The sequence below is a fragment of the Nonomuraea dietziae genome (genome assembly GCF_014195505.1).
GTDB classification, from domain to species: domain Bacteria; phylum Actinomycetota; class Actinomycetes; order Streptosporangiales; family Streptosporangiaceae; genus Nonomuraea; species Nonomuraea roseola.
Genome location: NZ_JACIBV010000001.1, coordinates 3,303,373 through 3,415,521 on the forward strand (window position 1 = coordinate 3,303,373; position 112,149 = coordinate 3,415,521).

The window sequence follows — 112,149 nt, forward strand, 5'->3', positions numbered from 1 at the left end:
GATCATTCGTTGGATCGATCATGGAAGCGTTCCTAGATCAGCTGGTTCCTGACGAGTTATGGGAGCTGTTTCAGCGCGTGATGCCGCCACCCCCGCGCCGCCAGGCGCGACACCTCGCCGATCACTCCGGTCTCGACCAGGGCGCCGACCATGACGAACAGTCCCATGAAGAACACCAGGGTGGGCCAACTCGACCTCGGCGATGGCCTGCTCGATGGTCACCTTGGTCGCCGCCACCAAGATCCCGGCGCCGAGGATCGCCACCACCGACGGCTCGTAGCACAGCACCGAGCCGGTCGGGAACGCCACCAGCGGGAACAGCACGCCCGCCGGGCCCCCAACGCTCGACCGACCAGCCGGTCAACGAACCCCGCTCGACGCTCGACTTGCCCGGGTTCGTACCCTGCGGCCATGACTGACTCGCCCCTGACTCCATCCGAAGCAGTTGACATGCTGATGGCCGGCAACGAACGTTTCATCGCAGGAGTGCCGCAACATCCGAATCAGGACGCCACGCGTCGAGCCGAAACCGCCCCAGCCCAGCATCCCTTCGCCGTGCTGTTCGGCTGCTCCGACTCGCGGCTAGCAGCTGAGATCATCTTCGACCGGGGGCTGGGCGACCTGTTCGTGGTCCGCACCGCGGGGCACGTGGCTGGGCCGGAGGTGCTGGGCAGCATCGAGTACGGCGTGAGCGTGCTGGCGTGCCCGCTGGTGGTGGTGCTCGGCCACGACTCCTGCGGTGCAGTCGCGGCCACCCGGGCTGCCCTGGCCGACGGCCTCGGCAACACCTCGGGATACGTCCGCGACGTCATCGAGCGGGTTACGCCCAGTGTCCTGGCCGCACGCGCCGCCGGCCTCACCCAAGACGACGAGATCATCGCCGAGCACATCCGGCATACAGTGACGCTCCTCCTGGACCGGTCCCGGCTGCTCGCCGACCACGTCGACGCCGGGAAGACCGCAGTGATCGGCCTGTCTTACCAACTCGCCGACGGCAGCGCTCGCCTGGTCACCAGCCGCGGCCTGCCTGCCGAGGCGACAACCTGAGCCAGGAGTACCCGAACAGCTGAGCCGCACGTCACACCATCGACCCGACGCGAGCACCCAGGCTGGCGGTGATCCGCCTGGCGGCGAAGCCGGTTCCGGCGACGAAACGCAGCATCGGCCCGAAGGTGGGCGCCGCCATCGATCCGGCGAAATACAGGCCCGGCACCGATGATTCCAGGCCGGCCGACAGCCGCGGAGCGCCGGAGCCGGGAATGCGGGCGATCGCTCTGCGCAGGTCTGGTGCCAGCAGAGACAGTGCGTTCACGTCGATGCGGTAGCCGGTGGCCGCCAGCACGTGATCGGCGCTCAGCTCGCCAGCCTCCCCTGCCAGTGTCAGGCGGGCGGTGCAGCCGTCGGACCGGGCACGGGTGATGCGGCGTTGCAGGTGCACGGGGACGACGTTTTCCACGCGGTCGCGTAGCCACCAGCCTCCCGAGGGTCCCAGCGCGCGCTGGTGGAGCCACAGCCGGCCAGGGGCGGGGAGCAGGCGCGCCAGATCCGGTGCCCAGCACAGGCCGCTCAGCACCCAACCCGGACCCAGAGGTGAGGAGGGATGGATCATCCGCTGCCACCATGGCCGCCTTGCCACCGGCGGCGCTCCCCAGCGCACTCGATCGCTGCGGACCAGGACATCCACCTCGGCACCTAGCTCGTGCAGGAGCGCGGCGCTCTCCAGCGCGGACTGGCCGCCGCCGACCACCACGACATGTCGCCCGCGGTATCTGGAGAGATCTGTCTGCTGGCTGGTGTGCGATAGCACCGCGTCGGGCCCCGTCTCTCCGCTTGGCGCGAGAGGCAGTAGCTCGTCGGGCACGTACGCGAGGGGGCCGAGGCCTGGGGCGAGCACCACCGCCGCCGCCTCGACCCTTTCGCCACCCCGCAGCAACAGCTCGAAACCGTGCCGCCCGCGCGCCACGAGCGAGACCTGGTCTGGTTCGATCTCGCCGGCGAAGCGGTCTGCGAACCACATCCCGTAACGGGCGAAGACCGCGCAGGGGATCGGGGTGAACTCCGTCAGCTGCGGCTGACCCACCTCGTGGCAGTAGTCGGCCAGCCTCCCACCGGGGATCGGGGAGGACAGGTCGGTGGCCTTAGGCGTCGATTTCAGGAACATGCCGGTCGCGGCTAGGTGCCGCCAGCTGGCCATGACCTCGCCGAACACCCGTACGGCGACGCCTGCCGCGCGCAGGTGTGCTGCCACCGAGAGCCCGTACGGCCCGGCTCCCACGACCACCACGACACCGCGCGAGCCCGGGTTCTTCGCCCGGGCGGCATCCATTCCGGCTATCGACGGCATCATCACTGTCCCTGGCTCGCAACGCTACGCATGACCAGCCGCCCCCGATGGACAGGCTGTACGGCTACCGCCCCGGCCAGTGTGGCCGACCACGCGGAGCCGCGCACGGCCATGCGACGGCGTGTCGAATGCTCAATGCCCCCCTCGCCTCGGGACGCATCGTCGTCGCGGGGGAAGCAAAGCGTCATGGACCCACGGCATGAAGGTGACACCGGGGCACAACCGGGGCGCACGCATCCGTGCGAATGGCAGTCGCCGCGCTACGTGCTGCGCTGGCGGGAGGGCGATCTCCAGATGGATACCGCCTACTACTACGCGACGCGGGGATAGAAGCGCCAGCTGCCCTTCTGCAGGTCGAACGCACATCCGCGGGCGCTCCGGCAGGAACATCGAACGGCGTCGGTGCTGGTCACTCCGAGGGGCGAGGCCCAGCGGCGCGACGGAGCCGGTTGGCGATGGCGAGTCCCAGTCCCCTCTCCACCGGCAAGGACGCGATGATGAGGCCACACCCTCGCTGGTCGAGCTCGCGCAGGAACCCGTACAGCCCGCGCGCGTAGGCGGCCATCGAACCGGGCACCGCCACCACTGCGTGCGCCTTGACCGGAGCGCCGGCGAAAGAAGGGGGAAGAAGGACGCCCACCTGGTGCCCTAGCTGCTGCGCGAACTCCGCTTCGGCGACGACCTTCTCGGGCTCCACGAGGACGACCCGGGCACGCGGCGCGTAGTGTGACGGATGCTGGCCCGGTACCCGGACGCGGCTCGTGGAGTGGACGGCCACCGGGCGCCCGAGCACCGCTTCGAGGTCCTCGCGCGTCACTCCGCCGGGCCGAAGAACGCCCGGGGTGTCCCCCGTGGCGTCGATGATGGTCGACTCGACGCCGACCTGGCAGGGGCCGCCGTCCAGCACGAAGTCGACGGCATCCCCGAGCTCCGCGCAGACGTGATCCGCCGTCGTGGGGCTGACCGAGCCGAAGCGGTTGGCGGACGGAGCCGCGACACCGCCGCCGAAGGCCGAGAGCAGCGCGAGTGCGACGGGGTGGTCGGGCACGCGCACGGCCACCGTCTCCAGGCCACCCGTCGCCTCGAGGGGCACTCGGGAACCGCGCCGCAGGACCAGCGTGAGCGGCCCCGGCCAGAAGCGCTCGGCCAACAGGCGCGCCGTCGCGGGTACGTCCTCGACCCAGTCGCCCAGGTGCTCCCCGCCGCCGATGTGAATGATCAGCGGGTGGGAGGGCGGGCGCCCCTTGACCTGGAAGACACGCGCGACGGCGGCGGAGTCCTCGGCATTGGCGCCCAGACCGTAGACGGTTTCGGTAGGGAAGGCCACCAGGCCTCCGGCGCGCAGCACACCGGCCGCCTTCTCGATGTCACTGGTTCTTTCCGTCACCCTGGCAATCCTCTCACCGTTCCGCTCCCCACATTCCGTGACCTCGCCGACGCATAAGAACGCCCGTCCGCCGACGCGGTCGAACGTCTCGATGAGATCCCTGGGATCGGCCCGACCGCCACACAGGTGATCATCTCTGACATCGGCCTGGTCATGCCCGTATCAGTCGCCGGCGTCGGGCCGGCCGATCGCCACCGTCATTCCGCTGAGTGCGCAGCGCACAGCCGGCATGGCCTCGGCCAGCTGGGCCAAGTCCTCTCCACCCAAGTCGGTCTCGCGGAGCTGATGCATGAGAAGCCCGATGTCCGCGGCCAACCTTCCCGTCACGCCCCTCGGGGATCTCTGCGGCGGTGCACTGGCGGCTTGCTGAGGGCCTCGTGCAGCTCCCGCGCCTCAGTGCAGTCGATAGACCTGTGCTTCGAGCCAGGCCACGCATCGTTCGATCTGTTCGCGGCTCAGCCCGGTAACTTCCTCCCAGCTGCTCAGCCGTGAGCGCTTCAGATCTGTCCAAGGCTCTGACCATCTTCCCCGCCCACAGTTCCTCGTCGACGAAGGGACGGTGGCGGTAGTGCTCTTGCAGCGCGGCGAGATGCTCACTGCTGCAGCTGGTCAGGAAGCGCTGGCCGTCGCGTGCGCGGGGAGCTCGCTAAGCTCCGTGGCGAGGGCGGCCGCCCGGGAAGTTCGCGCCCGGGCAGCAGGGGTTCTTCTCCCGGCTCCGCGACGCCTTCAACGGGCGGTAGGTAGGAGCGGCTGACCTTCAGAGGCCGGTGTCCGGGACGGAACCGGCCACCCTCAGGTGTCAGTTGATGGTCGGAGCCTTCGATCCAGGCAGGTCGAAGGCGAAGAGTTCTCTCTTGGTCTTGGCGAACAGCCGGCCCGGAGTGCGGAGCAGGTCCCACTCGTAGGCGTCGCCGGTTGGGTGGGGGAAGGTCCAGGTCAGCTTCCCGAACTTGAGGTCGTACAGGCGTTCCAAGGAGGTCGTGTCGATGTGGAAGAAGTCGCAGGCGAGCAGCCCTTTCGCTTGCAGCCGTAGAAACGTCCGCCAAGAGGTGTCGTGGCTCCGTGGTGCCGGACGGTGTCGGCGCGAACGCAGGATCCGTCGCACGGTCGCTTCACTGACCTGCACGCCGAGGCTGACCAGTTCGCCGTGTACCCGCCGATATCCCCCACCTCGGGTTCTCGCGGGCCAGACGGAGGACCAGGTCTCGGGCCTCTTTTTTTGTTCCGGGACGGCCAGGGCGGCGGGGGTAGGTCCACGAGCGTTTGATCAGACGGCGATGCCAAGCCAATAGGGTGCCTGGGGTGACCAGCCGATGAGCTCGCAGCACCGCAGGTAGCAAGCGGCCCAAGGCCGCCAGGAGGGCCCGGTCGGCCCAGTCCGGCTTCGGCCGGGTGACCTGACGCTTCAGCACTGCCATCTCATGGCGGAGGACCATGATCTCGACGTCCTTGGACGCCTGATCACGCCCCAGCAACACCAGCCAGCCAAACACTCGAATCAAGGTCAGATACAGCGCTACGCCCGCTGCTCGAGCGACGAGTAAGACGTGATCATCCAGAACGAGCAGCTCCCTGGCCCTCGGCGTGCCCGAAGACCTGGTCTACATCGACCGCGACTTCGGCACCACCCGCCGCAACCGCGCCGGCCTCGACCAGGCCCTCGCCGCCGTGTGGGACGGCAGCGTCTTCACCGTGACCACGTTCGACCGCTTCGCCCGCAACATGGCTGAGGCTAACGAGACCCTCACCGGACTGTCCGGCCGCGGTGTCCTGTTCGGCCTGGGCGCGTCCGTCTACGACTGGAACGACCCGTTCGGGCGGCTGTTCCTGCAGACCCTGGCCATGGTCGCCGAGTTCGAGGCCAACCTCGGGCACCTGCGCACCCGCGAGGGCATGGCCCTGGCGAAGAAGAACGGCAAGCTCAAGGGCAAGCAACCCGAAGTGCCCGAACCCGCCCGGCGCCCCATCCGCCGCCGCTACGCCGAAGTGAGGTCTCCCTCGCCGACCTAGCCACCGACTACAGCGTCGGACGCTCCACCATCCATCGCATCATCCACGGCCCAGAACTCCCCAGGTAGAGCGATCACACGCCGAAGCCGGACGTCACACTTCGCGCGAGATCATTCCCAGCGCCGACGGCTGTCCGCTCGTTCCTCAACCTCGTGATCCCCCGTGAGAGCTACCGCGATGTCCGTTCCAGGGGGATGGCACGCCCGGCTCCGATCCCTAGCCTTTTAAGCCGCGGAAGACACCGCGGAAACGTGATGGAACTTGATCGAAAGGATCGCGATCGTGGCGTCCGCGGAGCACCCGGAAAGCACCCTCCCGCAAGCCGGCCCTGCCACGGGCCGCGGCCGGTTGCGCAGGTTCCGGTTCCCCGTCCTGCTGGTCGCGTTGTTCGGTGTGATGTTGCTGACGGGCGGGATCAACCAACTCGTCTCGCCCGTCCCTGTCCTCGCCCTGCCGGTGGGGGTCGGCCTGGCTATCACCGCTGTGGCCTGTTACCACTGGTTGTGCCGGACCGTCGAGCTCCGCCCGGACATCCCCGAACTCGGGAAGACGGGCCGATGGTCCCAGCTGCGGCGCGGGACGGTGCTCGGGTTCGGCCTGTTCGCCGGGTTGATGGTGCTGATCGCGGTGTTCGGCGGCTGGCAGGAGGTGTCCTGGGGTTCCCTCGGCGGCTTCCTCGGCACCGCGGGCCTGATGGCGAGCGTCGCCGTCGCCGAAGAACTGCTGTTCCGCGGGGTGGTGTTCCGCATCATGGAGGAACGTATCGGCACGGTGATCGCCCTGGTCGTATCCATGCTGCTGTTCGGTGCGATACACCTGGTCAACGCCAACGCCACCCTGTGGGGCGCGTTCGCGATCGCCTTGACGGGCGGAGTCATGCTGGCCGCCGCCTACGTCGCCACCCGCTCGCTGTGGCTGCCCATCGGCCTGCACTTCGCCTGGAACTTCACCCAAGCCGGGATCTTCGGTGTCACGGTCTCCGGATCGGCCGTACCGCCCGAGGGCCTGCTGAACGTCACGCTGTCCGGTCCGTCCGCGCTGACCGGCGGCGCCTTCGGCCCCGAGGCCAGTCTTTTCGCGCTGCTGGTCTGCATGGTGCCCACGATCCTCCTGCTGCGGCGGGCCGCCCGCACCGGCCAGATCCGGCCCCGCCCGCGCCGCGCCAAGCTCTCCGCCTGACCGGAACGACGCCGGCCGCGGGAGCCGGCGCCGCGTCAACCCTGATCGGCGGAGACCAATCCCACCCGATAGGCGAGAACGACCGCCTGTACACGGTCCCGCAGGTCGAGTTTGGCCAGGATCCGCGACACATACGTCTTGACGGTCTCGGCGCTGATGGACAATCGTCCGGCGATCTCCGCGTTGGACAGGCCCTCAGCGAGCTGTTCGAGTACTTCCAGCTCCCGCTGAGTCAGTGCCCGCATGACCTCCTGCAAGGCCGTCCGGGAGGAGTCGGTGGGGCGCAAACGCTCGGCGAAACGGCCGATGAGGGCACGGGTGACGGCGGGTGCGAGCAGGGAATCACCGCGCGCGATGGTACGTACGCCGTCCACCAGTTCTTTCGGCCGCGCGTCCTTGAGCAGGAACCCGCTGGCGCCTGCCCTGAGCGCTTCGTAGGCGTACTTGTCGACGTTGAACGTGGTCACCACCAGCACCTTCACCGGATCGGCGACGCCGGGCCCGGCAAGTCGCCTGGTGGCCGCGATGCCGTCCAAGATGGGCATCCGGATGTCCATCACGACGACGTCCGGCAGCAGCCGCCGGGCTGCCTCGAGCGCCGCGCGGCCGTCCGCGGCCTCGCCGACGACCTCCATGTCGGGCTGGGCGGAGAAGACCGTGGTGTAGCCGGTGCGTACCAGCTCGTGGTCCTCGCAGATGAGCACCCGGATCGGCGTACTGGTCATGCGGTGCTCCTGAACGGGATGAGGGCCCGGACGCTGAACCCGCCCTCGGGCCGCGCGGCGGCGGTCAGCTCACCGTTCAGCATGTGTACGCGCTGGCGCAGCCCGTCCAGTCCTCGTCCCCCGGACGGCACGGCGGGGCCTTCTGCGAGAGCGGACCCGTCGGTGGTCACCTCGATGTCGATGTGGCCGGCGCGGTGGTGGACCGTGACCCTGGTGGGCCGGCCCGTCGCGTGCTTGACGGCGTTCGTGAGGGCCTCCTGAACCACCCGGTACGCGGCAAGCTCGACGTCGATGGGCCGGGGCAGGCGCTCGCCGTGCTCGGTCAGTTCGACGGGCTGGCCGGACATGCGGGCCTGTTCGACCAGGTCGGCAACACTGCCGAGGGCCGGAGTACGGTTCGTGAGCGCGGCGTCGCCAGTTGCCTCCAGCACACCGAGCAGATACCGGAGTTCCGTCAGCGCTTGCCGGCCGGTGTCGCTGATGGCGGCCAGCCCTTGCCCTGCGCGTTCCGGTGCGGTGCCGACCAGGAACTGTGCCGCGTCGGCCTGCACCACTATGGCGGTCACGTGATGGGTGACCACGTCGTGCAGCTCACGGGCGATGCGGGCGCGTTCGGCGGCGCCGGCCGCCAGCGCGCCGAGCCGCCGCCGTTCGGCCTCCTCGGCCCGCCGTCGGCGCACCCCGGCACCGGCCATCCAGATCACCACCAGAACCAGGTAGAAGGCGAGGAAGTCGGAGATCCGGTTGGGAGATCCCAGCTGGCTCAGGACGACCGCCAGCGCGGCGCAGCCGGCGCTCACCGCCGCCGCGAGCGTGCGACGGTGCCGGGACTGTTGGGCTCCGGCCGTAAACAGGGCCAGGTAGAAGCCGATGCTGGCGAACGTCTGCGGATAGCAGAGCGCCTGATGAACGGCGAAGGCGGCGCCGATGACGGCGAGGCAGGCCGCCGGGTGACGGCTGCGGAGCGCCAGCGGCGCCGACTGCGCCACGGTCAGCACCACCGCCAAGGCGTCGACCGGGCGCCTCGGCAGGTCGCCGAGCTGCGCTCCGATGACGGACAGCGTCGGTACGAATGCCAGCGCAGTGAGCGTCGCCGCGAGCGCGCCGTCCTTGACCGAGGCCTGCTGGGCTCTCCACCAGACCGGCCATGAGCGGACGGCCAGGGGAGCGCTCGCGATCATCGGCGTAGTCTAACGGCCCTCTGCCCGTGCCTGGGGCACTCACGGCCTTGCGCCATCGCGCGGGAAGCGGCTCCTCGCCACCGCGCGCGGGCAGCAGGCCGCCGCGCCGGTGGGCGGCCCTGAGCGTCCGAGCGGGTCTGATCGCGCTTGCCGTTCAGCCGCAGCTCCGCCGGCGCCACGCCCAACTGCTCCGCGCCCCGGGCCACGGCTGCCGGCGGCGCCGAGGCCGAGATCCGCAACTGCTACACCACCGTGGGGGCCGCGCGCCGTACCGGCGACATCGTGCTCATCAAGACGCTGCTCTACACCGGCGTCCACGTCGCCGAACTGGTAAAGATCCGCATCGACAACGTCGACCTGGACGCCTGCCGCATTCGCATCGCCCAGGGCAAAGGCGGAAAGACCGCACTGCCCCGCCGTCACTCCTACCAACTTGCTCTTCAATGTCGTGGCCGGTCCCGGAGCGCTCGCCCGCTACCACCGCAGTGGCCAGCTGACTGGGCAGCATGCTGGGCCTGGGCGGGTACCGTAAGGCGGCGGTCCTTTCCGTCGTGGCACCGCGCCCGGGAACTTTCCCATCAGCGGGACAACACTACGCAGGAGGGGCCGTAACGCTGGTGATGTGCCCGACTAGGAAATCCTTCGCAGATCGCACGAACTCTGTGACGAGTGGGTTCGTGTCTGCGGTCCGGGTGACTACGACGATCTGGCAAGGCTCGATCCCGTCGAGCGCAACGGTGACCAGGTCGGGGCGCAGGGTGTAGCGCCGGTCGCCAGCCGGGACGATGGCGATGGCGGTGCCGTCGGCGATGGCCTCGAGTTTGTCCTCGTAGGTCTCGGCCAAGGTAGGACCCACCGGGGCGGGTTCGCTGTCCGATCGGGGTTCGAGCCGCCAGAAGGTGGTCCATTCGAGGCCCATGCCGGTGCAGCCCACGAGTGGTTCTGCGGCAATGTCGCCGGCCGTGACCGCCTCTTTTCCGGCGAGGCGGTGCGACGCGGGCACGAGCAGGACCCGGGCCTCGGAGTACAGGACCGTCACCTCCAGATCCTCGGCTGGGATCGGCAGCGGCATGCGGGTGACCAGGACATCGACCTGCCGCTCCAGCAGCGTGGAGGCGTCCTGCGAGCCGAGGTGACGAGTACGGACGTGGGCGTCGGGACATCGATGGCGCAGGTTGCGCACGGCGGGTGTGATGACGAGATCGTCGACGTACCCGATGGTGATCGTGCGCGACGGCGCCGCGGCCAAGGCGGTCAGGATCGCCTGCTGGGCGCCGTGCAGCAGTTGCTGTGCCTTGGGCAGGAAAGCCGCGCCTGCAGCGGTAAGGCGGCTGCCCTGGGTGGTGCGCTCCAGCAGACGCACGCCGAGAGTGTTCTCCAGGCGCTGGATCTGACGACTCAGGGAAGGCTGGGCAACACGCAGTTCCTCGGCCGCCCGGGCGAAGTTCAGCTGCTCGGCGACGACCGTGAAGTACCGGACCAGCCGAAGGTCCAGATCGGGAAGCATGCCCCCAGACTAGTCCCCCGTTATGCACTTCTTGCATCACGGGGTGCCATGCAGGTCTTGGACGCCTCCGCCGGTCTGGTGGTGTCATACCTGGTATGACCATTGTCTTTGTCCACGGCGTCCCGGTGACCTCTGCGGTCTGGACCCCTCTGATCAGCGAACTGCCCAAGTCCCAGCAGCAGGACGTGGTCCGGCTCTCACCTCCGGGCTTCGGCGCCGCACTTCCTGCAGACTTCGGTGCCACCTTCCTGGACTACCGGGATTGGCTCATTGACGAACTGTCGCAGCTCAGGACCCCGGTGGACCTGGTCGGTCACGACTTCGGCGGCGGTTACGTGCTGGAAGTCGCGATGGCCCGCCCCGACCTGGTGCGCAGCTGGATCAGCGACACCATTGGCGGGTACGAACCGGACTTCACGTGGCATGAGATCGCAAAGACCTGGCAGACGCCGGGGGGTGGGGAACGCCACATCGAGGAAACCTTCTCGGGAGACGCCGCGGAACGGACGGCGCGCATGATCGCGTGGGGCATCCCGGAGCCAGCGGCCGGCCAGGTGGCGCTCGGACAGGGCCCCGAGATGGGCAGAGCCATTCTGTCGCTGTACCGCTCCGTACCCGAGAACATGCTGGCCGAACGCGGGCGCAACCTGCCGGCGGCCGCAGCCCGGCCCGGTCTGGTTCCCGTGGCCACCGACGACCTCACGGCCGGCAGCGTTGCCCTCCGCCACCGCGCCGCCCAGCGCGCCGGCGCCCGTGCCGTCGACCTCGACGCGCTCGGTCACTGGTGGATGCTTCAGGACCCGGCCCGGACCGCACGCATGCTGTCGGACTTCTGGAACAGCCTGTAAAGCGGCACATCCGGAAGCCATCGATCTTGAACACCGCGCAACACGATCACCGAAAGACCGCCATCACCTCATGACCATGCACATCCCCGATCAGACCGGCCGGACCGTCATCATCACCGGCGGCAGCAGCGGCATCGGCAAGGCCACCGCCGCCGCACTGGCCGCGAAGGGCGCACGGGTCATCCTCGCCGTGCGCGACCAGACCCGCGGCCGCGCGGCCGCCGCAGAGATAGGCGGCCTCACCGAGTCACGCCCACTCGACCTCGGGTCGCTGGCCTCCGTGCGTGAGTTCGCCCGCACGGCGGACGGCCCCATCGACTATCTGATCAACAACGCCGGTTCCATGACCGACACCCTGCAGCACACCACCGACGGCTTCGAGAGCCAGCTCGGCATCAACCATCTCGGGCACTTCGCATTGACGAATCTGCTCCTGAGCCAGATCACCAGGCGGGTGATCACCGTGTCCTCCACCAATTACCGCAGCGCGCACATCGACTTCGAGGACCTGCAGTGGCAGCGACGGCCCTACCGGCCGTTCGGCGCCTACGGACAGACCAAGCTGGCCAACCTGCTGTTCACCCGAGAACTGCAGCGCCGCCTGAACAGGGCCGGCTCACCAATCCTGGCCACGGCGGCGCATCCCGGCTGGGCAGCCACCGGATTCACCATGACCACCGGCCAGCGGATCCTTGACCACACCCTCGCACTGGGAACGCGGCTCCTGGCCCAAAGCCCCGAAGGCGGGGCCCGACCGACCCTGCTGGCCACCGTCGGCGACGTCCCCGGCGCCAGCTTCTCCGGCCCCAGCCGGTTCGGGGTACGCGGCCCCGCCGCCCTCGAAGAATTGTCCGGCGAAGCACTCAACGATGACACCGCGCAAAAGCTCTGGGAGGTTTCCGAATGCCTCACTCATATCAAGTTTCCCCTGCCCACTGCCTGAGCGGTCGATCTGACCCGGCTGAGCAGTAGATCGCCAACGGCTATCCCCAGTTCCCGAGACACCTGCGTATTAGCAGCTCCCAGCACCGCACACGCAGCACGATCTTCGCCCGGATCGCCAACCTCGACGATTTCACCGACATTGCGCCTGCCGAAAATTACATCCGTGCAGTTCAAGCGGCGTGTGAGTATTCGTGGAGGATTCCGCCGAGCCGGTCGCGTCAGCGGATGTTCAGGTCGATGATGCGCGCCGGTTCGGCGATCGGAATGGGGACAGCGCGTCGTGGAGCCGCCTGGTCGAGGGCTTGATGAGCGCGATGCTCGTTGTAGAAATGCTCGTATTCGCCCAGTGCGTGGCCTAGCCAGTCGGCCGATCGCCGCACGATGGACCTCGACCATGGTCGAGCTGGTCTCGCCCGAGCTCATCAGCACCAGCGCCCCGGGCATCGCGGCCCTCCTCGTGAGCTGCTTGTCCGGCGACGCACGGGTAAGCCTCGGCCGCAAGTCCCCATCTGCTCAATACTCGCTCCTGCATACTGATTGCAGTAATCGAACTGAACGGGAAGTGACGTGAACGATGCCGCACCGGTCTCGGTGGAGGTGCTGATGCTGCTGGCCGACCACGAGGGTTCATGGTCGTACCGGCGGGCCGCTGTCGCGCCCTTCACGGGAGAGGCTCCTGATGACGGGGTCCGGCGGATCAGCGGGATCCGGGCCGACGACCCTTCCCGTGTCGTCCACTCGACGAGCTGGCGCTATCTGCCGAACCTGGGCCAGGTGGTCCTCACCTATGCGGTGTGCCCCGACCCCGAGCCTGAGGCTACTCGGATCACTCTCGACGACTTGATCATCGCGCGGGGATCAGCCCCGGCCGCGCCAAGCCCGGATCAGATCGAAGAGGCGAACGTGGTCGCCCACGCCATCCAGCACCTCGCCTTTCTGCAGACCACGGATCCCGTGGTCGGGCGCACGCTGGAGCAGTGGCCAGCGATCGCGATGGCCTTGGGGGCTCGTTCGCCCTTCCCCGCCGGAGAGCTCACGGACGTCCGGGCATAGCGGCAGCTTCATCCAGCCGGGCACGGACCCAGGGCACGCTCCGGCCGAGATGCCCGGCCAGGCGCCTCAGGCGCCTCAGGCTCCAGCCTTCTGCGCAGCCACTTGCGGCCAGGCCTTCCCAACCTCTGGACAGCTCAGCCCGCGCAGGAATCCGGGGGCTTCTCGCGGGCAGCACGGGCGCGGATAGACGTTCCCAGTCCTGACTTCCAGTGTTCTGGCCTGCCTCTGTTGTGCCCGATGCACGCCGAACGGTTACCTCGGCGCCTTCGGGCCCGTCATTGCCATGACGGAGTTCGCGCAAGGAAGGTAACAACATGACCGGATCAGGTACGCACGAAGCACTGGCGCGAGCCTTCGAACAGCAACGCGAGCGCCTGGTGGCGGTCGCCTACCGGATGCTCGGGTCGCGGGCGGACGCCGAGGACGCGGTGCAGGAGGCGTGGATCCGGCTGGCGCGACAGGACGAGGCCGCGATCGACAACCTGGCCGGCTGGCTGACCACTGTGGTCGGTCGGGTCTGCATCGACGTGCTTCGCTCGCGTAAGACACGGGCTGAGCTGTCGTACGAAGACCGGCTGCCCGAGCTGGTGGTGGCCGTGGACGGCGGAGCGGCGCCCGAGGACGACGCGATGCTCGCCGAGTCGGTCGGGCTGGCACTGCTGGTGATGCTCGACACCCTCACGCCCACCGAGCGGTTGGCGTTCGTACTGCATGACATGTTCGCGGTGCCCTTCGCCGAGATCGGCGAGATCATCGGCCGGTCCGCCGACGCGAGCAAGATGCTCGCCAGCCGGGCCCGCCGGAAGGTGCAGGGCACGTCGCTGCCGCAGGAGGAGCCGCGGCGGCAGCGCGCCGTGGTCGACGCATTTCTTGCCGCGGCGCGCAACGGGGACTTCGAAGGGCTCGTACGGCTGCTCGATCCGAAGGTGACCTGGCGCACGTACCACCCGCAGGGCGTGCTGACCACGGTCGGGGCGGCCGAGGTGGCCGGTCCGATCCTGCGCGGCATCAAGTCGATGACCTCGGCGCTGGCGGTCCTGGTCAACGGCGAGCCCGGATTCGTGGCCTGGGGTGCGAACGGCAAGGTGCTCGGCGTGGTGGCGTGCACTGTGGTCGACGGCCGGATCGTCGAGCTCCTGACCGTGAGCGACCGCAAGCGCCTCGACACCATGGGTCTGCCCGCGCGACCCGAGTAGCGCACGTCCGTCGCATGGGGTTGTTACGTCTTGGCGAGGTGCTTCGTCGTAGTGGTGCAAGCATCCGAAGACGAAGGAGATCGAGATGGAAACCCGGATCAACCCCATGGTCAACGAGGTCGGGTCGAAGTGGGCCAAGTACATCATCTCGTCGAACAAGGTCATCACCGACTCGGCACTGCCGAAGGCGGTGCAGGAGCTGGTGAAGATCCGCGCCAGCCAGATCAACGGCTGCGGCGGCTGCCTCGACATGCACACCAAGGACGCCGCGGCCGCCGGCGAGAGCATGGTGCGGATCAACTTGGTCGGGGCATGGCGGGAGACGACCGTCTATACCGAGGCGGAGCGGGCGGCGCTGGAACTCACCGAGCAGGGCACCCGCCTCGCCGACTCCAGCGGCGTCACCGATGAGGCGTGGGCGAACGCGGCGAAGCACTTCGACGAGGATCAGCTGATGGCCCTGGTGGCCCTGATCTGCGGGATCAACGCCTTCAACCGGCTGAACGTGATCACGCGGACGCCCGGCGGCGAGTACCAGCCCGGTCAGTTCGGCTGACGCGGACATTCCCCCTCAGAATCGCGGGCGGACCCGGGACGACCCGGGTTTGTTCGTCACCCCCGACATTGGGCCAAGGACACAACTCATGAACATCGCACTATGGATCGTCGCCGGATTACTGGCCGCCGCCTTGCTGGTCAGCAGCGCCAAGCTGTTCGTGCCCAAGGAGAAGATAGCCGGCTTCGGCGCCGCAACCCGATGGGTCGAAGACTTCAGCCCCGGTGCTCTCAAGACCATCGGAGGCCTCGAGTTCCTGGCCGCGGTGGGACTGATCCTGCCCGCCGTACTCGGCATCGCGCCGGTTCTCGTTCCGTTGGCCGCTACAGGTGTGGTGCTGCTGTTTGTTGGCGCGATCATCACGCGCCTCCGTCGTGGCGAGAGAGCAACGGTCGTGGGCGACGTGGTCTATCTCGCCCTGGCCGCTTTCGTGGCGTGGGGCCGCTTCTTCGGCCCCGAGTCCTTCATCGGCTGATGCCCTCGCAGGCCGTCCCCGGGTGTGAGGTTCGTCGTCGGTGACGTGGTTGGTGCACACAGAAAACGAAACTAAGGGAGATCTCCCCCATGATCCTGGTAACCGGTGCCACCGGAAACGTCGGTTCCCACGTCGTCCGCCAGCTCCTGGATGCGGGTGAGAAGGTCCGCGTCATGACCCGCAACCCCAGCGGCCGTGCGTTCCCGGAGCAGGTTGAGGTCGCGACCGGTGACCTGACCCAGCCCCAGAGCCTGACGGCGGCCCTGTCCGGCGTCGAGCGTGCCTTCCTGTTCCCCGTCTTTCAGGGTGTCGACGGATTCCTCGGCGTGGCCAAGCGAGCCGGACTGCGCCACGTCGTGATGCTGTCATCGATATCGGTCACGTGGTCTGTGCCCAGCTGGGTCGGCGAGGTGCACCTGCGGCTCGAACGATCCGTCCAAGCGTCCGGGTTGCCGTGGACCTTCGTGCGGCCTGACGGGCTCACGACCAACGATCTGGTCTGGGCATCCCAGATCATCGACGGCGATGTCGTCCGCGGGCGGTACGGCGACGCCGCGACGGCCCCGGTCGACCCGCGCGACATCGCCGCGGTCGCCGTCCGCAGTCTCCTCGACGGGCGCGCCGGCCAGGGGTACTCGGTGACCGGACCGCAGTCGCTGACCCCGATCGACCGCCTGCGTATCATCGCGGAGACCATCGGACGGCCGTTGCGGTGGGAGGAGCAGTCCGAGGCCTGGTTCCGGGACGAGATGGCCCGCCTCGGCATGCCCGCCCAGGGGATCGACGATTACGTCGACGCGCTCACCGCAAGAGTCGGCAAGACCGCGGAGGTCCTGCCGACGGTCGAACAAGTGACCGGCCGACCGCCCTTCACCTACGCACAATGGGTCGCCGACCACACCGCCGCCTTCGGCACGGCGTCGACCTGACGGATAGGCGGCACCTGCCGGCCGCCAGGTACGTCCCGAGGGACGTGCCCGGCAGCGGTGTCCGCGGTCACTCAAGCTGTTGATGTAGGTGACATGCTCATGACTGGATGCGGAACGACCCCGATCACCTCGACCCCGTCAGCGCGCCGCAGCAGCCCGATGACCGGCAACAACACATGCGAGTGCCCACACCCGGCGCATCGCGCGCGGCGAGGCCGTATCCGCCGCCGTTGCCCTCACTGCTGGCGCAGCACCCGCTCGCGGGACGTCCTCTCGCCGAGGGAACCGGGCCTCCAGCTCGAAGTACTTCAGCATCAAGCCGAAGCCCAACCTGGTCGCTCCCGACTTGTTGGCCAGCAACGCCAACTCCTGCTCATCCAGCGTCCAGCAGTCGAGGAGATCTTCCTAGACGTCGTCTCATTTGGTGAGTCGGCGGTAGCAGATGGGGGCTGCGGCGATGGCGACGAAGGATGCGAAGCGGCCGGCCCGGCGCTCGTAGCGGCGATGCAGGCGGCCAGCCAGGAGACGGTCCGCTCGACGACCCAGCGGTGTCGACCCAAGCGGCTGCTGGATTCGATCCCTCGACGGGCGATACGTGGAACGATGCCGCGGCCGGGCAGGAAGGCTCGCAGATGGGGGTAGTCGTAGCCCTGTCCCCGTGGTGAGCTGGTCTATGAACTGGTCCAGCACCCAACCCTTGAACTTCAGTGAGCTTCTCTGCACCAACTCCCGCGAACAGATGCCCGCAGCAACGGGATGTTGACGACGCCCGGTGATCGCGCTCAGTCTGAGGGGCGGAGATGTGACTTAACGCTTCGGTTGGCGGTTGTGCGCCTGAGTTGGCGAGCTCCGCGCGCAACCAGGCCGTACGCCTGCGTCGCCCGTGCCTGATGGGCCACAATGACCCGCATGTCTGCTATGCCTGAGGAGCACATTGAGGCCGCATCTTCGTCCCGATTCAACGACTACGACCGGATCGCCGAGGGGTACACGGCAGAGAACGAGACCAGCCTCATCCACGCGTACTACGCGCGGCCCGCGATGCTGGAGCTCGCCGGGGATGTGACCGGAAGGCTCATCCTCGACGCCGGCTGCGGCTCGGGTCCGCTGTTCTCCGCGTTGCGCGATCGAGGCGCTCTCGTGACCGGCGTCGACGCGAGCGCCGGGATGCTGGAGATGGCCCGACTGCGGCTGGGTGCCGACGCAGATCTGCGGGTCGTCGACCTGGCCAGCCCACTACCCTTCCCCGACGACGCGTTTGACGACGTCATCGCGTCCCTGGTGCTGCACTACCTGGAAGACTGGGGACCGACACTGGCCGAGCTGCGACGCGTGCTCAGGCCTGGCGGCCGACTCCTCATCTCGGTCCACCATCCATTCGTGGGCGCCCTCCTGCAACACATGGCCGGGGAAAAGCCCACGTACTTCGAGACCCGTAACCGGACCCAAGAATGGACCATGGGCGGGCAGACCGCCCAGATGAGCTTCTGGGACCGCCCGCTGCACGCGATGACCGAGGCCTTCACCACGGCCGGCTTTCGCATCAGCGTCATCAGCGAACCGCCGTTTGTGCCGGAAGCCCGCGAACTCTTCCCCGAGGAGCTCCGCGAGATCACCGGCACGAGGTTCCTGAGCTTCCTGTTCTTCGTTCTCGAAGCCGGCTAACGGCGCCTCGTAACGATCGATTGTCACAGGAGATCGCTCACTCGTTGGAGAGGGCGTCGCGCGAGGCCTGGGCGTGAGCCGCCGAGAGAGGGAATTCGACGTATTCGCACTCCTCGGGAGCTCCGCCGTGAGGGCCGACGGAGAGATTGAGCTGGAACTCGCCGTTGGCAGCCCTGCTGACCACGAGCAACCCGGAGACGAGCCCTGGTTCGCCGTCGATGGTCGTGGCCGGCCATGACTCGTTGATGACCAACAGCTCGTCGTCCATGTCCGGAATTCTAGGGATCTTCCCAGCCTCGACAAGCTCATGATCGCCTGATCTGCGGCATGCCGAGGTCCACTTCGCGGGTGATCTTCAGGAGTCGTTGGGCCTGCTGGCGCTTGTCGTGTAGGTAGCGCAAGGTGAGGTCGATGCCTTCGAGCTCACCCAGCCAGCCCTCGACGACAGCGCGGTCCCGGCGCAGCCGGAGATCGGCTTCGAGCTCCTCAACGCGGGGCAGCATCTTGGGGTTGACGTGCAGCATCGGGCAGCGGATGCAGGCGTGCTCGTGCTGGCAGTCGGTGCCGTAGGGGCGGCCGCAGGAGCCGAGCTCGACCTTGCGCTTGTCGAAGTGCTCCTCGAACTCGATCATCTCGTCCGAGGTGGCCGGTCGGTATTCCTCGCTGGGGCGCAGAGTGCGCCGACGGGCGAGAAAGTCCTGGTAGTGACGGACGACGTCCTCGTCGAAGACCGCGACGTAGCCTCGTGTGGTCTCTAGGTTGAGGTGTCCAAGTAGAGCGGCGCCGATATGGATCGGGAGCCCGTTGTTGACCAGGTCGGTGCGAACAGCCGTCGGAAGTCGTGCGGTGTGAAGGACAGGCCGCGGAAGGCGGGGACGGTCTGGGCGATCTGTTCGCATCGTCGGCGCAGGGTATGCAGGACGGTATTTGTGCTGGTGACACGGCGAACCGATCCGATCTGCCGCTGGAACAGGTAGGGCAGGGGCGCAGTCCAGACTCTCTCGGCGGCGTCATAGCGCGGTAGCAGCGGGATCGGGCCGTGCGCGGTGTGGCGTCGGATGACCATGGCGAGGACGTGGAAGAGCTCGGCCGACATCGGGATGACGCGTTCGCGGTCGCTCTTTGATGGGGTTCCTCTAGTAACTCCTGTCGCACATTCCCCATGCACCCAAGCTGCCCGAATGGCCACTCTCCGCGCCCGAGTCTTCGAGGTTGGTGCAGTCAACTGTGCACTTCCGCTTGCCGCCCAACTGCGGGACGGTCGCCACCGACAGCAGCTCGTCCGACAGCCGGTAGGCGCCCGGGGCCGACGTCAGGCACAGGATCGGGCTGGTGGTGTCGTCGAGGACGACGATGCCGTCCTTCTGCCGCGGGCCAGCCCTGGCTACCTGCACGGTGCGGATGCCGTGCTTGGCGAGCAGCGGGTAGATGTGCTGTTCGACGAGGTAGGCGGTTTCCACCCACTCGTTCCGGCCTGCGCCGTCACGACCACGAGGTCCCGCAGGTCGAACCAGCGCGGGCCGGGCTCGGTGAGCCACCGCAGCAGGATCGCCGTCGAGTCCAGGCCGAGCCCGTACGAAAAGATGATTTTCACGGGGTCTCCAGAGAGGCCCCGCCCCTTGCCGCGGAATGGGGCGTATTGACTTCATTACTTTCAAAGAGAAGAGTGAGGTCGCCCGGAAACAAGGAGGTCGTCGTGCGCCCGAGTACGAAAGTCATCCTGACGCTCATGGGAGCTTTCGTCCTCTTCTTGACGGTCAGCCGTGACGCGGACGGACTCTGGGCCCTCTCGCTCGGCACCTTCCTGACCTGCCTACTCATCGCGTTCGTGTTTCGTGACTCTTCGGACGGCGGTGCCCGCCAAGGCGGGAGTGCCGACCGCGACGGAGGCGCTGGATATGACGGCGGCGGGAGGAACGGAGACGGGGGATTTGGTGGCGGCGGAGACGGGGGCGAGTAAGATCGTGTCTTGACTGGTGATCGCTCGTTGGATCGATCATGGAAGCGTTCCTAGATCAGCTGGTTCCTGACGAGTCATGGGAGCTGTTTCAGCGCGTGATGCCGCTGCCTGCGAAGCGGCCGCAGGGTGGTGGCCGGCGGCGGGCTGATGATCGCCCGATCCTGGCGGCCATCGTGTTCGTGGCCACCACGGGCTGCACGTGGCGGCAGCTGCCACCGGGCTTCGGCGCTTCCTGGCAGACGGTGCATCGCCGCTTCGCTGACCGGAGCAGAGCCCGGGTGTGGGCCAAACTGTATCGGGTCATCCTGGATGAGCTCGGTTCCCGCGGCGAGCCGGACTGGTCGCGGTGTGTGATCGACTCGGTCAGCGTTCGGGCGGCCAAAGGGGGGAGCCTGACGGGCCCGAATCCTGTCGATCGTGGCAAGAAAGGCTCGAAGATCCACTTGATCACCGAACGGACCGGCCTGCCGACCTCTGTCGCGATCAGCGCAGCGAACGCCTATGACAGCCTGGCGTTGGAGCCGCTGGTGCGCAGCATTCCGCCAATCCGCTCCAGAGAGGCGTCGCCGGCCGGGCAAGCTCCACGGTGACAAGGGCTACGACTACCCCCATCTACCGGCCTTCCTGCGCGCGGCATCATCCCGCGTATCGCCCGCCGAGGGATCGAGACCAGTCAGCGACTGGGCCGGCACCGCTGGGTCGTCGAGCGGACCGTCTCCTGGCTGGCCGGCTGTCGCCGCCTGCACCGCCGCTACGAGCGCCGGGCCGACCACTTCGCATCCTTCGTCGCCATCGCCGCAGCCCTCACCTGCTACCGCCGACTCACCAAATGAGACGACGTCTTAGGGGATTGAAGCGCTTCGCGCCATCATGGCCGGGTCAAGGCGAGGGCGGATCGAGGAAGCCGGTGTGAATCCGGCGCGGTCCCGCCACTGTGATCGGCGAGCGGATCCGCGCTCGCCTTCACCCCGATCCTCCCATAAGGGGCGGAATGCCTCGGTTTGAGTGGAGGGCCTCGGCCGCCCGATGAGCCCGGTCGATCACGGTGGCTCGACCGGGCTCGTCGGGTGGAGACGGATCAGGCGAGGTCGAACCGGTCGAGTTCCATGACCTTGGTCCAGGCTGCAACGAAGTCGGTCACGAACTTGTCGCGGGCGTCCTGGCTGGCGTAGACCTCCGCGAGGGCTCGTAGCTGGGAGTTGGAGCCGAAGATGAGGTCGACCGCGGTGGCGGTCCACTTCACCTCATCGGTGGCCACGTCGCGGATCTCGTACACATCCTCCTCGGAGTCCGATGCCTTCCACCGGGAGCCCGGGGAGAGCAGGTTGGTGAAGAAGTCGTTGGTGAGCACGCCGGGCCGGTCGGTGAGGACGCCGTGCTGGGTACCGCCGAAGTTGGCTCCGAGGGAACGCAGGCCGCCGACAAGGACGGTCATCTCGGGCGGGGTCAGGTTGAGCATGTAGGCACGATCGACGAGCAGCACCTCCGGTTGGATCTTCTCGCCGGAACGCAGGTAGTTGCGGAACCCGTCCGCCTGCGGCTCGAGGACCCGGAAGGTCTCGACGTCGGTCTGCTCCTGAGTGGCGTCGGTGCGGCCCGGGCGGAACGGCACCGTCACTGCCACGCCGGCCTCGGATGCCGCCTTCTCGACGGCGGCCGAGCCGGCCAGCACGATCAGGTCGGCGAGCGAGATCTTCGCGCCGCCGGCCTCGTTGAACTCGCGCTGGATGCTCTCGAGAACGTCCAGGACCGTCGCGAGTTGCTCGGGCTGGTTGACCTCCCAGCTGCGCTGCGGCTCCAGACGGAGCCGGGCGCCGTTGGCGCCGCCGCGCTTGTCGGTGGATCGGAAGCTCGCGGCGGAGGCCCAGGCGGTGGAGACCAGTTGAGCGGTCGCGAGGCCGGACTCCAGGACCTTCGCCTTGAGGGAAGCGACGTCGGCGTCACCCACGAGTTCGTGGTCGACGGCCGGCACCGGGTCCTGCCACAGCTGCGGCTCGGCGATCCACGGTCCGAGGAAGCGGCTGACCGGACCCATGTCGCGGTGCAGCAGCTTGTACCAGGCCTTGGCGAAGGCCAACGCGAACTCGTCGGGGTTCTCCAGGAAGCGGAGGGAGATCTTCTGGTAAGTCGGGTCGACGCGCAGAGCCAGGTCGGTCGTGAGCATCGTCGGCTTGTGCCTCTTCGACGGGTCGTGGGCGTCCGGTATGATCGCCTCGGCGTCCTTCGCGACCCACTGCTTCGCGCCGCCGGGGCTCGTGGTGAGCTCCCACTCGTGGCCGAAGAGGATCTCGAAGAAGCGGTTGCTCCACTGCGTCGGCCGGTCGCTCCACGTCACCTCGAGACCGCTGGTGATCGTGTCACCGCCCTTGCCGGTGCCGTAGGTGCTCAGCCAGCCCAGGCCCTGCGCCTCCAGCGGCGCGCCCTCGGGCTCCGGCCCCACGTGGCCGTCGGCGATGCCGGCGCCGTGGGTCTTGCCGAACGTGTGGCCGCCGGCGATGAGAGCGACAGTCTCCTCGTCGTTCATCGCCATCCGCCGGAAGGTCTCGCGGATGAAATGCGCCGCCGCAGCCGGGTCCGGGTTGCCGCGGGGACCCTCCGGGTTGACATAGATGAGACCCATCTCGGTCGCGCCGAAGTTCGGCACCATCTCGGTGTCGGTGGCGTAGCGCTCGTCACCGAGCCAGGCGTCCTCCGGACCCCAGAAGATCTCCTCTGGCTCCCAGACGTCCTCGCGGCCGAAGCCGAAGCCGAAGGTCTTGAAACCCATCGACTCCAGGGCGACGTTGCCGGCGAGCACGAGCAGGTCGGCCCACGAGATCTTCTGGCCGTACTTCTGCTTGACCGGCCACAGCAGCCGGCGGGCCTTGTCGAGGTTGGCATTGTCGGGCCAGCTGTTGAGCGGAGCGAAACGCTGAGCGCCATCGCCGGCCCCGCCGCGACCGTCGTGGATGCGGTAGGTGCCCGCGGCGTGCCAGCTCATCCGGATCATGAGCCCGCCGTAGTGGCCGAAGTCGGCCGGCCACCAGTCCTGCGAGGTGGTGAGCACCTCGATGATGTCCTGCTTGAGGGCCTCGACGTCGAGCTTCTCGAACTCCTTGGCGTAGCTGAAGCCCTCTGCCAGTGGGGTGCCCTTGGACGAGTGCGCGCGCAACACCGAGAGGTCGAGCTGGTTCGGCCACCAGTCCCGGTTCGTGCGCGGACGACCGCCGGTCTTCGGAGTCGGCGAGTCGATTGCCGGGTTCTCGCTCTCGCTGCCATGCGCGGTCACGGAGTCATGCGCGACCGGGAAGCCGGCCGCCGCCTTCTGGTCCACGCCCTGCGCGCTGGAGGGGGCGTTGTTCTGGGTGTCGCTCATCTGCTTCCTCCGAACTGCCGGATCACTGGGCAATGCGTCTAGTCGCACAGTCGGGTAGGTGCCCCCATAGCCGACCTCCGCCTCGTCGACCACGAAGCCCTGGTCATACGAGGCGGTGAGACAGGGGCGTGGCCGACGGCGCAGTCGACGTCCGCGATCGCACCGCAGGAGAGGCACACGAGATGGTGGTGGTTGTCCCCCACCCGTGACTCGTAGCGGGCGGTCGTACCGGCGGGCTCGATGCGCCTCACCAAACCGGCGTTGGTCAGCGCACGCAGCACGTCGTACACCGCCGGGTGGGAGACCCTGGAGAGCTCGGCACGTACCAAGGCGATCACCGTGTCGGTGTCGACGCGCGCGTGGTCGCGCAGCGCGGCGAGCACCGGCAACCGCGGCCGGGTCACGCGCAACGAAACCGCTCGCAACTGCGCCTCGAAGTCAGACGCCATATGGCCAACATAGCCGCCCCCTTCGAAGAGCAGATACGCGGCCGTGCCCTGCCGTCTGGCTGGCAGCTTCGACCAGGGGTCGTGCAGGCGAGCACGTGCTCGCGCTTGTGGCTGCAGGCCAGGCGGTCATAGACAGCGCAGGCGACCGGGTCGGCGTCAAGGGCAGGGGCGAAGTCCGCGGGCTCGACCACAACAGGAGGCTCGGCATCGAGTTCCACCTCGGCCGATTCGGTCGGACAAGGACAACCCCGTCCACTGATCCATTCGCGAGGGCGCCCGGCCTTTCCCCCCAGGGCATGAAGGCAGCCGCTTTGTCGGTGGCCGCCTCTATGCTGTCGCCGGCGGCCGTTCACGCTGGTCTGCGTCCAAGCCCCGGGCGGCCACGTCGCCTGGTGGCGACGAGGACAAGGTGCGGAGCTCCGCGTGCGACGCACTCCGCCCTGTCCGGGATCCTGCGGTGGGGTGACGTGGGCACCTCGCCGAGGAAACACGATCATGCCGTCTGACAACCGCAAGCGCACGATCCGCGCCTTCACACCCATCACGTGCCCTACGCCGTGGCCGCCCGGCTGTACTGCTTCAAAACTCGCATGTACGGTCTGAGCTGGGTTTCTACGCCCGGCTTATGCGGCTCGGCGGTACCCGTTGATCGCGCCGCCGAGCATTTCGCGGCGTTCGATCCGGCCTTCCTTCGGCACCATCCTGTTCGTCTTGATCGCGTGGTCGTTGCCCTCGCGCCTGGTGAGGTCGGTGGCCGTTGTAGTGACCGACACCCTCGTCCAGGGTGTCGTTGAACCACCGGACTCGCCGTGGTTCAACGACACCCACTCGATAGCCGCACGAATCTCACCCGGATGAGCCGCCCGGGCGCAGGTCCGCCTCTGGAGTCAGGAGAGGGGCCAGCCCGCGACCGGGCCCGCCGACCAGTGGTTCGGGCCGGTCGGCCACGTCTGGGACGGTGTCTGCTGCCTGAGCACGCTCTCCTCAGCCGTGCCCACGGCGCAGCGCGTGCCGTGCGGCGGCACCTTCAGCGAGATCAAGTACTCGTCGAAGATGTCCGTCTGGCACTTGTCCTTGCCGTAGATACGGTGCCCCCAGCCCTCGTACGTGAGCAGCACCGCCTTGGACCCGAGCTGGCGGGCCGCGTTGGCGGACCATATCCACGGGGTGGCCGGGTCGTGCAGGGAATTGCCGAGCAGCAGCGGGGCGTCGCCTGTGTAGCGCAGCGCGTGCGGCGTGTTGGTGGTCGGGTAGTTCATGCAGATCGGCAGATCGTCGATCGGATACGGGTGGTACCGCGTGTCGGGCGCGAGCTGGTTGGAGACGCGCATGAGTGCGGCGTACTCCGAGTAGCTCCGCACCTGGAGGTTGTAGTCCTGGCAGAGCACCGCGGTCGGCAGATACGCGACGTCACCCTCCACGGGCTGCCGGCCGGACAGCGGGGGCACCCACTCCGGCGGCGGCCCACCGTTCAACCAGTTGATCACCTCGCTCAGCAGCCGCCAGGCCGGCCCCTCGGTGCCCAGTGCGGCGTTGTAGATGACCTGCAACTCGGTCATCGTCTGGCCCGTGCTCGGGTACTTCAGCTCACCGCGCCGCGCCTTCTCCCGCAGGTCCTTCCAGATCGCACGGATGTCACGTCCATGCAGGACGCAACTGGTGTCCTGCTCGCACCAGCCGACGAACTGGTCGAAGGCGTCCTCGATGGCGATCGCCTCGGTGGCCAGGAAGCCCGCGACACCGAGGCTGTGGTCCATGTTGCTGTCGAGCCCGAGGGCCCGGACGCGGTCGGGGAACAGCTCGGCGTACATCTGGCCGATCAGCGTGCCGTACGAGATGCCGTAGTAGGTGAGCTTCTCCTCACCCAGGGCGGCGCGCAGCGCGTCCAGGTCACGGGCGACGTCGACGGAGTCGACGTGGTCGTACAGCGGGCCGGTACGAGCGCGGCAGTCGGCGTGCAGCTCCTTGGTGAACGTGTTCCAGGCGTCGAAGTCGGCCTGGCTTCTCATGACGGTGTGCGGCATCCGGTTGTACACCGACGCCGAGCAGATCACCGGGTTGCTGCGCCCCACGCCCCGAGGGTCGAACCCGACGATGTCGAACCGCCGCTGCAGTTCCTCGGTGTAAGACCCTGGGGCGCCGTACACAGCCTCCACCCCGGACCCGCCCGGACCGCCGGGGTTGATCACCAACGAGCCGATTCGCGCGGCCGGATCCGTGGCCTTTCGCCGCGCGACGGCGATGTCGACCTTCGCCCCGTTCGGCTTCGACCAGTCGATGGGCACGCTCAGCTTGCCGCACTCGGCGGAGGGCTCCTCCTCACAAGGCGTCCAGGTGATGGTTTGCGTCGTGATGACCTCGGTGTCCGCACTGGCCGTCGAGACAGGTAAAACCGTCGCCATTGCCAGGAGGGCGGCCAACCAGGAGGCTCTTTTTCGCACGATGCTCCACTCTCCAGTCGATCTTCTATTGGAGCGTGCGACCGTAGCAGATCACCACATATCGGAAGGCAGAAACAGGAAAGAATGGCGGCATTTCCCCTGAGTGGGCGTTTGATTCCGCGCGTTCTGTCTGGTCGTGAGGCGCCTCGCCGGGCTGGGGTGGATTCGCCGGTGAGACGGCGGGTTATCAGGTCGATCATGGCAACGTGGATCATTGCTTCGGAGCGTGTCGGCAAGGCTTCATAGTCGTGACCAGGCGGCGGTGAAGCATCAGCCAGCCGAGGGTCCGCTCGGCCACCCAACGCCGCGCCGGGGTGGCGAATCGCCTGGTGGCGGGGTCGCGGCGGACGACTTCGACGTCGACGCCGAGGGCGGCACCTGTACCGCGTCAAAACTCATCACACAGAGCCGACCCGCTGGTTCACCACCTGCCTCAGTGGCGGTTCTCGGCTGCCTTTGGCGAGGCCTTCGCCGGGTCTACTCTCCCCTCCGCGACGGTGATGGTGGTGGCGAGCAGTGCCAGGACTGCGGCGGGAACGCCGAGTAAGGTGACCGACAGCCACTCCTGGGCCAGACCTCCGAGTCCACCACCGACCGCTACACCGAAGTAGATCGCGGAGGAGTTGAGACCAAGAAGCATGGGTGCCGAGGCGGGTGCGAGGGTCACCAGCCGGTGTTGCTGCACCACCGAGGCCATTCCGTCGGTGATGCCCCAGATGGCGGCCCAGACGCTCGCAATGGCCAGGTTGCTGACCATGAGTGGGCTGATCGCGAGCAGTACGGTACCGCCGGCGAGTGCTCCGACTGCGACCCCGAGTACCGCACGCTTGTCCACGAGATGGCCGGCGAAGAGGTTGCCAACCAGGACTCCGACACCCCAGACGAACAGAATCATGGTGAGGGCCTGGGAAAACGATCCGGTCGTGGCGCTGGCCGTCACTGCTCCGATGTAGGTGTAGACGGCGTAATGTCCGGCCATCACCAGCAGCGTCACGACCAAAATGGACAGCACCTTGGGCTGGCGCAGCGGAGCCAGGCGGGCCACAAGGCTTGTCGCCGGCAGCACGACCTTGGGCAACGCTACCGAGATGCCTACCACGGCAACGACGCCAAGGGCGGCGACCGCCCAGAGCGTGAGGCGCCAGTCGATGCCGCCGATCAAGTTGCCCAGCGGCATGCCGAGCGCGGTGGACAGCGTCAACCCACCGATGACCAACGCCATGGCACGCCCCCGGCGTTCGGGGGGCGTGATAGTGACAGCTGCACTCGACGCGGTGGCGGTGATGGTGGCCGCCCCGGCTGCCGTGAGAATCCGGGCTAACAGCGCGATCGGGTAGCTCGGGCTGAGCGCGGTGGCGACGTTGCCGACGACGAACACGATCAGCGCCAGCTGCAAAACCTTGCGACGATCCAGTGGGCTCAGCAGCCAACTCAGAATCGGCGCAGCCACAGCGAGCGTCAGTGCGAACACGGTCACCAGCTGGCCGGCTGCCGGGACGCTGACCTCAAGGTCGGCGGCGATGGCCGGCAGGAGACCGGCCATCACGAACGCGTCGGTGCCGACCGCGAAGGTCGCCAGCGCCAGCGGCAGCAACGGTCTCACGAGGGGAGCGGATCCCTTTGGCTTCGGCTCGCCGATCCCGGTGTGATTCAATCCTGGTCCCCGGCCTGTTGGGACAGGCTGAACTGCACGCCCTGATCATCTGTGCAGTGGGCGTAGGCACCAGAGGGGATGCTGACCGGATCTTCTGCCGTGCCACCGAGTTCGCGTACCCGAGCGACGGCGGCGGTGATGTCGTCGACGGCGAAGAAGATACGCGGGTGTCGTGACGAATCGTCGTGCGGCGATCCGCCCATGGGCTCGGGCCCCTGGATCATCGAGTAGCCCGGGAAGTTGCCCTCGTAGAACGTCCAACCGAACAGCGAGCCCCAGAACCGCTGGGTTGCCTCGATGTCGGTGCTCGGCAGCTCGAAGTACGTGACCTGTCCACTCATGAGCTTCCTCCTATGTCAGCCTGCTGACATAGGAGGATATGTCAGAATGCTGACGTGGAGCAAGAAGAGATCGTGGGCGACCTTGACCAGTCGGTGGGCTACGTCCTCAAGCAGGTGCAAGCCTCACTGCACACCGCGATGGACGAGGTGCTGCGTCCACTGGGTCTCACCGTCGCCCAATACGCATGCCTCGAACTGCTCGGACAGCATCCGGGCCTGTCCAACTCCGAACTCGCCCGCCGCGCCTTCGTCACCCGCCAGTCGATGAACCTCGTACTTCGTCGGCTACAAGAGCGGGGCCTGCTCACCAGGCCTGCTCACGCCGCTCATGGACGGGCGCTGCCAACCGAACTCACCCGAGCCGGACAGTCGACGCTGCGCGAGGCCAGTGTCGCCGTGCGCGCCGTCGAACAGCAGCTGTTCTCACCGCTGTCCCAGGCGCAGCAGCGTCGGCTACGAGAGGAGCTCGCCGCCTGCGCGGCCGCTGCGATCGCCAACTAATTGACTCGCCACCCGCCCCAGAACGGCATCGCGCATGCCCTGGCCCACCTCATCACCAAACGCGGCTGGACCACCCGAGACGAACCCCGCTGACCAGCGGCTCGCGGCGGCCGGCATGTGGTGGCTGCACCGCCGCAACAGCGCCCGCGCCGCAAGCACCGACACCTCGGCCCGCCTCGCGGCGACCTGCGCGTCCCGGCCGCCGCCCGGGACGAGCACGCCGTACGGTCGATCAAGGTCCGGGCGTGCGTCCTGCGGTGGCCGGGTCTCTCCACGCCGGCCCTCGCCGACTGGCTGAGTGAAGGCGGCCTCCGCAGCTGACCGTTCCCGCAGCACGGATACGACGGACTTCGCAGCGCGTAGTAGGTCGCTACGGATCGGCATCGGACGCCACGCACGCCCGGCGTTGGGGGTGTCACGAAAACTCCCGGACCCGCGCATGGCCGGGTTCGCGGCAGTGATCATTGTGGTTCTCATCGCGTTGTGCCGTGTTCGCGGCGACCGCGCGAGCCGCGTGGTCGCCGGGGCTCATCAGTCGTGGGCGGGGCCGGCGCCGCCCCGAGCCTGGCGGCGCTCGACGCGGCGCTGATCGGCGAGGTGAGCTTCGTGGAGAGCCGCCAACGCGCGAGTCGTGGTGCGCGAGCCCGGGTTCACTACCGCGACCCAGCCGTATGCGCCGTAGAGCGGGTGTGGGAGGAACGTGTCCGTCTCGCTGAAGTCGACAGTCGATTCCTCGATCGACTCGGGCGGGTATCCGAGGAGGTCGGTGAACAGCTGTGATCCGACGTGGATGTTCAGGCGCCACCGGTCGGGCGCATCGAGGCGCGATTCGACGTCATCCGGGTAGTCCTTCGTGACGATCGTCGCGTAGGGCTGCCTGTTCCGCGGAACCTCGCCATCTGGGGCGTAGTAGAAGAAGAAGTCCCCCCAGGAGATCTCGGGGTGCTCGCTTCCTGATTGGGGTGCGAGCTCCAGCACACCGACGTAGCTCCTGATCTCTGTGAGAATCTGTTCCAAAGTCATGGTTCAAGTGTGAACTTGAAGTGCTTATGGAGGGTTGGGATCGTGGAAGCGACCATCGTGTCCGCGGCCCAGGCGTATACGACGAGCAGTCTGGCCGCAGCCACCGGCTATTCCGTCCAACAGATTCGCGACCTCGAACGCCTCGCCGTCATACCTCCCGCCATCCGGCAACCCAATGGGTACCGTCGCTTCGGTTCCGAGCACGTCACAGCCTTGCGCGCCTACCGCAATCTCGCGATCGCCGTCGGCCCGGTCGTGGCTCGCAGCACGATGCGAGAAGCACAGACCCTGCCGTATGACCAGGCGATCGCCAGTATCGTCGCACTTCACGTCGCACTGGCTCGGTCCCGTGACGACAGCATCGCAGCCCTCCAGGCGCTCGACGGCATCGTCGAGGAGGACACCCGCGACGCGGCGCCCACGCCCGCCGATTCGATGAGCATCTCGGAACTGGCGAACGCGATCGGCGTGCGCGCCTCCACGCTCCGCTTCTGGGAACAACAGGGCCTCGTCACCCCCGAACGCACCGCCGGGCTCAACGTGCGGCACTACCCGCTCGCAGCGATCCGGGAAGCGCGAATCGTTGCTGCGCTACGCGCCGGCGGCTACCGCATCCCCGCAGTACAAGCGGTGATGAGGTCCCTCCGGAGGATCAGCGACACCGACGACGTCCGCGCCGCGCTCCAGAACCGACTCCGGACAGTCGCGAGCCAATCAGAAGCGCTACTCCGAGCCGGCACCGACATCGCCGACCTGATATCGCGTTGAGCGGACCGGCCCTACCAGGCGTCCACAACCTTGCGGGTCAATACAGCTAGAAAGCGGCGCGGATCCGCTCCCTGCCGACGACCTCGACGCCGATGCGCGGCATCCGCAACACGCCGTCCTTGATGAACAGCACCGCGAAGCACTTGTGTCACACACGTGCCCGCGTCGGTGAACGACCGTGACAAGGGGATCAGCGGATGGCGGGTCGACCCGGCGAACCGGGTCGACCTCGACGAGCCGGTCATCACGGAAGCGTCAGCAACATCCTGATCAGCAAGCCCGTGCCTGCTCCTCACGCCAGGCCGGCTCAGCCCTCAACCTACGCAGCCTCTAAGTGTTAGGCCGCCTTTCAGTTATCTGCTACGTTGGGCCCCGACGATCTGATCATGGAAGGGGATACGGGATGACGGAGGCGCCGAAGTTGTCGCTGGAGATGCGGCGGGACGGACTCGACCCGGTCGAGGAACTGACCCGGGCTCGGGACGGTGAGGGTGTGGTGCAGGTGGTGACGCCGTTCGGCCAGCCCGCGTACCTGGTCCTCCGGCACGGGGATGTGCGCGAGGTGCTTTCGGATCCGACCCGGTTCAGCAACGCCGTGACACCGTTCGCCGCGGCCGGTGAGATGAGCCAGGAAGAGCAGGACAAGCTGCGGGCCGGGTTTCTGCTCGCGTTCGACCCGCCGGAGCACACCCGGTTGCGGCGGATGCTCACCCCGGAGTTCACCATCCGTCGGATGCGCCGGCTCGAGCCGCGCATCGTGGAGATCGTCGAGGCGGCGCTGGACGATCTGGAGCGGGCCGGCAAGCCGGCCGACCTGGTGTCGCACTTCGCGTTGCCGGTGCCGTCGCTGGTGATCTGCGAGTTGCTGGGAGTGCCGTACGCCGACCGCGCCGAATTCCAGGAACGTTCCGTTCGCCTGTTGGACATCTCGTTGCCGGTCGAGGAACAGACCGCGGCGCTGCGGGAGAACCGCGCCTACATGGCCGGCCTGGTCGCCCGCGCACAGGCCGACCCGGGCGAGGACATGCTGGGCATGCTGGTGCGCGAGCACGGCGACGATCTGAGCACCGACGAGCTCAACGGCATCGCGGCCCTGCTGCTGCTCGCCGGGCACGAGACGACCTCGAACATGCTCGGCCTGGGCACCCTGGCCCTGCTGCGACACCCGGACCAACTCGCCGTGATCCGCGAGGATCCGACGCGGGTCGAGCCCGCCATCGAGGAACTGCTGCGCTGGCTGTCCATCGTGCACTCGCCGTCACCGCGTACGACCACGACGGATGTGGAGATCGCCGGCCACGTCATCCCCGCGGGATCGCTGGTGCTCCTTTCGCTTCCCGCCGCCAACCGCGACGGTGGCCACATCGAGAACCCCGACACCCTCGACATCACCCGGGGCGCCCCCGGACACATCGCCTTCGGCCACGGCGTGCACCACTGTCTCGGCGCGCCGCTGGCACGAATGGAGATGCGCATCGCCTTCCCGGCCCTCCTGCGACGCTTCCCCAACCTCACACTCGCGGACGAGCAGGCCGACTTCCGGGTCTTCAGCACCGTCTACGGGTTGAACTCGCTACGGGTGACCTGGTGAGAGCCGACGCAGCCCGCAACCATGAGCGCATCGTCGGCGCCGCGGTCCTGGCGTTCGAGGAGATCGGGCCGCAGGCGACGCTCGAGGAGATCGCCGCACGCGCGAACGTGAGCGTGATGACGGTCTACCGCCGCTTCCGCTCGCGTGACCAACTCGTCCGGGCCGTCTTCGACCATGTCCTCACCACCGAGCTCCAGCCCATGACAGCGGTACACACCGACGACCCGTGGCAGGACCTCACCGGGATGCTCGAGGCCGTCACCGAGGTACTCGCCCGGCGGCGGGTCATCATCTCACTCGCCCACGAGTTCGTGACGTTCGCGAACGAGAGCACGCAGCTCTTCATGCAGGCCCTCGAACCCATGCTGTGCCGGGCCATCGACGCCGGCGTGGTGCGACCGGAACTGCTTCCTCGCGATCTGACCGTGATCACCGTCATGAACCTGGCCACGGTGCACCCGGGAGATCCCCAGGGCGAGGACCGCAGGCGCTACCTCGCGCTGCTCATCGACGGACTGCGCCCATCACCGGTCACCCTGCCCCCACCCTCACCGCATGACTTCTTCGAGCCACCCGGCGCCGACGAACCGGCGCCCTAACCACTCGAAGCTCAGAGCACCGATATCCCTCTCTCCAGAGCCGGCTCCATCTCGCCCGTGCCGGACTACACGCACTGGATGCCGCCGCGGCCCGCGACCGTGTCTTCGCCGGCGTTCACCTCGCCGGGCGTCGCGGCTCACCCCACCCGCTGGAGCACGTACGGCTTGCGTTCGTGCACGGAATGACCAACCTGCTGTGGATCGCCGCCGCCGTCGCGCGCTGCGGAATCGTCGTCGCCCTCGTTGGGCTGCCGCGCGGCTCCAACAGCGTTCCACCACCGAACCGACACCGAGGAGGCCGACATGGAAATAATCGTCGACCAGGACAAGTGCACCGCGGGCGGCCTATGCGTCATGGCCGCGCCGGAGGTCTTCGACCAGCGCGACGAGGACGGCATCGTGGTGCTGCTCGACGCCAACCCGCCCGCTGGCCACCACGAGGCCGTCCGCGAGGCCGTCATGATCTGCCCCGCCGCGGCCATCCGGCTGAAGGAGGATCGGTGAACGGTGTCCTGGTCATCGGCGCTTCTGTCGGCGGTCTCACCGTGGTGGAGGCGCTGCGCCGGAAGGGCTATGGCGGGCACATCCGGTTGGTCGGCGACGAACCGCATCTGCCCTACGACCGGCCACCGCTGTCCAAGGAGATCCTCACCGGCAGGTGGCCGATCGAACGGGCTCTGCTTCGCGACCGTGAGCAGTTGGACGACCTCGACGTCGAGTTGGACCTCGGCCGCCGAGCCGAACAGCTCGACCTCGAGGCCCGTACGGTGTGCCTCGATGACGGGCGCCACCTGCGGTACGACAGCCTCGTCATCGCCACCGGCCTGGCCCCACGCCCGCTGCCGTTCCAGCCGGCTGTAGCTGGCATACACACGCTGCGAACCGTGGACGACGCCCTCGCGCTGCGCCGGGAACTGCCCACGGCGCGGCGGGTCGTGGGCATCGGCGCGGGCGTGCTCGGCTGCGAGATCGCCGCCGCAGCCCGCTCCCTCGGCCGTCAGGTGACGCTGATCGACCCTCTGTCCGTGCCGATGGCCCGCCAGATCGGCGGGGAACTCGGCGCCCGCATCGCGGCGATGCACCAACGACGTGGCGTTCACCTGCGCATGGGAGCCGGTGTGTGCGGCTTCAACAGCGTGAACGGGCGCATCGGCGCGGTCGAGTTGGCCGACGGCGAGGTCGTCCCCACAGACCTGGCGGTCATAGCCGTCGGCTCCGTCCCGGCCACCGACTGGCTGACCAGCAGCGGACTGACGCTGAGCGACGGCATCGCATGCGACGCATACTGCCGCGCCGCGCCCGACGTCTACGCGGTCGGCGACGTGGCCCGCTGGCGCCACCCCGTCACCGGGGTGAGCACCCGCCTGGAGAACCGCACCAACGCCACAGAACAGGCGATCACCGTTGCCGCCAACATCCTGCGGGCCGATCGCCCCTACACCCCGACGCCGTACTTCTGGACCGATCAGTACGACACGAAGATCCAGGTCCACGGCGTCATCGCTCCCGACAGCCGCATCCGGTTGATCGAGGGCGACGCAGCCGCCGGGCGCTTCGTCGCCCTCGCGGAGAGCGGGGACACCGTCACCGCCGCGATCGGCTGGAACCATCCCCGCGGCGTCCGTACCGCACGCCGACGTCTGGTCATGGACCCCTGATCCCGGCGCGGCGGTCAGACCCGGCCCAACAAGAGCTGCTCGTCCTGGCTCACCGCGTAACGGCGACACCTACGCGCGCCCCTTCTTCGCCCAGGCGCGGAGGACCGTGGCGGCGGCCAGTGTGTCGCGACGGGTTTGGCTCCGCGCGGCCCGTCGGCGCGGTGGGGTGGACCGCCGAGGCCGTGCCGTACCGCTCCAGCAGGCTCTTCTGAGCCCGATCACCGTCGCCGGCCCGCTGACGCCCGCAGGCCACAGCCGCCTCCCGCCACGACGTCCGCCCTTCAAGAACACCATACCTGTGGTACCACACTTGAGGTAGTTTGCCTCCATGGCGAATAGAGATCGGCGAGACCGGCTACGGGACGCGGCCATCGAGGTGCTGGCCGAGCAGGGTGGACGCGGGCTGACGCACCGTGCGGTGGACGCTGCCGCGGGTGTGCCCCCCGGCACCACCAAGAACTACTTCCCGACCAGGCAGTCCCTGCTGCAGGCGATCGCCGGGCGGTGCGTCGAGCTCTACCGCGATCTCCCCAGACCGGCGATCACCGACCGGGCGACGCTCGTGGCCATGATGGGCGCGCTGCTGGCCGACGCCGCAGGCTCTGGCCGGCAGCGGCTGCTCGCCTACCTCGAACTCCATGCGGAGGCGGCCCGCGCGCCCTGGCTGGCCACCATCCTGGACGACATCGCGGCGGCCGACCTCACCGTCTTCGAGGAGGCGCAGGGGGCCGCCGGGCTAGCGGTCACACAGGAGCGTGCCGCCGCCGTCACCCTGGCCATGCAAGCCGCGATCCCGCACCTGCTCGCCGGCGGCCCCCACACCCTGGCGACCGCGGGCCTGGACGATCCGGACCGCTTCGCCCGCGACCTGCTGGACGCGGTCTACGGTCGAGAGGCACGGAGTGAGAAGTACGCTCATGGCCACTGACCCGTTCCGCGCCGTGGTCGCCGGCCGCCTCTGCCTCAACCTGCTTTCCTCGGCACGGGCCCGGGAATCAGCCAGGAGCGGCCGACCCGCCGCCACTCGACCTGCGGCACAGGCCAGGCCAGGCCAGGCCGGGTCGGGTCGGGTCGGGTCGGGTCGGGTCGGGTCGGATGTGGCCAGCTGCATGCGCTGCCGCGTCATCCACCTCGCATGGCCGAGCGCGACGGCACGGGGGGCGATCTCGGTCACCGTCACCAGCTCACCCGGCTTCGCGAGCGCCGCCTATGATCATGCAGATGAGTGACATCACCGGCCCGCCGATCGCCCGAGTGGACGTGGTGCGCGACGTCCACCACGGCATCACGCTCGAGGATGCCTACCGGTGGATGGAGGAGGACGGCGAGGAGTTCCACCGCTGGCTCGACGGCCAGGCCGGCCATGCCCGCGAGCAGCTGGACAGCCTGCCGCGCCGGGAGGAGTTGCTGACCCGGATCCGCGAGTTGGGCGGAGCGCTCTCGCAGTACTCGAACTTCACGCCGGCGGGCGACAGCATCTTCTACCTGGCGCGCGAACCGAACGCCCGCGTACCCGTGCTGATGGTGCGTGGGCCCGAGGGAGCGAGCAGGGTCCTGTTCGACCCGGACACCGTGCCCGGCGAGGCGCACCACGCCATCGACTGGTACGTGCCCTCCCCCGACGGCCGCCACATCGCCTGCGCCGTCTTCCCGTCCGGGTCGGAGGAGAGCACGATCCAGGTCATCGACGCCGGCTCCGGCGCCATCCTGGAGACGATCCCGCCCACGGCGCGCTTCGCCTTCCTGAGCTGGCTGGAGGACGGCCGGTCGTTCGTCTTCCACCGCTACGTGGCTCCCCCGGCGGGCGCCCCGCCGGAGGAGCGCCGCCTGGACAGCCGTTCCTTCCTGCACCGGCTGGGCACCGACCCGGCGCAGGACCAGGTGGTGCTGGCGCGCGGGCTCAACCCCCACGTCGAGCTGACCCCGCAGGATCGGCCCTTCCTGGTGGTGCCGCCGCACGGCGAGTGGATGCTGGCGATCGTCTCCCACGGCGCACTCGGCCCCTGGACCAGCGAGCAGTTGAGCGACTGCTCGCTGTACGTGGCGCCACGAGCCGGGCTCGCCGATCCGGCCACCTGCCCGTGGCGGAAGGTAGCGGGCGTGGCGGACGGCGTGACCGCCTTCGCCACCAGCCACGACACCCTCTACCTGGTCTCCCATCGGGACGCGCCCCGCTCCCACGTGCTGGCCGTTCCGCTTGCCGTACCGGATCTGTCCCGAGCCCGGGTGGTCGTGCCCGCGGGTGAGCGCGTGGTGGAGGCGGTGCGGGTCGTCGGCGACCGGCTGCTGGTGCGCGATCTCGACGGTGGCGTCCATCGGGTACGGCATGCGCCCCTGTCCGGCGGCGAGCCCGCCGACCTCCCGATGCCGGTGGAGGGCGCCATCTGGGAGTGGACCACCCACCCGGAACGGCCCGAAGCCCTGCTGCTGGCGGCCGGTTGGACAGACGCGCCGCGGCTCTACCGCTACGACGGCGAAACCCTCGAGGACACCGGGCTGGCGCCCCGCTCACCGGTCGACTTCGGCGGCGTGCACGCCCGCATCCTGCACGTGCCCGCGAGGGACGGAACACAGATCCCGCTCACCGTCATCCACCGCAAGGACCTGGAGCTGGATGGCGACAACCCGGCCCTGCTCACCGGCTACGGCTCCCATGGGGTCACCGACCTGCCGTGGTTCCGTCCCGAGATGCTCGCCTGGTACGAGCGCGGCGGCGTCTACGCCATGGCACACCTGCGCGGTGGCGGCGCCTACGGCCGGGAGTGGCACGAGGCCGGGCGCGGCCCGCGCAAGGAGGCCACCATCACGGACTTCATCGACTGCGCCGAGCACCTCATCGCCCTGGGCTACACCCGGCCGGGACGGCTGGCGGGCGAGGGCGTCAGCGCCGGCGGCATCCCCACCGGCGGTGCGCTGGTGCGCCGGCCGGAGCTGTGGGCTGCCATGGCGATGCAGGTGCCGACGGTCAACGCCACACGGATCGAGTTCAGCGAGAACGGGCCGATCAACGTGCCGGAGTTCGGCAGCGTCGCCACCTCGGACGGCCTGCGTGGCCTGCTGATCGCCGATGCCTACCTGCGGGTCGAGGACGGCGTGCCGTACCCGGCGGTGCTGCTGACCACCGGACGGCGCGACGCGCGGGTGCCGCCGTGGCAGCCGGGGAAGCTGGCCGCCCGCCTGCAGGCGGCCACGGCCTCCGGCCGGCCGGTGCTGCTGCGTGTCGAGGAGCATGGCGGTCACGGCGCCGGCTCGACCCGAGAGCAGGAACATGCCCTGCTCGCTGATGTGCTGGCCTTCCTGTTGCATGCTTTCGAGGGGTCACGATGAGTACGGCTGAGCAGCGGGCCCTTCGTCATGTCGCGTCGCTGTCGTCCGGCGGCCCGCTCGAACCCGGCCTGCGGGTGGCGCCCCCGAAGTGACCGCCTGGTGCCACCGTGCTGTCGCTGAGTACCTCGTGCCCGCCCCGCCCCAGGAGAGAACGACGACTACCTGCCATGATCGTTCTCGGCGATAGCGGGCGTCGGCCGGTTCCTCACCCTAGGAGTACGACCTGTGGCTGGACCGCAGGTCGGCAACTTCCCCCCGGTGTTCAGCCACGTCCCCGGTCCACACCTCCGAGGAGGGTGCGTCGGAGGCTCGTGAAGAGGAATCCGGGGTACGGCGGAACAATGGTGTGAACGAACATACCCCCGTAGCCGGCCGACGGGCGGGCGCATGACGGCCTGGCCGAGGGTCTCCCGCTCCCCGCAAGAAGTTGACGACGCCACGCTCGTCGAGCAGTCTCGCCGTTTCCCCGACCGGTTCGCGGTTCTCTACGACTGCTATTTCCCTGAGATCTACCGGTATGTGGCCGGGCGGCTGGGGACGCAGGTCGCAGACGATCTCGCCGCAGAGACGTTCCTTGTGGCGTTCCGCAAGCGGGAGAGCTTCGACGGGGCGCGCGGCCAGGTACGGGCCTGGCTCTACGGGATCGCGACCAACCTGGTCGCCCAGCACCGCAGAAGCGAGACCCGCCGCCTGCAGGCCCTGCAACGGACGCCGGTCGAGCGCGTGACGGACCCCGGCCACGAGGATCTCGTGGCCCAGCGCCTGGCTGCCGCCGGCGTGCAGGGCCAGCTCGCGTCCGCGCTGGCGGCGCTTTCCGAGGCTGACCGCGACGTACTGATCCTCACGGCCCTGGCCGGGCTCGGCTACGAGGAGATCGCCCAGGCCCTCGACATCCCCCCGGGCACCGTCGGATCCCGGCTCAACCGCGCCCGCAGGAAGCTTCGCGGTGCCCTCGGCGGCGTCAACCCGATGCACGAAGACCTTGGAGACGCAGATGGATGACCTGAACGCGGTGCGGGACCTGCTCTCCGCGCCCCCGCCCTCCCCGCAGGTGACCGCCGAGGGCCGTGCCCGGCTCGTCGCCTCCTTCACCGCCCAGACGACCACCCCGAACCCTCAGGTGAACTTTCACATGGCCACGCAGACCTCCCCTCGCTCGCGCCGGGCCGCAGCCGAGGCGGGGCGCCGCCGCGGGGCCCCGCGCACGGCTAGGTGGACGGCGCTCGGTGTGGGGCTGCTCGGCGCGGCGTCCGCCGTCATCGTGGTGATCACGTCGGGCACGGCCCCCGGCGGCCCGGACTCCACCACCCTCGCCCAGCGGCCCTCGGCGGACGCGTCCACCGGCTCGTCGGCACGGCCCGACGCGAAGCCGTCGGCCCGGCAGATCCTGCTTGCCGCCGCGACGTCGGTTGCGAAGACTTCTGCGAACGGCGACTACTGGGTGAACCGTGTCGTCAGCGGCAGCACGTTGCCCGCCCCGAACGGGAACTACCTGCTGGAGCAGACCTACTCCGAGGAGTTGTGGGCGTCCCCGGAGGCGGGCAAGCCCACCTGGCTGATCACCCAGTTCCTCGGGGCCAAGCCCGCCACCCCGGCGGACGAGGAGGCATGGCGCGCCGACGGCTCACCGAAGACCTGGACATACCCGGGGAAGCGCGTCACCAAGGGCGGTAGGTCCTTCGTGACGGAGAGTCAGACGGTCACCGCCGCCGCGGGCCCGCGCGAGGTCCGGAGGGAGGACGCCGGCGGGTCACTGGGCATGTTGACCAACGGCGAGCCGATGACCCCGGACCGGCTGGGCAAGCTGCCGACGACCCCTGAAGAGCTCCGGGACCACCTGGAGTCGGTCATCAAGAAGCAGGCCGCGGCCGGCAGCGTACCGCCCCTGGGCCACGGCCAGCACGCCGACCTGCGGCTCTACGACATGGGCGTGCACATCATCATGCGCTTCCCGGTGTCACCGAAGGTGCGGGCCGCCGCGTACCGGATGATCGCTTCCCTGCCCGGTGTGACGGCCGTCGGCGAGGTCACCGACCTGCTCGGCCGCCGCGGCCGGGCCGTCAGCATCCCGCGTACAACCGACACGGGCCAGTCGGAAGGCGTGGACCGGCTGGTGGTGGACGCCGAAACCGGGCTGCCATTGGCGCTGGAACACACCCACGCACCGGACCCGTCGAGGCAGGGTGCGGCCGGCTTCTCCTACGAGGCAGTCACAAAGACCGGCTGGACCGACGAGAAGCCCGACCTGCCCGCGAACAGCTGATCCAGGACACTCCTCGAGCGGTCAGCCAAGCACCGGCGCGTCGGAAGCTGTCCGGCCCGGCGGCGTCCGTACACCGCGACCTGCCGGATGACACTCCGGCGAGGTCCTCCCGGCGTTGGCAGGGAGGCGCGCCAGGCGGGGAAGCACCCTTGGTGGCGGGCACTGGTGACGGCTACCTGGCGGGGCGGTTCCCCGCCTGGAGGCGGCGTCGAGCACCGCACCGACTGCCGTGCGCAGCGCGTCGTCGTCCTCAACAGAACGCCAGTGCCGTCGGGCCTCGGGGCGCCAGTTCCGGTAGGTGACGGGGCGTTCGTCGGTGTCGACGAGAGCTCGGAGGCTGTGCAGGGCCGAAGCGACGCCGTCGGGATCCGCAGCCGCGATCTCCGCGAGCAGCACGAGCGGCTCCAGCCGCGTGGGGGGAGCCAACCGCTGGGTTCGGTCAGTCGATCGACCAAGGCCAGCAGGGCCGGGACGATCTCCTCCGCGCGTCCGCTGAGCTTCCACAGGACCGGTGCCAGGGCCAACGTGCGCTCGTGCCCCAGCTGCCGCGTCCGGTGCATCGCGCTCCGCAGACGGTCCGACACCAGGTCGGCGACCGCCGGATCAGCGATGGCAATCTCGGCAAGCGCGATCAGCGCCTGGGGGTTGTCGGCGTCCGCAGCCGTGCCCTGTGCGGGAGAGGCTGACAGTTTCAGCAGTTCGGGCACGACCTCATCGGTCTCTCCTGTGATCCGCCACAGCGCGTGCAGGTGACGCACCGACATCGCGGGACGCACGAGCAGCAGGTCCCGCACTTCCCGCCGCAACCGTTCCGCCTCCCGGCTGCCGCAGGTCCCAGCTCTGCGCAGCGCGATGAGGACGGGTTCGGCGTCTCCGGTCAGGCGCCAGTAGGCGACCGGGTCGATGTGCTCACGATCATGCTGTGCGAGGGGGCCGAGCATACGCCGCCGCCGCTGCTCTCGGCCGACGGCCACCGGCCCTGGAGCGATCACGGCGAGAGCACGGGCAGCCCATGGTCCGATCTCGCTGTCGAGAAGTTCGACCAGCTCAGGGACTACAGGAGCGCCCTCCGGATGCCATCGAGCAAGGACCAGAGGGTAGTGGAGCCGGTCGTGCCGACTCGCCATCTTGACCATCAGCGGAGCCAGCAGCACGTGCTGATGAGCGGCGAACGAAGTGGGAGCGTCACTCCAGGTCACGGCAGGTGACCGGGATCAGCTCGGAGCGCAGCTTCGGTCGGGACGATCGGGGCTGAGTCCGGCGGTCGCGGTCGTGGTAACGCCCTGCATGATGCGGGCGGGATCTGGTGCGGCGCCACGAATGGCTGGTGGCCCGGCGGAACGGCCGGGCCACCAGCCGGGCTGGGTCAGGTGCCTGGGTCGAAGTCGCCGTCCTCGTTCCACTGCCTGACCACCGTGTAGTACACGCCCGCTAGCGCGCGGCACTCGGGGTTGGCGTGCCGGATCTGCACATCACAGGCCCGGTACATGTCCGCCAGCATGAGCCGGTCAAGCCGCAGCTTCCTGTTGTAGTTCCATTTGCCGATCGCCTTGTAGTTGCGATATCCGAAGTCGTGCCGTGCGCACGAGCTGCGCCAGTCGACGCGCTGGTAGGGAATCAGCCGCAGCACCGGCCGGTCGACGGCCCACGAGCACAGGTCGTTGCTCCAGTCGAAGTCGTAGCCGTCGTACAGGGTGCCGGCGGGGCTGGGATACACCGACAGCCAGGTGTTCCAGCTGGCCGTGGTGTTCTCGGTGAGGGAGGCCAGGGCCCACTCAGTCGTGGGCAGGATCCGTACGGTCTCCACTCCCGAGTGCGGGCCCTCCCCTGCCATGTTCACGGCCGACACCTTGGCCTGGTACCGGCCGGGCGGCAGATACTTCAGGTCGATGGAAAGATTGGCGATCGGGTACTTAGCCTTGGTCCAGCTGGTGCTGCCGTATGGACGGTAGTACAGCCAGTAGAAGACGTGATGGTTGATGGGACCTGGCAGGACCCAGCTCAGGTGGGCGTACCCGATCCGGGAAGACCCGGTGGGAGTGCTGGGCTGTGGGGGCAGCGAGACCCGAGGGCCCCCGGTGACGGCGGCACTGGGCTGGCTTTCCCCCGCGGCGTTGAGGGCGACGATCCGGAAGTCGTAGTTGTAGCCGTTCCACAGGGGATAGGTGATGGTCGCTTCGTTGGACACCGCCGGGTAGTTCAGCCGGTACCAGGTGCCGGTTCCAGCCGATTTGAACTCCACCCAGTAGAAGTCCTCGGTGGAGTTGCGCGTCCACTGCAGTTCGACGCCGTGGTCCCTGCTCGCGATCGTGAGCCCTGTCGGGCGCGAAGGCGGTGAGGATCCGGGGGCCGCCCTGACCACGTTCGTCGGGGAGCTGGCGCCGGTCTGGTTCTCCGCTACGACGCGGAACTCGTACTCGAAGCCGTTCCACAGCGGCTTGGTCACCCGGTAGGTGGTGTCGAGGGTCGGGTACGGCAGGTTGTACCAGGTGCTCTTGCCGACGGAACGGAACTGCACCCAGTAGTAGACGGCAGGGTGGTCCAGGCTGTTCACCCAGGCCAGGTCCACGTAGCCGTTGCCCCTCCCGGTGACCGTCAGGCCCGACGGTGGCCGGGGCAGTTCAGCCGCAGCCGCCGCCGCGAGCTTCTTTGTGGGGATGGCCGTCGGGTTGAGCATCGCGGCAGGGCTCGCCACCGCTGCGGCACCTTGGATGGTGACGCGTACGGGGTCGGAAGGAAGCCCGTCTCCGGCGCTGTTGGTTCCTGTGATCCTGAAGTCGTACTGGTGTCCTGCGGTGAAGGGACCCACGTGCGCCGCGGGACCCGTCGCCGGGTACTCCAGCCGCGTGTCGGTGCTCTGGCCGGCGGTGATGTCACGGTAGCTGACCCAGTAGAACGCGCCGTCGATCGGCGTCCAGGCGAGCTTGACGGTGCCGTCCGCCTGAGCCTGCGCCGTCACGCCGGTGACCTTCGCGGGCTTGGGCGGTTGGGGCTTGGCCTGTACCGTGTCGCTCGCCGTACCCTCGCCCGCCTGGTTGATGCCCGAGACCTTGTATTCATAGGTGTGGCCGTTGGCCAGGCCTTCCAACGAGGCCGACAGCACCGAGGTCGGATAGGGCAGGCGGGTGAACCCGCTCTCCCCTGCCGTGATGTCACGCTGGTAGACCCAGTACATCTGCGCGCCGACCGGTGGTGTCCACGTGAGCTTGACCGTGCCTGAGCCTGCTTCGGCCTTCAGCCCGGTCGGCGCGCCGGGCGGGGTGACCTTCGCGGTGGCGGTGACGACCGCGCCGGCGGGGCCTTCGCCGCCGTCACCGACCGCCGCGACCTTGAACTCGTAGACGTTGCCATCGTGCAGGTCATTCAGCGTGGCGGTGGTCGCGCCGAAGGGCTGGTGGTAGCGGGAGAACTGCTCGTGCCCGAAGGTGACGTCCCTGCGGTAGACCCAGTAGCTCTTGGCCCGCTCAGCAGCGCTCCATGACAGCTTGATCGAGCCGTCGCTCTGCGGGGTGGCCGTCAGGCCGATCACGGCTGCCGGTGGCGCGAGCCGTACCGTGGCAGTCGCGACCGCGCTCGGCGGGCCTTCGCCACCGTCGTTGGCCGCGGTCACCTTGAACTCGTAGGTGTGGCCGTTGAACAGTTCGGTGAGAGTGGTGGTCTGGCCGCTCACCGGGAAGGGGTGGCGGGTGAAGCCCGTCGCGCCCGAGGTCACGTCCCGTAGGTGGATCCAGTGGTTCACGGCGCCGCCCGGCGGGGCCGTCCAGGCCAGCTTCACAGAACCGTCGGCCAGCGCGGTCGCGCTGAGGTTCCGCGGTGCGGCGGGCGCCTGGAAGGCCACCTTGGCCTGCACGAGGTTCGACGGCGGGCTTTCGCCCACCTGATTGTAGGCGGTCACCTTGAACTCGTAGGTATGCCCGATCTGGAGGCCGACGATGGTCCCGGTGACGGCGTAGGGGTCGTCGAGCGGGTGTTCGGTGAAAACGGTCTCGCCCTCGGTGACGTCCCTGCGGTACAGGCGGTAGTTCGTTCCGGGCTCGGACATGGTCCAGGCCACCTTGACTTCGCCCGCCTGGCCCGCCGTCGCTGTGAGCCCGGTGGGCGCCGGCGGTACGGCCAGCCGGCCCGTCGCGCTGGCGGGTGTGGAGGCCGGCCCCTCCGTACCGTTCTGGTTGATGGCGCGGATTTGATAGGCGTAGGTGTGGCCGTCCCTGACGAAGGGGTCACCGTACTGCGTGGACGTGGCGGGGTTGCCGGTTCTGGTGAAGTGCGTCTGTCCGAGAGTGAGGTTCTTCTTGTACACCCAGTAGTTGAGGTTGGTACCGCTGGGCGCGCTCCAGGTCAAATGGTTGATACCGTCGCTGCCCGCGCGCACCTTAAGGTTGGTGGGAGCGCCCGGCGCCGGGGTGGGGTCCGACACCTTGGGCGGCCAGGCGATCTCCTTGAACCTGGGCCGGTAGATCCGCACGTCCCGGTAGTGATCCTCGCCGTTCCAGGCGTTGACGTCGTAGGAAAGGAACAGCTCGCCCGGATCGGCCAGCTCGGGGTGGTGACGGCCGACGTAGATGAACTGCGATCTGTTGCTGACCTCGGGCTCGGGGGCCTCGTAGAGGTAGGTGGGCCCGGAGAAGGGACCGGTCGGCGAGTTGGCCGCGTAGGCCACGATCCAGCCGCTGAAGACGTCGTTGTTCTCCTGCGTGACCATGACGTACTGGCTGCCGATCTTGCTGACCGACATGCCCTCGCCCACCCCGCTGTGCAACCTGGCCGAGTCGGACTCCCTGTCCGACCAGCCGGATCCCGTCCAGTACTGCCAGGGTCCGCCCAGTTCGCCTGCCGGAGCGCGGGCCACGTGCGCGAACTTGGCGCCTTCCGCGTACTCGCTGCCGTAGATGTAGCTGAAGCCGCCCTCTTCCAGAAGAGCCGACCCCCAGCCCATGTCGGCGTTGACCGGGAGCATCCGTACCGAAGAAAGTGTCAGGTCGGGCAGCGTGAACGTGGCCAGGGCGGTGCCCTGCCTGGCGAATCCCAGGGGCGGGTTGTCCTCGGTCTTGATGTACCTGCCGTAGATGACCTTGAGCTGGTTTCCCTCGACCGTGCCGTCGCCGACCCAGAAGAAGTCGTCGGCGTGTTCTGGGGTGTCCACCAGCGCGGTGGGCGCCTGGGCGGTTCCGCCGTGCAGGGTGGGGCCGAGCGTCGTGCCGCTCTGCACGACCATTGAGTTGTTGATGAACGGGGCGTCGCGCGGGCGGGAGAAGTCGGCGTTCACCTCGCCCAGGAAGGTGTCCGCGTAGATCCAGGCGATTCGCCCGTCAGGCAGCGGGATGGTGACGGTGGCGTCGCCGCCGGTCCAGTGCCCGCCCTGGTTGCCGTAGGCACCCCACATCACGGCCATGTCGGTTGCCGGGATCGTGGCGGCGGCCACCTGGGTGTTCGCGGAGGCCGGCGCGGGCGCCACCACCGGCGCCAGGAGAAGGGCCGTGGACAGGAAGGTCGCTAGTAATCGTCGAATTCTGGGCATGGGGCAGCTCCGGATGGCGTGAATCGGGGGGTACCAGAGGAGGTGAGCGGATCTGAACCAGAGGCTAAGGGATCTTTCCCGTCGACGAGAAGACCTTTGTTCTGATTTCTCAGGATGTCCGGACAAAACGCCCGTCGTTGACCTTTCCCTCGGGTGAAGCGGCAGGCTCATCGGCACCGGCTGGGGTGGGGAGAAGTGGTGCGACTGCTGACGATCGGGACGTTCGCGCAGGTCGCGAGGCTCTCGCCGAAGGCGTTGCGGCCCTACGACGAACTCGGGCTGCTGGCGGCCGGCCGCGGTGGACGGCGAGTCCGGATGCCGGTTCTACGATCCGGCGCAGCTGGAGCGGGCCCGGTTGATCGCCTGGCTTCGGGCGGCTGGGCATGTCGTTGGCGCGGATCGGGTGGATCGTGGTCTTGGCCACGACGCGGGTCTCGTCGGCGATCTCCTTGCGCCGTTCGGCGTCGTCCGGAACCGACCGTGCGGCCCAGTGCTTCTTGGCCTGGCACGGCCAGATCGTGCATCCGGGCGCAGGGCGTGGCCGGGCCATCCCAAGAGCGCATTTGGTGCTGCGCTATATGGATAGCCGACGCCATGGAACTTTCATATGCTCCACTCCCAAGTAACAGCAGCGAACAACACGAAAGCTCCCGGTCTCCAAACATTCAGCCGCTCACCGCTTCGGGTCGTCAGGCGCCGCTCGCCCGGGAAGGAGCCTGTGACGAGACTGATCGTGGAAGTGCGCGCAGTAGTGCGGCACCCGTTGTAGTCATATTGCTCTCATCGCCCGGGCCGGCCGATTGAATTCTGAGCACATCAGAATGGCTCACGCCGCAATCAGTGCGGGGGTCCATGTGCCAACCTGAACGCAACGGCCGATTCACCGCAGCCGAAAAGGTCCTCCGAGACAAACGGCCGCCACCTTCTTGGTGCAAGTATTCCGGTTTTGGAAGGAATAGTTTGATGATCAACCCGTTCCGCATCGACATCCCGCAGGACGAGCTGGATGACCTACGAGACCGGCTCGCCCGTACCCGCTGGAGCGCCGAGATCGGTGGCCAGGGTTGGAGCCGCGGCGTCCCGACCGGCTACCTGCGGCAGCTCGCCGCCTACTGGGCCGACGGCTACGACTGGCGCAAGCACGAGGCCAGGCTGAACGACCTGCCCCAGTTCACCACCGATATCGATGGACAGACCATCCACTTCGCGCATATTCGCTCTCTCGAGGCCGAGGCCACCCCGCTGATGCTCATCCACGGCTGGCCCGGCTCGATCGCCGAGTTCCTGGACGTCATCGGCCCTCTGACCGACCCGCGCTCCTACGGCGGCGCCCCTGACGACGCTTTCCACCTGGTGATCCCCTCTTTGCCCGGGTTCGGCTTCTCCGGTCCGATGTGCGATGCGGGCTGGACGCACGGCCGCATCGCCGGCGCTTTCACCGAGCTGATGCACCGGCTCGGCTACTCTCGCTACGGCGTGCAGGGCGGCGATGTCGGCGCCTTCGTCGCCCCGGCCATGGGCCGCCAAGATTCCGAGCATGTACTCGGCGTGCACGTCAACGCCCTGGTCACCTTCCCGATCGGGGCCGACGGTGAGATGGACGGCCTGACCGAGTCCGAACAGGAGCGGCTGGCGCGCCTGGAGCACTGGCAGCAGGAACAGAGCGGCTACGACAAGCTCCAAGGCACCCGCCCGCAGACCCTGGGACACGGCCTGAACGACTCCCCAGCCGGCCAGCTCGCCTGGATCGTCGAGAAGTTCAAGGAATGGACCGACAGCGCCGCCGACCTACCCGAAGACGCCGTCAACCGCGACGCCATCCTCACCGACGTCAGCATCTACTGGTTCACACAGACCGGCGCCTCCTCGGCCCACCACTACTACGAGGCCCACCACGACCCCTCGGCCTGGGCGCCACGCGAACCCGGGACCGTGCCCACCGGCGTAGCGGTCTCCCTCACCCAGGACGTCGCCATCCGTCGCTTCGCAGAACGCGATCACAACGTCGTGCACTGGACCGAATTCGAGCGCGGTGGACATTTCCTGGCCATGGAACAGCCCGGCCCGTTCGTCGCCGACGTGCGCGAGTTCTTCCGCTCCCTGCGCTGATCGTCCGTACCGCCGCCTCACACCGGTGGCGGCGGTACGCGAGAACTCCGGGCCATCCGATCTCCGATGATGTCTTCATCGTTGATCTACGGGTTGCGCACAGAGACAAGCATTCCGCCAGGCAGGCAGCTCTTGCCCGTGGGCCTGTGGGTGTAGGGATGCTCCGCCATCGCCGGCGGGACCTTGGCGCCGTCGATGGTGATGCCGAGCGCGACCACGCAGGTGGCCTCGCCAAAGTGCACCCGTCCGCCGTGAACGCGACCAAGTCCAGGGCTTCGATGCTCGTGCGCGGTGACCGCGGATCAGGGCGGCGAGCTGGGCGTGGTGACGATCTGCCGGGCGTGGGCGTGCTGGTTGTGCAGGGCGTTCATCGTGATCTTGAGGTCCGGCTCGGGCACCGGGGGCGTGAACACGGGATGGCAGGCGGCAGTGTCGAAGGCGTCGCCGTCCAGGCGGGACGAGTAGCCGTCCCAGTGTGCTGGCGGCCGGCCGTATGGTGCCGGGTAGGCCGGCTCGGGCGCGCAGGTCTGGCTCGTATCCGGCGATGAACCGGGTGATCTTCGTCAGGGAGGTTGCTCCGCCGAGCAAGGCGAGCAGGGATAACGCCAGCGGGCCGAGCCGGTGGCGGCGTCCCCGGCGGCTGCGTGGGTCCGGGATCGTGTCCAGGACTTCGGCCAGGGTGGGGAGACCGGGTCGGTCGGCGACGGTGACGTGCTCCAGGTGGCGGGCGAGCACACCGATCGGGGATGATGGCGTGCGAACGCGGCCCCTGTTCTTGATCGACTGGCTCGGACAAGCGACGATCATTGGGGTCGTCGATTGTCATCTGCAGCCCTGATTGCGCGGCGAGGTCAGGCGTGAGGCCTCACCGTGACCCGTGAAGGGTGCTGGAGGGCGATCGGCCATATGTCTCCCTGTAGAGGCAGGAGAAGCGGCCCAGATGCGTGAAACCCCAACGCAGGGCCACTTCGGTGACAGTGGTCCGAGTACCTGTCTGGGCGATGCGCACCAGGTCGGCATGGGCGTGCGCCAGTCGCACCTGGCGCAGGTAGGCGAGAGGCGTGGTTTGCAGGTGATTGCGAAAATCGCGTTGCAGGGTGCGGACGCTCACCCTGGCCGCGGTGGCGATGTCTCCTAGAGTGATCGGTTCAGCGGCGTGTTCTTCGCAGAAGCGGCGCGCGCGTCGAAGTGCTGCGGGGGTCGCTGGGGCACTGGGGTCACCGATGTCGGCAGAGTAGGTATGGGGCTGTGAGCCGACCAGAGTATGCAGCAAAAACTGCTCGAAATGGTGTTCGGCGAGAGATGAAGCCGCAAAGGGAAACGATTGGCCTGCCGTAGCCGGGCGGGAAAGTGCGGTGAGTACTCGACCCAGGGGGCTCTCATCGATGACTTGCGGCTCGAAGTACATATCCTTTTTCGAGGCATCACCGAGCTGATCCTCAAGGACCCGATCGATGAGCACCTCAGGAATCTGGATGATCACGACATCGTGATCGACGCTCCAGTTCATGTCGATGCGCTGCCGCGGGCCGATGATGGTAAGCGGTGCAGCGACATCCTGGCCCCCGACCATTAGTCGTCCACCACCGATCAGCGGCACATGAATGTTGTAGAACTCGGGCAGCTCTGGTACTTCGACCCGGATTTCCGCCCCGTACGCCAGTGTGTGCAAGACGATGTTCCCGCGGTGTAAAAGCCTGTACCGGCCACCGTCTGGATGAGTTTTGATGACCTTGAGGCCGTGCGGCGAGAAGTTCTGCGAGACCTGCACCCGCATTTCCTCTACGTCGCCTCTGAACATCGAGTCATGCGCGGATGAACCCGGAAGGCTTACCAAGCTCCGTGATCTCACTTCATTCATGGTCTGGATCCCCCGCTCCCGTCGGCTGGACCTAGCCAATTGGCCGGACAGAGGCCTGTCAAGCGATCTGGCCTGTGTATTCTCCGCTTCGATCTGATCTATGTTAACCGATTAGATCTCCGCAAATGGAGTCGCAAGTTGTCCACGACGTGCCGCCGCCCGCAGCGCTCGACGATTGATGTTCACCCTGGGAGGACGTTGGCAGCGGGGCGCGGTGAGAACTGTCGGCCGACTGCGATGACCGCAGCGACGGCAAAAGATCGAAGGCGTGGAAGCGCATTTCGCCTCTTCAGACATGGGCAGCCGACGGGCTTGCCGGCTGCCATCCCGGGCGCGCTTTCTCCTTGTTCTCGGGTCATTGACCGGGAACGTCTAAGGCCGTGCCGCAGATCTGCGCAGGGGGCCGTTCCGTTCCGCCCCCTCTCGAATTCGACGACCAGCGCGTAGGACTGCAGTAGTAGTGCTGGGCCAAGCCCTGTCGGCCGGGCGTCGTCAACCTTCCACCCAGCCAGTGCACCGCGCGGGCGGCGGTCGACAGCAACTGCTGAGGGCTTGCTCGGTGCGGAAGCGGCCCCGGCACAGCGCGGCCACGTCGTCGCGCAGGTACTGGATCAGCCTGTGCGGCCGTGCTGGCCCCGTCGGTGATCACGGCGAGGCGGCCGGACACCTTGGCGAACACGCACACGCCGACCCTAAGCGAGCTACAGCCGCTCGCCCGTTGACATAGGAGTGTCAGGCCGGGGGAACCGTCCGGAGCGAACAGCACGAAAGCCGAACCTAGAAGTCCAGGTCAGAGCCTCGTTAAGTTCTGGCACCGGACAGGCACCGAACCGCTCCTGGAAGTCGCCGGGGTGTGGATCAGCGCCCACGACTGCCCGCCCCTTTCACCCGGGCACCCGGACGACGGTTTCGGCCCTTGACTAGACCCCTCTCGCGAGCAGTTCCTTGAGCGCGTTGTCGATGAACTTCGTGTCCACCGGGTTGAGTCCGCCTCCGGCGAAGTGCCCCCACGAGCCGGGAATGGTCCGCAGTTCCGCGTTGGCCATGTGGGCGACCTCCCACTCGTTGTCCTCAGGCGGGAAGTAGAGATCCTGCTGGGCCGGCATGACGATCGCCGGCGCGCGGATCGCCGCGAGTGCCTCCTCGACGCCGCCGAACCCCGGGGTCTTGCCGATATCGGCGTTCTGCCAGGTCCAGAGCATGGCAAGGAGGTTGTTCGCGTCGCGCTTGACGAACAACCCCTCCCAGAAGCCGACGAGGAAGTCCTCCAGGGAGCCGTAGCCGAGCGGCTCACGCTCGTAGATCTTCTCCCGGTAGAACTGCTGGCAGAAGCCCCAGCCGGCGTAGACGCGGGCCATCGCCCGCAGCCCGACCCCCGGCTGCTCGCGGTACCAGCCGTTGTTCCACCCCGCGTCGGCGGTGAGCGCGGCTTTGACGCCCTCGAGGAAGACGATGTTGTGAATGCTGGTCTTCGCCGAGCCGCAGAAGGGGAGTATCCGCCGGACCGTCTCGGGGTAACTGAGCGCCCACTGGTAGGTCTGCCCGGCACCCATCGACCAGCCGGTGACGAGTTCCAGCCGCTCGATGCCGAACCGCTCGGTGATGAGACGGTGCTGGACCCGGACGTTGTCGTACATCGTCACGTTCGGGAACCGTGGCCCGTCGTGCGGCGGCGGGGTGTTGCTCGGCGACGACGAGAGGCCGTTGCCGAACATGTTGGGGATGACGATGAAGTACCTCGACGGATCGAGCGCCATGCCCTCGCCGATGAGCCATTCGTTGTCATAGTGCTGGCCCGAGTACCACGTCGGATAGACGATCGCGTTGCTCTTGTCAGCGTTGAGCTCGCCGTAGGTCTTGTAGGCCAGCTTGGCGTCGCGCAGCGTGGCGCCGTTCTGCAGTTGGATGTCACCCGGTTCGAAGAGGTCGTAGTCCATTGGAGGCCTCCTTGCCGATCGCCGATCTCGGCACCCCATTCCTCTGGCCGCAGTTTCACAGTAATCCCCACGACAGGGCGTCAGGGTGAGCAGGGTGACGGGGAGCGTGGACACGCGCTGTTGCCACGCCTCACAGTCGCGTGGCGACCGCGACAGCCGGTCGAGCAGCGGCCTTCAATGTGTCGCCCGCGCGCAGCAGCCGCAGCGCCCGGTCGAGCTCGGGCCGAGACGCTTCCGCGCCACTCGCCTTGTCCAGATGGATGTGGTCGCAGTCGACACTGGCCCGCAGCAGGGCATCGATCTGGTAATCGAAGTCTGGCCGGCGGTGGACACCCGGGCCTATCCGCAGAGCATGTGTCGGAATCTACCGACCCGATCGGTCATCGACATTGAAAGTCGACATGGCTTCTCGACACATGCCAGCTGCGGCTCCGCGATCGGCTCGGCCAGTGTCGACGGACGGTCGTTTCCCGACACTCACGAGCGTCTACGGGCCTGCCGTTGTGCCGGCCGAAATCGCGCGGATAGCTCGTCCACGGGTCGGCCTCCTCGACCCGCTCGTGGGACCCGATGGTTCCGCTGCTGACCAAGTCCCATCGCGTCATCCGGATCGACCTGCTCGGGCACGGCCGGTCCGCCAAACCGGCCGGCCCCAGTTATGCGATCCCGGACCAGGCACGTCGAGCCGCCGTGGCACTGGACCGGCTCGGCGTCAAGCGCGCCATCGTGGCTGGTCATTCCAGCGGCGGCTGCAGCGCCACAGCCCTCGCCGAACAGCGACCCGACCTGGTGACCGCGCTCGCGCTCATCAACACCGGACCCAGCCTGGACGCCTTCATCGCACCGCAGTCCGCCGCAATCGCACCCTCGCAGTGGCCGCCGACCGACGAGCAGATCCGCCGGTTTGCGAGCACCGGTTTCAGCCGCGCCGGCTACCAGATCCCACGCGAGCTCCTGAACGAGGTGCACGCTATGACCTACCACACGCTCACCATGACGATGGGGGCCACCCGCGACTACATGGAGCAGCAGGCGCTTCCGGATCGGCTGATGGTCCTCGGTAAGCCGCTGCTGGCGATCTTCGGCGAGGACGACCGCAGATGGCGATCCTCCTCCGCCGCCGACTACCGCGCTGTTCCGGGCGCGACAGTCGAGTTGCTGCCCGGTCTCGGACACTCACCCATACTCGAGGATCCGCCGCGGACCGCCGCACCCCTCCTGGCCTTCACCGCGATCCACGCCGCGCAGGCGGACTGAACGAGACGATGAGCCGTATCCATTCTGATCAGGCGGTTGGTGGTGGCATTCGGTCCACCTCGATCGTCTCGGGCGGGCCGCGGCGTACTCCATCCGGGCGTCGATTGGCAGGAATGCAGCGCTTTTTGGCTCCTTGGGATCTAGTGCCCAATATCTTACTACGCTACTTTGCCAGAAAGCACATTAACTGCATCGCAGACCAGTCAATCTATCGGCGAATACGCGATGCCGCCGATCCGGCGGTTCACCAGAATGCACGGGGAGGGCCGTCAGCACAATCACATTGACATTCGAAGGAACGTGCAGCTTCGACGTGGAACCACCAACATCACTCAATTTTTGGTGACTCGTAGATGGGAAAAGGATGAGATTCCGGCGAATTATCATGATTCTCACAGTCGCGCTAGGGCTCCTCATGCCATGGTCCTCGGCGGCGTCGGCAGCACCGGAAGCATCTACCGCCTCGGCTGCGGCTGACTGCAACGGGTACCAGCCGTACGCCTATCCTCCGAGCCGGAACGGAGATGTGATCTCCGGAATCGGCGGATGCGGCAACCAAGCCGTCACGGTGGAGATCTGGATCGACGTGCCTGGACCCGACGTAAGGGCAGGCTGCTGCCCCCGAGGCACCAGCCCGGTCACCGCATACGCCTACTGCAGCAGGACCGGCCCCGGAAACTACTACACGCTGGCCAGGACAACGGCCGGTGACAGAGAATCCGCGCGAAGGTGGCTTTGCTAGCTGGTACCGCACCAGCCGACACCGCTACTAGGTGAACATGGCTACATGCCGACTGGCGCCGAAACGCCGCAACGCACGGCGTCGCATTTACTGTGCTGTCCACAACCGGCGTCCCGACCCCAACCCCGATGCTCATCGTGATCGGGTGGTCGTGCCTACGAGCCTGATGCGGCCGTTGGCCGTTGTAGTGATCGACATATTCGCTCAGGGCCGAGCACAGGTGACGTTCGCCGCGCATCAGTATGCGGTCGGTGCACTCGGTGCGCACCGTGCGGACCCAGCGCTCGGCATAGCAGTTCGCTTTCGGGGTCCCCGGCGGCGTCCGCAGCACCGTGATGCCCATGGCGGCGAACACCTCATCGAAGATGGTGGTGAACTTGGCGTCTCGATCGCGGATGAGGAAGCGGAACGCCTCTGCCCGCTCGCCGAGGTCCATCAGGAGATTGCGAGCCTGCTGAGCGGTCCACGCTGCGGCCGGGTGACAGGTCAACGCTCAGGACGTGCACGTGTCGCGTGCGGACCTCCATCAAGAACAAAACGTATAAGCGCTTCAGCAAGATCGCGTCCACATGGAAGAAATCGCAAGTCGGAACGCCCTTGGCCTGTGATCGTAAGAAGGTCCGCCAGGGGGTGTTGAGATGTCGGGGCACCGGGCCGAAACCGTGTGAACGCAGGAATCCGCCGTACGGTCGCCGCGCTGACCTGGAGGCCAAGCTGCACCGACCGAGCAGGCGGACAGGCACAGGACACGATCTTTCCTGCGGGAACGGACCCGTCAAACCACAGGTCAGAGCCGACGCGGTACAGCTGCGGTCGAAGTCGTTGACTCTTGATCAGCGGGTCCGGGGTTCGAGTCCCTGACGGCGCACCGCACCGTAACAGCGCATCCGCGATCTTCGCGGATGCGCTGTTCGCGTTTCCGGGCCCCGGCTCTCGCCCGCCTCGAGATTGTCGGTGCCCGTTGATAACTATGGCCCGTCACGTTGACCGACCGACAATGATGGAGCCCCCCATGTCTACGGCCACCTTCAGAGACGAGAGCGCCACCGGCAGGTGCTCGGCCGAGAGCCCTCCTCCCGCTCGGCCCGACGCGAGCCCGGCGCGCGAGGTCATCCACCTCGTGCCGCGGGCCGGAGGCTGACATGGGCGTCCTCGACGACTTTCCCCAGTCTTATGGCTACCTGCTCAACTACCGCGTCGAGGGGTTGCCGCGTGAGCTGTTCGCCCTGTACGACGCGGGCGGACGGCCCGGCGCCGACGCGGCCGGGCGCAGGGCGTTCGGCATATGGGCGCAACTGCGGCTCAGCCTGGGCGACAAGGGCGGCCACGAGCACCCCGAGGAGGTGCTCCGGCTGGCGCGTGAGGCGGCCGATGGCGACATCCCCTGGACGTTCGAGGACACGCGCTTCCTGTGGGAGGTCGCCGACGCGCTGTCGAGTTGCGGTCACACCGGCCACGCCGAGCTGTACCGGATTCCGCTGGCCGCCATCGCGACGCTCGGATACTCCGAGCGCCGCCAGATCCTTGGTGACGCGCCGCCGTGGCATCCGGCCCACCGAAGCCCTGGCCGGGCCGCGTTACGCAAGGACCTGGAGCGCGTCCTGACCGAGCCCCCGGAGCACGGGCCGGCCGGGGTCGTGCGCAGCCTGGTCTGGGACGGCGACCCCATCGCCCGTGCCATGGCAGGGAAGTACGCCGCCCGGCTGGCCCACCCCGCCGTGCTGCCTCTGCTGAAACACTGGCGCAAGGCCAAGGCCAACAGGCCCAGCCAACCCTGGCTCGCCAAGGTCCGCACGCTGCTCACCGACGACGGCGTGGCGGTGCTGCGCGAGATCCTCTCCCGCGTGGCCACCCACCGCGAGAGTCGCGAGCCCGGCGGCAGGGTCTTCCTCGCCCGCCACACCGCCCTCCCGCTGCGCGGCATGCTGTGGACCTGCGAGGTGATCGACGCGCCCTGGGTGTCCACGCTGCTCGGCGACGTCGCCACGAACTGCGGCATCGGGCGCAACGGCACCGGCGGCGCCGCCGTCTGCCGCAACGAGAGACTGGCCAACGCCGCGCTGAACGTGCTGGCCAAGCGGGGCGGCCTCGACACGGTGGGCGTGCTCGCGCGTGTGCGAGCCAGGCTGCGCCGACCGGCCCTGCTGGCGAAGGCGTCCGAGGCCCTCGACGCGGTGGCCGTACAAGAGGGGCTGAGCCACGAACAGCTCGTCGACCGGACGGTCCCGGCCTTCGGACTCGGCCCCGACGGGGTCCGGGAGGAGCGGGCCGGCGACTGCGTCGTCCGGCTCGACGTCGACGGGCCGGTCCTGCGGTTCGTCAACGCGTCCGGGCGCGTCGTCAAGTCGGCGCCCCAGTCCATCCGCAAGGATCCGGTGCTCGCCGATCTCAAGGCCACGCTGAAAGACCTCAAACGCACGCAGGCCGCCGAGCGGCTGCGCCTGGAGCAGACGCTCATCGTCGAACGCGAGCTGTCATGGCAGGAGGCCGAGCAGTACTTCTTCGACCATCCGGTCACCGGCCCCTACACCCGCGCCCTCATCTGGCGGCTCCCCGACAAGTTCGCCGGGCTGCCGGTCAGGAGCGGTGGCGGCTGGGCCCTGGCCGACACGAGCGGCAGATCCGTGCGTCCGGGCGCCAACACGCCCGTCCGGTTGTGGCACCCGATCCAGGAGAGCGCCGAGGGGGTGCGCGGCTGGCGTGACCACCTGCTGGAGCGGGGGATCAGGCAGCCGTTCAAGCAGGCGTTCCCGAGGTCTACCTGCTCACCCCGGCCGAGGAGCGCACCCGCACCCACTCCGACCGTTTCAAGGGCCACTTCGTGCGCTACGGGCAGGCCAAGGCGCTGCTGGAGCAGCGCGGATGGAGCGGGCTGTCGATCGGTCACTGGGACTACGAGTGCGGCGGCGACGTAGGGGCGGCCGTCAAGACGCTCGCCGGCTGGCAGGCGAGCTGGGGCATGCAGGTCGCCTCCGACCCCCAGCAGGACGCCTGGGGCACGGCCTCCTGCGCCGTCACCGACGCGATCCGGTTCCGCCACGCGGATCTTCCCGGCGACGCGCCGCTCACCGAAGTGCCGCCGCTGGTGTTGTCGGAACTGCTGCGCGACGCCGACCTCGCCGTGGCGGTCGGGTCCCTGGGGCTCGACCAGCATGCGGCGGCCGGGCACGACGGCTACTGGCAGTCGTACGGGTTCGGCGAACTGAGCGAAACCGCTCGCACGCGGCATGACGCGCTGGCCCGGCTGCTGCCCCGGCTGAAGATCGCCGACCGGGCGGAGCTGACCGACCGGTTCCTGCGCGTGCGCGGGCAACTGCGCACCTACCGGATTCATCTGGGGTCGGGCAACATCCTGATGGAGCCGAACGACGCCTACCTGTGCATCGTCCCCGGCCGCGACCGCTCAGCGCCATCGGTGTTCCTGCCGTTCGAGGAGGACGGCGGAATGTTGTCGGTCATCTTGTCGAAGGCGTTCCTGCTGGCGGACGACACCAGGATCAGCGATCCCAGCATCACCCGCCAGCTCGTCGCTACCTAGCCGTAGTCCGTTGAATCAAGGTTGCGTGTAGAGGCGTAGGCCGTGGCCTGCCGTGACGGCGTCGATCATGGCCTGGAGCTCAGATGGTGGGAGGCGCCGTGAGCCAGCTCGGGGAAGCGCTCGCGGGAGAACCAGGAGTGGTCGTCAGGAGTCGCGATCATCCCGTCATGCTCGCAACACGCCTGACGTGGCTGGTCGGGATAGGTATCGGGCACTCGGTCGGCCGGCGGGACGGCTCCCGGTCAGCAGAATGCGCGGATTTTGGGCGCAGGGATAGCGTGCGGCGATGAGCTTCCGACTGGCGGCGTACGCCGTGTGCATCGAGGACGGACGGGTGCTGCTCGCCCACCACGTAGGACCTCGGGGCGAGCGGAACTGGACTCTTCCGGGCGGAAAGGTCGAGCGATCCCTTCGACGCGGTCATCCGGGAGGTCGCCGAGGAGACCGGCTGTGACGGGGTGGTTGAACCGCTTGCTGGGTGTGGATCCAAGGGTGATCCCCGCGGCCGACCGCTTGCCCGGCACCGAACTGGGTGGGGGATGCGGCGCGACCGCTATAGTCTCTTGATCGCGTTCGATGTCGAGGCTGTTCGTGGAGGAGGTGTGCAGCAGATGCGCAGGACCGTTCAGGAGCGAAGCCGCCGTTCTGCCTTCAACCACCTCCTCAAGCCGGAGACATCGTGTCGATTCGCATCATCCCTTTGATTGACCCACAGCTCATGCCGGCCAGCCGGCGCCTCGCCTGGCTGGCCACTCTGCCGACTGGCGTTCCCGTCGGATCAGCTTTCCTTCGCCTGTTCAGCCGAGTCGGCCAGGATCATCTGGCTGAGCTCGACCTCCACGTCCACCCGGCCGAGCGACGTAGCGGCGTCGGTTCCCGCCTGCTGACCGCCGCGCTGGCAGCGGCCCGCGAAGAGGGCCGACGCTGCGTCATCGCGCAGGCAGAGCCCGGTTCGCCGGGAGACGTTCTCCTGTCGGCACGTGGCTTCCGCAAGGTTTTGACCCTGACCTATGCGCGGCTGCCGCTGGCACAGACGAACCCCGACGACCTCAGGGAGATCGTGCACAGCCCGCATCCCGGTTACCGGCTGGTCGCGTGGGACGGGGTCGTGCCCGATGAGCTGGCTGAGACGTTCGCCGCGTCCCGCCACGCCATGGACGACATGCCAATGGACGACACCGACTACGGCACCGTGAGCTGGGACGTCAACCGTGTACGGGAAGCCGCGCAGGCGATCGATAGCCGGGGCGACCTGCTCCATACCGTCGCCGCCATCGCCGAGTCGGATGATTCCATCGCCGGATTCACCGAGTTGGTCGTCCCGGGAGAGGGCAAGGGCGATGCCCAGCACTACGGCACCGGCGTACTGCCCGAGCATCGCGGGCGCGGCCTGGCCCGCTGGATGAAGGCCGAAGCCATCCGGCAGGCACGCGAGCGCCACCCGGACCTCGATGGCCTGCTGACCGACACCGCCGACAGCAACGGCCACATGCGGGCTATCAATGACGCGCTCGGCTACCTGCCCACCCACAAGACGGTGACACTACAGCTCGACCTGTAGCGGCAAGCCCGCCGATCCGTTCGTCAGACGTCACGGTGACGCCTTGACGAACGGCTTTCTGCCGTCGCCACGCACGTGTCCGACACCTGAGAGTGCGTTTCCGAGGTTGCGTCAATCTTGGGACCTTTCACGCTGAGGCTTCTCGTTGGTGATCCAGCCGTCAGAGCCAGAGGCCGCAGTGGTGGGCGTTCTTCATGTTGATCGGCCGTATCGCTCCGGGAGCGAGCTCGAGCGCGCGGTCGGCGGCACCCAGACGGGGCCACCTCGTACTGCCCGCCCCGTTGGGGTCGCCGGTCCGGACGAACCTGGTCCAGTATCCGACGGTCCGGTCGGCCAGGCGCATTTGTGCCGCGCTGAGCCCCGGCGTGTCGGAGAAGTCGAACAGGTAGAAGGTCTCGGCTCCGTGTGCGGTTGCGGGCCGGACGTGTGCAGGCAGGGGCTCGCCGCTGGGCGTGGGTGCCGACGGGTCGGCGAAGACGTAGGTGTAGGTGGATGCCTTTCTCGCGTGCTCGCGGCCAGACTTCCAGGAGGGGCAGATCCAGCCGCTGTCGCTGAACACGCGGCTGGTCGCCGCGGCGGGAGAGGGAAAGCGTCGCGCCGGATAGCGTCGTTCGACCTGTGGCGCGGCCGATGCGAAGGCGGTCTTGAGCAAGGCTGAGTACTGGCGGTCAGTGATGCCTTGCGGGTAGACGGCCAGCGTGAACTCGACGTGCTCGTCGCGGGTGTTGCCCTGCAGCAGCGGTACGGCTATCTGTTTGCCCGCGGCGAAGACCTTGGCCGGCTCTTGCGGGACGAGGCTGGTGCCGTAGGCGAGCAGGGGGAACCGGGCGGTGTACGGCAGCAGCTCGCCGGCGCTCTTGCGGCGCAGGCAGGCCACGTCGGCGCAGGCCAGTTGCCCGGCCAGGGCCTGGCCGGCGCCTTGGATGGTTGCGATCGGGTGCCAGGAGGAGATCGCGGGCATGCCCTCGCCCATCGCGCCTGCCGGGTGGCTGGTGCGGCACGATCCGCTCTGGACGATCGCTCGGTGGAACAGGCCCTGGGCGGCCGGTGAGGTCATGAGGGTGCAGGTGCTCATCGCCCCGGCCGAGGCTCCAGCGAGGGTGACCTTGCCGGGATCACCGCCGAACGCGGCGATGTTGGCGCGCACCCAGCGTAGCGCCGCCACCTGGTCCTGCAGGCCGAAGTTGCTGGCCTCGCCGAGCTCGGGGTGGGCGAAGAAGCCGAACACGCCGAGCCGGTAGTTGACCGTCACGACCACGATGTCTCCGGCCCTGACCAGCCGGGCCGGGTCGTAGATCGAGCCCGAGCCGGTGATGAACCCGCCCCCGGGCACCCAGACCATGACAGGCCGTCCCTTGCCGGGCCGGGAGGGCGTGGTGACCTCCAGAGTCAGACAGTCTTCGCTCTGCGGGGTGCCCTTGGGCATGTCAGGCGCCTCCGGCTGCAGGCATGCCGGTCCTGCCTTCGTCGCGTCGCGGGTGCCGGTCCAGGAGCTCGTCGGCTGGGGTGGCTGCCAGCGCCGCTCCCCGACGGGCGGAGCAGCGTACGAAATGCCACGAAAGCGGCGGATCCCATGCTGATCCGTGCCTCGCACCTCGCCCGACGCCGTCACGACGACCCGGCCGGAGATCTCGTCGGCATGAGCGGGGACAGCGCCCGCCACGAGCACCGATACGCTCGCCAGCAGGGCGAGGGTCGCGGCCGCCACCGGTGTGCGGCCGGTCATTGTCCGCGCCCGCTCTGCTTGGCCTTCTTGCTGCCCCACCCGGCCAGCAGTGCTCCGGCGACGACGGCCGCCGCGTAACAGGCCAGCCACACCGCGAAACCGCCGGGCAACCATGCGAGCAGCCCGGCGTTGTCATGGTCGGCCAGCAGCCGGATGGCGCCTTGTGCTCCCAGGACCAGAAGCAGCATGCCAATGATCAGCACGGTGATGTGCTTCATGTGCGCTTTGACTCCCATCGCCCCGAAGGGCCGTGACGGCAGGCGTGAACACGCCCTCCACAGCTTGTGGTGCGATCGAACCATAACACCAATCTTGGTACGATCGCACCACAATCGAGTCGCGAGGACGGGTGGCATGCCGAGACAGGTGGACCATGACCAGCGCCGCCGCCAGATCGCAGAAGCCGTATGGCGCCTGGCTACCCGCGGCGGCCTGGAAGACGTCACCTTGAGACAGGTCGCCGCCGAGGCCGAGGTCTCCGCACGGCTGCTGCAGTACTACTTCGGCACCCGAGACCAGTTGCTGCTCGGCGCGCTGAAGATCCTCAACGACGACGCCGAACAACAGGCTCGCGAACGCCTGGCGATGCTCGGCGACACGCCCGGCATGCACGCGATCGTGCGGGGAGTACTGCTCGAGCTGCTCCCCCTGGATGAGGAACGGCGCAACCGGCACCTGGTGTACGCCGCCTACTTCGTCCGCTTCCTGACCGACCCCGCCCTGGCCGAGGTCGCCCACGACGCGCCGCTCGCACTGGAGAACCTCGTCGCCGGCCTGATCGCGCAGGGCCAGGAAACCGGTCAGGTACCCCGGAACATCGACGCCGCGGCCGAGGCCGCGTTCCTGGTGGCAGGCGCCGAGGGGATGCAGTCAAGCGTTCTACTGAGGCAGCGGTCCGCTGAAGACGCCATAGCCATGATCGACCACCAGCTTGCCCGCGTCTTCACCACGACGAACGGTGAGTGACCGCCGCCGCGAACCGTCCGTGCCCGTCACCCGCCGTACTGCGGCGGCCGGGTGAGGAGCGGCTGTGCCCGACCCGCTGTCGCGGGTTGTCCGGGTCATCGTTCTGGGCGCAGAGCGGTGGTGAACCAGGGGCGAACGGGAGCGAGTGTCGGCGATGCGGGCAGCCGCCGTCACCGATGAGTGGAGATCTTCTCGAAGAAGACGCGGGTGACGCCGGCGGCTGCCTGGACGTCTGCCGAGTAACCGCGGCTCCCCTTTCAGGCGGACCGGGCGGTGACCTCGCGACCCGCCCAATTGAGCGCGATTTCACCGTTCGTCAGGAAGTCCAACTCCACTTCGCCTTTCATCCTGGCGAAGAAGCGGGTCTCCGACATCGGGCGCAGCTCTGTCTTGACCAGACCGTGCACCTCCACCATGAGCCGCTCGCCCTCCCGCGTGACGTCCATGGTGGAGGTGCGTCCCATGTACCGCATGGCGTAACGGCCGGTGTACCGGTCAAGGATGTCCGGAGTGATGGTGACGAAGACGCGCCGGCTGGGCGGTTCGTACGGCTCGCCGCAGGCGATCGCCGTTAGCGCGGACTCGATCTCGGAGAATGCCGCGTTCTCGATGTTGGACAGAACGGTCACGAAGAGGTCGTCGTGCCGGTAATGAGCTGAGACGCTGACGAATCCGATGGTGCCGCCAGCGCTCTCCACCCGACCTTCGCTTACCACGCAGCCGTAGCCGTACCCGGTGCCGTCGGTCTCGACGTGCGGCCTGAACAGCTCCGCCAGCGACTCGCGCTGAAGCAGCCGCGGCAGGCCGCGGTTCCAGCGGTGCAGGTCTTCGACCGTTGAGTGAAGCGCTCCAGCCGCGTCTTGGTTGGAGTTGTCCAGGTACGGGGCCCTGGTGACGCGACCGTCGACCGACATGTAGCCGACGGCGGTCCCAGCGCCGTCGGCCATGCCGCTGCGGTCCATGGCCAAGGGGGCGAAGATGTGCTGGCGCAGGTATTCACCGTAGGTCAGACCGGACAGCCGCTCGATGACCTCGCCCAGCAGGATCCAGCCCGAGTTGCTGTAACTCATCCGCGCGCCCGGCTCGAACAACAGAGGTCGGTCCTTGAAGTCGTCGATGAGTTGCCGCCGGGTGCGTGGCGTCCCCATGACGCGGGTGAAGCCATCCGTCGTGACGTAGTCCGGGATGCCCGAGGTGTTGGTCAGCAGGTGGTGCAGGGTGATCTGCGCGCCATGCGGGTAGCCGGGCAGGTGGTGGGCGATCGGGTCGGTGACGCGAAGCCTGCCCTGCTCCTGCAACTGCAGGATCGCGATCGCGGTGAACGTCTTGGTCTGGGACCCGATGCGGAACGCCGTCGTTGGTGTGTTGGGCACACGGTGCTCGTGGTCGGCGTGGCCGTACCCCTTGGCGAACAGCCGCCGGTCGCCGCGCGCGACCAGCACCGCGCCGCTGAACCTGCCCAGTTGTGTGTACGCGCTGACGAGCGCGTCCATCCGGCGCGAGAGGCGGGAGAACACGAGAACCTCCAATTTGAATGATCCAGTTTGACTATCTGAGCATGGCGCAGCTGATATAGTCAAGCTTGACTATCGTGTGGAGGTGTTGGGTGTCGTCGACCCGCATGCTCGTCCTAGGGCTGCTCAATGAGGGGCCGCGGCACGGATACGAGATCAACCAGCTCGTCACGGCCGGGGCGCTGGAGCAATGGACCGACGTGAAGCCAGGGTCGGTCTACCACGCCCTGGCCAAGCTGGAGACCGAAGGGCTGGCGGAGACCCATTCCGAGGAGCGCACCGGCGATCGGCTGCGCCGCGTATACGCGATCACGCCAGAGGGCCGGCGCACGCTCCGCGACCTGCTGCGCAAGGCGCTCGCCGCGGCCCCGCACTCCCCGAGGTCCGACTTCGCGCTGGCGCTGCGCTGGCACGCGCTCCTGGAGTCCGGCGAGGCGCGGGACCTGGTGGCGGCCTCGTCCCGGGCGCTGGAGGCCCAGCGTGCGATGCTCGCCGCGGGGCGCGATGCGAAGGCAGGGCTGTCGCCTCTGGCCGATGCCCTGTTCGACAATGCCGAGGCGCATCTGGCCGCCGACGTGAAACTCTTGGAGGACGTCCAGCGCCTGCTGGACGGCTGAACGACGGCCTGTTCAAGAATCCCTCCAGCCACCGCCGGGTTGACTACATGCGCCGCAATCCAGACAGCGTCTCCCGCCCGACCGTCTCGATGTATCCGGGCGCCTGGCCCGCCCGGCACGGCTGAGTGTCGATGATCTGTCGGGCAGCGCCGGCAGGGCCCCTGCAGCAGACATCGGCCACTTGCAGCGCTGACACCCTGGCCCGCGCCGTGTCCTGACGAATACCGAGGCCGGCGACGCGCTCACCCAAAGGGTGGTGGTTGAAGACCGCGTGGCGGCATGGGTGATTGGTGCACTTCCCCAACCCCGCGCCCACTGCCAAAGGCCCTCCTCGCCCCACGCCGTCTGGTCCCTGATGGTCCTCCCGCGACCAGTTCCGGTGGTGGGAGGACTGCCGCGCCTTTCCCCAGAGCGATGCAACAGTTCGCCAGGCAAGTCCATCTGAGAGGTGACATGGACGATGAGAGGCGAAGGCAGTTGGAAGCAGATCCCCGGTTCGCCGGGTTCGTCGCCGAGCGAGGCGATGCGCTGTTGCGTTACGGCTACGTCCTGGCCGGGAACCCGCACGACGCGGCCGACCTGGTGCAGGAGGCGCTGCTGAAGCTACGCGCGTCCTGGCCCAGGCTTCGCGCCAAGGACAATCCGGAAAGTTATGTACGTACCACCATGGCCAGGCTGCACACCGCGGCCTGGCGGCTGCGGCGGCGCGAGCTGCTCGCCTGGGATCCACCAGAGCACGGATACCACGACACGCTGCCCAGCGAGGACGAGCAGGCGATGTGGGAGACGCTGGCCGGGCTGCCCCGCAAGCAGCGGGTGGTGCTGGTGTTGCGCTATTACGAGGGGCTGCGCGACGAGGAGATCGCGGCAGCTCTCAAGATCTCTCGCGGAACCGTGCGGAGCCAGGCGTCGCGGGCGCTCGACAAGCTCCGCTCCGCGGTGGGCGAGCACATCGGGGAAGGCGTCATGTCGGATCGCGGGGAGCGGCGATGAACGGTATCGAAGAGCGGTTGAGCAGGACCCTGGGACACGCGGCCGAGCGGGCGCCACGGCTGGCCGCCCCGGCGGTGGAGCGGCTGGAGACCGGTTACCGGCGACGCAGGAACAGGTCCCAGGCGCTGATCGCGGCGGCGGCCGTGGTGGTGGTCGCCGGCGGGGTGGTAGTGGGCCTGCAGGGAGCCGACACCGGGAGGACGCTACCCGCGGCCGGCCCGTCGGACGTGCCGTCCGCGGTGATCAGCGCCGCCGCCGAGCCCATCGAGAAGGTGTGGCCGCAGGCGGTGTGGAAGATGCCCGCCAAGGACTCCGAGGGCAGGGAGCTGCGCCCCGTCGCGCTGACCGGCGACGGGACGCTGCTGGTCAACGCGTGGCGCAAGGCCGAGCAGCCCGAGGTCCTCTACCTCTACGACCTGGCCGGAGGGAAGCTCCGGAAGATCACGGACCTGGGCCGGCCGAAGAAGACCGGTCGGGCCGCCGCGAACTTCAGCATGGGTGAGGGCGTGGTGGCCTGGTGGACGTCGACGAAGACCTCCGTACGCCTCTGGGCCGTGCCGCTGACCGGCGGCGAGGCCAGACAGGTGGCCGAGCACGAGACCGGCGGCGACATGATCGACAACCTCGTCGTGGCGAAAGGCGCGATCGTGTTCTCCGTACTGAAGGGCGGGGTGTTCAGCGTTCCCCTCAACGGGGGCCAGGTGACGCCGGTCGAGCGCGGAAGCGGGCTGCACCTGCTGTCCTGGCCGTGGGCGGGTTCACCGGGCACGTGGACCCCCCCGGACGGTGCGCCGTTCACCCACCTGGTCAACCTGGAGACCGGGCACATCAGCGACGCCGCCCCGGCCCGCCAGGGAGAGCAGTTGCTGGCCTGCGGTGTCCAGTCCTGCCTCGCGACGACGCCAGGCGGTGCCAGAGCGTTCACCCGGCTGCGTGACGGCTCGGAGCAGCAGGAGGTGCCGACCGGCTTCCAGATCCCGGAACCGGTCGGCCAGAGCCGCTTCTACGTGCGCACCCTCCGGAGCCATGCTCCAGGCCTCGGGCTCTACGACCTGAAGACCGGAACGCTGGTGGACCTGGGCATCGGGGATGAGGCCGCGCAGGGCGAGGTCCCGGTCGCCGATCGGGCCGGGCGGATGATGACGTATCTGACCGCGAGCGGCAGGTACGTGATCGACCTGTCCAAGATTCCCTGAGGGGCAGGACGACCCGCAGGACCGGCAGGACAGCAGCGAGGTTCCGCACCGTTCAGCCGGACAGACGAACGGGGACAGCTCCCTGAGCCGTCCCCGTTGACCGTGGCTAGAGCCCTGCCGGTGTCCTCGTCCTGTCCGACATCAGCGGCTCCTGCATCTCCATCTCCTCGCGGCTCGTGTCGTGAGCCTCCTCGATCCGAAGCGCCACCCCGAGCGCGAAGAACGTCGGCGCCCACTGGCCAACGTAGATCCCCCACCTGTCAGCCCGGTCGATACCCGCCGGCTCCATGTTCTTGGAAACCAGCCAGGACGCGAACGAGGCGCCGATGGACGCCATACCCGCCGCGTACATGAGCGACGACTTGACGCCCATCTTGTGCAGAGTGCTGATCACGTTTCCCCCTGTTGTGTGATGGTCTGCCCTGCTTACCCACGACCTGAGAAGCGTCACGACACTGCGCCCGGTTTTGCCACCTCTTGCCCAGGCCACGCGAGGCTGGCCCCATGACCGGTGCCATCGCCATCGTCAAGACTCTGCCGGCGAGGCTCGGCGCCAACGCCGCCACCCTGGCCTGACGTGCCACTACAGCCAGCCGCCGAGGCGTCGGTCGCGTTAACGGGCACCGTAGGAACGCCCCACGCGCTCGCCCTACTCGGCTTGTGCTGCAGTCGTATTCGCCCGCCGCCGCAGATACGGACTGGCTCCGGAAAACAGAAACCTCCCGTAGAGCGCGCAGACGCAACAACGGCCCGTTGCCACGAACAACGGACCGCTTAGTACTCCAGCCGTAGATCGTGATCTTCGTGGTCGTGGAGTGGTGTGGAAGAATGGCGCCAGCGAGCCGAGGGTGTTCCTGCCGAACAGCGCCGGTCACGGACACCCGTCTGCGAACGTGTTATCAGGTTCCAACGCCGCTTGATGGTTGCATTGCCGGGCGGAGGAAGGTCCGGTCGAAGCGGCGGATGCAGCGGGTCTCCGTGCTCAGCTGCCAGAGCTGCTGAGCCTCCGGATCTTGCCGGATGGCAGCACGGTAGTCCTCGTAGGCAGCCAGGCTGGGGAAGGAGAACAAGGCGTAGGCGATGTCGTTGGCTCCTTCGTGCGGCAAGAAGCAACCGTGATGCGTGCCGCCGAAGCGGGTGACGATCGGGATCCATCCCGTCACGTACGTCTCGAACGCTGCAGTCTGGCTGGGGTCGATCTCGTAGCGCAGATGACAAGTGATCATATGAATATTCTTCCTGGCTCGGTGAGAGGCTCAGTTCGGATCGAGGGCTGAGCGCCTCGGCGGCGGGCTGGCCGAGATGCGGGCTTCATGGGAGGGCGGCCTGGCGGTGGTAGTGGCTTGCGCGGGCACGGGCTTGGTGACGCCGTCGCCAGCGGGACCAGTGCAAGACGAACGCGATGCAGCGGATAGGTCCGCTAGTCAGGCGCGTGAACAGGCGCTGGGCTTCGGGCAAAGTCATCGGCACGAGGTCGGGCTCGGCGTTGTGGTCGCTGCGTTCGCGGGCGGTCACTGCGGCCAGGAAGGCGTGGGCAAGCAGGACCAGGGTGGTCCACCGATACCATGACGTCCAGGTGCGGACCTGGTGTTGGTCCAGTCCGGTCAGGCCCTTGCCGGTCTGAAACGACTCCTCGATGCGCCAGCGCGTCCGGCCACCTTGACCAGGACCGGCAGCGGCACCGGACCGGGCGCATAACAGCGGTAAAAGGCCAGCTCGCCGGTGCGGCGGTGGCGGCGGATCAGCAGCCAGCGGCGGCCCGGCTGCTCGGAGGCGATGGTGATGAGCGCCCAGTCGTAGTAACGCTGTCCCTTGGCTCCGGCTCCAACCGACAGCCGTTGCCAGGCGGTCTTGGGCAGCCGGGCGGCGATCTCGTCGGCGCGCCGGGTTCCGGCCGCGGTGGTGATGCGATGGTTGGATGCCACCGCCATGACGTAGCTGACCTGGCCTGTTTCCAGCACGGTGCGCAGCGGGGTGCTGGAGCCGTAGACCTCATCACCGGTCACCCAGCCGCCAAGCCAGGTCCGGGTGACACCGAAGGGGGCTCGCCGACCGGCCACTCGCGGCGTGTCGCTACTGCCCTTCACGCCCCCTCGACTCGTTCCTCGGGCGACTCCTCCCGGTCGCCGCCGAAGAGGAGTACGAGACGGTCCTCGGCGGCCATGGCCGTCCACTCGTCACGAACGATGCCGTGCGGGATGTCGTCATCGTCTCCATGGGTCCCAGGATCACGCCGCCGCTGCATGCCGGTACACGGCGGGATGTCCCGGTATGTAGCAACGCCCCGCCTCCAGGAGGAGGTGGAGCGTTTCGTCGACGCCGCGCTCGCGGACGATGACGCGTCGACCTGGCTGGGCGGCGAATCACATCAGGGCAAAATTCTGTGTCCAGTAGACGCGGCTGTTGTGGCCGGAGGCGCTTCCTACCCCGATCACTCGGTACTCACAGTTGAGGATGGCCTCGCGATGTCCCCAATTGGACGCTGCGTCGTCGTACAGCCAGTTGTGCATCGCCTGGGCCAGCGTCAGGTTGGTGCCGAGGGCCCAGTTCTCGGGCTTCTGCGCAGGCGTGAAGCCGCCCGCCCTGATCCGATCGGCGGGCAGTGATCCGTCAGAACCGTAGTGGCCTCGGCGGGGATCACCCGCCTTGGCGTCGATGAGTGTGGCGTAGTTCTTGGCAAGATCAACGCTATGGGCGCGCGCTATGCCGCTGAGCTTGGCGTTGATGCGCACACTCGGGTCAGCGCACTTACCCAGGTCTCGCCGCACCTGGATGATCTGGGCGACCATTGCCTTTTCCTCGGCGGTGAGGGCCCTCCCTATACTTTTGACAGGCCTGTTGCTCCAGGTCTGGTTGACCCCCCATCCATCCCTATCGGGGCGGAAGCACGACCATTGCTGTATGGGAGCGCCCACCTGTGGCGGCTTCGGAAAGGACCCGTTCGCCGCATCGAGGCATTTCGTGCTATGGACATTCCGAATCGTAATGCCGCCCCTACAAACGAATGCCTCGGGCGTACACTGTCCTCCCGCGACGGGCTCTCGGGACCAGTACTGACTGGAGCGTGCGTTACAGTCCCGCTGAACTATTCTGACTCCATTGTCCCCGGAGGCGCGCTCAAGGTCGAGGCATCTACGCGTACCTGGCACAACGATATTGAAGGTGCCGTCCCAACCTTGCGGCCCACCGGCGGGCCAGAACGTGAAAGTACTTGCGGCTGACGAGAAATGTCCGAGAATTGGTGCGCCGTCGCCCCCGGTTCGCACGGTCAGCGCGCTGCCGACATTCGTGATGGTGCTGTTGACAGGGGCAAGGGGGACGGAGGCGTCCACGCCGGTCGCCGACGGTATCCACACCACCACGAGTACGGCCGATAGCGTTAGGTGCGACGCGCGCTTTCCCGTGCCGGACATACCTTTTGCCATGGCTCTGCCCTCCTCCCGAGTCGGTGACATTGACTCGACTTCTTGAAGAAGTGACACGCTCGCGTAACGCGAGCTCACCCCGCGAAGCTTCCCGACCGCGACGTCAATCTGAGGGCCTACTGCGAAGTATACCTTTTTCCCGGTCCGTCGTTTAAATGTCCAAGTAATTTGGATTTTACGCAATATTGGAGTCATTCCACGCCGGGAATTGAAAAGGCCCCGGTGTGTCTTGAGCATGCGCTAGGCGAGCTGCCCGGGCCCGACCAGATCCTGTAAGGGTCGTGAGCACGACAAGCGAGGCCGTGGGTCTGGGCGCCACTCCCGACGGGGTCCGACCTCGGTCGGGGCGATCCATTCTTCCCGCGGGATGCCGACGGACAGCTTGTCATCGTTCATCCCGCCAGGAATGGGCGCAGGATGGGTTCGGCGTTTTTCCCTGGCTCGCGACAGATCGACGACCTCGACGAGATCGGCTAGGTCTACGTCCATGCTGACCTGTGCTGGGCTCCAGCAGTCGGCGACTGCGGGACTGGTGCTGACCTACGTCGGCTTCACCGCACTGAGCTTCAGCGGCGCCGGGTACGACGCCGCAGTACGGGCCCGGCGGGACGTGCCCGCCGGCGAACGGATACCGACTCCCACAAGATCGACACCGCCCCGCACTACACCGCACCGCATCGCATCGCATCGCCGGGAAGCGTCGCCAATCGACGACCCGACACCTGTACCGCGTCAAGACACCATCGCTACCGCATCGACCTGCGGACTGCCCAAGACCAGGACGCCGACACGATCACGTCGTGTGCCTCTTCGCCTGCTCTGTCTGCTCACAATCCAGACGTTGGACTCGCTGATGTACTGAGCCGCGGCCAGGCGCCGAAGGACGTGACCGAGACTGGCCGGCAAGGTCCCGGGACTCGATCGTCCGTCTGGCGCGAGAGATCCGGCGTGGGGCAGCCGACGGATGCGCGGTGCGCCTCTGCCTCCAGATCAGTGAGGCGCATTCCGCACCCGCGCCGATGAAACCGCATGCACCGAACTTCTACGGGCGAACCGAAATTCGCTCATCCGTGAGGTGTTGTCCAGCCGGGCTACTCCGGGTGTCGTAGATCGGCCCATGGGGTGGTCCCGGCGTCGTAGCGGCAGAAGAGCCTCTGGTGGGACGCCCTGGGCCTCGGAACTGGACGACGATATCGGCTCATGAGAAGCCAGGTACATCCATGGCGCCGCGTTGCCGACCACCCAGCTGCTGGCGAGCGCGTTCGGATACGACGCGGCCAACGTGATCCCCACATTCGGAGCCGTCCGCCTGGATGTGCGCCCGACCATCCACACCACGATGATCAAGGCCGACGAGCCGGTCATGCGGAGCGCGGTGGCCCTGGCCATCCTCACCTCGTTCGGCCTGGCGACGCCGGTCGCGGCAGGCCGCGGCTGTCGGCGCTCGGCGCGGGCGTCCTGATCATCTCCATCGCCGTCGTTGCCCAGTCCCCGGCCTGTTGAGGAAGTCCCCATGTTCACGCGTATCGCGATCACCCTGCAGACCGTTGCCCTGCTGCTCCAGGCGGTCACCGCCGGGCTACTGCTCTCCTCGCCCGGCGGGCGGGCGATGCACAGCGCCTCTGCGATCGCCGTGGCGGTCACCGTACTGCTGCACCTGGTCGCCGCGCTGGTGGCGCGGCGCTTGAGCGCCATCCTGCCCGCGGTCGGCATGCTGGTGATGACGTTGGCTCAGATAGCGCTGGGCGTAGCCCACCTGAAGACCCTGCACGTCCCGCTCGGCGTGCTGATGTTCGGCGTGAGCCTGCTCCAGCTGGTCCCTGCGTGGTCGGACCGCCGCGCCGCCGCGGTGCCGGCATGACGATGACAAGGCGGCAGGCGCTGCGCCTGCTCGGCCTGGGCGCGACGCTGAGCGTCGCCGGCTGCTCTCTGATCGGCAGCACCCCGCCGCCCAGGCTGCTGGCGAGCAGCGCGCCGCTGCCGACGCCTTACACGGTGCCGCTGCCCATACCCGCGCTCGCGAAGCCGTACAGGTCCGATGCCTCAGCCGACTACTACGAGCTCGTCCAGCGCGCGGCGGAGGTGGAGATCCTGCCCGGCCTCCGTACCCCGATCTGGGGGTACGGAGGGCAGTTCCCCGGACCGACCATCAGGGCGCGTGCCGGACGCAGAACCGTCGTGCGCGTCGCCAACGGCCTGGGCGCGCCGACCGTCACCCATCTGCACGGCGGGCACACCCCGCCCGAGTCCGACGGCTATCCCACCGACCTGGTCCAGCCGGGCGCCCGACGCGATTACGTGTTCCCGCTGGAGCAGCGGGCGGCCACGCTGTGGTACCACGACCACCGCATGGACTACACCGGGCCGCAGGTGTGGCGTGGGCTGGCCGGATTCTTCCTGGTCGGCGACGAGGAGGAGTCGGCGCTGCCGCTGCCGTCGGGCGAGCGGGACGTGCCGCTGATGATCTGCGACCGCTCCTTCGCCGCCGACGGGACCATGCCGTACCCCGCGCGCGACGGCGGGCCCGGCGCCCGGGAGGCGTTCATGGGCGGCGTGCTGGGCGATGTCATCCTGGTCAACGGCGCGCCGTGGCCGCGGTTGGGGGTCGATCGGGCCCGCTACCGGCTGCGGCTGCTCAACGGCTCCAACGCCCGCACCTACGAGCTGGCCCTGCCGCCTGGCGGCACGCTGACCCAGATCGGCAGCGACGGCGGCCTGCTGGCCGCCCCGAGAACCTTGGAGCGGGTACGGCTGGCGCCGGGCGAACGCGCCGACGTGGTGGTCGACTTCGCCGCCTACCGTGTGGGCGATCATGTCGAGCTGCGCAACCTCCTGGAGGAGGGAGCACAGGCCCGGGTGATGCGGTTCACCGTCGAGCGTGACGCCCGCGACGACTCGGCGATCCCCAAGACGCTGTCACGCGTGGAGCCGCTCGACCCGGCCAAGGCCACGGTGACCCGCGACTTCCAGTTCACCAGCGGCGACCTGCACGGCCACACGGGCTGGATGATCAACGGCAAGCCGTTCGACGCTCGCAGGGTCGACGCCAAGCCGCGGCTGGGTGATATCGAGATCTGGCGGCTGACCAGCGATGTCGCCCATCCCGTCCATCTGCACCTGGCCGGCTTCCAGGTGTTGTCGGTCGGGGGCGAGCGACCGAGCGGACCGCCGGAGTGGAAGGACACCGTCGAGCTGCGGGAGGCTCAGACCGTGGAGATCATCACCCGCTTCACCGGCTACCGGGGCCGGTACGTCCTGCACTGCCACAACCTCGAACACGAGGACATGGCCATGATGAGCACCTTCGAGGTGGTCTGATGCCCGGTCCCGCCCGGAAGAACGGCCCGAGCACGGTCATCGGCAGCGGTCTTGGGGAAGCGCGGCCTGTCAGGGTGGCCGCCGGCCCAGCCTTGAGCGACGCGCCAAGAGCGCCCTTCCACAGGCCGTACGACCCTGGCCGCTTACCTGCCAGGTCATCGACCCCGGCGCGTCCGCATGCCACGATCGTCGACGTACAGAGCCCGACCGACCGGAAGGACACCATGCCTGCCTACGCCATCGCGAACCTGCACGAGGCCGCCCCGCACCCGGAGATCGCTGAGTACATCGAGCGCATCTCCGCCACTTTCGAGCCATACGGCGGCCGCTTCCTCGTGCACGTGACGCAGCACGAGGTGAAGGAGGGCACCTGGCCAGGGAACGTCGTGATGATCGGCTTCCCGGGGATCGCCGAGGCGCGGGCGTGGTGGGACTCCCCCGCGTACCAGGAGATCGCACCGCTGCGCTCGCGGCACATCAAGGGCGACATCATCCTGATCGAAGGCGTCCCCGAGGGCTATGACCCCGCTGCCACCGCGAAGGCGATGCGGGAGGCCATGCCTGCCGAGTAGGGAGCCCTCGGGTTCGGGCCGGCTCAGCAGCGTCCAGCAGGACGTGGGCGTAGAGCCTGACAGTGCCATGGCGCATATGCGCATCGGCCCCACTATCGTCGTACTTGATCTACAACAACGCCAGAAACACAACTGTGGAGAGTCGATGGCGCGCCGTACAGACAAGGACACCGTATGACCACCACCGCGCTCATCGTCGGCGACCTGCAGGCAGGCATCGTGGACAACTACCCCTTCGCCGCCGGCGTGCTTCCCGTCATGGAAAGGGTTCTCCCCGCGGCCAGAGCCGCAGGAATCCCGGTGATCTTCATACGTTTCGGGCTCCGGGCCTCAGGCCTTGATGTGGCGGCAGGCAACCAGGTGATCAGCACCCTGCACGGGGCGGGGACGCTGTTCCACGAAGAATCCCCCGAGACGCTCGTGCACCCGCGCATCAAGCCGTTGCCGGGCGAGGCCGTCGTCCTCAAGCACCGCGCCAGCGCGTTCGCGGCCACCGACCTCGATCTGCTGCTGCGCGCCCAGCGCATCGACTCGCTCGTGCTGACCGGCGTCGCGACCGGGGCGATGGTCGCCGCCACGCTCTACGACGCCGCCGACCGCGACTACCGCCTGACCGTCCTCAGCGACGCCTGCGCCGATGGGGAACCGGACGTGCACGACTTCCTGATCAACCGCGTCTTCCCGGCCAGGGGTGCTGAGGTTCTCACGAGCCACGAGTGGACCGCCCGCCTGTGAGCAGCCGTCAGCGTTGAAGACCGGGTCATGCCCGCGGCGAGACGGAAGTCGATCCCACCGATGGAGACGGGCGGGCGCATCCGATCAGCTCTGGTGCGTAGGAGCAGCCCCGTCATCGGCGGGACGGCGGGAGGTGAGCGTGGCGGCGCCTCCGACCTGGACCTCGCCGTGGTGGCCCTTGATGATGCTCAGGATCGCGGTGCGTCCCTGCCGGGAGTATTGAGCGATCTGCACCTGCTGGCCTGGCCGGACGTACGGGTCGGCGCTGACTTGTGCCGCGTTCGACACCCCGGTGGCGCGGTCGATCATCAGATCTTCGCCGAGGTAGGCGTTCACCTGAATCGATTGAGCAGGTAGAAGGGTCTGCGGGTCGCGGCAGAACAGGTGTACTCCGTTGATCTCCGCGGTGCGTTGCAGGTGCAGCAGGTTGTCGAAGTCGAGCAGGTGCAGCTGAGTACGGAGCAGGGCGAAGGTCTCGGGCGTCACTTCGACGGTCAGCTTGGGCGAGCCGACGGACAGGATCTCCAGGGTGGAGCCGGGCCTCCGCACGGGGAGCGGGAAGATGCCGGTCAGGGCGGGGTCGAGGTCGTCGGCGGGCCTCGGTGGTCGGGACACGAATCGCAGCATGACGACATCGCCGGGCCTCACCGAGGCTACGGCTGCGGCCGTGGCGGACGTTCTGATCTCCACCTCGTCACCTGAGGCGAGGGCTCCGGTCGCGGCCAGGGTGTGCACGGCCCCGATGAAGCCATGTGCGCAGGCGCCGAGCTCTTGTCCCGTGGGCGTCAGCACGGTGATCTCGAGCTGTGAGCCACGCAGGGCGTTGACGAAAACGGTCTCGGGGGCGCCTGACCGCCGGGCCACCGTACGACGTCGCTCGAGATCCCACGCCGGCACGTCGTCGCCCAGCACGACGGCGAAAGGATTGCCCAGGCCGCTGCCGGGGTCGTCCACGTCGACGAAGGCCGAGCCGGTCACCAGGCAGGCGGTCTGAGGCATGGGGTCAGCCGTCCTGGCGGCAGATGATGAAGTCGGCGAAGGCGTGGGAGCCGGATCGCTCGCCGACCTCCTCGATGGCGCTGCGGATCCGCCGCAGGTGGCCGACGGTCAGCTCGAGGGGTGGCTCGTCGGGCTGATAGGTGGTGCGGACCGGGTAGTCGACGCCTGGCGTGGTGGTCATCTCGATGTGGCAGCCGACCACGTGGGTGACAGGGCGGGTGGCGCTGAAGTCGATCAACCGGTCGACGGTGGAGACGAACGCGGGCCAGTCCTGGACGTAGAGCCGGCCGGGGTAGATCGTGTCGCCGGTGAGCAGGAAGCCGGTGTGGGGGTCGTAGAACGTGACGGCCGCTTCGTGGTGGCCAGGGGTCGCCAGGCACTCCAGCACTCTGCCGCCCAGGTCGACATGGGCGATGCGCGAAGGATCCTCATCGAAGCCGAAGACCTTCCAGGCGGTGCTCAGGCGTGCGTCCACGATGAGAGTGTCGGGACGATCGATGAACTGGGGGTCGCCGGCGATGTGGTCGCCGTGGGCATGCGTGTGGAGGACGAGCAGGCGGTAGCCGTCTGTCGGGTGGCGGGTGAGCCAGTCGTCGACCAGTTCGTCGACCACCTTGCGCAAGGGGAAGAACTCGGCGGATTCGGTCGCGCCGGTGTCGAGAAGAACGGCCTGGTCGTTGCCGAACAGCAGGAAGAGAAAGGGCGCCTCGTAGTTGATCGCCATGTTCTGCCGCAGGACGAACGTGTGCTCGTCATAGGCGTACACCTGGATGTCGGGGTCGGTGTTGTGCTTGGCCGACGGCGATCCATGGATCCAGTCGACGTCGAAGGCGCGCGGTTGTGGCGAGACGGACGTGAAGTTGATCAACGGGAGGTTCCTTCGAAAGGCTTCTCTGCGTCACTCATGATGTCTCAATTGACGTACTGTGCGCCTGTCAATGCCGCTCAGGGCTTGTCGGGGCAGTCGGCCTCCACCCATGTGGCGGTCAGGTCCCGGCAGACCACAGTGATCGCTCCTGGCCGCAAGGCGATCTCATGGCTACATCCATCGGGGTGCGGCAGGATCTCGTCGAGGATCACCACGCTGCGCGGCTCGATCCCGGAAGGTGCGGCGATGTCGAGTCCGTAGTCCGACACGCCTTCGTAGCGGATGATCAGGTCTTCTTCGTGCTTCCAGCAGTTGTGCCGGAACATGAGTTCCATGGAGGTCTCTCCGTCTGTCTTATCGAAAGAGATCCGCTCCAGGTTGAGGTCCTTCACGCACCGTGGCCCATGGAAGTCGTAGTGCTGGGGATCTGCCGCGAACGTACGGGCACCCGCCGGCAGCGCGTCGGCGAACTCGGGAAGCCGCTTCAGATACTCGACCGGACTGATGACACCGTCGATGACCTCGCCACCGGGCAGGGTCATCGACGCGTCGAGATCGACGTACTTCATGCGTCTGTCACGTCCAGAGGCCTGACCACATGCGGATTGATCTTCACCGCGCTCACCATGCCATAGCTCATAGCCGCGGGCCACCTCAGCGATCTCCATCAGCCATGACGCACGGTTGAGACGATCGTCGCCCGTCCAAGCCGCTAGCAACCTCCGTGGTCAGTCCTCGCGCCAGGTCCACCGGCCCGCGAGCATCGTGGCGGAGACCGGCATCGACCGCAGGGCCCTGCCCTCGTATGGGTTGTCGTCGGTGACCACCAGGTCGGCCTCGTCGCCTTCGGCCAGGTTCGCCCGCCCGTTACGGGTGGAGGCCGCGATCGCTTCGGCGACCGGGATCGTGTGCTCAGGATGCCAGGGCTCGCGGCCGTCACGGCTGCGGTCGACGGCGGCGGCGATCGTGACCCACGGGTCCAGCGGAGCCACCGGGGCGTCGGAGCCCAGCACCAGCCGGGCGCCGGCCGTAAGCAGCGCGCCGAAGGCGAAGGCCCGCCCCGTACGGCCGGCCCAGTGGTGGTCGGCCACGTCCCTGTCATCCATCGCGTGCTCGGGCTGCACGCTGGCGACCACTCCGAGCGCGGCGAAGCGGCCGAGGTCGGCCTCGTCCAGCAGCTGCGCGTGCTCGATCGTGCCCCGCGCGCCGACGCGCTCGAAAGCGTCGAGCGCGAGGCTGTTGGCCCTGTCGCCAATGGCGTGCACGGCCGGGCGCAGCCCCGCCCGCCACGCGCGCTCCATGAGCGGGACCAGCTCCTCCGGCGGCACCAGCAGCATGCCGTGAGGGTGGGCGTCGCCCTCGAGGCCTGGGTACGGGTCGTGGCAGTAGGCCGTGCGGGTGTTCAGTGAGCCGTCGGTGATGACCTTGAACGGTCCCATCTCGACCAACCCGTCGGTTCCGTGGATCACCTCGCCAGAGCGCAGGCCCCGCTCGATCGCCTCCTCCAGATGCGAGGGCCACACCCCGCACGCCACCCGCAGCGCCCGGTTGCCGCCGCGGACGCGGCGAATCCAGGCGTCCAACTGCCAGGGCGCCTCCAGCTCGACCACGCCGACCACGCCCCGCGCGGCCGCCGCCGCCGCGCTCTTCGCCGCCCACGCGTCGAGCACCTCAGGCGGCAGCCTGTTGACATCGGCGAGGATCGGCTGCCATTCGGACTCACGCAGGACGCCGCTGGCGTGTTCGGCCCAGCCGTACCTGCGGGCGGCGGCGGAGTTCAGCCAGCAGCTGTGCAGGTCGCCGCTGATGAGCACGACAGGAATGTGCGCGACGTCGGGGGCGGCGGCGTCCAGCAGGTCGCGATGGGGGCGGTCGGCCCACATCGCGTCGCGGAAGCCGTAGCCCACCAGCGGCAGCTCCCCCTCCGGCGGCCTGGTGCGCAACCGCTCCGCCACCAGGCGGGCGGTCGCCGCCGCCGACTCCGCCCCGGACAGGTCCACACGCTCGCGGGCGAGCGTCCACTGGTCGAAGTGCACGTGGTGGTCCCAGAGGCCCGGCAGCACGAAACGGCCGTCGAGATCGACGACCTCCCAGCCTGGCTCGGCGGTGATGCTCTCACGGACCCGCGCCACGCGGCCGGCCGAGACCAGCACGTCGTACGGCGCGGCGTTCCGGCCCAGCCGGGCCGAGCGCAGGAGGGTGTTCATGCCGTCTCCTCAGGGATCCCGTACCGTCTCCCGCGCGGGCGCGGCGTCGGCGTTCCGCTCGTCGGGCGCTTGAATGATCTCGTAGGCGGTGGACGATGGCGATGGCGCGGCGGCGATCGCCTACTCGAAGAGGGAGGAGTCTCCTGCGCCTCGGCGGAGGATCTCAGGCTCGCCCTGCGAGAAGTCGACGACCGTCGTCGGGGTGGCGCCGCACTCGCCGGCGTCGATGACGGCGTCCACCTCGTAGTCGAGCCTCTCCTTGATCTCCCAGCCCTGCGTGAGGGGCTCGCTCTCGTCGGGCAGCAGCAGGGTGCTCGACACCAGCGGTTCGCCGAGCTCGGCCAGCAGTGCCTGCGTGACGACGTGATCGGGGATCCGGACGCCGACCGTCTTCTTCCGGGGATGCAGCAGCCGCCGCGGCACCTCCTTGGTCGCGGGCAGGATGAAGGTGTAACCGCCGGGGGTCGCCGCCTTGACCGAGCGGAACAGCGCATTGCTGACGTGGACGAACTGGCCGAACTGGGAGAAGTCTCTGCAGACCAGGGTGAAATGGTGGTCGCTGCCGAGGCTGCGGATCTCCCTGATGCGCTCGATGCCCTCCTTGTTGCCCAGCCGGCACCCCAGCGCGTAACACGAGTCCGTCGGGTAGGCGATCAGCCCGTCCGCATGCAGAAGCTCGACCACCTGACTGATCAGCCGGGGCTGCGGACTGTCCGGATGCACATCGAAATACTTGGCCACACCCCAGAGCTTAGAAGCGCGGGCTTCTCGGCATGACACACGGCCCGTCCAGCACTCGGCGTACATGCGGTCATGCCTGCAGGAACGGCGCCAGTCTCTCCTCGCATGACGCGTGGCCGATCTCCCGGCACAGCCGGAGGGCCTGCGTGGCCCTGCGCGCCGCCGCCTCGTCCTCACCTCGCCGCCGCTCCAGGACGGCCAGCTCTGTGAGCGCCGCCAGCTCCGGCAGCCGGTACGAAGCCTCGATCGACACGTCACGGCCTTTCAGCGCGTGGCGGAGCGCAGCCGGGCACGGGCGATCGACGAGTACGCCGATCAGTGTGGCGCTGGTCCCGGCCAGCGCGGGCCCGCGCCACAGCGCCGCCGCCGCGCGCAACAGCGGCACCGCCTCGGCGTGACGGCCCGCCTCCGCGTGGGCACGGGCGGCGGTTCTGTGCCGCTCGAACAGCTCCAGGTCGAGCTCACCCTCTTCCACGCGTAGGCGGTAGCCCGCGCCCAGGCGGCGGACGCGCTCCTTGCCGAGCAGGGCCCGCAGCTCGTGGACGCACACCTGTAGGCGCGAGATCGCGGTGCGCGGCGGCTGCTCGCCCCAGACCAGGGCGATGAGCCGGTCGTCCGACACCGTGCGGTTGACGTTGAGCAGCAGCGCGGCCAGAACGGTCCGCTGCTTCGGCGAGCCCAGCACGATCGGCCCGTCACACCCGTCGGCCGACACCGGCCCGAGAAGCGCGAACCGTGCTTCGGTCCCGCTGTGGCCCTTCATGTCCCCCATTTCCCACCGCGATGGTACCGATGAAGATCGCGGCGCCGCTAGGTGAGGGGCCGAGGATCGGCCGGTGCCGTCCAGGGTCCGCGATGCCGTCTGGGGCGATGCGGCGGCATGAGCGTGGGTCGTCTCGAGCGGCGAGGAGCGTGCGGCCGGAAGCGACGAGGAAGAGTGACGGAAGCCTCGGCTGCGACGCTTCTCGGGTAATCGAGCAAGGGCAGGTCATCCATGCTGAACAAGATCATGAGCGTGGTGGTCCCGGTGACCGCCCTGGCGGTGGCAGCGACACTCGGCGCCAGTGTGTCCGCGAGCGCGGAGGTGGCGAAGCTCAATGTCGGCTACATCAAGAGTGTCCACAGGACCCTCGCGCAGTGCGAGGCAGCGGGCTACAGGTACTCCGGGGACCGCGAATACTGGGACTGCAACTGGGACAGCCCGTTCTGGGCGCTCTGGGTCCTGAAGTAACCCACCGGACCGTCGCGTCCGTCCTCGAAGAGGCTCCACCATGTCCGCAGGGGGCCGTTCTCGGGACGGTGGACCGAGTGGACAGGATCCCGTCCGGTCCTGGGACCCGGGCGGGATCCTGTCGTTTCATGTCCTGAGCGAAGCAGGTCACCGTGCCGGATCCGTCATCAGACCGGCCACCGGGGTCTCCTACCGGGCTGTCACGGTTTGCGGGCGATGCCACAGACGGCGCTCACGACAGCCGGCGGCTCATCCCACCGATCAGGTTCGGGCCGCCATTGCGGCGTCGGCACCACGCCGGGGTCCACCAGGTCGAGGCCGGCGAAGAACGCCGCGATCTGTGCCGGGCTGCGTAGTTGGTAGGTGTTGGCCGCGGTGCGGTTGTAGTTCGCCACAGCCCGGACCAGTGCCGGGTTGGTGTCGGTGCCGTCGCTCAGCGCCAGATAGCTGCCCGAAGGCAGGCGTTCCAGCAGCTGGCCGATGATTGCCGCGGGGTTGTCATCGTCGGTGAGCTGGCCGGCGATGCTCAGCATCATCACGGCGACGGGCTGGGTGAAGTCGAGAGTCTTGGCCGCTCCGTTGAGGATCACGTCGGGGTGACGGACGTCGGCATCGATGTAGTCGGTGACGCCGGGCTCCGCGCTGGTGAGGAGCGCGCGAGCATGCACCAGGACAATGGGGTCGTTGTCCACGTACACGACGCGCGTCTCGGGTGCGATGCTCTGGGCGACCTCATGGGTGTTGTTGGCAGTGGGCAGGCCGGTGCCGATATCCAGGAACTGGCGCACTCCCGCCTCGCTCACCAGGTACCGGACAGCGCGCATGAGGAACTCGCGCTGGAGCCGGGCGACCATCGCGAAGTCGGGGAACAACGTCAGCAGGGTCTCGCCGACCTCGCGATCAACGGCGTAGTGATCCTTGCCACCCAACAGGAAGTCCCACACCCGGGCGGAGTGCGGGATGGTCGTGTCCACGCGCTCCCATGCCGCCCGCGCGGCGGAGCTCTCGTCGCTCATTGTTCATCCTTGAAGATGGAGGGCTTCCGACCGTACAACGTGCTGTCCGGGCCCACCATTCGTGGAGCCCGGCGAGGCGAACCGGCATTCTGGGCGCGCCGAAGATCTGCGGCCGGCGATCCGGCCGCACCCGAAACCAGAGGGGTCCGGCTGCCCTGCCGCCGCCAGCCCAGCGCGGACGACGTATCACCAACCGACATACCGCAACACTAAAAGATCTTACTTCTCATCCGACGGCCGCAGGTTCGAATTCCGCACAAAGCACTTGGATCACGGCGTTGGCCTGCGGAGGCACACGACACGAGAAACGGCCCCGGTCCCCCGCTTCGACGCGACGGACACGAGGCCGATCTCCCGACCGCGGTCAGGCGCGGAAGAAACACGCTCGCCACGATCTGACCGTCATGCCGCATGACCATGGTCTCCCGGAGACGGAGGCAGCGCCACAGATGGCGACCGTGAGCGCGAACGGCAGCAGGTCACTCAGAACCTCACCCATGAAACCCCCGGCTGAACGGAGTATCCGCTGCGACCAGGGATGATGCTTCGCCCGCCGTTGGTGTGGGCGCGCCGCCGCCGGCCCTGGATCCCCGCCGCGTGCCGTCTCTCAGTCGCCGACCAGCGGTGAGGCGGTCCACTGCTGGAGCGCATTGCCACTCCTGCAGGAGCCGACACCCACCTGAGCGTTGCGCCGCCCATTGGGCTCGGCGCTGGCCAGGCACTTCTTCGTCGCGAAGTTCTGGATGACGAAGGCGTCCTTGAAGGGTCCAGGAGCGTCGACGGCCAGCTTGAACGCCCACTTCTGGGTCTGCTTCCCGCCCACGCAACGGGCCACGAACAGCCGGCCGGCGTTGTCGGTCTCCAGGCACACGGTCTGCCCGCGGACGAGCTTCCTGCTGACCAGCTTGCCACCGTTGATGAAATTCCACTGCTGCTCAACGTCGTTGCCCCCGCGGGGGAACGTGCTGAAGACCTTGCCCCTGCCGCTGGCGCCGACGTCGCCGACCTCCAGCGCAAGACTGGTCCTGCGGTTGCTGAGGTGCAGGGTGCCGGCCGGCGGGGCGGCGGCCGACGTGACGACGCCGGTGGAGACGCCGGTGGAAGCAGCGGCGGGCGAGGCGACAGCGGTCGTGGCCAGGGCCGCGGTCACGGCACCGATGGCCACGCGACGCATGGCCAGGACTGACAGAGCACGCTTCATGGTCTTCTCCTTGTACTGATGGGGTATGGCGAGGCGTTCGCCATGTCGTGTAGGTCGACCGACCTGGCCGCACCCCCGCATCACGAGCGGGGGCGGAGAAGACCGAACGTAGGTCCGGGCACTGTCCATCTCCCAGACCACTTTCTGATCAATCGCCCGCCCACCCGAGGGGTGTCGCATCTCAGCGCCCTGGTCGCTGAGAAACCTCTGGGACGGGCGTGCGGTGGGCGGTCGCGGCCCGCGATACCCCAGGGGCTCTCGGTGGCGGCGCGGCGGATGAATCGGCAACCGTTTCGGGCTCGGAGACGGAGATGACGTGGGAGGCGCCCCCTGCGGTGACGGTGCAGGCGTCGGCGCGCTGGGCCACGTCAGCCGATGGCGGTCAGCAGCCTGCGGCGGAAGAGGCCAGGCTCGGGGTGGCCGTTCGCCCGCTGCTCGTCCCTGAAGGGCCGAGCACCTCCGCCGTCGATCGTCTCCGCTCAGTGCGCCAGCAGCTCGTCCAGTTCGGCCGCGAAGAGCAGGGCGGGGTCGAATCCCATGCCGGCGAAGTGTCCGGCGAGCTCCAGGGACAGGACGCCGTGCAGCCGGGTCCAGAAGCTCAGGGCCCTGCGCAGGACCGCGGGCGGGGCGGGGTGGCCGTCCGCCCAGTCGCGATGGTCCGCCAGGTGCGCGTCGAACGGCGTCGCGGAACTGTCCGTGGGCAGCGCCGAGCAGGCGTCGAGCAGGATCGCCATGGTCTCGGCGGAGATGAGCGTGATGTCCTCGGGCGCCTGGTAGCCGGGGACGGGGGTGCCGTAGATGAGGAGGTACCTCTGCGGATCCTCCAGCCCCCAGGCTCGCAGGGTGTGCGCCAGCACGCCCAGGTCGGCGCCGGTCGTGGCGGCCGCGGCAAGAGTGTCGGCCAGGCTTCGGTAGGCGTCCCTGACCAGCTCGGTGATCAGTTCGTCGCGGCTGGCGTAGTAGCGGTAGAGCGCGGGCCCGCTCATGCCCATCTGCTTGGCGATCCCGTTGAGGGAGAGCGCGGAGGCCCCCGTCGTGGCGAGCTGCTCCCACGCGTGTTTCTTGATCTCCGCGCGCACCTGAGTGCGGTAGCGCTCACGTGGGGTCTTCGTGCCCGCCTCCGCCATGACCTGCCACCCCTCGCTACGTCCTGAAGATTTAGTTAGAGGCTATCACGAACCTTATTGACAGCCTCTTTCGCTACTAGTTATAACTTCTAACGTACGCACGACGCTCTAACAACCGTGAGCGCGCGCCGGATCGCGGCGGTGCACTCGGCCTGACGAAGGGAAACCCCATGACGACCGCGTCCCCCTCACTCGCCCCCATCGGCCGGCCCACTCCTCTGGCGGTGACCGTCTCCTCCTGGGCCGTCCCCGTCATGGTGCTGGGCCAGTTCGCCATGCTGGCGATCGTCCCGGTCGCGATCGCGATGGTCGGTGCTCTCCGCCATGGCCACGACCGCGCGGTGCGCTGGGCGGCCGCGTTGCTGGCCGTCTCGTACGCGGTCCCGCTCGTCATATGGCTGACGCGGCCCGACGGCGCGCCGAGCCTGTCCAAGGACATGCACCCCGGATTCGTCGCTGTGATCGTCGCCGCGTCCGCCGTACTGATCGGGTCCATCCTTCGGGCCCGCCGGCGCTGAAGGAGCTCCCCCTGCGGCACTCCTGTCCCCCACTGCCGCGCCGAACGGTCCGCCCTCCAGCCCGGCGGCATCCCCTACGAGCGTTCGCTCCTCCCCACCGAAAGGAACACCACGATGAACAACGGCACCTCGGCTCTTTCCGGTCAGCAGTCCCGCCCCCGGACCCGCGCCCGGCTCACCGTGCTCACGATCTCACTCGCCATCGCCGGCACCCTGGCAGGCAACCTCCCTGCCGCACAGGCCGCCCCCGGCCGGCCCCCGGCCACCCACCACGGTGGTGGACTCCAGTGCCGTGGGGAGGGCGTCGACACCAGCGCCAAGATCCGGTACCGGACCGAGACGTTGATCAAGGCGCCGCTGAGCACCATCTGGAAACTGCAGACCGACGTGGAACGCTGGCCCTCGTGGCAGAAGCCCGTCACCAGCATGAAGCGCCTCGATCCGGGCCCGCTGCGCAGGCACTCGCGGTTCCGGTGGACCACCCCGGTGCCCGCCACCCCCGTCAGCTCGCCGACCACGCTGGTCATCACCTCCACGGTCCGGCAGCTGCAGCACCACACGTGCATCCGCTGGACCGGGCCCGCGATCGGCGAAGGGCTGCGCATCGACCGGGGCGTCCATGTCTGGACCTTCACCAAGGTCAAGGGCGGCGTCCTCGTACGCACCGAGGAGACCCATGCCGGCGACCAGATCGAAACCGACGTGCGCCTCGCCACCCACTTTCTCGGACAAGGTCTCGAAGCCTGGCTGCGCGATCTGAAAACCATCGCCGAAGCCCGCAACCAGCGGTAGCGCGGGCTCTGCAGGGCCGGCTCCCGCCGACGCCACCTCCCCGACGCGCCCAGGCCGGCCCGAGATCGCGGCCGGCCTGCTCGCTTCGACGGCCGCCGTGGCCGCGGTCCTGCCCGTCTGCCGGCTGCGGCTCGATCCGGTGGTACGGGCTGTTCGTCGAGGACGTGACGGTGCTGATCCGGAGTCATGCGGGTGTACGGCGGGCCCGATCCGACACCGGCCACACGTAGGGCAGGTCCATCGGCACACCGGTGAACCACCTCTGGTAGTGCTCGGGATCCTTGCGCAGCAAAGCCGACCGGTGGCTGCGGTGGAAGTCCTCCTCCCCCAGCCACGGCGGCAACTCCCCCGCCACGGCGAGCGCGTCCTGCGAGCGCACCGTGTCCACGCCGAGGGCGCGCTGGAAGTCGGCCAGCAGGGTGGTCGCGCAGGTGTCGGCGTATCCGATCTCACACCAGGCGCGGCACATCTCCATGCCGTATCTGGTGAGCGCCTCCTCGTAGCCCGCCCACATGGCGACCGCAGGATGGTGGCGCCAGCCGTACCCCACAACGGTCAGCCCGCGCAGCACCTGTATCGCCTCGACACGTTGCTTGCCGAGCCGCCGTGGGTCCAGGATCAGCGACGTGGCCACGAAGTCGGGATAGGGCAAGAACGTCTGCACCCACGGTGACTACCCTGCATGCCGTGCCAACTCACGCACGCGGCTGCGGCGTGAGCTGGCCGTGCATCCGGCTCTTGACGTGCGTGGAGGGAAGGCTCGCACACGAACACGCGGGGATCGCGGGGGCGCCTGCCCCCGCCGACCACCTCGGGTCGCGCGCCCGGTCAGCCGTTCAAAGACCTGGTCAACGCAGCGTAGAGGGGTGCTGCTGGCCTGATGTGAAGCGGTTCCGCCGCAGAGCGGCGATGCGGCAGGCCACGCAGGACCGTGTCGGCTTCACCGTAGGACCGCCGCGAGCTGATGAACTGTGGGGTGTTCTGTACCAGCTTGAGATGTTCCGTCCTAATTTGGCGGGTAGGTCCGCTAAAGACCGTCACCAAGCAGAAGGGGGAAAGCGAATGATCACGCAGGAGCAGATCCCCGCGGTTCTGGACCATGACGTCTACGACGCCAATGGAGCCAAGATCGGCGAGGTCAAGCACCTCTTCCTCGACGAGGCCACCGGGCGCCCCGAGTGGCTGTGCATCAAGACCGGCCTGTTCGGCACCAAGGAGACCTTCGTCCCGATGCGGGATGCGGAGCTGGTCACCGACCACGTCGAGGTGCCCTACGACAAGGACCGCGTCAAGGACGCCCCGAACGTCGACGTGGATGCCGGCGGGTACCTGTCGGCCGAGGAGGAGCGCGAGCTGTACCGCTACTACGGGATGGACTGGGAGTCCTCCTGGCAGCAGGCCAACCAGCCCGGCGAGGGATGGGCGCACGAGGGCGGCATGCGCGAGCGCGAGCGCCTCGGCCACACCGACACCGGGGACACAGGTATCCAGAACGGCTACGCCGACACCGGGGACATGGGTACCGAAACGGGCTACGCCGACACCGGCATGGGCCGTCGCGGCGATGCGATGACGGGCGGGGATCGGCCGGAGGTCGGCGCCGAGACCCACGAGCGCGGCCGAGCCCGGCTGCGCAAGTACATCGTCACCGACGAGTAGCAGCGCAACGTGCCGCTCACCCGCTAGGTGCGGGTGGAGCGGGAACAGACCACCGAGGCCGACCGGGATACGGCGCTTGACGGGCCGGACATCACCGAGTCCGCACGAGCGTCACCCCGCGCGAGAAATGGCCGATGGTGGAGGAGACCGCCCGTAGGAGCCGGGTCCGCATGACCAAGGACCAGGTCGCCGACGAGGAGACCGTCTCCAACGAGTCGGGCCGCCCCCAGGGAGGGCAGACACCCGGCAAACCGGGACACCACTCCACATTTCATGACATCGCCGGTGTCCTGATCCCACAGGCTGTTCGCCACGCCTGGTTCCTGTCATTCCTGTCTTTGCGCGGAACGGCGGGAACCGCTTCCATCGCGCTCGACGTCCCTGATGCACGACCTCACAAGGTGGCGGGACGCTCCGTGTCGAAGCAATCGGCCATCGCAGGGGTTCGCTCAGCAGGGAACACGGCGCTCTCCCCTTCCTACGCCGGAAGGGGCCACAACGGGCGGTCTTCCGAACGTGAGACCGCCAGATCGGGGGAATCCCATGCGTAAGATCCTCACGAGCCTGGGGCTGGTCTTCCTGCTCACGCTCGCCCCGGCCGCGGCCGTCACGGCGGAGGCTGTCGCCGTCCCGGCCGCGCACAGCCAGATCACGCCTTCACCGCAACCCACCCAGAACAGAGACGAGGGCGGCAGCGGGGGCATGTGGGGGCTGCTGGGCCTGCTCGGTCTGCTCGGCCTCGCCGGCCTGCGCAAGCAGAAGGCCCGCGTCGGCACGGCCGAACATATGCCCAACCGCCCGAGGCCGTAGGCGGAGCCGGGCGGTCGCATGCCGCAGGAGCCGGGGCGGCGGGTACCGTCGCCCCGAGCGCCTTGTCGTCGTCGTTCGGCAGGAGGTCTGCCATGAGGTGCTCGCAGGCGTGTCGGCGCGGAATCTCCGTGGGGCTGGCCGTCGCCGGCCTCCTGGCCTTCCCGCTGTCCGCCGGGACCGTCGGCGAGACGATGCCCGTGGCGGCCCCCTCCGCTCAGCCCGCCGCGGTTCTTCAGCCGCCGGACTTCCCCGAGCTGACCCCCGCCGTCGCATCGCGACTGGACACCGCGATCCGGCAGGTCATGCGCGTGACCAAGGCGCCAGGCGTCATCGTCGGCCTGTCGGCTTCCGGCAAGGGGGCGTACGTGCGGGCCTTCGGCGTCGCCGACAAGGCGACCGGCGCCCCGATGAAGCCAGACCTGTCCATGCGGATCGGCAGCGAGACCAAGACCTTCACCGTGACCGCCCTGCTCGAACTCGTCGACCAGGGCAAGGCCGGCCTCGACGACCCGATCGCCAAGTACGTCGACGCGGTCCCCAACGGGGACCGCATCACCCTGCGCGACCTCGCGGGCATGCGCAGCGGCCTGTTCGACTACAGCGATGACAAGGCCTTCTCCAAGGCCCTCCTCACCAACCCGCGACGGCCCTTCACCCCCCAGGAGTTGCTGGCCTACTCCTTCGAGCACCCCGTGCAGTTCCAGCCCGGCGCGCGATTCCAGTACTCCAACACGAACATCATCCTGCTGGGGCTCGTGGTGGAGAAGGTCGGCGGCCTGCCCCTGCACGAGTTCATCCAGCGAAACGTCCTGGAGCCGGCCGGCCTGCGGCACACCGTCCTCCCGACCGGCGCCGCCTTCCCCACCCCCCACGCTCGCGGCTACACCGACAAGACCGCCTCGGGCGCGGTCGAGGACGCCACCGACTGGAATCCCTCCTGGGGCTGGGCCGCGGGAGCGATGATCTCCAACCTTCAGGACCTGCGCACGTGGGCCCGCGTCCTCGCCACCGGCACCCTGCTGACCCCCACGACGCAGGCCGAACGCCTCAGGACGCGGCCGACGACCATCCCGGGCGCCGGGTACGGACTTGGCGTCTTCAACGTGCGGAGCTGGATCGGACACAACGGCTCGCTGCCCGGCTACCAGTCGCTGACGGTGTACCTGCCCGAGGAGCAAGCGACGCTGGTGATCCTGATCAACACGGATATCTCGTACGACGGTGCGCAGCCCAGCACGCTCTTCGGGAAGGCCATTACGCGCATCGTGACCCCGGACCACGTGTTCGACCTGCCCGAGCAGGCGCCGTCTCCGAGACCGCGGCCATCCGGGTCACGGACCGGCGGTGGCGATTGAGCGCGCGTCACTCCTCGTGCCTCGGTTTCTTCCGAATCTTGTGGATCTCGGCCCTGCAGGGGCCTCTTCACGGCCATGGCTCGCCGCCTCCAGCGCCCTCGCCTGGTCAGGGGTGCGGGGGTGGAAACAGGGATCGGAAGTTGCCGACCATCGGGTTCGGGTCGCCGGTGCGCCAGGTCAGGTCCAGTGTGACCGCGCGGACCGGTGGCGCCAGAGGGCGGAAGGCGACGTCGCGGCGGCGCAGCCGGGTCACGGACTCCGGCACGATGGACACGCCGATCCCCGCCGCCACCAGGCCCACGATGGTCTGCATCTGCACGGCCTCCTGCACCACGTCAGGTTCGAACCCCGCCGTACGTGCCACCGAGGTGATCCGGTCGTGCAGCGCCGGCCCGTACCTCCGCGGGAACATGACGAACGGCTGCCCCGCGAGTGCCGTCGCCGGCAGGGACGTGCGCGAGGCCAGTGGATGATCGGCCGGCAGGGCGGCCAGCAACAGCTCGCGGGACACGGTCTGCGTGGTGAGCACCTCGGCCGCGGGCCCGGCAAGCGGCGCGTGCAGCAGGCCGACGTCGAGCAGGCCCTGACGCAGTTCCTCTGCCTGCTGGGCGGTGGGCAGTTCCCGCAACTCGACCTGGACACCCGGGTAGCGGGCGCGGAAGCGGCGCAATACCCGGGGCAGCGTGAGGTTGGTCGCCGACCCGACGAACCCGATCACCAGTCGGCCCGCCTGCCCCCTGCCGACCCGTCGGGCCGTCTCCACGGCGAGCGCGGCATGGGTCAGGCTGGCGCGGGCCTCGGCCACGAAAGCTTCACCGGCGGGCGTGAGACGTACCTGGCGGGTCGTGCGTTCGAACAGTCGCACGCCCAGTTCCTCTTCCAGTTTGGCGATCTGCTGGCTGAACGGCGGCTGCCGCACGCCCTCGCGAAGCGCGGCCCGGCCGAAGTTGAGCTCTTCGGCCAGCGCGACGGCGTAGCGCAGCTGCTGGAAATTCATAGGCAGACGATATCAATGGGGGCGCATATCCCTTTTAGTGCGGTGTAATCGGGCAGACACCTTGAAACTGGGCGACATGAAATCGCTGATTGTCGCCCTCGCCCTTCTGAGCAGCACGTTTCATCACGGATGGGAGGACTTCAGGACCGAGCGGCCGTTGTACCTGTCGGGGACGGTGACGCAGGTCCGGTGGGGAAACCCTCATCCAGAGGTGCGTGTGCGCGTGGCCGCCCCCGCGCGTCTGCCGTCCGGGCTCGCCGAGCGTTCCATCCCCGCCGAACTGGAGCAACTGGGCGGGCGTGACGTGCTGCGGCGTACCCAGGCCTTCGACGGGCGGGAGGAGGAGGTGGTGCTGATCCTCGCACCCGTGGAGCGGCTGACGGCATGGGGGATGACGGATCGGGTGCGCGAGGGCGAGCGGGTGGAGGCGGTCGGCTACGTGCACCGTGAGCACGCCGAGGAGTTCCGGCCTGAGCTGCTGGTCCGGCAGGACGGGCAGGCCGTCCGGCAGCGTTCGGTTCCCTTGCCGCAGAGCCCGCCTCCCGTTTCGCCGGGCGGCCCTGCCGAACAGCCTGCCGGGCAGGGCGCCACCACCGCGGCCGCCGGCTCCGGCCACGGCCCTGCCGTGCTGCCGTGGCTGATCGGTGGCGCCCTTCTGATCGGCGGTGGCACCGTGGCGCTGACGCTCCGGGCCAGGCGGACCGGAGGGAAAGCCTCATGACAGCGGCTTTCCCGCAGCGCCACACCACGCAGGCGGAGGCAGCCGGTGAGGCAGGGGCGCTGCAGGGGTACCACGCCGCGCGGTCGGACCCCAAGTCAGCGGGGTGGCTCGACGCGCTGACCTGGCTCCAGGAGACGTGGGTGGCGGAGTTCGTGCGGGTGACGCCGTGGGTGTACTCGTCGCTGGAGATCGTGCACCTGATGGGGCTGGCGATACTGGTCGGACCGGCCCTGCTCTTCGACCTGCGGCTGCTCGGCGCGGGAGCGGACGTGATCTCGGTGTCAGCGGCGGCGCGGCGGTTGCTGCCGGTGGCCAGGGCAGGGTTGGCGCTTGCCGCGCTGTCCGGAGCGGCGATGTTCACGGCCGGCGCCCGGGAGATCGCGGGCACCGGCGCGGCACCGGCCAAGGTGGGTCTGCTCGCCGTGGCCGGCCTCAATGTGGCGCTGTTCCATCTCGGCGTCTACCGCCGGGTAGAGGCGTGGGACGACGATCGCCGACCGCCTCCTGCGGCCAGGGCGGCGGGCGCCGTCTCGCTGGTGGCGTGGACGGGAGTGGTCGCCTGCGGGCGGCTGATCGCCTACACCTGACCGGCGAGGGAACGCCGCGTCAGCCGTCCTGGAGCTTGGACGCCCCTGCGGCCATCCCTCCGGCCGACGGTCAGTGGGACGTCGCCTTCAAGGAGTACGCTCCCGACGCTCTGCGCCGCCTCGACGTCGTCTCCCTCACCGCGATGACGGCCATGGGCCGGCCTGGATACTACGATTACCCTGGGTTGCAGTTCGACTCCTTTCCGTTACTCTTGCGTGGGGACCTTCCGCCCCCTCCCCCGATCACGGAGTGCCGCATGGAGCGAACCGTTCTGGCCGCCGTCACCGAACGTCCCGACGCCGATTCGGCGCTCGCCGAGCAGATCCGCCGGGTGTGCGCGGCGATGGACGAGCACGGGTTGCAGGTGCGCTGGACCCACCGGGCCGCGGACGCCATGGCGGTGGTGGGGTCGGACGCGTCGCTGACGGCGGTCCTGGCGGCGTGGGACGCCCCCGGGGCCGAGGAACTGCTGGGGGCGGTGGGCAGGCGGTTCCGCGGCCTGCCCGTCTTCCTGATGACGCAGGAGCAGGAGCTTCCGCTGTGGGTGTACGAGGTCATCCAGGGCTACGTCTTCCCGCTGGAGGACACCCCGCAGTTCATCGCCGGGCGCATCGCCCACGCGGCCGACGAGTACGCCGAGAAGATTCTTCCGCCGTTCTTCGGCGCGCTGCGCCGCCTGCAGGATCACCATCGCTACTCCTGGCACACCCCGGCGCACGCCGGCGGCGTGGCGTTCCTGAAGTCGCCGGTGGGGCGGGCGTTCTTCGACTTCTACGGCGAGCGGCTCCTCCGGACGGATCTGTCCATCTCCGTCACCGAACTGGGGTCGCCGCTCGACCACACCGGCCCGATCGGAGAGGCTGAGCGCAACGCCGCCCGCGTTTTCGGCGCCGACCGTACGTTCTTCGTGGTCAACGGCAACTCCACCGCCAACCGCATCGTCGGTCACCATGCGATCGCCCGCGACGACACTGTCCTGGTGGACCGCAACTGCCACAAGTCGGTCCAGCACGCGCTGGCCATCAGCGGCGCCCGCCCTGTCTATCTGGTGCCCGAGCGCAACGGGCTCGGACTGGCGGGCCCGATCCCCTCCGCGACGCTGGAGGCGGACGCGGTCCGTGCTCGGGTGGCCGCCCATCCTCTTGCCGCCGGAGCTCCGACGTACGCGGTGATCACCAATTCGACGTACGACGGGGTGTGCTACGACGCGGTGCGGGTCGGCGAGTTGCTCGGCGCCAGCGTGCCACGGCTGCACTTCGACGAGGCGTGGTTCGCCTACGCCCGATTCAACCCTCTCTACGCCGGCCGGTACGGCATGGCGATCGACGAGCGCACCCTGCCGGGCCCCGACCGCCCCACCGTGTTCACCACCCAGTCGACGCACAAGCTGCTGGCGGCGCTGTCGCAGGCGGCGATGGTGCACCTCCGCCCCGCGCAGCGGGCACCGGTCGACTACGACGCGTTCAACGAGACGTACCTCATGCACGCCTCCACGTCACCGCTCTACCCCTTGATCGCCTCACTGGACGTCGCGGCGGCGATGATGGACGGCCCGTCGGGGCCGTTCCTCACCGGGGAGGCGATCGTCGAGGCGGTCCGGTTCCGGCAGGCGATGGTGCGGCTGGCCGCCCGCATCCGCGAGGACGGCCTGCGGTCCGACTGGTTCTTCGGCGTCTGGCAGCCCTCTGAGGTCACCGACCCGAGCACCGGCCAGGTCTTCTCGTTCGCCGACGCCGATCCGGCGCTGCTGTGCGCCGAGCCGCGGTGCTGGACCATGGAGGAGGGGGCCGCGTGGCACGGGTTCGACGGGATGTCCGAGGGCTACTGCCTGCTCGACCCCGTCAAGGTGACGATCACCTGCCCGGGCGCCGACGCCGTCACGGGCACCCTCGATTGGGGCATCCCTGCCCGCGTCGTGGCCGCCCACCTGGAGCGGCGCGGCATCGTGGTGGAGAAGACCGGCGACCACACGTTGCTGGTGCTGTTCTCCATGGGGATCACCAAGGGCAAGTGGGGCACGCTCATCGACGCGCTCACCGACTTCAAGAACGCCTACGACGACGACCTGCCCCTGGCGGAGGTGTTGCCAGGCTTCGGTCCGCCCGCGATCTCGCTACAGAAGTACTGCACCCTGGTCCACGAGAAACTACGCGACTCCGGCGTGGGCAAACTGCTGGACCAGGTGTTCACCAACCTGCCCGAACCGGTGACGACCCCCGCCGACTGCTACCAGGCCATGATCCGGGCCCGCACCGAGTCTGTCCCTCTGGACGATCTGCCGGGCCGGGTCGCCGCGGCCACGGTGGTGGTCACCCCACCGGGGATTCCCATGCTGATGCCCGGCGAGGCGGCCGGTCCCGCCGATGGCCCGCTGCTGACATACCTGCGGGCGTTGGAGGACTTCGACCGGGCCTTCCCCGACCTGGCGACAGACATCCACGGCGCCCACCGCGACGGCGAAGGCCGCTACTGGATAGAAGTCGTCAAGGACTGAGCTCGGCGGCTACGCGCACTCAAGGGCCAAGCGGATGCTCACTCGGCGAGGTACGGCACACCGGCCATGCCACGCGAAGTCAGGTCAGCGCCATGGGTGGAATCGTGCGCCCGGCAGCCTCGCCGCCTGGTCAGACCACGTCCGTGGCGTGTGAGCCCGGCATGCCGGGGCCGTGCACGACGTGGATCTGCTGAAGGTCGGTGATCTGCCCACAACTGGAGCAGGTCGTCTGCTCGGCGATCGCTCCCCCGCAACCGGTGTGCCGATACAAGATGGGCGGGCCGTCCGGGGCCGCCCATCGATCGCCCCACTGCGTCAGCGCGATGATCACGGGTGCCAGGTCGAGCCCCTTCTGGGTCACGGCGTAGCCGGCCCGGTCGGGCTGCTCCCCGCTCGACCGCCGCTCGAGAATGCCTGAGTCGACAAGGCTGTCGAGGCGTTTCGCCAGGATGTTGGTCGCGATACCCAAGCGCTGGAAGTCGGCGAAACGGGTCGCGCCGGCGAACAGCGCGTCGCGCACGATCAGCAGGCTCCACCGCTCACCGACGACCTCGAGCGCCCTGGCGGCAGAGCACACCTGCGTGTCGTATGTCCTGCCCAGCATGACGGCCACCTCCCGAATTCACACTTGCGTCAAGCAAGTGTACGACCCTAACCTCACTTGCATGACGCAAGTACTCTCGAAGGCCCAGGGGACCAGCGCCATCCGCTGCCGTCCAGCACAGGCGCGCCCAGCGACCGGCGCGGTCCGCATGCCATCCGGGGAGGCACACCCACCGACCCGGGGCGGCGGGCACCGGCCGTACACGTGAGGTTCCGGAGACGTCGCGATGAGCCCCACTGCCCGCAACACCCCTGCACCGCAGCGCCCGCTGCGGTCACGAAAGAGGAGAACACCCAGTGGATCTGCACCTGACAGGCAAGACGGCGGTCGTCACCGGCGGCAGCAAGGGAATCGGCCTTGCCCTCGTCCGGACCCTGCTCGCCGAGGGGATGCGGGTGGTCACCGGCTCCCGCACCATCACAGCGGAGCTGAAGGAGACCGGGGCCGTGCCCGTGACCGTCGACCTCTCCACGGCCGAGGGCCCGGCCCGGCTCATCGACAGCGCCATCGACGAGCTCGGCGGCATCGACCTGCTGGTCAACAACGTGGGCGTCGGCGACACCGACGACTTCGCCAAGGGGGTCAGGCTCAACCTGCTGGAGCTGCCGGATGACGCCTGGGAGCACACCTTCAACCTGCACTTCTACAGCGCGCTGCGGGTCAGCCGCGCCGCGCTTCCCAGCCTGATCGAGCGCCGGGGCACGATCATCAACGTCTCCTCGGTCGGGGCGCGTACCGTCGCCGCCGGGCCCGCTGACTACAACGTCTCCAAGGCCGCGCTCAACGCTCTCACCAAGGTGATCGCCGAGCAGTTCGGGGGGCAGGGCGTGCGCGCCATCACCGTGTCTCCGGGACCAGTGAGCACCGGGGTATGGGCCGACCCGGACGGCTTCGTCGGCCGCCTAGCGAAGGAGCAGGGCGTGTCCCACGAATCGTATGTGGAGCAGGCGATCAGCGGGCTCGGCGTGACGACCGGCCGCATCAGCACGCCGGAGGAGGTGGCGCGGCTCATCGCCTTCCTGGCCTCGCCCAACAACATCACCGGCAACGAGTACCTCATCGACGGAGGCATGACCAAAAACGTGTGACCGCCGCGGGCAGCGTGCTGCCCGCTGTTCATCGTGACCCCGGCGGCGTCGTCGGGGTGTGGATGAAGGTTTCGCCCTCCTCCTGGAAGATCTACACGGCTGAACGAGCCCGCGCGTCGCTGTGCCCGCGGTCGGTGAGCGAGCCGTTCCCTGGGAACGTTCGCCCCTCAGGGAACCCGGCGCCACCAGCCGCTCTGATACGTGGAGCGTCGTCGCCGTCTGGGCAGGGCGCGCGTGACAGCCTGGCAGCTCGCCTTCGGCGAGTACCCGACCTTCGGGCCGTTCTCCCCCCCTGCCGTCGGCGACGCCGGGGACCACATCCGATGACATCGGCGAGAAGTGCCTCACGGTGCGGCGTGCCGTGACCGGTCACCCTGACTTTGCCAGCGGTTCTCTATGCTTTCCGTACAGCTCGGGGGAACTGATGAGATCTGCAACAGGCTCGCGACGCCGGATGCCCTAGCGTGATGTGGTCGCCGGCACACATGCCCATCAAAGTCAGGATGTCGGTCGCCGCGGTACTGGTGACCGGCCTGCTGGTCGGTGCGCTGTACGCGGTCGTGCTGGTGCTGATCAGGCAGGAGGCGGTGGACGAGGCCCAGCTGCACGCGTCACGGGCCGCTCAGCGGCTGGTCTTCGACGCCGAGGCCGACAAGCTGTCGAGCCCGCTCATCACCTCGAGCCAGGACGAGCTCGTGCAGATTCTCGGCCGCAAGGGACAGGTCGTCAAGGCCAGCGCCACGATCGTCGGGGAGCCGCCTATCCCCGCGACGCTACCCGCACCGCAGGAGCTTCGCAGCGACAGTTCGGTGTGCGGCTATCCGCGACCGGACAGCCCCTGCCTGCTGGCCACGGCGCACCGGTTCTTCCTCGAGGACAAGCCCTTCATCGCCATCGCCGCCACACCGGAACCCGGCCTGCTGCCTCGGCCGATGTGGGCGCTGTTGTTCGGGATCGTCGCGATCGTCGCCTTGATCTTGCGTGGTGTCTCCATGTGGTGGGCGGTGGGCCGCACTCTGGCGCCGGTGGAGGCGATCAGGGCCGAGATGGACCGGATCATCACCGCGACGGACCTGCATCGCCGGGTACCCCTTCCTGGCAGGCGAGATGAGATCCAGCGGCTGGCCATGAGCGTCAACGCGACGCTGGACCGGCTGGAGCGCGCCGTCGAGCAGCAGCGCAGGTTCGTCTCCGACGTCTCCCACGAGCTGCGCAGCCCCATCACGGGCCTGCGGACGGGGCTGGAGGCCGCTGCGCTGCTGCCTGACGAGATCGACAGGGACGAGGTCGTGGAGTCGGCGCTGACGGCCACCGAACGGCTGGAGAACATCGTCGCCGACCTGCTGGTCCTGGCGCGGCGCGACGCCGGCATCCCCGACAGGACCGAGCCGGTCGATCTGGCGGCGCTCGTCAGGCAGGAGGCGGACCGCCGTCCGCGACGGGTGCCGATCACGGTCACGGCCGATCCGCGGGTGATGGTGGAGGCCAGCACGCTCGGGATCGGCAGGGTTCTCACCAACCTGCTCGACAACGGCGCCCGCCATGCTCGCACCGCCGTCCAGGTGAGAGTGTTCAGAGACGGCGAGGACGCCGTGGTCTCCGTCCATGACGACGGCCACGGCGTCCCCGCCGACAGCAGGGAGCGCGTCTTCGAGCGGTTCGTACGGCTCGACGAGGGCCGCCGGCGGGACCCGCGCGGGAGCGGCCTCGGACTGGCCATCTCCAGGGAGATCGTGCGCGATCACCACGGATCCCTGACGATCGCCGACAGTCCCGTCGGCGCGTGTTTCGTCCTGCGCCTTCCCGCTTCTGAGTCAGCCACCGCACACCGTCCTGCCTAGTCACCGACCTGCCAGAGACCCGGCAAGGGCGTGCAGGCGTGGTGCTCGAAGCGGGTCGGCGAGGTGGCCCTCTCGCTACCATTGCCGAGCCCGTGCAGAGCCTGAAGAGGTCAGGATGACCGCGACGCCGCCTGCGGCTTCGCCGACTCATGGAGGGATCGCCGTGCCGGATGGATGGCAGTGGGACAGCACCCTGTTCCAGGGAAGTGCCGCCTACTACGAGCGCGGCCGGCTGCCGTACGCTCCGGGCTTCGCCGGAACACTGGCCGCGGCGCTCGCCCTGGACGGCCGGGGCCGGCTCCTCGACGTCGGCTGCGGGCCGGGCATCGTGACGCTGGCCATGGCGCGGTTCTTCGCCGAGGCGGTCGGCGTCGACCCAGATGAGGACATGCTGGCCGAGGCCGAGCGGCAGGCCACGCGTCGCGGGGTGACCAACGCGCGGTGGGTGGCCGCGCGCGCCGAGGATCTACCGGCCGGTCTGGGTGAGTTCAGGGTCGTGGTGTTCGCCAACTCCTTTCACTGGACGGATCGCGATCGTGTCGCCGCGACCGTGCTGGAGATGCTGGAGCCGGGAGGCACGTTCGTCCACATGAGCGACCTCAAGAGTCCGCCCCCCGAACCGGCGCCGCCGCCGCTGCCCGCTCCGCCGTACGCGCGGATCAGCGACTTGGTTCGTCGCCATCTGGGCCCGGTGCGCCGCGCGGGTCAGGGAACGCTCGTCAACGGCACGCCCGGCCGGGAGGACCTCGTCCTGGCGCGGGCCGGGTTCGAGGACTTCCGACGGCATGTCGTGCCGGCAGGGGACGTGGTCAACCGCACCGCGGACGACATCGTGGCGTGGGTGTTCTCCCGATCCGACTCCGCCCCTCACCTGTTCGGCAGCGGGGTGGAGGACTTCGAGCGGGACCTGCGCGCGGTGCTGCAGCGAGCGGCGCCCGACGACCGCTTCGCTGAGCGTCTTCCGGCAACCGAGATCATGACCTGGCGCAAACCGCGTCGTGGGCGGTGACGGCGACACCGCGACGGCCTGCCGCCCGTCCGTGCTCGAAGGTCCGTCCATCCCGACGGTGTCCGAGGCTCCCAGATCTTCAGGAGGCGGCGGCTGAGCTTCTGGGGTTGGTTCCGTCCCACTCCTCCAGGGGAGCGCAGTGCCATTTCCACCCCGCCTGCCGCTCCTGGCCGGGCAGGTCCGCACGACCGTTGGCCCACAGCAGGGTCAGCCAGGGGTCCGTGTCCGTCGGCGCCCATGGGAACAGGCGCCGCAGTGTGGCCGCCGCGATCTCCTCACAGGGAACAAAGGGCTGATGGACGCCTGTCCCGACATCGGCGGTGTGCACGAGCATCTCGTCGCAGGCCATGGCCGCGAAGCCGGTCGCGTCGGCTCTGCCGTCGGGGTGCCATCCTCGGGCCTCGGGCGAGATTCCGGCGACAACATGCGCGAGGACGGTGGCGAAGGCGTCCACCGTGGCGATCAGGTCGTCCGGGTCGGATTCCGGGCGAACACGCATCTCCATGGTGCTCAGTTCTCTGTCGCCGGCGACAAGGTCCGTGGCGTACCAGATCAGGCAGTCACCGATGTGGGCCACGATGCCCGCCACAGTCCGGTCCATCCCCGGGATCTGCGTTTCCGCCCACTTCTGATCTGCCACTGAACGCAGGTAGGACCCGCATTCGTCAGCCGTGCGAAGAACGATAGCCGCATCCATATGCGAATCTTTGCACGAAAAGATGGCCGTCGATCGCCAGGGCTCTCGATCAGCGGGGCGGCCGGGCCCGGCAGGACGAACACCCCAGGCGGACGAAAATTCATCGGCGTGGGCCCGCCTGAGGATTCGGGCCCGGGAGACGCCAGCCGGATGCAAGATCTCTCCAAGTCATGTCCCCTACCGTCCTGGCCATGGGAAAGACACATGTCATCGGTGGAGTCCTCGCCCTCGTGATCGGCACAGGCGTCCCAGCCGCGGCGCAGGCGGCCGTGGCCTCCCCCATCCATTGGGGCCCCGTCACGTCGTCAGCGGGACACTCCGGCCACGCCAAGGCCGACGTCTGGATCACCGACTTCAGCGCCGAGACTTTCACCGTGCACGGCACGCTCCATGACCGCGACAGGCATCGCGGCCACTGTGCCTCCATCCGTGCCCGCTTCCACTACGTGGGCGGCGGCACCGGATGGAGCTGGCCCCGCTCGACCTGTTCGGCCAAGAGCCCCTTCCGGCTCACCTCGGACGGAGAGATCAAGCGGGTGGACGTCAGGGTCTGCCTCTACGACCTCGCCTCGCGCACGACGTTCACCTGCCACGCCGACGCCATCACGCCCGAAATCATCGCGAACTGGCCCCGGTGACGCTCCACGGGGTGAGCGGCGCGTCACTCACCGGCGAGCCCTCCCGTCTCCAGCAGCCGCCCACCGGACAGCTCCAGCCGGCGCTCCACCCCGATCTCGGCGAGGAAGCGCTCGTCGTGGCTGACCACCACGAACGCCCCCTCGTAGGCCCCGAGCGCGCTCTCCAGCTGCCCCACGCTGACCAGGTCGAGGTTGTTGGTCGGCTCGTCCAGCAGCAGCAGCTGCGGCGCAGGCTCGGCGCACAGCACGCAGGCCAGCGTGGCGCGCAGCCGTTCGCCGCCCGACAGCACGCCCACCAGCAGGTGCGCCCGCGGCCCGCGGAACAGGAAGCGGGCCAGCAGGTTCATCCGGTCCGCCTCCAGCATGCCGGGAGCGAACGCGGCCAGATTCTCGGCCACGGTGCGCTCGACGTCGAGCAGGTCGAGCCGCTGCGACAGGGAGGCGATCCGGCCGTCGGCCCGCCTGGCGCTGCCGCCGTCGGGCTCCAGCTCGCCGCTGACCAGGCGCAGCAGGGTGGACTTGCCCGCGCCGTTGGGGCCGGTCAGCGCGATGCGCTCGGGCCCGCGGATCGTCAGGTCGATGCCCGGCGCGGCGAACAGGCCGCGGGCCTGCAGATGCTCGCCGAGGAAGACCGTGCGCCCCGCGGGGACGTGGGTCCCGGGCAGTCGCAGCGTGATCTTCTGGTCCTCGCGCAGGGTGCGCCCGGCCTCCTCCAGCCTGGCCTTGGCGTCGCCGACGCGGGCGGCGTGCGTCTGGCCCGCCCGCCCGGCCGACTCCTGCGCGCCGCGCTTCATGTTCCCCGCGAAGATCCGCGGCAGACCGGCGTTCTTGAGGTTGCGGGCGGCGTTGCTCGCCCGGCGCTCGGCCCGCTCGCGGGCCTGCTGCATCTCCCGCTTCTCGCGCTTGAGCTCCTGCTCGGCGCTGCGCACGTTCCGCTCGGCGGCCTCCTGCTCGGTCCGTACGGCCTGCTCGTAGGCCGTGAAGCCGCCGCCGTAGAAGCGGACCTCGCCCCGATCCAGCTCGGCGATGCGATCCATGCACTCGAGCAGGGCCCGGTCGTGACTGACCACGAGCAGACAGCCGCTCCAGTCGCCGAGCACGGCGTAGAGCTTGCGGCGCGCGTCGAGGTCGAGGTTGTTGGTCGGCTCGTCGAGCAGCAGCACATCGGGACGCCTGAGCAGCTGCGCGGCCAGGCCGAGCGAGACGACCTGGCCGCCGCTCAGCGTGCGCAGCGTCCGCGCCAACTCGAGATCGCCGAGCCCGAGCCGGTCGAGCTGGGCTCGGGTGCGCTCCTCGATGTCCCAGTCGTTGCCGATCGTGGTGAAGTGCTCCTCACTCGCGTCGCCCGACTCGATGGCGTCCAGCGCGGCGATCACGGGGGCGATGCCCAGGACCTCGGCCACGGTCAGATCGCCCGCGAGCGGCAGGCTCTGCGGCAGGTAGCCGAGCACGCCGTTGACGGACACGCTCCCGCCACCGGGCCGGTACTCACCGGCGATCAGCTTGAGCAGCGTGCTCTTGCCCGCGCCGTTCGGGGCGACCAGGCCCGTACGGCCGGCGCCCACGGTGAAGGACAGGTCACTGAAGACCGGCGTGTCGTCAGGCCAGGAGAAGGACAGGGTGGAGCAGATGATGAACGCATCGGACATGCGGAAGACCTCGTACGTACGTGATCCGGGCGCGCCGAAGCCGCCCGGCAAACGGGACAGGGATTCGGGTACGACGACGGGGGCCACATCGGCGGCGGTCATGTGCGCCTGCCGGGGCCGGTCAACCTCCGGTATCACCCGGAGATGTCGTCGTCACCTGCCACGTCTGGTCTCCTAGCTTCCGAACGAGCGTTTTTCACCATAGCAGCCGTCGAGAACAGCGCGCGTCGGCCGGCCGGACCTCCTCCTGCCTCGACCGGTAGGCAGCTGCCCTGAGCAGCGACGGCTTCAGCTCCGTCACGGTCGAAGCCCGATCAGAGCGTGTGCCGGCCGCGGGCGCCGATGAGCGTGCCGAGTCCGTCCATGAGCATGCCGAGCCCGAATCGGAAGGCCCCCTCCGGGTCGGTCGCCAGGCCGGTGGCCTCGCCGAGGCTCGCCGCCACTCGCCTGGCGACGGGATAGGAGGCGCCCGCCATCGCCTTGCCCAGGCTCGGCCCGACGCTCTCCCACCACTGGGTGTCGGTCAGGGAGCTCTCCTGCCTGATGCGCCGCAACGAGATCGTCTCGCGCGCCGCGTTGGAGACCAGGCCGAGGATCGCCGTCAGGGTCTGGTCCATCTCGATGTCGCTCAGGCCCAGCCCGTCGAGAGCGGAGAGCTCGGTCTCGTACTTGCCCGAGACGCCGGGTCCAGGGACCGGGCGGCCCGCCGCGATGTCGACGGTCCACGGGTGGGCCATGTGGTGGTCCCAGTTGGCCTGGGCGATGTGCTCGATCCTGGTCCGCCACTGCCCTGCCTGCGCCGGTGGGGTGGTGTGGGCGTAGACCTCCGCGGCCACGGCGTCGAGCATGAGCTCGAGGAGCTCGGACCGTCCGGCGATGTAGGGGTAGAGAGCCATCGTGCTGACGCCGAGGTCGCCTGCCACGCGGCGGATGGTGAGCGCGTCGATCCCCTCCTGGTCGGCCAGGGCGATCGCCGCCCGGGTGATGACCTTCGGCGTCAGCCCTGACCGGCTCACGGCCTCCGTGGGCCGCCACAGCAGCCCGATCAACTTGGCCGGATCGCCCGGACGCTCCGCTCTCTTGGCCACCGAGGGCTCCTCTCTGGTTTCTTACAATGTATTGTACTGCGTAAGAAGCATGACTAGGCAGGAGGCAGGCTGCATGACCTCGCAATCGGTGGCAAGCCCCACGACGGCCCCGATCGTCGCTCGGGGAATCCGCAAGCACTTCCCCGGCAACGCGCGCCCGACGCTCGACGGCGTGAACCTCACGGTCGAGGCGGGGCGGGTGTGCGCGTTACTCGGCGGCAACGGCGCCGGCAAGACCACGATGGTCCGGATCTTGACGACGCTGACCCTCCCCGACGAGGGCACGGCCCGCGTCGCGGGCCGTGACGTCGTACGTGAGGCGACGCAGGTGCGGGCCTCTGTCGGGCTGGTCGGGCAGTACGCCGCGCTGGACGAGCTGCTGAGCGCGCGCGAGAACCTCGAGCTGTTCGGCAGGTTGTCGGGCCTGACCCGGCGCAGCGCTCGTGACAGGGCCGGCGAGCTGCTCGAAACGGCAGGGCTGGCCGACGTGGGCAGGCGGCCGGTGAGCGCGTTCTCCGGTGGGATGCGCCGTCGTCTCGATCTGGCGACCTCCCTGATCACCACACCCGGCGTGCTGTTCATCGACGAGCCCACCACGGGACTCGATCCCGAGGCACGGCACGGTCTGTGGGCCTCGGTGCGCTCCCTGGCCGCCGCCGGGACCACTGTCCTGCTGACCACCCAGTACCTGGAGGAGGCGGACGCGCTCGCGGACGACGTGGTGATCCTGCGCGAGGGCGCCGTCATCGCTCAGGGGACGCCGGACGACCTCAAGAAACTCGTGGGGGAGCCTCGCCTGGTGCTGCGGCAGCCCACCCTCGAAGACGTCTACCTCCACCTGCACGCGACAGCGCCCGAAGGAGCGTCCGCCTCATGACCACCTCGACCCTGTCCGGCCCGGTACGTACGCGCCTCTGGAGAGACGCGGCGATCATCACCGGACGCACCATGCGGCACTGGCGGGCCAGGCCCGGAGTCTTCGCGATCCAACTCCTGTTCCCCGTCCTCGTCATCCTCATGATGGGAGGCCTCCTCGGAGGCGCGATCGCGGGAAGCGCGGGAGACTACATCCTGTTCGTCATCCCAGGCGTCCTGGCGTTCACGATGCTGTTCGGCGTGGAGACGACCATGATCGCGGTCACCACCGACGCGGCGAAGACCGTCACCGACCGGTTCCGCTCGCTGCCGATCGCCCCCGGTGCGGTGCTCCTCGGCCGCGTCATGGCCGACATGCTGACCTCGGCCCTGGAGATCGCCATCATCACCGTGGCCGGTCTCGCCCTGGGCTGGCGGTGGGAGAACGGGCTGTTCGCAGCGCTGCTGGCCTACGGGCTGTTGCTGTGGCTGCGCTTCGGCCTTCTCTGGGTCGGTGTCTGGGCAGGCCTGAAAGCGGGCTCACCCGAGGCCGTGAGCGCCGCGCAGCTCCTGGCCTGGCCGATCGGGTTCCTGTCGACCGTGTTCGTCGACCCGGCCACCATGCCCCGCTGGCTCGGCGTGGCCGCCGAGTGGAACCCGCTCTCGGCGACGGCCACCGCCGTCCGCGAACTGTTCACCGGCGCCTACGCCGGGGGACAGACCTGGGCCGCGCAGCACGCGCTCGCCACCGCCATGATCGCGCCGCTCCTGCTCACTCTGATCTTCGCCCCCCTCGCGATCCGTACCTTCCAAGGACTCAACCGATGACCGATGTGATCAGGATCCGCGGCGCACGAGAGAACTCCCTCAAGAACGTCGATCTCGACATCCCCAAGCGCTGTCTCAGCGTCGTCACCGGCGTGTCGGGCTCGGGCAAGTCCTCCCTGGTCTTCGACACGCTCGCGGCGGAGTCGGGGCGGCAGCTCAACGAGACGTTCTCGGCCTTCGCGCAGGGGCGCCTGCCCAGCTACGGGCAGCCCGACGTCGACCACCTGGAGAACCTGTCCGCGGTGATCATCGTGGACCAGAAGCGTCTGTCGGGCGGCCCGCGCTCCACCGTGGGCACCGCGACGGACATCGGGGCGCGCCTGCGGCTGCTGTTCTCACGCATCGGCACGCCGTCCGCCGGCTACTCCAACGCCTACAGCTTCAACGACCCCGCAGGAATGTGCCCCAACTGCCAGGGCCTGGGGGTCTCCGCCGCTGTCGACGTGGGCGAACTGCTCGACGAGAACAGGTCGCTGTCCGAGGGCGCGATCACCTTCCCGCCCTTCGCACCTGGACAGTGGATGTGGAAGGCATACGCGCGCTCGGGGTTCTTCGACGTCGACAAGAAGATCCGCGACTACACCCCCGAGGAGCGTGACATCCTCCTGCACACACCCGCCGACACCCTCAGCCCACCCGCCGGCATGGACGCGGTCGGCACCGCGTACGAGGGCCTGCTCCCCCGATTCACCCGCATCTACCTCCAGCGGGAACCGGAGTCGTTCAAGGGCAGGCAGCGTGAGGCGTTCGAGCGGATCGTCACCCGGCGCCGCTGCCCCCAGTGCGGCGGCTCACGACTGGCCGAGCCCGCGCGCAACAGCCTCATCGCAGGGCGCTCCATCGCCGACTGCAACGCGATGCAGGTGGACGAGCTCCTCGCCGTCATCGACACCCTCGACCATCCCGAGGTCGCACCTCTGCTCAGCAGGCTGCGCGAGCACCTGCAGCGCCTGGTCACCCTCGGCCTGGGCTACCTGAGCCTCGACCGCGCGACCTCCACCCTGTCGGGCGGCGAGTCCCAGCGCATCAAGATGGTGCGCCACCTCGGCAGCGCCCTCACCGACATGCTCTACGTCTTCGACGAACCCACCGTCGGCCTGCACCCCCGCGACGTCCACACGCTCGGGCAGATGCTGCTCGCCCTCCGCGACCGCGGCAACACGGTGATCGTGGTCGAGCACGACCCGGAGATCATGGCCATCGCCGACCACTGCATCGACATGGGGCCTGGGGCAGGAGCGGCCGGCGGCCACGTCGTCTTCCAGGGCACCTACGCCGAACTCCAGCGGGCCGACACCCCGACCGGCGCGGGGCTGCGGGCGGAGCGGACCGAGCGCGCGGATCCGCGGCCCGCGAGCGCGTGGATGCTGATCGAGCGTGCCGGCACCCACAACCTCCGCGACGTCACGGTACGCATCCCGCGCGACGTCATGACCGTGGTCACCGGCGTCGCCGGATCCGGCAAGAGCAGCCTCGTCCTCGGCCACCTGCCGGCCGTCGAACCCGACGCCGTCGTGATCGACCAGCGGCCCATCCGCGGCTCCAGGCGGTCCAACCCCGCCACCTTCACCGGCCTGCTCGACCTCATCAGGCAGATCTTCGCCCGAGCGACCCGGCAGCCGGCCGGGCTGTTCACACCGAACTCCTCCGGTGGCTGTCCCGCCTGCGAAGGCACCGGCCTCATCTACACCGACCTGGCGTTCATGGAGGGCGTCACCACCCGCTGCGAGTCGTGCAAGGGCAGGCGCTTCACTCCCGAGGCGCAGCGCCACGAGGTCGACGGGCGCACCATCGCCGACGTCTTCGAGATGAGCGTCGACGAGGCCCGGCGCTTCTTCTCCCAGGAGCCAGTCCTGTCCGTCCTCGATCGTCTCGCCGACGTCGGCCTCGGCTACCTCACCCTGGGCCAGTCGCTCGACTCCCTGTCCGGAGGCGAGCGCCAGCGGCTCAAGCTGGCCGCAGAGCTGGCCACCCCCGGCCGGACGATCGTGCTCGACGAGCCCACCACCGGCCTGCACATCGCCGACATCGATCGGCTCATCGGCCTGATCGACCGGCTCGTGGACTCCGGCTCGACCGTCATCGTCATCGAGCACAACCTTGACGTCATCCTCGCCGCCGACTGGGCCATCGACCTCGGGCCCGACGCGGGACGCGACGGCGGTCACGTCGTCTTCGAGGGCACCCCGCACCAGATGATCGCCACCTCCGCCACCCACACCGCCCGTCACCTCCGACGCCACCTCGCCGCCCGCTCCCGGCGATAGCCGGCCGCCCGAGCATTTCTGGGCACGCATGCCCTGAGCGTCGTCGTCCTGCGGACGCGGTGGCGCGCGGCACCCTGCGCGACCCGCCGCCCGCCCGCCGATCCGCGACGCGCAGGCCACAGCCGGGCGCGTGGCCGGCCGGATCGCCGGGAGCGGGGCCTTCGGCGTCAGGCGTCGGCGACGTCCCGCGCCGGCCGGAAGCCGACCGCGTGGTCGCGCGCCCACTCGCGGAACGTGCGGGCGGGACGGCCGGTCACCTCCTCGACGGTCGTGGTGACCGGCTCCGGCTCGGTCACGATGCCGGCCCAGTAGTCGAGCGCGTCGTCCACCACGGCGGGGTCGCCCCAGGAAGCGATCATCTGCTCGCGGGCCTCCTCCCGCGGCTGCTCCTCGAAGCGCAGAGGGCGGCCGATGACCTCGCCGATGACGCGGACCTGGTCGGCCTGGGTGATGACCTCCGGCCCCGTGAGCACGTGACTCCTGCCACTGTGGCCGTCCTCCGTCAGCGCCTTGAAGGCCACGGCGGCGATGTCGGCCTCGTGGATGAGCGAGCGCGCCGCGCCGGCGTACGGTGCGCGCACCACACCACCGGTCCTGATGTCGTCGGCCCAGCCGAGGGTGTTGGTGGCGAACCCGCCCGCCCGCAGGAACGTCCACTCCACGCCGGACCGCCGCACCAGTTCCTCGATCTCGCCCCACACCCCGTTCTGCGCCGTGTCGCGCCCGTCCTGCACGGAGAAGGCGGAGACGTAGACGACCCGGTGCGCGTGCCGGGCGATCGCCTCGACGACGGGCTCCGCCCCTGCGGCCGAGAAGAACGGCCACAGCAGGAACACCGCGTCCACGCCCTCCAGGGCCGCCTCCAGGGTCTCCGGCTCGGTCAGATCCCCGCGCGCCACCTCGACGCCGCCGGGCAGGCCGGCCCTCCCCGGATCGCGGGTCAACGCCCGCACCGCCACGCCCGCCTCGGCGAGCAGGGACACCAGGTGCCTGCCGATGTTCCCCGTCGCACCGGTCACCAAGATCTTCTCTGAGGTCTTCATGCGACCATGCTCGAACGTGAACCAAGGTTTAAGTCAAGCCCCTCATGACACAAGGACGCCTCGGGTATTCCGCGAACTTCCGGCTACCCTGTGGCATCCAATGAATCATGAAAAAGCTACGCAAGACGCTCGCGCTGACCGCGTTGTCCCTTGTTTCGGGCACCGTCCTCGTCGCCTCGCCGGCGCACGCCGAGCCCGCCGGTACGGCCGGCTGTCCCACCCCCACCAAGGCGGAGGCCCGCCGATCCGCTGACGGGAAGGAGGACCGGCCGGCCAAGGGCGTCACCGCCCTGAAGGGCGTGCGCGTCGGCCATCTGCCGAAGGGCTTCCTCGCGGGTCAGGTCGTGGTGAACAAGCTGCGCGGGGCCGTCGAGTACGGCTACCAGTGGTACGACGACCGCGACGAGATCGACAGGAAGCACCGGTCGCTGTGGGTGCGCGTGGTGTGCTGGCCGGCGGCAGGCAAGCTGTCCCACCTGAAGAAGGCGCCGCTCGACCTCGGCACCTTCTCGGGCGACGACAAGACCGCCAGGATCGGCGGGCGCACGGTGCTCACCAAGGAGGGCGACGGAGCTCTCGGGCACGGGCGCTACGTCGGCTGGGTCGAGCGCGAGGGTGTGATCGTCACCGTGATGGCCAGCGAGCCGCTCGTCCCCGAGCTCGACGAGATCGTCAAGGGGATCCGGCTGTGAGTGAGGCGGTCTCCCGGCGGGACCCGGGGTCGTAGCTCCCGCGACAGAGCGGACGTTCAGCGGAACAGGTGGGCGTTCTCGTCCGCCCAGTCGTCGAAGCCGCGCAGCGGGCGGCCGATGATCTCCTGCACGGCGGGCCGCTGGTCGAGCGTCCACTGGGTGAGTTCGGCCAGCCGCGCGCCGTACTCCTCCAGGGCGTACAGCGTCACGTCGATGCCGCTGTCGGGCCAGCCGTGACGCCGCCAGTTCGCGCGGCTGTCGTCGGGTTTCACCTCGACGGCCGCGATGTCGCCGCCGACGGCTCTGGCGATGCTGGCCACGCGCGATCGGGTGCTGATCGGCGGTCCGACCGCCTCGAGGACGGCCCCGGCACAGTCGTCGGCACGCAGCGCCGCCACCGCCACGGCGGCGAGGTCGTCCTCGTGGATGAAGGGATAGTGGCCGCCGTCCAGGAAGGCCTCCCGCACGACGCGCTCGCCGCTGATCGTCTGCGGCCAGTCCGACCCTGTGGCGGGATAGGTGCCCTCGATCATCGCCCCCATCACCGCTGAAGGGCGGATGTGCGTCCACTCCATCCCGGAGCGTTCGACGGCCCGCTCGATGGCCAGCCAGAACCACGTCTCCGGCGGATAGGACTCCTCGTACTCCGGCCCGTGGGAGGACAGCACGACGATCCGCCGCACACCTGCGACTCTGGCGAGATCCAGGGCGTCCCGCACCGTCGTGGGCACGGCTCCGGCGAGGAAGACGCCGTCGACGCCGGCGAAGACCTCGGCGTACTCCAGTGGCCGGGTGATGGACCCCTCGACGACCTCGACCTCGTCAGGCCAGCCGTCCATCTGGGCGGGCTCGGCCAGAACGCGCACCCGGTCCCCCGCCTCCAGCAGTTGCCGTGCCAGGCTCCGCCCGACGATCCCCGTGGGGCTGCTGCCCGCGTCCTTTCTGGCGCTGACGGCAGTCAGCAGGCGCAGACCGGCCTGCCAGGTATTCGTGAACCGGTTGATTCCGCCCATGGCAAGAGCCTCCAACACGAGAGTGGAGATCTTGCGCCGCCCCCGGTGGCAGGGGGAGGTTGCGGATCCGAGATCGCCGACCCTACCACCCGTGCGGACCGCCCGCGTGTCCGCCGCGGAAGCCGGCGCCGAGCGGGTCGGACGCCGCCCTCGACGCCGCGCTCCGCGCTCAGCAGGAGGTTCGCGCGCCGAACCCGCCGCGCCATACCGCACGGCTGAGGGGGTACGGCTGAGGTTGTACGACCCGGTGAGGAAAGGCGTGGCTCATGTGCCGATGGCTTGTTTACTCGGGGACGCCCGTGCTGCTGTGCGACGTGCTGTACCGTCCGGTGCCGTCGCTGATCGACCAGAGCCTGCGCTCCCGGATGGGGGTGGAGACGACGAACGGCGACGGGTTCGGCATCGGCTGGTACACCGACGACATCGCCACCCCCGCGATCTTCAGGGACACCGGTCCGGCCTGGAACAACCGTAACCTGCGGGAGATCGCCGACCATGTGCGCTCTCCGCTGTTCTTCGCCCACATCCGCTCGTCGACCGGCACGGCGGTGCAGCAGACCAACTGCCACCCGTTCCGTCACGGACGCTGGATGTGGATGCACAACGGCGTGGTCGCGGGCTTCGACCGGCTCCGGCGGGAGCTGTGCATGGCCGTCGATCCCGCGCTGTTCTCCCGCATCGAGGGCACGACGGACTCGGAGGTGATGTTCTACCTGGCGCTGACGTTCGGCCTGGACGAGGATCCGCCGGGGGCCGTGGCCCGCATGGCCGGTCTGGTCGAACGGCTCGGCCACGACCACGGCATCGAGTTCCCGCTGCAGATGACGGTCGCGACGTCGAACGGCGAGCGGGTGTGGGTCTTCCGCTACTCCAGCCGGCGCGAGTCGCGCACGCTGTTCTACAGTTCCAGCGTCGAGTCTTTGCGCGCGCTGCACCCCGATGTCGCGTGGCTGCGCGGGCTGTCCGCCGACACCCGCCTGGTGGTGTCCGAGCCGCTCGGCGATCTGCCCGGAGCCTGGAACGAGCTCCCTGAGAGCAGCTACGGCGTCATCCCGCCCGACGGCGAGCTGCTGGCCGGGTTCGATGTGGCGATGACGGCTCACTGACCTACGCGCGGTCCTCGGGGACGGCCAGCTCGCCGAGGAGCGACCAGTCGTGCTGCGCCACCTCCGCGTTCACGATCCGCGGCGTCTCCGCCAGATACCCGGGAAGCGCCTGCTGCGCCTTCCTGAAGTGCTCGGACTGGACGTGGGCGGCGCCTGCCTCGCCGTCGCGGAACGCCTCGACCAGGACGTACTCGTCGGGCCTGTCGACGCTGCGCGACCAGTCGAACCACAGGCAGCCGGGCTCGCCGCGGGTGGCCCTGGTGAACTCGTCCGTGATCTCGGGCCACCTGTCGGCGTGCTCGGGCCGGACGCGGAACTTCGCGGTGATGAAGATCATTGTTGCTCGCTCCTTCAAGCTCGGAACCCGGCCCACGACACCGGGCGAGACGAGGCTAGCGCCCGCCCCATCATGATCGTCGACGGCTCGCTCGGCGAGCGGGTCGTCCGCTACAGTCATCCCGGGCGAACCGCCCACCCCTCACGTTGGGAGCGCATGATGGACGTACTCTCGACGCTGGCGCTGATCGCCGCGACGCTGTCCATGGGAATGGTCTCCAGCGTGTTCGCCCTCTACGCGCACACCGTCATGCCGGGCCTCAGGCGGACCGACGACCGCACCTTCGTCGGGGCGTTCCAGGCGCTCGACCGGGCGATCATCAATCCGTGGTTCATCGGCGGCGGCTTCCTCGGCGCGCTGCTGTTCACCATCGCCGCCGCCGTGACACAGCTCGGCAGGCCCGCCTTCGCGTGGATCGCCATCGCACTCGTGCTGTACGCCGTCACCGTCGTCATCACGATCGCCGCCAACGTGCCGCGCAACGACGCGATCAAGGCGGCGGGAGACCCTGACCGGATGGACGTGGCCGCGGTCCGCCGGCAGTTCGACGAGGCCAGGTGGGCCAGGTTCAACCTGGTCCGCGTGTTCACCAGCGTCCCCGCCTTCGCGCTGCTGGTCTGGGCGCTCGTGCTGCACGGCCAGTCGTCGGCCTGACGGCCGCCCTCGGGTGGACGGCCGCGGCGTCCTCGACCGTCCACCCTGGCATCACGGCGCGCCGGCGAGGTCGTCGGCGGCGATGTAGCCGAAGGTCATCGCGGGACCGAGCGTCGAGCCCGCTCCCGCGTAGCTGTGGCCCATCACCGCCCCGCTCGCGTTGCCCGCGGCGTACAGGCCGGGGATGACGGATCCGTCCGCGCGCAGCACGCGCGCCCGCGCGTCCGTGCGCATCCCGCCCTTGGTGCCGAGATCCCCTGGGACGATCTTGAGGGCGTAGTACGGCGGCAGCCACAGCGGCGCCAGGCAGGAGTTCGGGCGGACGGCGGGGTCGGTGTAGTAGTGGTCGTAGACGCTGTCGCCGCGATGGAAGTCCAGGTCCTTGCCCGTCCGCGCGAAGCCGTTGAACCTGGTGACCGTCTGCCGCAGGGCCGCGGACGGGACGCCGATCTTCGCCGCCAGGTCACCGATCGTCCAGGCCTTGTGGACGGCGCCCGCGGCGTACCAGGAGTCGGGGAACGGCAGCGTCGGCGCGAGGTCCTTGAACAGGTACCTGTTGCGGTAGTTCTGGTCCACGATCAGCCAGCAGGGAATGTGCGGCCCGCTGGCGTTGCGGTCGTACATGACGTGCACGACGTCGCTGTACGGCGCACCCTCGTTGACGAACCGCACGCCGTCCCCGTTGACCAGGATGCCGCCCGGCAGCGTGCGCTCGGCCAGGCAGAAGTACGGCTCGTCCGGCAGCGGGATCGCCGGGCCCCACCAGGCGTCGTCCATCAGGTCGAGGGCGGCTCCGGCGCGGCGGCCTGCCCTGATGCCGTCTCCGGTGTTCTCCTGGGCGCCGACCGTCCAGTCCGTCCCGATGGGCTGCCGCTGGAACTCCGTGCGCATGGCCAGGTCGTGCTCGAAGCCGCCCGAGCCGACGATGACGCCGCGCGAGGCCCTGACCAGCACCTGCCCGCCGTTGTGCGACACGACCACGCCCGTGGCCCTGCCGTCCCCGTCGAACCGCAGGTCCACCAGCGGCGTGTTCAGCCGCACCGGCACCCCGGCGGCCAGCAGACCCGCGCGCAGCCCGCCTGCCAGCGCCTGGCCCATCGTCAGGGGGATCTCCCCGCGCAGCGCGGCGGCGGTGTACCTGGCCACGCACTCGGCGGAGACGGCCGCCCCCTTGAGGTTGACGGCGGCGAGGTTGAGCCACTTGTAGTCGGCGCTGAACACGACGAGCCCCGCGGGCGTGGGGATGTAGGCGGGGTTCAGATGGGCGAGCTCGGCGCCGAGCACCCTGCCGTCGAGCTGGTCGGGCTCGATGGAGCGGCCGTTCGGCATCCCGCCCTGCAGCTCCGGATAGTAGTCGGAGTAGCCCTCCATCCAACGGAAGCGCAGGGGGCTGTTCCGCATCACGAACGAGATCATCGCGGGGCCGTTGGCGAGGAAGGCGGCCTGCCGGTCGGCGGGCGCCCCACCGCCCACGACCGCCGCGAGGTAGGCGGCCGCCTTCGCGGGCGTGTCGGGGACGCCCGCGGCCAGGATGACCTCGTTGTTCGGGATCCAGATGCCGGCTCCCGAGCGGGCCGCCGAACCCCCGAACGTGGGCGCCTTCTCGATCACCACGGTCCGCAGCCCGCGCCTGGCCGCCCGCAGCGCCGCCGTCATGCCTGCCGCGCCTGAGCCCACCACGACGACGTCGTAGTCCTCGACGGCCGCGTAGGCGGTGCCGCCGAGGCCGCCCAGCACGCCGGTGGTGAGGACGGCTCCCGCCGCCCCGCGTAACACCTGCCGCCTGGTGTGCCCTGGGAGGGGCGTCGGCTGGGGGTTCTGGTCCGTGGGCATGGCGCATCCCTTCGACGTGAGGCTGACCTGTGGCCGGCGCTTCGCGCCTGGCGTTGACGAAGCATGCG

Annotated in this window: 105 protein-coding genes, 1 tRNA gene, 7 pseudogenes and 1 riboswitch; of the genes and pseudogenes, 60 read left to right on the forward strand and 53 right to left on the reverse strand. The window is 68.7% G+C overall.

Translation table 11 applies throughout. The features are described 5' to 3' along the window. Positions 1 to 56: 56 nt before the first annotated feature. Positions 57 to 167, reverse strand: a complete 111-nt coding sequence (locus FHR33_RS53270; protein WP_350655285.1) for a hypothetical protein — start codon at positions 165 to 167, stop codon at positions 57 to 59. A 283-nt stretch (positions 168 to 450) separates the two neighbouring features. On the opposite strand from FHR33_RS53270, the gene FHR33_RS15770 reads away from it, so the two are divergent. Further along, on the forward strand, positions 451 to 1,047 hold the full coding sequence (locus FHR33_RS15770; RefSeq protein WP_221241116.1) for a carbonic anhydrase: 597 nt from the start codon (positions 451 to 453) through the stop codon (positions 1,045 to 1,047). A 31-nt stretch (positions 1,048 to 1,078) separates the two neighbouring features. Here FHR33_RS15770 and FHR33_RS15775 read toward each other — a convergent pair whose 3' ends face one another. The 3 genes from FHR33_RS15775 to FHR33_RS15785 all read right to left on the reverse strand — a co-directional run bounded on the left by FHR33_RS15775 (position 1,079) and on the right by FHR33_RS15785 (position 4,704). Then, positions 1,079 to 2,326, reverse strand: coding sequence for an FAD-dependent oxidoreductase (locus FHR33_RS15775; RefSeq protein ID WP_183647842.1), 1,248 nt, complete (start codon positions 2,324 to 2,326; stop codon positions 1,079 to 1,081). Between the two features lie 427 nt (positions 2,327 to 2,753). Then, a complete protein-coding gene (locus FHR33_RS15780) occupies positions 2,754 to 3,731 on the reverse strand; it encodes an L-threonylcarbamoyladenylate synthase (protein WP_183647845.1) in 978 nt (325 codons plus the stop codon). A gap of 799 nt (positions 3,732 to 4,530) precedes the next feature. Further along, positions 4,531 to 4,704 carry a hypothetical protein gene (locus FHR33_RS15785; protein WP_183647848.1) on the reverse strand — a complete coding sequence of 58 codons (174 nt, stop codon included), beginning with the start codon at positions 4,702 to 4,704 and terminating at the stop codon, positions 4,531 to 4,533. Between the two features lie 611 nt (positions 4,705 to 5,315). Here FHR33_RS15785 and FHR33_RS15790 point away from each other — a divergent pair. Together FHR33_RS15790 and FHR33_RS15795 are read left to right on the forward strand one after the other, a co-directional pair. Continuing rightward, complete coding sequence (locus FHR33_RS15790; protein ID WP_221241117.1) at positions 5,316 to 5,741, forward strand: recombinase family protein; 426 nt, start codon at positions 5,316 to 5,318, stop codon at positions 5,739 to 5,741. A 282-nt stretch (positions 5,742 to 6,023) separates the two neighbouring features. Further along, on the forward strand, positions 6,024 to 6,920 hold the full coding sequence (locus tag FHR33_RS15795; protein WP_312895558.1) for a CPBP family intramembrane glutamic endopeptidase: 897 nt from the start codon (positions 6,024 to 6,026) through the stop codon (positions 6,918 to 6,920). Between the two features lie 35 nt (positions 6,921 to 6,955). Here the strand turns inward: FHR33_RS15795 and FHR33_RS15800 are convergent, their stop codons facing one another. From FHR33_RS15800 to FHR33_RS15810, 3 genes are all read right to left on the reverse strand, one after another. Next, a complete protein-coding gene (locus FHR33_RS15800) occupies positions 6,956 to 7,645 on the reverse strand; it encodes a response regulator (RefSeq protein WP_183647851.1) in 690 nt (229 codons plus the stop codon). After that, positions 7,642 to 8,826, reverse strand: a complete 1,185-nt coding sequence (locus FHR33_RS15805; RefSeq protein WP_183647855.1) for a sensor histidine kinase — start codon at positions 8,824 to 8,826, stop codon at positions 7,642 to 7,644. Before FHR33_RS15805 ends, FHR33_RS15800 begins: the two co-directional genes overlap by 4 nt. Before the next feature lie 592 nt (positions 8,827 to 9,418). Beyond that, entirely contained in the window at positions 9,419 to 10,333 is a 915-nt protein-coding gene (locus FHR33_RS15810) for a LysR family transcriptional regulator (RefSeq protein WP_183647857.1), read from the reverse strand. 95 nt (positions 10,334 to 10,428) lie between these two features. On the opposite strand from FHR33_RS15810, the gene FHR33_RS15815 reads away from it, so the two are divergent. Together FHR33_RS15815 and FHR33_RS15820 are read left to right on the forward strand one after the other, a co-directional pair. Beyond that, positions 10,429 to 11,181, forward strand: coding sequence for an alpha/beta fold hydrolase (locus tag FHR33_RS15815; RefSeq protein ID WP_183647861.1), 753 nt, complete (start codon positions 10,429 to 10,431; stop codon positions 11,179 to 11,181). A 70-nt stretch (positions 11,182 to 11,251) separates the two neighbouring features. Beyond that, complete coding sequence (locus FHR33_RS15820; protein ID WP_183647864.1) at positions 11,252 to 12,124, forward strand: oxidoreductase; 873 nt, start codon at positions 11,252 to 11,254, stop codon at positions 12,122 to 12,124. A gap of 220 nt (positions 12,125 to 12,344) precedes the next feature. On the opposite strand, the gene FHR33_RS15825 is transcribed toward FHR33_RS15820, so the two are convergent. Further along, on the reverse strand, positions 12,345 to 12,506 hold the full coding sequence (locus FHR33_RS15825) for a hypothetical protein (protein WP_183647867.1): 162 nt from the start codon (positions 12,504 to 12,506) through the stop codon (positions 12,345 to 12,347). Between the two features lie 223 nt (positions 12,507 to 12,729). Here FHR33_RS15825 and FHR33_RS15830 point away from each other — a divergent pair, with 223 nt between their 5' ends. The 5 genes from FHR33_RS15830 (at position 12,730) to FHR33_RS15850 (ending at position 16,335) form a co-directional block, all read left to right on the forward strand. Beyond that, positions 12,730 to 13,179 carry a hypothetical protein gene (locus tag FHR33_RS15830; RefSeq protein WP_183647869.1) on the forward strand — a complete coding sequence of 150 codons (450 nt, stop codon included), beginning with the start codon at positions 12,730 to 12,732 and terminating at the stop codon, positions 13,177 to 13,179. A gap of 314 nt (positions 13,180 to 13,493) precedes the next feature. Further along, entirely contained in the window at positions 13,494 to 14,375 is an 882-nt protein-coding gene (locus FHR33_RS15835; protein WP_183647873.1) for a sigma-70 family RNA polymerase sigma factor, read from the forward strand. An 85-nt stretch (positions 14,376 to 14,460) separates the two neighbouring features. Then, positions 14,461 to 14,931 carry a carboxymuconolactone decarboxylase family protein gene (locus FHR33_RS15840; protein WP_183647876.1) on the forward strand — a complete coding sequence of 157 codons (471 nt, stop codon included), beginning with the start codon at positions 14,461 to 14,463 and terminating at the stop codon, positions 14,929 to 14,931. Between the two features lie 88 nt (positions 14,932 to 15,019). Next, entirely contained in the window at positions 15,020 to 15,406 is a 387-nt protein-coding gene (locus FHR33_RS15845) for a DoxX family protein (RefSeq protein WP_183647879.1), read from the forward strand. Positions 15,407 to 15,495: 89 nt separating this feature from the next. Beyond that, on the forward strand, positions 15,496 to 16,335 hold the full coding sequence (locus FHR33_RS15850) for an NAD(P)H-binding protein (protein ID WP_183647882.1): 840 nt from the start codon (positions 15,496 to 15,498) through the stop codon (positions 16,333 to 16,335). 417 nt (positions 16,336 to 16,752) lie between these two features. Here FHR33_RS15850 and FHR33_RS15855 read toward each other — a convergent pair. Continuing rightward, positions 16,753 to 16,988, reverse strand: a pseudogene (locus tag FHR33_RS15855) (IS5/IS1182 family transposase); the annotation flags it as partial. A gap of 265 nt (positions 16,989 to 17,253) precedes the next feature. Between FHR33_RS15855 and FHR33_RS15860 the strand changes: the two are divergent. Next, complete coding sequence (locus tag FHR33_RS15860; protein WP_246451899.1) at positions 17,254 to 18,000, forward strand: class I SAM-dependent methyltransferase; 747 nt, start codon at positions 17,254 to 17,256, stop codon at positions 17,998 to 18,000. 37 nt (positions 18,001 to 18,037) lie between these two features. Here FHR33_RS15860 and FHR33_RS15865 read toward each other — a convergent pair whose 3' ends face one another. The 4 genes from FHR33_RS15865 to FHR33_RS15880 all read right to left on the reverse strand — a co-directional run bounded on the left by FHR33_RS15865 (position 18,038) and on the right by FHR33_RS15880 (position 19,460). After that, entirely contained in the window at positions 18,038 to 18,268 is a 231-nt protein-coding gene (locus FHR33_RS15865) for a hypothetical protein (RefSeq protein WP_183647886.1), read from the reverse strand. Between the two features lie 37 nt (positions 18,269 to 18,305). Next, a complete protein-coding gene (locus FHR33_RS15870; protein WP_183647888.1) occupies positions 18,306 to 18,632 on the reverse strand; it encodes a hypothetical protein in 327 nt (108 codons plus the stop codon). Between the two features lie 122 nt (positions 18,633 to 18,754). After that, positions 18,755 to 19,096: a site-specific integrase gene (locus FHR33_RS15875; protein ID WP_183647890.1), complete on the reverse strand. Its 342-nt coding sequence runs from the start codon at positions 19,094 to 19,096 to the stop codon at positions 18,755 to 18,757. A gap of 40 nt (positions 19,097 to 19,136) precedes the next feature. Continuing rightward, entirely contained in the window at positions 19,137 to 19,460 is a 324-nt protein-coding gene (locus tag FHR33_RS15880) for a hypothetical protein (protein ID WP_183647892.1), read from the reverse strand. A gap of 538 nt (positions 19,461 to 19,998) precedes the next feature. Between FHR33_RS15880 and FHR33_RS15885 the strand changes: the two are divergent. Beyond that, a pseudogene (locus tag FHR33_RS15885) lies at positions 19,999 to 20,793 on the forward strand (IS5 family transposase). Between the two features lie 70 nt (positions 20,794 to 20,863). Beyond that, positions 20,864 to 20,996: riboswitch (cobalamin riboswitch) on the forward strand. A 42-nt stretch (positions 20,997 to 21,038) separates the two neighbouring features. Here FHR33_RS15885 and katG read toward each other — a convergent pair. The 4 genes from katG to FHR33_RS15905 form a co-directional block, all read right to left on the reverse strand. Then, entirely contained in the window at positions 21,039 to 23,315 is a 2,277-nt protein-coding gene (katG, locus tag FHR33_RS15890) for a catalase/peroxidase HPI (protein WP_183660111.1), read from the reverse strand. A gap of 38 nt (positions 23,316 to 23,353) precedes the next feature. Beyond that, positions 23,354 to 23,764 carry a Fur family transcriptional regulator gene (locus FHR33_RS15895; protein WP_312895559.1) on the reverse strand — a complete coding sequence of 137 codons (411 nt, stop codon included), beginning with the start codon at positions 23,762 to 23,764 and terminating at the stop codon, positions 23,354 to 23,356. 623 nt (positions 23,765 to 24,387) lie between these two features. Then, entirely contained in the window at positions 24,388 to 24,537 is a 150-nt protein-coding gene (locus FHR33_RS15900; protein ID WP_183647894.1) for a hypothetical protein, read from the reverse strand. A gap of 114 nt (positions 24,538 to 24,651) precedes the next feature. Further along, entirely contained in the window at positions 24,652 to 25,911 is a 1,260-nt protein-coding gene (locus FHR33_RS15905) for an alpha/beta fold hydrolase (RefSeq protein WP_312895560.1), read from the reverse strand. Between the two features lie 34 nt (positions 25,912 to 25,945). Here FHR33_RS15905 and FHR33_RS49105 point away from each other — a divergent pair, with 34 nt between their 5' ends. Beyond that, complete coding sequence (locus FHR33_RS49105) at positions 25,946 to 26,308, forward strand: hypothetical protein (RefSeq protein ID WP_221241119.1); 363 nt, start codon at positions 25,946 to 25,948, stop codon at positions 26,306 to 26,308. 330 nt (positions 26,309 to 26,638) lie between these two features. Here FHR33_RS49105 and FHR33_RS15910 read toward each other — a convergent pair whose 3' ends face one another. Further along, positions 26,639 to 27,808: an MFS transporter gene (locus tag FHR33_RS15910; protein WP_221241120.1), complete on the reverse strand. Its 1,170-nt coding sequence runs from the start codon at positions 27,806 to 27,808 to the stop codon at positions 26,639 to 26,641. 47 nt (positions 27,809 to 27,855) lie between these two features. Further along, a complete protein-coding gene (locus tag FHR33_RS15915) occupies positions 27,856 to 28,200 on the reverse strand; it encodes a VOC family protein (RefSeq protein WP_183647899.1) in 345 nt (114 codons plus the stop codon). Positions 28,201 to 28,254: 54 nt separating this feature from the next. On the opposite strand from FHR33_RS15915, the gene FHR33_RS15920 reads away from it, so the two are divergent. Next, positions 28,255 to 28,701, forward strand: a complete 447-nt coding sequence (locus tag FHR33_RS15920) for a MarR family winged helix-turn-helix transcriptional regulator (RefSeq protein WP_312895561.1) — start codon at positions 28,255 to 28,257, stop codon at positions 28,699 to 28,701. A 531-nt stretch (positions 28,702 to 29,232) separates the two neighbouring features. Here the strand turns inward: FHR33_RS15920 and FHR33_RS15925 are convergent. Beyond that, positions 29,233 to 29,724, reverse strand: a complete 492-nt coding sequence (locus FHR33_RS15925) for a DUF6194 family protein (protein ID WP_183647903.1) — start codon at positions 29,722 to 29,724, stop codon at positions 29,233 to 29,235. A gap of 42 nt (positions 29,725 to 29,766) precedes the next feature. On the opposite strand from FHR33_RS15925, the gene FHR33_RS15930 reads away from it, so the two are divergent. From FHR33_RS15930 to FHR33_RS15975, 10 genes are all read left to right on the forward strand, one after another. After that, positions 29,767 to 30,492, forward strand: a complete 726-nt coding sequence (locus tag FHR33_RS15930) for a MerR family transcriptional regulator (protein WP_312895562.1) — start codon at positions 29,767 to 29,769, stop codon at positions 30,490 to 30,492. 403 nt (positions 30,493 to 30,895) lie between these two features. Further along, the gene (locus tag FHR33_RS15935) at positions 30,896 to 32,083 is read left to right on the forward strand and encodes a cytochrome P450 (protein ID WP_183647906.1); all 1,188 of its coding nucleotides are present in this window, start codon (positions 30,896 to 30,898) and stop codon (positions 32,081 to 32,083) included. Further along, positions 32,080 to 32,682 carry a TetR/AcrR family transcriptional regulator gene (locus FHR33_RS15940; protein WP_183647909.1) on the forward strand — a complete coding sequence of 201 codons (603 nt, stop codon included), beginning with the start codon at positions 32,080 to 32,082 and terminating at the stop codon, positions 32,680 to 32,682. Before FHR33_RS15935 ends, FHR33_RS15940 begins: the two co-directional genes overlap by 4 nt. 303 nt (positions 32,683 to 32,985) lie before the next feature. After that, a complete protein-coding gene (locus FHR33_RS15945) occupies positions 32,986 to 33,186 on the forward strand; it encodes a ferredoxin (RefSeq protein WP_183647912.1) in 201 nt (66 codons plus the stop codon). Beyond that, complete coding sequence (locus FHR33_RS15950) at positions 33,183 to 34,340, forward strand: NAD(P)/FAD-dependent oxidoreductase (protein ID WP_183647915.1); 1,158 nt, start codon at positions 33,183 to 33,185, stop codon at positions 34,338 to 34,340. The genes FHR33_RS15945 and FHR33_RS15950 overlap by 4 nt, the downstream gene beginning before the upstream one ends. Positions 34,341 to 34,668: 328 nt before the next feature. Next, on the forward strand, positions 34,669 to 35,268 hold the full coding sequence (locus FHR33_RS15955) for a TetR/AcrR family transcriptional regulator (RefSeq protein ID WP_183647918.1): 600 nt from the start codon (positions 34,669 to 34,671) through the stop codon (positions 35,266 to 35,268). Positions 35,269 to 35,561: 293 nt separating this feature from the next. Further along, a complete protein-coding gene (locus tag FHR33_RS15960; protein WP_183647920.1) occupies positions 35,562 to 37,667 on the forward strand; it encodes a prolyl oligopeptidase family serine peptidase in 2,106 nt (701 codons plus the stop codon). A gap of 387 nt (positions 37,668 to 38,054) precedes the next feature. Further along, complete coding sequence (locus tag FHR33_RS15965; protein WP_183647923.1) at positions 38,055 to 38,669, forward strand: RNA polymerase sigma factor; 615 nt, start codon at positions 38,055 to 38,057, stop codon at positions 38,667 to 38,669. Further along, a complete protein-coding gene (locus FHR33_RS15970) occupies positions 38,662 to 39,930 on the forward strand; it encodes a CU044_5270 family protein (RefSeq protein ID WP_183647926.1) in 1,269 nt (422 codons plus the stop codon). The genes FHR33_RS15965 and FHR33_RS15970 overlap by 8 nt, the downstream gene beginning before the upstream one ends. Positions 39,931 to 40,673: 743 nt before the next feature. Next, entirely contained in the window at positions 40,674 to 41,138 is a 465-nt protein-coding gene (locus FHR33_RS15975) for a hypothetical protein (protein ID WP_183647929.1), read from the forward strand. A 158-nt stretch (positions 41,139 to 41,296) separates the two neighbouring features. On the opposite strand, the gene FHR33_RS15980 is transcribed toward FHR33_RS15975, so the two are convergent. Then, the gene (locus tag FHR33_RS15980; RefSeq protein ID WP_183647932.1) at positions 41,297 to 45,448 is read right to left on the reverse strand and encodes a phospholipase A2; all 4,152 of its coding nucleotides are present in this window, start codon (positions 45,446 to 45,448) and stop codon (positions 41,297 to 41,299) included. A 963-nt stretch (positions 45,449 to 46,411) separates the two neighbouring features. On the opposite strand from FHR33_RS15980, the gene FHR33_RS15985 reads away from it, so the two are divergent. Then, positions 46,412 to 47,557 carry an epoxide hydrolase family protein gene (locus tag FHR33_RS15985; RefSeq protein WP_183647935.1) on the forward strand — a complete coding sequence of 382 codons (1,146 nt, stop codon included), beginning with the start codon at positions 46,412 to 46,414 and terminating at the stop codon, positions 47,555 to 47,557. Positions 47,558 to 47,643: 86 nt separating this feature from the next. Here FHR33_RS15985 and FHR33_RS52620 read toward each other — a convergent pair whose 3' ends face one another. The 4 genes and pseudogenes from FHR33_RS52620 to FHR33_RS16000 form a co-directional block, all read right to left on the reverse strand. Continuing rightward, on the reverse strand, positions 47,644 to 47,799 hold the full coding sequence (locus tag FHR33_RS52620) for a hypothetical protein (RefSeq protein ID WP_312896034.1): 156 nt from the start codon (positions 47,797 to 47,799) through the stop codon (positions 47,644 to 47,646). 226 nt (positions 47,800 to 48,025) lie between these two features. Continuing rightward, positions 48,026 to 48,364 (reverse strand): annotated as a pseudogene (locus FHR33_RS52625) (transposase family protein); the annotation flags it as partial. Between the two features lie 58 nt (positions 48,365 to 48,422). Continuing rightward, positions 48,423 to 49,328, reverse strand: a complete 906-nt coding sequence (locus FHR33_RS15995; protein WP_183647941.1) for an AraC family transcriptional regulator — start codon at positions 49,326 to 49,328, stop codon at positions 48,423 to 48,425. Between the two features lie 1,010 nt (positions 49,329 to 50,338). Then, positions 50,339 to 51,355, reverse strand: coding sequence for an alpha/beta fold hydrolase (locus FHR33_RS16000; protein WP_183647944.1), 1,017 nt, complete (start codon positions 51,353 to 51,355; stop codon positions 50,339 to 50,341). 540 nt (positions 51,356 to 51,895) lie between these two features. On the opposite strand from FHR33_RS16000, the pseudogene FHR33_RS16005 reads away from it, so the two are divergent. Continuing rightward, positions 51,896 to 52,612: pseudogene (locus tag FHR33_RS16005) on the forward strand (alpha/beta fold hydrolase); the annotation flags it as partial. A gap of 638 nt (positions 52,613 to 53,250) precedes the next feature. On the opposite strand, the gene FHR33_RS16010 reads toward FHR33_RS16005, so the two are convergent. After that, on the reverse strand, positions 53,251 to 53,790 hold the full coding sequence (locus FHR33_RS16010; RefSeq protein WP_183647952.1) for an integrase core domain-containing protein: 540 nt from the start codon (positions 53,788 to 53,790) through the stop codon (positions 53,251 to 53,253). A gap of 362 nt (positions 53,791 to 54,152) precedes the next feature. Between FHR33_RS16010 and FHR33_RS16015 the strand changes: the two genes are divergently transcribed. The 6 genes and pseudogenes from FHR33_RS16015 (at position 54,153) to FHR33_RS16030 (ending at position 58,453) form a co-directional block, all read left to right on the forward strand. Then, positions 54,153 to 54,222: transfer RNA gene (locus FHR33_RS16015), tRNA-Lys, on the forward strand. 144 nt (positions 54,223 to 54,366) lie between these two features. Beyond that, the gene (locus FHR33_RS51750; RefSeq protein ID WP_281388161.1) at positions 54,367 to 54,495 is read left to right on the forward strand and encodes a hypothetical protein; all 129 of its coding nucleotides are present in this window, start codon (positions 54,367 to 54,369) and stop codon (positions 54,493 to 54,495) included. 781 nt (positions 54,496 to 55,276) lie between these two features. Then, a pseudogene (locus FHR33_RS53275) lies at positions 55,277 to 56,092 on the forward strand (DUF4132 domain-containing protein); the annotation flags it as partial. 23 nt (positions 56,093 to 56,115) lie between these two features. Further along, positions 56,116 to 56,166, forward strand: a pseudogene (locus tag FHR33_RS53280) (hypothetical protein); the annotation flags it as partial. Between the two features lie 9 nt (positions 56,167 to 56,175). Further along, complete coding sequence (locus FHR33_RS16025) at positions 56,176 to 56,892, forward strand: DUF7737 domain-containing protein (RefSeq protein ID WP_183647956.1); 717 nt, start codon at positions 56,176 to 56,178, stop codon at positions 56,890 to 56,892. Positions 56,893 to 57,571: 679 nt separating this feature from the next. Continuing rightward, complete coding sequence (locus FHR33_RS16030) at positions 57,572 to 58,453, forward strand: GNAT family N-acetyltransferase (RefSeq protein ID WP_183647958.1); 882 nt, start codon at positions 57,572 to 57,574, stop codon at positions 58,451 to 58,453. Positions 58,454 to 58,613: 160 nt separating this feature from the next. Here the strand turns inward: FHR33_RS16030 and FHR33_RS16035 are convergent, their stop codons facing one another. Both FHR33_RS16035 and FHR33_RS16040 read right to left on the reverse strand, forming a co-directional pair. After that, on the reverse strand, positions 58,614 to 60,179 hold the full coding sequence (locus tag FHR33_RS16035; RefSeq protein ID WP_183647960.1) for a carboxylesterase/lipase family protein: 1,566 nt from the start codon (positions 60,177 to 60,179) through the stop codon (positions 58,614 to 58,616). Then, positions 60,176 to 60,397, reverse strand: coding sequence for a hypothetical protein (locus FHR33_RS16040; protein WP_183647962.1), 222 nt, complete (start codon positions 60,395 to 60,397; stop codon positions 60,176 to 60,178). Before FHR33_RS16040 ends, FHR33_RS16035 begins: the two co-directional genes overlap by 4 nt. Before the next feature lie 136 nt (positions 60,398 to 60,533). Here FHR33_RS16040 and FHR33_RS16045 point away from each other — a divergent pair, with 136 nt between their 5' ends. Then, positions 60,534 to 61,145: a TetR/AcrR family transcriptional regulator gene (locus tag FHR33_RS16045; protein ID WP_183647964.1), complete on the forward strand. Its 612-nt coding sequence runs from the start codon at positions 60,534 to 60,536 to the stop codon at positions 61,143 to 61,145. A 257-nt stretch (positions 61,146 to 61,402) separates the two neighbouring features. Here FHR33_RS16045 and FHR33_RS16050 read toward each other — a convergent pair whose 3' ends face one another. Beyond that, entirely contained in the window at positions 61,403 to 62,662 is a 1,260-nt protein-coding gene (locus FHR33_RS16050; RefSeq protein WP_183647966.1) for a serine hydrolase, read from the reverse strand. An 89-nt stretch (positions 62,663 to 62,751) separates the two neighbouring features. On the opposite strand from FHR33_RS16050, the gene FHR33_RS16055 reads away from it, so the two are divergent. The 3 genes from FHR33_RS16055 (at position 62,752) to FHR33_RS16065 (ending at position 65,465) form a co-directional block, all read left to right on the forward strand. Continuing rightward, positions 62,752 to 63,276, forward strand: a complete 525-nt coding sequence (locus tag FHR33_RS16055) for a PadR family transcriptional regulator (RefSeq protein ID WP_183647969.1) — start codon at positions 62,752 to 62,754, stop codon at positions 63,274 to 63,276. 453 nt (positions 63,277 to 63,729) lie between these two features. Then, positions 63,730 to 64,269 carry a SigE family RNA polymerase sigma factor gene (locus tag FHR33_RS16060; protein WP_246451911.1) on the forward strand — a complete coding sequence of 180 codons (540 nt, stop codon included), beginning with the start codon at positions 63,730 to 63,732 and terminating at the stop codon, positions 64,267 to 64,269. Beyond that, a complete protein-coding gene (locus tag FHR33_RS16065; protein ID WP_183647972.1) occupies positions 64,266 to 65,465 on the forward strand; it encodes a TolB-like translocation protein in 1,200 nt (399 codons plus the stop codon). Before FHR33_RS16060 ends, FHR33_RS16065 begins: the two co-directional genes overlap by 4 nt. A gap of 106 nt (positions 65,466 to 65,571) precedes the next feature. On the opposite strand, the gene FHR33_RS16070 is transcribed toward FHR33_RS16065, so the two are convergent. The 5 genes and pseudogenes from FHR33_RS16070 to FHR33_RS50280 form a co-directional block, all read right to left on the reverse strand. Further along, complete coding sequence (locus FHR33_RS16070) at positions 65,572 to 65,859, reverse strand: hypothetical protein (protein ID WP_312895563.1); 288 nt, start codon at positions 65,857 to 65,859, stop codon at positions 65,572 to 65,574. Between the two features lie 505 nt (positions 65,860 to 66,364). After that, complete coding sequence (locus FHR33_RS16075; RefSeq protein WP_183647976.1) at positions 66,365 to 66,691, reverse strand: NIPSNAP family protein; 327 nt, start codon at positions 66,689 to 66,691, stop codon at positions 66,365 to 66,367. An 85-nt stretch (positions 66,692 to 66,776) separates the two neighbouring features. After that, positions 66,777 to 67,489, reverse strand: a pseudogene (locus tag FHR33_RS53655) (IS701 family transposase); the annotation flags it as partial. Between the two features lie 59 nt (positions 67,490 to 67,548). Then, the gene (locus FHR33_RS16085) at positions 67,549 to 67,710 is read right to left on the reverse strand and encodes a hypothetical protein (protein WP_183647982.1); all 162 of its coding nucleotides are present in this window, start codon (positions 67,708 to 67,710) and stop codon (positions 67,549 to 67,551) included. Between the two features lie 118 nt (positions 67,711 to 67,828). After that, complete coding sequence (locus FHR33_RS50280) at positions 67,829 to 68,254, reverse strand: CAP domain-containing protein (RefSeq protein WP_246451913.1); 426 nt, start codon at positions 68,252 to 68,254, stop codon at positions 67,829 to 67,831. Positions 68,255 to 70,121: 1,867 nt separating this feature from the next. On the opposite strand from FHR33_RS50280, the gene FHR33_RS16095 reads away from it, so the two are divergent. From FHR33_RS16095 to FHR33_RS16115, 5 genes are all read left to right on the forward strand, one after another. After that, positions 70,122 to 70,352 carry a hypothetical protein gene (locus FHR33_RS16095; protein WP_183647988.1) on the forward strand — a complete coding sequence of 77 codons (231 nt, stop codon included), beginning with the start codon at positions 70,122 to 70,124 and terminating at the stop codon, positions 70,350 to 70,352. Positions 70,353 to 70,403: 51 nt separating this feature from the next. After that, entirely contained in the window at positions 70,404 to 70,751 is a 348-nt protein-coding gene (locus FHR33_RS16100; protein ID WP_183647992.1) for a hypothetical protein, read from the forward strand. Further along, entirely contained in the window at positions 70,748 to 72,208 is a 1,461-nt protein-coding gene (locus FHR33_RS16105; protein WP_183647995.1) for a multicopper oxidase family protein, read from the forward strand. Before FHR33_RS16100 ends, FHR33_RS16105 begins: the two co-directional genes overlap by 4 nt. Positions 72,209 to 72,432: 224 nt before the next feature. Then, positions 72,433 to 72,780, forward strand: coding sequence for a DUF1330 domain-containing protein (locus FHR33_RS16110; protein WP_183647997.1), 348 nt, complete (start codon positions 72,433 to 72,435; stop codon positions 72,778 to 72,780). Positions 72,781 to 72,954: 174 nt separating this feature from the next. Then, positions 72,955 to 73,515, forward strand: coding sequence for a cysteine hydrolase family protein (locus FHR33_RS16115; RefSeq protein ID WP_183648000.1), 561 nt, complete (start codon positions 72,955 to 72,957; stop codon positions 73,513 to 73,515). Between the two features lie 84 nt (positions 73,516 to 73,599). On the opposite strand, the gene FHR33_RS16120 is transcribed toward FHR33_RS16115, so the two are convergent. The 6 genes from FHR33_RS16120 to FHR33_RS16145 form a co-directional block, all read right to left on the reverse strand. Beyond that, entirely contained in the window at positions 73,600 to 74,514 is a 915-nt protein-coding gene (locus FHR33_RS16120) for a PhzF family phenazine biosynthesis protein (RefSeq protein ID WP_183648004.1), read from the reverse strand. A 4-nt stretch (positions 74,515 to 74,518) separates the two neighbouring features. Next, the gene (locus tag FHR33_RS16125; RefSeq protein ID WP_183648007.1) at positions 74,519 to 75,382 is read right to left on the reverse strand and encodes an MBL fold metallo-hydrolase; all 864 of its coding nucleotides are present in this window, start codon (positions 75,380 to 75,382) and stop codon (positions 74,519 to 74,521) included. Between the two features lie 77 nt (positions 75,383 to 75,459). Then, positions 75,460 to 75,951: a hypothetical protein gene (locus FHR33_RS16130; protein ID WP_183648010.1), complete on the reverse strand. Its 492-nt coding sequence runs from the start codon at positions 75,949 to 75,951 to the stop codon at positions 75,460 to 75,462. A 159-nt stretch (positions 75,952 to 76,110) separates the two neighbouring features. After that, a complete protein-coding gene (locus tag FHR33_RS16135; RefSeq protein ID WP_183648012.1) occupies positions 76,111 to 77,589 on the reverse strand; it encodes an amidohydrolase in 1,479 nt (492 codons plus the stop codon). 120 nt (positions 77,590 to 77,709) lie between these two features. After that, positions 77,710 to 78,330, reverse strand: a complete 621-nt coding sequence (locus FHR33_RS16140) for an L-threonylcarbamoyladenylate synthase (RefSeq protein WP_183648015.1) — start codon at positions 78,328 to 78,330, stop codon at positions 77,710 to 77,712. Positions 78,331 to 78,400: 70 nt separating this feature from the next. Beyond that, the gene (locus FHR33_RS16145; protein WP_183648018.1) at positions 78,401 to 79,093 is read right to left on the reverse strand and encodes an AfsR/SARP family transcriptional regulator; all 693 of its coding nucleotides are present in this window, start codon (positions 79,091 to 79,093) and stop codon (positions 78,401 to 78,403) included. 231 nt (positions 79,094 to 79,324) lie between these two features. Here FHR33_RS16145 and FHR33_RS16150 point away from each other — a divergent pair, with 231 nt between their 5' ends. After that, positions 79,325 to 79,561 (forward strand): hypothetical protein, encoded by a 237-nt coding sequence (locus FHR33_RS16150; protein WP_183648021.1) that lies wholly within the window; start codon positions 79,325 to 79,327, stop codon positions 79,559 to 79,561. A 200-nt stretch (positions 79,562 to 79,761) separates the two neighbouring features. On the opposite strand, the gene FHR33_RS16155 is transcribed toward FHR33_RS16150, so the two are convergent. The 3 genes from FHR33_RS16155 to FHR33_RS16165 form a co-directional block, all read right to left on the reverse strand. After that, complete coding sequence (locus FHR33_RS16155; protein ID WP_183648023.1) at positions 79,762 to 80,577, reverse strand: SAM-dependent methyltransferase; 816 nt, start codon at positions 80,575 to 80,577, stop codon at positions 79,762 to 79,764. Between the two features lie 607 nt (positions 80,578 to 81,184). Further along, positions 81,185 to 81,778: a DNA-directed RNA polymerase subunit beta family protein gene (locus FHR33_RS16160; protein WP_183648026.1), complete on the reverse strand. Its 594-nt coding sequence runs from the start codon at positions 81,776 to 81,778 to the stop codon at positions 81,185 to 81,187. Positions 81,779 to 82,257: 479 nt separating this feature from the next. Next, entirely contained in the window at positions 82,258 to 82,905 is a 648-nt protein-coding gene (locus FHR33_RS16165) for a TetR/AcrR family transcriptional regulator (RefSeq protein WP_183648028.1), read from the reverse strand. A gap of 170 nt (positions 82,906 to 83,075) precedes the next feature. Here FHR33_RS16165 and FHR33_RS16170 point away from each other — a divergent pair, with 170 nt between their 5' ends. Then, a complete protein-coding gene (locus FHR33_RS16170) occupies positions 83,076 to 83,423 on the forward strand; it encodes a hypothetical protein (RefSeq protein WP_183648031.1) in 348 nt (115 codons plus the stop codon). Positions 83,424 to 83,537: 114 nt separating this feature from the next. Further along, a complete protein-coding gene (locus FHR33_RS16175) occupies positions 83,538 to 84,215 on the forward strand; it encodes an SRPBCC family protein (RefSeq protein WP_183648033.1) in 678 nt (225 codons plus the stop codon). A 184-nt stretch (positions 84,216 to 84,399) separates the two neighbouring features. Here the strand turns inward: FHR33_RS16175 and FHR33_RS16180 are convergent, their stop codons facing one another. Beyond that, positions 84,400 to 84,879: an MSMEG_6728 family protein gene (locus tag FHR33_RS16180; protein WP_183648036.1), complete on the reverse strand. Its 480-nt coding sequence runs from the start codon at positions 84,877 to 84,879 to the stop codon at positions 84,400 to 84,402. Positions 84,880 to 85,277: 398 nt separating this feature from the next. On the opposite strand from FHR33_RS16180, the gene FHR33_RS16185 reads away from it, so the two are divergent. From FHR33_RS16185 to FHR33_RS16195, 3 genes are all read left to right on the forward strand, one after another. After that, positions 85,278 to 85,874: a PRC-barrel domain-containing protein gene (locus FHR33_RS16185; RefSeq protein ID WP_183648039.1), complete on the forward strand. Its 597-nt coding sequence runs from the start codon at positions 85,278 to 85,280 to the stop codon at positions 85,872 to 85,874. 543 nt (positions 85,875 to 86,417) lie between these two features. After that, positions 86,418 to 86,684, forward strand: coding sequence for a WGxxGxxG family protein (locus FHR33_RS16190; protein ID WP_221241121.1), 267 nt, complete (start codon positions 86,418 to 86,420; stop codon positions 86,682 to 86,684). 92 nt (positions 86,685 to 86,776) lie between these two features. Continuing rightward, positions 86,777 to 88,039 carry a serine hydrolase domain-containing protein gene (locus FHR33_RS16195; protein WP_183648042.1) on the forward strand — a complete coding sequence of 421 codons (1,263 nt, stop codon included), beginning with the start codon at positions 86,777 to 86,779 and terminating at the stop codon, positions 88,037 to 88,039. Between the two features lie 106 nt (positions 88,040 to 88,145). On the opposite strand, the gene FHR33_RS16200 is transcribed toward FHR33_RS16195, so the two are convergent. Next, entirely contained in the window at positions 88,146 to 89,036 is an 891-nt protein-coding gene (locus FHR33_RS16200; RefSeq protein WP_183648045.1) for a LysR family transcriptional regulator, read from the reverse strand. A 76-nt stretch (positions 89,037 to 89,112) separates the two neighbouring features. Here FHR33_RS16200 and FHR33_RS16205 point away from each other — a divergent pair, with 76 nt between their 5' ends. The 3 genes from FHR33_RS16205 to FHR33_RS16215 all read left to right on the forward strand — a co-directional run bounded on the left by FHR33_RS16205 (position 89,113) and on the right by FHR33_RS16215 (position 92,839). Beyond that, on the forward strand, positions 89,113 to 89,757 hold the full coding sequence (locus FHR33_RS16205; RefSeq protein WP_183648048.1) for a hypothetical protein: 645 nt from the start codon (positions 89,113 to 89,115) through the stop codon (positions 89,755 to 89,757). Next, complete coding sequence (locus FHR33_RS16210) at positions 89,754 to 90,344, forward strand: hypothetical protein (protein ID WP_221241122.1); 591 nt, start codon at positions 89,754 to 89,756, stop codon at positions 90,342 to 90,344. Before FHR33_RS16205 ends, FHR33_RS16210 begins: the two co-directional genes overlap by 4 nt. 257 nt (positions 90,345 to 90,601) lie before the next feature. Then, positions 90,602 to 92,839, forward strand: coding sequence for an Orn/Lys/Arg family decarboxylase (locus FHR33_RS16215; RefSeq protein ID WP_183648050.1), 2,238 nt, complete (start codon positions 90,602 to 90,604; stop codon positions 92,837 to 92,839). Between the two features lie 130 nt (positions 92,840 to 92,969). On the opposite strand, the gene FHR33_RS16220 is transcribed toward FHR33_RS16215, so the two are convergent. Further along, on the reverse strand, positions 92,970 to 93,443 hold the full coding sequence (locus FHR33_RS16220; RefSeq protein WP_183648052.1) for a winged helix-turn-helix transcriptional regulator: 474 nt from the start codon (positions 93,441 to 93,443) through the stop codon (positions 92,970 to 92,972). 296 nt (positions 93,444 to 93,739) lie between these two features. On the opposite strand from FHR33_RS16220, the gene FHR33_RS16225 reads away from it, so the two are divergent. The 3 genes from FHR33_RS16225 to FHR33_RS16235 all read left to right on the forward strand — a co-directional run bounded on the left by FHR33_RS16225 (position 93,740) and on the right by FHR33_RS16235 (position 97,381). Continuing rightward, entirely contained in the window at positions 93,740 to 94,531 is a 792-nt protein-coding gene (locus FHR33_RS16225; protein ID WP_183648054.1) for an SDR family NAD(P)-dependent oxidoreductase, read from the forward strand. A gap of 485 nt (positions 94,532 to 95,016) precedes the next feature. Then, positions 95,017 to 96,372, forward strand: a complete 1,356-nt coding sequence (locus FHR33_RS16230; protein WP_183648056.1) for a sensor histidine kinase — start codon at positions 95,017 to 95,019, stop codon at positions 96,370 to 96,372. 163 nt (positions 96,373 to 96,535) lie between these two features. Next, complete coding sequence (locus FHR33_RS16235) at positions 96,536 to 97,381, forward strand: class I SAM-dependent methyltransferase (RefSeq protein WP_183648058.1); 846 nt, start codon at positions 96,536 to 96,538, stop codon at positions 97,379 to 97,381. Between the two features lie 79 nt (positions 97,382 to 97,460). Here the strand turns inward: FHR33_RS16235 and FHR33_RS16240 are convergent, their stop codons facing one another. Continuing rightward, complete coding sequence (locus FHR33_RS16240; protein WP_183648061.1) at positions 97,461 to 98,078, reverse strand: maleylpyruvate isomerase N-terminal domain-containing protein; 618 nt, start codon at positions 98,076 to 98,078, stop codon at positions 97,461 to 97,463. A 191-nt stretch (positions 98,079 to 98,269) separates the two neighbouring features. On the opposite strand from FHR33_RS16240, the gene FHR33_RS16245 reads away from it, so the two are divergent. Further along, a complete protein-coding gene (locus FHR33_RS16245) occupies positions 98,270 to 98,716 on the forward strand; it encodes a hypothetical protein (RefSeq protein WP_183648064.1) in 447 nt (148 codons plus the stop codon). A 23-nt stretch (positions 98,717 to 98,739) separates the two neighbouring features. Here FHR33_RS16245 and FHR33_RS16250 read toward each other — a convergent pair whose 3' ends face one another. After that, complete coding sequence (locus FHR33_RS16250; RefSeq protein ID WP_183648067.1) at positions 98,740 to 100,365, reverse strand: ABC-F family ATP-binding cassette domain-containing protein; 1,626 nt, start codon at positions 100,363 to 100,365, stop codon at positions 98,740 to 98,742. 314 nt (positions 100,366 to 100,679) lie between these two features. Beyond that, on the reverse strand, positions 100,680 to 101,453 hold the full coding sequence (locus FHR33_RS16255) for a TetR/AcrR family transcriptional regulator (protein WP_183648070.1): 774 nt from the start codon (positions 101,451 to 101,453) through the stop codon (positions 100,680 to 100,682). Between the two features lie 73 nt (positions 101,454 to 101,526). Between FHR33_RS16255 and FHR33_RS16260 the strand changes: the two genes are divergently transcribed. From FHR33_RS16260 to FHR33_RS16270, 3 genes are read left to right on the forward strand one after another with little or no spacing between them, the layout of a single operon-like run. Further along, positions 101,527 to 102,330: an ABC transporter ATP-binding protein gene (locus FHR33_RS16260; protein ID WP_183648073.1), complete on the forward strand. Its 804-nt coding sequence runs from the start codon at positions 101,527 to 101,529 to the stop codon at positions 102,328 to 102,330. Next, complete coding sequence (locus tag FHR33_RS16265) at positions 102,327 to 103,136, forward strand: ABC transporter permease (protein WP_183648076.1); 810 nt, start codon at positions 102,327 to 102,329, stop codon at positions 103,134 to 103,136. The genes FHR33_RS16260 and FHR33_RS16265 overlap by 4 nt, the downstream gene beginning before the upstream one ends. Then, positions 103,133 to 105,403, forward strand: coding sequence for an ATP-binding cassette domain-containing protein (locus FHR33_RS16270; protein WP_183648079.1), 2,271 nt, complete (start codon positions 103,133 to 103,135; stop codon positions 105,401 to 105,403). The genes FHR33_RS16265 and FHR33_RS16270 overlap by 4 nt, the downstream gene beginning before the upstream one ends. Before the next feature lie 167 nt (positions 105,404 to 105,570). Here FHR33_RS16270 and FHR33_RS16275 read toward each other — a convergent pair whose 3' ends face one another. Beyond that, a complete protein-coding gene (locus FHR33_RS16275; protein WP_183648082.1) occupies positions 105,571 to 106,446 on the reverse strand; it encodes an SDR family oxidoreductase in 876 nt (291 codons plus the stop codon). A 107-nt stretch (positions 106,447 to 106,553) separates the two neighbouring features. On the opposite strand from FHR33_RS16275, the gene FHR33_RS16280 reads away from it, so the two are divergent. Next, positions 106,554 to 107,138: a hypothetical protein gene (locus tag FHR33_RS16280; protein WP_183648085.1), complete on the forward strand. Its 585-nt coding sequence runs from the start codon at positions 106,554 to 106,556 to the stop codon at positions 107,136 to 107,138. A 56-nt stretch (positions 107,139 to 107,194) separates the two neighbouring features. Here FHR33_RS16280 and FHR33_RS16285 read toward each other — a convergent pair whose 3' ends face one another. Further along, entirely contained in the window at positions 107,195 to 108,151 is a 957-nt protein-coding gene (locus FHR33_RS16285) for an NAD(P)H-binding protein (protein ID WP_183648088.1), read from the reverse strand. A 266-nt stretch (positions 108,152 to 108,417) separates the two neighbouring features. Here FHR33_RS16285 and FHR33_RS16290 point away from each other — a divergent pair, with 266 nt between their 5' ends. Then, on the forward strand, positions 108,418 to 109,257 hold the full coding sequence (locus FHR33_RS16290) for a class II glutamine amidotransferase (RefSeq protein WP_183648091.1): 840 nt from the start codon (positions 108,418 to 108,420) through the stop codon (positions 109,255 to 109,257). A 1-nt stretch (position 109,258) separates the two neighbouring features. On the opposite strand, the gene FHR33_RS16295 is transcribed toward FHR33_RS16290, so the two are convergent. Continuing rightward, positions 109,259 to 109,594 (reverse strand): putative quinol monooxygenase, encoded by a 336-nt coding sequence (locus FHR33_RS16295; RefSeq protein ID WP_183648094.1) that lies wholly within the window; start codon positions 109,592 to 109,594, stop codon positions 109,259 to 109,261. A gap of 156 nt (positions 109,595 to 109,750) precedes the next feature. Here FHR33_RS16295 and FHR33_RS16300 point away from each other — a divergent pair, with 156 nt between their 5' ends. Then, positions 109,751 to 110,248: an anthrone oxygenase family protein gene (locus tag FHR33_RS16300; protein ID WP_221241124.1), complete on the forward strand. Its 498-nt coding sequence runs from the start codon at positions 109,751 to 109,753 to the stop codon at positions 110,246 to 110,248. 51 nt (positions 110,249 to 110,299) lie between these two features. Here the strand turns inward: FHR33_RS16300 and kstD are convergent, their stop codons facing one another. Continuing rightward, a complete protein-coding gene (kstD, locus tag FHR33_RS16305) occupies positions 110,300 to 112,081 on the reverse strand; it encodes a 3-oxosteroid 1-dehydrogenase (protein WP_183648096.1) in 1,782 nt (593 codons plus the stop codon). Positions 112,082 to 112,149 lie beyond the last annotated feature (68 nt).

Coding starts and splice junctions, on each gene's coding strand:
- kstD (WP_183648096.1), bottom strand. CDS start 112,081: ATGCCCACGGACCAGAACCCCCAGCCGACGCCCCTCCCAGGGCACACC.
- FHR33_RS16215 (WP_183648050.1), top strand. CDS start 90,602: ATGGAGCGAACCGTTCTGGCCGCCGTCACCGAACGTCCCGACGCCGAT.
- FHR33_RS15945 (WP_183647912.1), top strand. CDS start 32,986: ATGGAAATAATCGTCGACCAGGACAAGTGCACCGCGGGCGGCCTATGC.
- FHR33_RS16285 (WP_183648088.1), bottom strand. CDS start 108,151: ATGGGCGGAATCAACCGGTTCACGAATACCTGGCAGGCCGGTCTGCGC.
- FHR33_RS15875 (WP_183647890.1), bottom strand. CDS start 19,096: ATGTCGGCCGAGCTCTTCCACGTCCTCGCCATGGTCATCCGACGCCAC.
- FHR33_RS16230 (WP_183648056.1), top strand. CDS start 95,017: ATGCCCATCAAAGTCAGGATGTCGGTCGCCGCGGTACTGGTGACCGGC.
- FHR33_RS16035 (WP_183647960.1), bottom strand. CDS start 60,179: ATGACCGGCCGCACACCGGTGGCGGCCGCGACCCTCGCCCTGCTGGCG.
- FHR33_RS16260 (WP_183648073.1), top strand. CDS start 101,527: ATGACCTCGCAATCGGTGGCAAGCCCCACGACGGCCCCGATCGTCGCT.
- FHR33_RS16000 (WP_183647944.1), bottom strand. CDS start 51,355: ATGGACTACGACCTCTTCGAACCGGGTGACATCCAACTGCAGAACGGC.
- FHR33_RS16130 (WP_183648010.1), bottom strand. CDS start 75,951: ATGAAGTACGTCGATCTCGACGCGTCGATGACCCTGCCCGGTGGCGAG.
- FHR33_RS16105 (WP_183647995.1), top strand. CDS start 70,748: ATGACGATGACAAGGCGGCAGGCGCTGCGCCTGCTCGGCCTGGGCGCG.
- FHR33_RS16300 (WP_221241124.1), top strand. CDS start 109,751: ATGATGGACGTACTCTCGACGCTGGCGCTGATCGCCGCGACGCTGTCC.
- FHR33_RS15935 (WP_183647906.1), top strand. CDS start 30,896: ATGACGGAGGCGCCGAAGTTGTCGCTGGAGATGCGGCGGGACGGACTC.
- FHR33_RS16185 (WP_183648039.1), top strand. CDS start 85,278: ATGATCACGCAGGAGCAGATCCCCGCGGTTCTGGACCATGACGTCTAC.
- FHR33_RS16075 (WP_183647976.1), bottom strand. CDS start 66,691: ATGATCACTTGTCATCTGCGCTACGAGATCGACCCCAGCCAGACTGCA.
- FHR33_RS16010 (WP_183647952.1), bottom strand. CDS start 53,790: ATGGACCTCGGCGAGCGGGCAGAGGCGTTCCGCTTCCTCATCCGCGAT.
- FHR33_RS16150 (WP_183648021.1), top strand. CDS start 79,325: ATGCTGAACAAGATCATGAGCGTGGTGGTCCCGGTGACCGCCCTGGCG.
- FHR33_RS16115 (WP_183648000.1), top strand. CDS start 72,955: ATGACCACCACCGCGCTCATCGTCGGCGACCTGCAGGCAGGCATCGTG.
- FHR33_RS16040 (WP_183647962.1), bottom strand. CDS start 60,397: ATGAAGCACATCACCGTGCTGATCATTGGCATGCTGCTTCTGGTCCTG.
- FHR33_RS15815 (WP_183647861.1), top strand. CDS start 10,429: ATGACCATTGTCTTTGTCCACGGCGTCCCGGTGACCTCTGCGGTCTGG.
- FHR33_RS16290 (WP_183648091.1), top strand. CDS start 108,418: ATGTGCCGATGGCTTGTTTACTCGGGGACGCCCGTGCTGCTGTGCGAC.
- FHR33_RS15810 (WP_183647857.1), bottom strand. CDS start 10,333: ATGCTTCCCGATCTGGACCTTCGGCTGGTCCGGTACTTCACGGTCGTC.
- FHR33_RS16155 (WP_183648023.1), bottom strand. CDS start 80,577: ATGAGCGACGAGAGCTCCGCCGCGCGGGCGGCATGGGAGCGCGTGGAC.
- FHR33_RS50280 (WP_246451913.1), bottom strand. CDS start 68,254: ATGGTCGCCCAGATCATCCAGGTGCGGCGAGACCTGGGTAAGTGCGCT.
- FHR33_RS16060 (WP_246451911.1), top strand. CDS start 63,730: ATGGACGATGAGAGGCGAAGGCAGTTGGAAGCAGATCCCCGGTTCGCC.
- FHR33_RS16175 (WP_183648033.1), top strand. CDS start 83,538: ATGAACAACGGCACCTCGGCTCTTTCCGGTCAGCAGTCCCGCCCCCGG.
- FHR33_RS15915 (WP_183647899.1), bottom strand. CDS start 28,200: ATGAGTGGACAGGTCACGTACTTCGAGCTGCCGAGCACCGACATCGAG.
- FHR33_RS15925 (WP_183647903.1), bottom strand. CDS start 29,724: ATGACTTTGGAACAGATTCTCACAGAGATCAGGAGCTACGTCGGTGTG.
- FHR33_RS15805 (WP_183647855.1), bottom strand. CDS start 8,826: ATGATCGCGAGCGCTCCCCTGGCCGTCCGCTCATGGCCGGTCTGGTGG.
- FHR33_RS16110 (WP_183647997.1), top strand. CDS start 72,433: ATGCCTGCCTACGCCATCGCGAACCTGCACGAGGCCGCCCCGCACCCG.
- FHR33_RS16120 (WP_183648004.1), bottom strand. CDS start 74,514: ATGCCTCAGACCGCCTGCCTGGTGACCGGCTCGGCCTTCGTCGACGTG.
- FHR33_RS15895 (WP_312895559.1), bottom strand. CDS start 23,764: ATGGCGTCTGACTTCGAGGCGCAGTTGCGAGCGGTTTCGTTGCGCGTG.
- FHR33_RS15850 (WP_183647882.1), top strand. CDS start 15,496: ATGATCCTGGTAACCGGTGCCACCGGAAACGTCGGTTCCCACGTCGTC.
- katG (WP_183660111.1), bottom strand. CDS start 23,315: ATGAGCGACACCCAGAACAACGCCCCCTCCAGCGCGCAGGGCGTGGAC.
- FHR33_RS16280 (WP_183648085.1), top strand. CDS start 106,554: ATGAAAAAGCTACGCAAGACGCTCGCGCTGACCGCGTTGTCCCTTGTT.
- FHR33_RS53270 (WP_350655285.1), bottom strand. CDS start 167: ATGGGACTGTTCGTCATGGTCGGCGCCCTGGTCGAGACCGGAGTGATC.
- FHR33_RS15820 (WP_183647864.1), top strand. CDS start 11,252: ATGACCATGCACATCCCCGATCAGACCGGCCGGACCGTCATCATCACC.
- FHR33_RS15840 (WP_183647876.1), top strand. CDS start 14,461: ATGGAAACCCGGATCAACCCCATGGTCAACGAGGTCGGGTCGAAGTGG.
- FHR33_RS15970 (WP_183647926.1), top strand. CDS start 38,662: ATGGATGACCTGAACGCGGTGCGGGACCTGCTCTCCGCGCCCCCGCCC.
- FHR33_RS16145 (WP_183648018.1), bottom strand. CDS start 79,093: ATGAAGGGCCACAGCGGGACCGAAGCACGGTTCGCGCTTCTCGGGCCG.
- FHR33_RS15960 (WP_183647920.1), top strand. CDS start 35,562: ATGAGTGACATCACCGGCCCGCCGATCGCCCGAGTGGACGTGGTGCGC.
- FHR33_RS15955 (WP_183647918.1), top strand. CDS start 34,669: ATGGCGAATAGAGATCGGCGAGACCGGCTACGGGACGCGGCCATCGAG.
- FHR33_RS16160 (WP_183648026.1), bottom strand. CDS start 81,778: ATGAAGCGTGCTCTGTCAGTCCTGGCCATGCGTCGCGTGGCCATCGGT.
- FHR33_RS16045 (WP_183647964.1), top strand. CDS start 60,534: ATGCCGAGACAGGTGGACCATGACCAGCGCCGCCGCCAGATCGCAGAA.
- FHR33_RS15980 (WP_183647932.1), bottom strand. CDS start 45,448: ATGCCCAGAATTCGACGATTACTAGCGACCTTCCTGTCCACGGCCCTT.
- FHR33_RS15845 (WP_183647879.1), top strand. CDS start 15,020: ATGAACATCGCACTATGGATCGTCGCCGGATTACTGGCCGCCGCCTTG.
- FHR33_RS16245 (WP_183648064.1), top strand. CDS start 98,270: ATGGGAAAGACACATGTCATCGGTGGAGTCCTCGCCCTCGTGATCGGC.
- FHR33_RS16190 (WP_221241121.1), top strand. CDS start 86,418: ATGCGTAAGATCCTCACGAGCCTGGGGCTGGTCTTCCTGCTCACGCTC.
- FHR33_RS15800 (WP_183647851.1), bottom strand. CDS start 7,645: ATGACCAGTACGCCGATCCGGGTGCTCATCTGCGAGGACCACGAGCTG.
- FHR33_RS16100 (WP_183647992.1), top strand. CDS start 70,404: ATGTTCACGCGTATCGCGATCACCCTGCAGACCGTTGCCCTGCTGCTC.
- FHR33_RS16250 (WP_183648067.1), bottom strand. CDS start 100,365: ATGTCCGATGCGTTCATCATCTGCTCCACCCTGTCCTTCTCCTGGCCT.
- FHR33_RS15835 (WP_183647873.1), top strand. CDS start 13,494: ATGACCGGATCAGGTACGCACGAAGCACTGGCGCGAGCCTTCGAACAG.
- FHR33_RS15775 (WP_183647842.1), bottom strand. CDS start 2,326: ATGGATGCCGCCCGGGCGAAGAACCCGGGCTCGCGCGGTGTCGTGGTG.
- FHR33_RS16220 (WP_183648052.1), bottom strand. CDS start 93,443: ATGCTGGGCAGGACATACGACACGCAGGTGTGCTCTGCCGCCAGGGCG.
- FHR33_RS16295 (WP_183648094.1), bottom strand. CDS start 109,594: ATGATCTTCATCACCGCGAAGTTCCGCGTCCGGCCCGAGCACGCCGAC.
- FHR33_RS16065 (WP_183647972.1), top strand. CDS start 64,266: ATGAACGGTATCGAAGAGCGGTTGAGCAGGACCCTGGGACACGCGGCC.
- FHR33_RS16240 (WP_183648061.1), bottom strand. CDS start 98,078: ATGGATGCGGCTATCGTTCTTCGCACGGCTGACGAATGCGGGTCCTAC.
- FHR33_RS16165 (WP_183648028.1), bottom strand. CDS start 82,905: ATGGCGGAGGCGGGCACGAAGACCCCACGTGAGCGCTACCGCACTCAG.
- FHR33_RS15860 (WP_246451899.1), top strand. CDS start 17,254: ATGCCTGAGGAGCACATTGAGGCCGCATCTTCGTCCCGATTCAACGAC.
- FHR33_RS51750 (WP_281388161.1), top strand. CDS start 54,367: ATGTCTACGGCCACCTTCAGAGACGAGAGCGCCACCGGCAGGTGCTCG.
- FHR33_RS16265 (WP_183648076.1), top strand. CDS start 102,327: ATGACCACCTCGACCCTGTCCGGCCCGGTACGTACGCGCCTCTGGAGA.
- FHR33_RS16200 (WP_183648045.1), bottom strand. CDS start 89,036: ATGAATTTCCAGCAGCTGCGCTACGCCGTCGCGCTGGCCGAAGAGCTC.
- FHR33_RS16170 (WP_183648031.1), top strand. CDS start 83,076: ATGACGACCGCGTCCCCCTCACTCGCCCCCATCGGCCGGCCCACTCCT.
- FHR33_RS16135 (WP_183648012.1), bottom strand. CDS start 77,589: ATGAACACCCTCCTGCGCTCGGCCCGGCTGGGCCGGAACGCCGCGCCG.
- FHR33_RS15965 (WP_183647923.1), top strand. CDS start 38,055: ATGACGGCCTGGCCGAGGGTCTCCCGCTCCCCGCAAGAAGTTGACGAC.
- FHR33_RS16205 (WP_183648048.1), top strand. CDS start 89,113: ATGAAATCGCTGATTGTCGCCCTCGCCCTTCTGAGCAGCACGTTTCAT.
- FHR33_RS16085 (WP_183647982.1), bottom strand. CDS start 67,710: ATGCAGCGGCGGCGTGATCCTGGGACCCATGGAGACGATGACGACATC.
- FHR33_RS16210 (WP_221241122.1), top strand. CDS start 89,754: ATGACAGCGGCTTTCCCGCAGCGCCACACCACGCAGGCGGAGGCAGCC.
- FHR33_RS16270 (WP_183648079.1), top strand. CDS start 103,133: ATGACCGATGTGATCAGGATCCGCGGCGCACGAGAGAACTCCCTCAAG.
- FHR33_RS15830 (WP_183647869.1), top strand. CDS start 12,730: ATGCTGCTGGCCGACCACGAGGGTTCATGGTCGTACCGGCGGGCCGCT.
- FHR33_RS16275 (WP_183648082.1), bottom strand. CDS start 106,446: ATGAAGACCTCAGAGAAGATCTTGGTGACCGGTGCGACGGGGAACATC.
- FHR33_RS15770 (WP_221241116.1), top strand. CDS start 451: ATGCTGATGGCCGGCAACGAACGTTTCATCGCAGGAGTGCCGCAACAT.
- FHR33_RS15865 (WP_183647886.1), bottom strand. CDS start 18,268: ATGGACGACGAGCTGTTGGTCATCAACGAGTCATGGCCGGCCACGACC.
- FHR33_RS16195 (WP_183648042.1), top strand. CDS start 86,777: ATGAGGTGCTCGCAGGCGTGTCGGCGCGGAATCTCCGTGGGGCTGGCC.
- FHR33_RS15870 (WP_183647888.1), bottom strand. CDS start 18,632: ATGATCGAGTTCGAGGAGCACTTCGACAAGCGCAAGGTCGAGCTCGGC.
- FHR33_RS15985 (WP_183647935.1), top strand. CDS start 46,412: ATGATCAACCCGTTCCGCATCGACATCCCGCAGGACGAGCTGGATGAC.